The sequence below is a fragment of the Mycolicibacterium sp. lyk4-40-TYG-92 genome, from assembly GCF_030209435.1.
Lineage (GTDB): Bacteria > Actinomycetota > Actinomycetes > Mycobacteriales > Mycobacteriaceae > Mycobacterium.
Genome location: NZ_JARVRX010000027.1, coordinates 1 through 115,343 on the forward strand (window position 1 = coordinate 1; position 115,343 = coordinate 115,343).

Annotated in this window: 108 protein-coding genes and 1 pseudogene (1 of these 109 running past the window's edge); 51 read left to right on the forward strand and 58 right to left on the reverse strand. The window is 63.7% G+C overall.

Annotation, left to right across the window (positions count from 1 at the left end):
* Positions 1–112: 112 nt before the first annotated feature.
* From QRN63_RS27690 to QRN63_RS27710, 5 genes are all read right to left on the reverse strand, one after another.
* Positions 113–721, reverse strand: a complete 609-nt coding sequence (locus QRN63_RS27690) for a GNAT family N-acetyltransferase (RefSeq protein ID WP_285034173.1) — start codon at positions 719–721, stop codon at positions 113–115.
* A 136-nt stretch (positions 722–857) separates the two neighbouring features.
* Entirely contained in the window at positions 858–1,289 is a 432-nt protein-coding gene (locus QRN63_RS27695; RefSeq protein WP_285034175.1) for a CBS domain-containing protein, read from the reverse strand.
* Between the two features lie 195 nt (positions 1,290–1,484).
* The gene (locus QRN63_RS27700) at positions 1,485–2,324 is read right to left on the reverse strand and encodes a transglutaminase family protein (RefSeq protein WP_267319250.1); all 840 of its coding nucleotides are present in this window, start codon (positions 2,322–2,324) and stop codon (positions 1,485–1,487) included.
* Position 2,325: 1 nt separating this feature from the next.
* Positions 2,326–3,297, reverse strand: a complete 972-nt coding sequence (locus QRN63_RS27705) for an alpha-E domain-containing protein (protein ID WP_267319251.1) — start codon at positions 3,295–3,297, stop codon at positions 2,326–2,328.
* The gene (locus QRN63_RS27710) at positions 3,297–4,952 is read right to left on the reverse strand and encodes a circularly permuted type 2 ATP-grasp protein (RefSeq protein ID WP_285034176.1); all 1,656 of its coding nucleotides are present in this window, start codon (positions 4,950–4,952) and stop codon (positions 3,297–3,299) included. Before QRN63_RS27710 ends, QRN63_RS27705 begins: the two co-directional genes overlap by 1 nt.
* A 228-nt stretch (positions 4,953–5,180) precedes the next feature.
* Here QRN63_RS27710 and rpsT point away from each other — a divergent pair, with 228 nt between their 5' ends.
* Positions 5,181–5,441 carry a 30S ribosomal protein S20 gene (rpsT, locus tag QRN63_RS27715; RefSeq protein ID WP_064860034.1) on the forward strand — a complete coding sequence of 87 codons (261 nt, stop codon included), beginning with the start codon at positions 5,181–5,183 and terminating at the stop codon, positions 5,439–5,441.
* A 79-nt stretch (positions 5,442–5,520) separates the two neighbouring features.
* Here the strand turns inward: rpsT and holA are convergent, their stop codons facing one another.
* A complete protein-coding gene (gene holA, locus QRN63_RS27720) occupies positions 5,521–6,483 on the reverse strand; it encodes a DNA polymerase III subunit delta (RefSeq protein WP_285034178.1) in 963 nt (320 codons plus the stop codon).
* Between the two features lie 101 nt (positions 6,484–6,584).
* On the opposite strand from holA, the gene QRN63_RS27725 reads away from it, so the two are divergent.
* The 3 genes from QRN63_RS27725 to QRN63_RS27735 are packed head-to-tail and all read left to right on the forward strand — an operon-like array spanning position 6,585 to position 8,803.
* Entirely contained in the window at positions 6,585–7,478 is an 894-nt protein-coding gene (locus QRN63_RS27725) for a hypothetical protein (protein WP_285034179.1), read from the forward strand.
* 23 nt (positions 7,479–7,501) lie between these two features.
* Positions 7,502–8,215, forward strand: a complete 714-nt coding sequence (locus tag QRN63_RS27730) for a hypothetical protein (RefSeq protein ID WP_267319255.1) — start codon at positions 7,502–7,504, stop codon at positions 8,213–8,215.
* A gap of 45 nt (positions 8,216–8,260) precedes the next feature.
* On the forward strand, positions 8,261–8,803 hold the full coding sequence (locus tag QRN63_RS27735; RefSeq protein WP_502888204.1) for an Rv0361 family membrane protein: 543 nt from the start codon (positions 8,261–8,263) through the stop codon (positions 8,801–8,803).
* 60 nt (positions 8,804–8,863) lie between these two features.
* On the opposite strand, the gene QRN63_RS27740 is transcribed toward QRN63_RS27735, so the two are convergent.
* The 3 genes from QRN63_RS27740 to QRN63_RS27750 are packed head-to-tail and all read right to left on the reverse strand — an operon-like array spanning position 8,864 to position 12,537.
* Positions 8,864–10,222 carry a type I glutamate--ammonia ligase gene (locus QRN63_RS27740; RefSeq protein ID WP_285034182.1) on the reverse strand — a complete coding sequence of 453 codons (1,359 nt, stop codon included), beginning with the start codon at positions 10,220–10,222 and terminating at the stop codon, positions 8,864–8,866.
* Between the two features lie 30 nt (positions 10,223–10,252).
* Positions 10,253–11,722, reverse strand: coding sequence for a ComEC/Rec2 family competence protein (locus QRN63_RS27745; RefSeq protein WP_285034184.1), 1,470 nt, complete (start codon positions 11,720–11,722; stop codon positions 10,253–10,255).
* On the reverse strand, positions 11,719–12,537 hold the full coding sequence (locus QRN63_RS27750) for a ComEA family DNA-binding protein (protein WP_285034185.1): 819 nt from the start codon (positions 12,535–12,537) through the stop codon (positions 11,719–11,721). The genes QRN63_RS27745 and QRN63_RS27750 overlap by 4 nt, the downstream gene beginning before the upstream one ends.
* 185 nt (positions 12,538–12,722) lie before the next feature.
* Here QRN63_RS27750 and QRN63_RS27755 point away from each other — a divergent pair, with 185 nt between their 5' ends.
* Positions 12,723–14,042, forward strand: a complete 1,320-nt coding sequence (locus tag QRN63_RS27755; RefSeq protein ID WP_285034186.1) for a hypothetical protein — start codon at positions 12,723–12,725, stop codon at positions 14,040–14,042.
* Between the two features lie 70 nt (positions 14,043–14,112).
* Here QRN63_RS27755 and QRN63_RS27760 read toward each other — a convergent pair whose 3' ends face one another.
* From QRN63_RS27760 to QRN63_RS27780, 5 genes are read right to left on the reverse strand one after another with little or no spacing between them, the layout of a single operon-like run.
* Positions 14,113–15,681, reverse strand: a complete 1,569-nt coding sequence (locus tag QRN63_RS27760; RefSeq protein WP_285034187.1) for a class I adenylate-forming enzyme family protein — start codon at positions 15,679–15,681, stop codon at positions 14,113–14,115.
* Positions 15,682–15,695: 14 nt separating this feature from the next.
* Positions 15,696–17,000 (reverse strand): acyl-CoA dehydrogenase family protein, encoded by a 1,305-nt coding sequence (locus tag QRN63_RS27765; RefSeq protein ID WP_285034188.1) that lies wholly within the window; start codon positions 16,998–17,000, stop codon positions 15,696–15,698.
* A 35-nt stretch (positions 17,001–17,035) separates the two neighbouring features.
* On the reverse strand, positions 17,036–17,869 hold the full coding sequence (locus QRN63_RS27770) for an enoyl-CoA hydratase/isomerase family protein (RefSeq protein ID WP_285034190.1): 834 nt from the start codon (positions 17,867–17,869) through the stop codon (positions 17,036–17,038).
* A gap of 30 nt (positions 17,870–17,899) precedes the next feature.
* Entirely contained in the window at positions 17,900–19,120 is a 1,221-nt protein-coding gene (locus tag QRN63_RS27775) for a thiolase family protein (RefSeq protein WP_285034362.1), read from the reverse strand.
* A 2-nt stretch (positions 19,121–19,122) separates the two neighbouring features.
* Positions 19,123–20,247, reverse strand: a complete 1,125-nt coding sequence (locus QRN63_RS27780; protein ID WP_285034192.1) for a saccharopine dehydrogenase family protein — start codon at positions 20,245–20,247, stop codon at positions 19,123–19,125.
* 196 nt (positions 20,248–20,443) lie between these two features.
* Here QRN63_RS27780 and QRN63_RS27785 point away from each other — a divergent pair, with 196 nt between their 5' ends.
* Positions 20,444–21,448, forward strand: a complete 1,005-nt coding sequence (locus QRN63_RS27785; protein WP_285034194.1) for a helix-turn-helix domain-containing protein — start codon at positions 20,444–20,446, stop codon at positions 21,446–21,448.
* A 36-nt stretch (positions 21,449–21,484) separates the two neighbouring features.
* Here the strand turns inward: QRN63_RS27785 and QRN63_RS27790 are convergent, their stop codons facing one another.
* Positions 21,485–22,111 (reverse strand): helix-turn-helix domain-containing protein, encoded by a 627-nt coding sequence (locus QRN63_RS27790; protein ID WP_285034196.1) that lies wholly within the window; start codon positions 22,109–22,111, stop codon positions 21,485–21,487.
* 100 nt (positions 22,112–22,211) lie between these two features.
* On the opposite strand from QRN63_RS27790, the gene QRN63_RS27795 reads away from it, so the two are divergent.
* Positions 22,212–22,994, forward strand: coding sequence for an IclR family transcriptional regulator (locus QRN63_RS27795; protein WP_285034198.1), 783 nt, complete (start codon positions 22,212–22,214; stop codon positions 22,992–22,994).
* Here the strand turns inward: QRN63_RS27795 and QRN63_RS27800 are convergent.
* The 7 genes from QRN63_RS27800 to QRN63_RS27830 form a co-directional block, all read right to left on the reverse strand.
* Positions 22,991–23,425: a hypothetical protein gene (locus tag QRN63_RS27800; protein ID WP_285034200.1), complete on the reverse strand. Its 435-nt coding sequence runs from the start codon at positions 23,423–23,425 to the stop codon at positions 22,991–22,993. The genes QRN63_RS27795 and QRN63_RS27800 overlap by 4 nt on opposite strands.
* Complete coding sequence (locus QRN63_RS27805; RefSeq protein WP_285034202.1) at positions 23,422–24,255, reverse strand: SDR family NAD(P)-dependent oxidoreductase; 834 nt, start codon at positions 24,253–24,255, stop codon at positions 23,422–23,424. The genes QRN63_RS27800 and QRN63_RS27805 overlap by 4 nt, the downstream gene beginning before the upstream one ends.
* Positions 24,252–25,094, reverse strand: a complete 843-nt coding sequence (locus QRN63_RS27810; RefSeq protein ID WP_502888205.1) for an alpha/beta fold hydrolase — start codon at positions 25,092–25,094, stop codon at positions 24,252–24,254. The genes QRN63_RS27805 and QRN63_RS27810 overlap by 4 nt, the downstream gene beginning before the upstream one ends.
* Before the next feature lie 85 nt (positions 25,095–25,179).
* Positions 25,180–25,755, reverse strand: coding sequence for a 3-phenylpropionate/cinnamic acid dioxygenase subunit beta (locus tag QRN63_RS27815; RefSeq protein ID WP_285034206.1), 576 nt, complete (start codon positions 25,753–25,755; stop codon positions 25,180–25,182).
* Between the two features lie 26 nt (positions 25,756–25,781).
* Complete coding sequence (locus QRN63_RS27820) at positions 25,782–26,999, reverse strand: NAD(P)/FAD-dependent oxidoreductase (protein WP_285034364.1); 1,218 nt, start codon at positions 26,997–26,999, stop codon at positions 25,782–25,784.
* Positions 26,999–27,334 (reverse strand): non-heme iron oxygenase ferredoxin subunit, encoded by a 336-nt coding sequence (locus tag QRN63_RS27825; protein WP_285034208.1) that lies wholly within the window; start codon positions 27,332–27,334, stop codon positions 26,999–27,001. The genes QRN63_RS27820 and QRN63_RS27825 overlap by 1 nt, the downstream gene beginning before the upstream one ends.
* Positions 27,327–28,505: an aromatic ring-hydroxylating dioxygenase subunit alpha gene (locus QRN63_RS27830; protein ID WP_350224481.1), complete on the reverse strand. Its 1,179-nt coding sequence runs from the start codon at positions 28,503–28,505 to the stop codon at positions 27,327–27,329. The genes QRN63_RS27825 and QRN63_RS27830 overlap by 8 nt, the downstream gene beginning before the upstream one ends.
* 286 nt (positions 28,506–28,791) lie before the next feature.
* Between QRN63_RS27830 and QRN63_RS27835 the strand changes: the two genes are divergently transcribed.
* From QRN63_RS27835 to QRN63_RS27870, 8 genes are all read left to right on the forward strand, one after another.
* Entirely contained in the window at positions 28,792–29,778 is a 987-nt protein-coding gene (locus QRN63_RS27835) for a zinc-binding dehydrogenase (RefSeq protein ID WP_285034366.1), read from the forward strand.
* A gap of 4 nt (positions 29,779–29,782) precedes the next feature.
* Entirely contained in the window at positions 29,783–30,733 is a 951-nt protein-coding gene (locus QRN63_RS27840; protein WP_285034211.1) for a 3-carboxyethylcatechol 2,3-dioxygenase, read from the forward strand.
* Entirely contained in the window at positions 30,730–31,542 is an 813-nt protein-coding gene (locus tag QRN63_RS27845) for a 2-keto-4-pentenoate hydratase (RefSeq protein WP_285034213.1), read from the forward strand. Before QRN63_RS27840 ends, QRN63_RS27845 begins: the two co-directional genes overlap by 4 nt.
* Positions 31,539–32,498 (forward strand): acetaldehyde dehydrogenase (acetylating), encoded by a 960-nt coding sequence (locus QRN63_RS27850; protein WP_285034215.1) that lies wholly within the window; start codon positions 31,539–31,541, stop codon positions 32,496–32,498. The genes QRN63_RS27845 and QRN63_RS27850 overlap by 4 nt, the downstream gene beginning before the upstream one ends.
* On the forward strand, positions 32,495–33,523 hold the full coding sequence (dmpG, locus tag QRN63_RS27855; RefSeq protein WP_285034217.1) for a 4-hydroxy-2-oxovalerate aldolase: 1,029 nt from the start codon (positions 32,495–32,497) through the stop codon (positions 33,521–33,523). The genes QRN63_RS27850 and dmpG overlap by 4 nt, the downstream gene beginning before the upstream one ends.
* Positions 33,524–33,680: 157 nt before the next feature.
* Positions 33,681–34,595, forward strand: coding sequence for an SDR family NAD(P)-dependent oxidoreductase (locus tag QRN63_RS27860; protein ID WP_285034219.1), 915 nt, complete (start codon positions 33,681–33,683; stop codon positions 34,593–34,595).
* Positions 34,596–35,029: 434 nt separating this feature from the next.
* Positions 35,030–35,371, forward strand: a complete 342-nt coding sequence (locus QRN63_RS27865; RefSeq protein WP_502888206.1) for a DUF732 domain-containing protein — start codon at positions 35,030–35,032, stop codon at positions 35,369–35,371.
* Positions 35,372–35,412: 41 nt separating this feature from the next.
* A complete protein-coding gene (locus tag QRN63_RS27870) occupies positions 35,413–35,883 on the forward strand; it encodes a CAP domain-containing protein (RefSeq protein ID WP_285034370.1) in 471 nt (156 codons plus the stop codon).
* 500 nt (positions 35,884–36,383) lie between these two features.
* Here the strand turns inward: QRN63_RS27870 and QRN63_RS27875 are convergent, their stop codons facing one another.
* The 18 genes from QRN63_RS27875 to QRN63_RS27960 form a co-directional block, all read right to left on the reverse strand.
* Positions 36,384–36,986: a hypothetical protein gene (locus QRN63_RS27875; RefSeq protein ID WP_285034220.1), complete on the reverse strand. Its 603-nt coding sequence runs from the start codon at positions 36,984–36,986 to the stop codon at positions 36,384–36,386.
* Positions 36,983–37,600 carry an Rv1363c family protein gene (locus QRN63_RS27880; protein ID WP_285034223.1) on the reverse strand — a complete coding sequence of 206 codons (618 nt, stop codon included), beginning with the start codon at positions 37,598–37,600 and terminating at the stop codon, positions 36,983–36,985. The genes QRN63_RS27875 and QRN63_RS27880 overlap by 4 nt, the downstream gene beginning before the upstream one ends.
* A 253-nt stretch (positions 37,601–37,853) precedes the next feature.
* Positions 37,854–39,299, reverse strand: coding sequence for an MCE family protein (locus QRN63_RS27885; protein ID WP_285034225.1), 1,446 nt, complete (start codon positions 39,297–39,299; stop codon positions 37,854–37,856).
* A 1-nt stretch (position 39,300) separates the two neighbouring features.
* Positions 39,301–40,440, reverse strand: coding sequence for an MCE family protein (locus QRN63_RS27890; RefSeq protein WP_285034227.1), 1,140 nt, complete (start codon positions 40,438–40,440; stop codon positions 39,301–39,303).
* A complete protein-coding gene (locus QRN63_RS27895) occupies positions 40,437–41,771 on the reverse strand; it encodes an MCE family protein (RefSeq protein ID WP_285034229.1) in 1,335 nt (444 codons plus the stop codon). The genes QRN63_RS27890 and QRN63_RS27895 overlap by 4 nt, the downstream gene beginning before the upstream one ends.
* The gene (locus tag QRN63_RS27900; protein WP_285034231.1) at positions 41,768–43,123 is read right to left on the reverse strand and encodes an MCE family protein; all 1,356 of its coding nucleotides are present in this window, start codon (positions 43,121–43,123) and stop codon (positions 41,768–41,770) included. The genes QRN63_RS27895 and QRN63_RS27900 overlap by 4 nt, the downstream gene beginning before the upstream one ends.
* Positions 43,120–44,148 (reverse strand): MCE family protein, encoded by a 1,029-nt coding sequence (locus QRN63_RS27905; RefSeq protein WP_285034233.1) that lies wholly within the window; start codon positions 44,146–44,148, stop codon positions 43,120–43,122. Before QRN63_RS27905 ends, QRN63_RS27900 begins: the two co-directional genes overlap by 4 nt.
* Positions 44,149–44,172: 24 nt before the next feature.
* Positions 44,173–45,522, reverse strand: coding sequence for an MCE family protein (locus QRN63_RS27910; RefSeq protein ID WP_285034235.1), 1,350 nt, complete (start codon positions 45,520–45,522; stop codon positions 44,173–44,175).
* Between the two features lie 4 nt (positions 45,523–45,526).
* Positions 45,527–46,378 carry an ABC transporter permease gene (locus tag QRN63_RS27915; RefSeq protein ID WP_285034237.1) on the reverse strand — a complete coding sequence of 284 codons (852 nt, stop codon included), beginning with the start codon at positions 46,376–46,378 and terminating at the stop codon, positions 45,527–45,529.
* Positions 46,375–47,112, reverse strand: a complete 738-nt coding sequence (locus QRN63_RS27920; protein WP_285034372.1) for an MlaE family ABC transporter permease — start codon at positions 47,110–47,112, stop codon at positions 46,375–46,377. The genes QRN63_RS27915 and QRN63_RS27920 overlap by 4 nt, the downstream gene beginning before the upstream one ends.
* Positions 47,113–49,057: 1,945 nt before the next feature.
* Complete coding sequence (locus tag QRN63_RS27925; RefSeq protein WP_285034239.1) at positions 49,058–50,044, reverse strand: fumarylacetoacetate hydrolase family protein; 987 nt, start codon at positions 50,042–50,044, stop codon at positions 49,058–49,060.
* 60 nt (positions 50,045–50,104) lie between these two features.
* Positions 50,105–51,121, reverse strand: coding sequence for a cyclase family protein (locus QRN63_RS27930; protein ID WP_285034241.1), 1,017 nt, complete (start codon positions 51,119–51,121; stop codon positions 50,105–50,107).
* Between the two features lie 53 nt (positions 51,122–51,174).
* Positions 51,175–52,347: an alpha/beta hydrolase family protein gene (locus QRN63_RS27935; RefSeq protein WP_285034243.1), complete on the reverse strand. Its 1,173-nt coding sequence runs from the start codon at positions 52,345–52,347 to the stop codon at positions 51,175–51,177.
* Between the two features lie 46 nt (positions 52,348–52,393).
* Positions 52,394–53,227: an SDR family oxidoreductase gene (locus tag QRN63_RS27940; protein WP_285034245.1), complete on the reverse strand. Its 834-nt coding sequence runs from the start codon at positions 53,225–53,227 to the stop codon at positions 52,394–52,396.
* 53 nt (positions 53,228–53,280) lie between these two features.
* The gene (locus QRN63_RS27945) at positions 53,281–54,525 is read right to left on the reverse strand and encodes an NAD(P)/FAD-dependent oxidoreductase (RefSeq protein WP_285034247.1); all 1,245 of its coding nucleotides are present in this window, start codon (positions 54,523–54,525) and stop codon (positions 53,281–53,283) included.
* Complete coding sequence (locus QRN63_RS27950; protein WP_285034249.1) at positions 54,522–54,737, reverse strand: ferredoxin; 216 nt, start codon at positions 54,735–54,737, stop codon at positions 54,522–54,524. The genes QRN63_RS27945 and QRN63_RS27950 overlap by 4 nt, the downstream gene beginning before the upstream one ends.
* Positions 54,738–54,753: 16 nt before the next feature.
* The gene (locus tag QRN63_RS27955) at positions 54,754–55,308 is read right to left on the reverse strand and encodes an aromatic-ring-hydroxylating dioxygenase subunit beta (protein WP_285034251.1); all 555 of its coding nucleotides are present in this window, start codon (positions 55,306–55,308) and stop codon (positions 54,754–54,756) included.
* Positions 55,305–56,684 (reverse strand): aromatic ring-hydroxylating oxygenase subunit alpha, encoded by a 1,380-nt coding sequence (locus QRN63_RS27960; protein WP_285034253.1) that lies wholly within the window; start codon positions 56,682–56,684, stop codon positions 55,305–55,307. The genes QRN63_RS27955 and QRN63_RS27960 overlap by 4 nt, the downstream gene beginning before the upstream one ends.
* Before the next feature lie 309 nt (positions 56,685–56,993).
* Between QRN63_RS27960 and QRN63_RS27965 the strand changes: the two genes are divergently transcribed.
* From QRN63_RS27965 to QRN63_RS27975, 3 genes are read left to right on the forward strand one after another with little or no spacing between them, the layout of a single operon-like run.
* The gene (locus QRN63_RS27965; protein WP_285034255.1) at positions 56,994–57,974 is read left to right on the forward strand and encodes an ornithine cyclodeaminase family protein; all 981 of its coding nucleotides are present in this window, start codon (positions 56,994–56,996) and stop codon (positions 57,972–57,974) included.
* 10 nt (positions 57,975–57,984) lie between these two features.
* Positions 57,985–59,478 (forward strand): NAD-dependent succinate-semialdehyde dehydrogenase, encoded by a 1,494-nt coding sequence (locus QRN63_RS27970; protein ID WP_285034257.1) that lies wholly within the window; start codon positions 57,985–57,987, stop codon positions 59,476–59,478.
* Positions 59,479–59,533: 55 nt separating this feature from the next.
* Positions 59,534–60,553, forward strand: a complete 1,020-nt coding sequence (locus tag QRN63_RS27975) for a dihydrodipicolinate synthase family protein (RefSeq protein ID WP_285034259.1) — start codon at positions 59,534–59,536, stop codon at positions 60,551–60,553.
* Between the two features lie 475 nt (positions 60,554–61,028).
* Here the strand turns inward: QRN63_RS27975 and QRN63_RS27980 are convergent, their stop codons facing one another.
* The 3 genes from QRN63_RS27980 to QRN63_RS27990 all read right to left on the reverse strand — a co-directional run bounded on the left by QRN63_RS27980 (position 61,029) and on the right by QRN63_RS27990 (position 63,670).
* Positions 61,029–61,469: an ester cyclase gene (locus QRN63_RS27980; protein ID WP_285034262.1), complete on the reverse strand. Its 441-nt coding sequence runs from the start codon at positions 61,467–61,469 to the stop codon at positions 61,029–61,031.
* A gap of 265 nt (positions 61,470–61,734) precedes the next feature.
* Positions 61,735–62,724 (reverse strand): LysR family transcriptional regulator, encoded by a 990-nt coding sequence (locus tag QRN63_RS27985; protein WP_285034264.1) that lies wholly within the window; start codon positions 62,722–62,724, stop codon positions 61,735–61,737.
* On the reverse strand, positions 62,717–63,670 hold the full coding sequence (locus tag QRN63_RS27990) for a LysR family transcriptional regulator (protein ID WP_285034266.1): 954 nt from the start codon (positions 63,668–63,670) through the stop codon (positions 62,717–62,719). Before QRN63_RS27990 ends, QRN63_RS27985 begins: the two co-directional genes overlap by 8 nt.
* A 122-nt stretch (positions 63,671–63,792) precedes the next feature.
* Between QRN63_RS27990 and QRN63_RS27995 the strand changes: the two genes are divergently transcribed.
* The 3 genes from QRN63_RS27995 to QRN63_RS28005 are packed head-to-tail and all read left to right on the forward strand — an operon-like array spanning position 63,793 to position 66,366.
* The gene (locus tag QRN63_RS27995; RefSeq protein WP_285034268.1) at positions 63,793–64,725 is read left to right on the forward strand and encodes a VOC family protein; all 933 of its coding nucleotides are present in this window, start codon (positions 63,793–63,795) and stop codon (positions 64,723–64,725) included.
* A 60-nt stretch (positions 64,726–64,785) separates the two neighbouring features.
* Positions 64,786–65,559, forward strand: a complete 774-nt coding sequence (locus QRN63_RS28000) for an SDR family NAD(P)-dependent oxidoreductase (protein ID WP_285034270.1) — start codon at positions 64,786–64,788, stop codon at positions 65,557–65,559.
* Positions 65,560–65,589: 30 nt separating this feature from the next.
* Entirely contained in the window at positions 65,590–66,366 is a 777-nt protein-coding gene (locus QRN63_RS28005; RefSeq protein ID WP_285034272.1) for an IclR family transcriptional regulator, read from the forward strand.
* 71 nt (positions 66,367–66,437) lie between these two features.
* On the opposite strand, the gene QRN63_RS28010 is transcribed toward QRN63_RS28005, so the two are convergent.
* The 3 genes from QRN63_RS28010 to QRN63_RS28020 form a co-directional block, all read right to left on the reverse strand.
* Positions 66,438–66,596, reverse strand: coding sequence for a hypothetical protein (locus QRN63_RS28010; protein ID WP_285034274.1), 159 nt, complete (start codon positions 66,594–66,596; stop codon positions 66,438–66,440).
* 130 nt (positions 66,597–66,726) lie between these two features.
* On the reverse strand, positions 66,727–67,296 hold the full coding sequence (locus QRN63_RS28015; RefSeq protein WP_285034277.1) for a 3-phenylpropionate/cinnamic acid dioxygenase subunit beta: 570 nt from the start codon (positions 67,294–67,296) through the stop codon (positions 66,727–66,729).
* A 129-nt stretch (positions 67,297–67,425) separates the two neighbouring features.
* Positions 67,426–68,601, reverse strand: a complete 1,176-nt coding sequence (locus tag QRN63_RS28020; protein ID WP_350224482.1) for an aromatic ring-hydroxylating dioxygenase subunit alpha — start codon at positions 68,599–68,601, stop codon at positions 67,426–67,428.
* A 340-nt stretch (positions 68,602–68,941) separates the two neighbouring features.
* Between QRN63_RS28020 and QRN63_RS28025 the strand changes: the two genes are divergently transcribed.
* The 5 genes from QRN63_RS28025 to QRN63_RS29705 all read left to right on the forward strand — a co-directional run bounded on the left by QRN63_RS28025 (position 68,942) and on the right by QRN63_RS29705 (position 73,118).
* A complete protein-coding gene (locus QRN63_RS28025; protein ID WP_285034279.1) occupies positions 68,942–69,880 on the forward strand; it encodes an alpha/beta hydrolase in 939 nt (312 codons plus the stop codon).
* Between the two features lie 12 nt (positions 69,881–69,892).
* Complete coding sequence (locus QRN63_RS28030; protein ID WP_285034280.1) at positions 69,893–71,716, forward strand: AMP-binding protein; 1,824 nt, start codon at positions 69,893–69,895, stop codon at positions 71,714–71,716.
* A 14-nt stretch (positions 71,717–71,730) separates the two neighbouring features.
* The gene (locus QRN63_RS28035; protein WP_285034282.1) at positions 71,731–71,982 is read left to right on the forward strand and encodes a DUF3500 domain-containing protein; all 252 of its coding nucleotides are present in this window, start codon (positions 71,731–71,733) and stop codon (positions 71,980–71,982) included.
* An 11-nt stretch (positions 71,983–71,993) separates the two neighbouring features.
* Positions 71,994–72,650, forward strand: a complete 657-nt coding sequence (locus QRN63_RS28040) for a TetR/AcrR family transcriptional regulator (RefSeq protein ID WP_285034284.1) — start codon at positions 71,994–71,996, stop codon at positions 72,648–72,650.
* Positions 72,651–72,749: 99 nt separating this feature from the next.
* Positions 72,750–73,118: an alpha/beta fold hydrolase gene (locus tag QRN63_RS29705; protein WP_350224479.1), complete on the forward strand. Its 369-nt coding sequence runs from the start codon at positions 72,750–72,752 to the stop codon at positions 73,116–73,118.
* Here the strand turns inward: QRN63_RS29705 and QRN63_RS28045 are convergent.
* Positions 73,044–73,814 (reverse strand): annotated as a pseudogene (locus QRN63_RS28045) (PaaX family transcriptional regulator); the annotation flags it as partial. The gene QRN63_RS29705 and the pseudogene QRN63_RS28045 sit on opposite strands and share 75 nt — an antisense overlap.
* A 289-nt stretch (positions 73,815–74,103) precedes the next feature.
* On the opposite strand from QRN63_RS28045, the gene QRN63_RS28050 reads away from it, so the two are divergent.
* From QRN63_RS28050 to QRN63_RS28075, 6 genes are all read left to right on the forward strand, one after another.
* The gene (locus QRN63_RS28050; protein WP_285034288.1) at positions 74,104–75,018 is read left to right on the forward strand and encodes an SDR family oxidoreductase; all 915 of its coding nucleotides are present in this window, start codon (positions 74,104–74,106) and stop codon (positions 75,016–75,018) included.
* Between the two features lie 5 nt (positions 75,019–75,023).
* Positions 75,024–75,917 (forward strand): amidohydrolase family protein, encoded by an 894-nt coding sequence (locus QRN63_RS28055; protein ID WP_285034290.1) that lies wholly within the window; start codon positions 75,024–75,026, stop codon positions 75,915–75,917.
* Positions 75,918–75,959: 42 nt separating this feature from the next.
* Complete coding sequence (locus tag QRN63_RS28060) at positions 75,960–76,436, forward strand: MaoC family dehydratase (protein ID WP_285034292.1); 477 nt, start codon at positions 75,960–75,962, stop codon at positions 76,434–76,436.
* Between the two features lie 41 nt (positions 76,437–76,477).
* A complete protein-coding gene (locus QRN63_RS28065) occupies positions 76,478–77,626 on the forward strand; it encodes an acyl-CoA dehydrogenase family protein (RefSeq protein ID WP_285034294.1) in 1,149 nt (382 codons plus the stop codon).
* Between the two features lie 440 nt (positions 77,627–78,066).
* Positions 78,067–80,652, forward strand: coding sequence for a flavin-containing monooxygenase (locus QRN63_RS28070; protein ID WP_285034296.1), 2,586 nt, complete (start codon positions 78,067–78,069; stop codon positions 80,650–80,652).
* A gap of 114 nt (positions 80,653–80,766) precedes the next feature.
* Complete coding sequence (locus QRN63_RS28075) at positions 80,767–81,522, forward strand: SDR family NAD(P)-dependent oxidoreductase (RefSeq protein ID WP_285034298.1); 756 nt, start codon at positions 80,767–80,769, stop codon at positions 81,520–81,522.
* 32 nt (positions 81,523–81,554) lie between these two features.
* Here the strand turns inward: QRN63_RS28075 and QRN63_RS28080 are convergent, their stop codons facing one another.
* Positions 81,555–83,810 (reverse strand): ATP-binding protein, encoded by a 2,256-nt coding sequence (locus QRN63_RS28080; RefSeq protein WP_285034300.1) that lies wholly within the window; start codon positions 83,808–83,810, stop codon positions 81,555–81,557.
* 486 nt (positions 83,811–84,296) lie between these two features.
* On the opposite strand from QRN63_RS28080, the gene QRN63_RS28085 reads away from it, so the two are divergent.
* From QRN63_RS28085 to QRN63_RS28095, 3 genes are all read left to right on the forward strand, one after another.
* Complete coding sequence (locus tag QRN63_RS28085) at positions 84,297–86,099, forward strand: acyl-CoA dehydrogenase (protein WP_285034302.1); 1,803 nt, start codon at positions 84,297–84,299, stop codon at positions 86,097–86,099.
* Between the two features lie 32 nt (positions 86,100–86,131).
* Entirely contained in the window at positions 86,132–87,757 is a 1,626-nt protein-coding gene (locus QRN63_RS28090; protein WP_285034376.1) for a fatty acid--CoA ligase, read from the forward strand.
* 179 nt (positions 87,758–87,936) lie between these two features.
* Positions 87,937–88,089 (forward strand): hypothetical protein, encoded by a 153-nt coding sequence (locus QRN63_RS28095; RefSeq protein ID WP_285034304.1) that lies wholly within the window; start codon positions 87,937–87,939, stop codon positions 88,087–88,089.
* Positions 88,090–88,098: 9 nt separating this feature from the next.
* Here QRN63_RS28095 and QRN63_RS28100 read toward each other — a convergent pair whose 3' ends face one another.
* The 3 genes from QRN63_RS28100 to QRN63_RS28110 all read right to left on the reverse strand — a co-directional run bounded on the left by QRN63_RS28100 (position 88,099) and on the right by QRN63_RS28110 (position 91,774).
* On the reverse strand, positions 88,099–89,565 hold the full coding sequence (locus QRN63_RS28100; RefSeq protein WP_285034307.1) for an ApeA N-terminal domain 1-containing protein: 1,467 nt from the start codon (positions 89,563–89,565) through the stop codon (positions 88,099–88,101).
* Complete coding sequence (locus QRN63_RS28105; RefSeq protein ID WP_285034309.1) at positions 89,562–90,596, reverse strand: hypothetical protein; 1,035 nt, start codon at positions 90,594–90,596, stop codon at positions 89,562–89,564. Before QRN63_RS28105 ends, QRN63_RS28100 begins: the two co-directional genes overlap by 4 nt.
* 533 nt (positions 90,597–91,129) lie before the next feature.
* On the reverse strand, positions 91,130–91,774 hold the full coding sequence (locus QRN63_RS28110) for a winged helix-turn-helix transcriptional regulator (RefSeq protein WP_285034311.1): 645 nt from the start codon (positions 91,772–91,774) through the stop codon (positions 91,130–91,132).
* A gap of 125 nt (positions 91,775–91,899) precedes the next feature.
* Between QRN63_RS28110 and QRN63_RS28115 the strand changes: the two genes are divergently transcribed.
* The 4 genes from QRN63_RS28115 to QRN63_RS28135 are packed head-to-tail and all read left to right on the forward strand — an operon-like array spanning position 91,900 to position 96,342.
* Positions 91,900–92,829, forward strand: a complete 930-nt coding sequence (locus QRN63_RS28115) for an alpha/beta fold hydrolase (RefSeq protein ID WP_285034312.1) — start codon at positions 91,900–91,902, stop codon at positions 92,827–92,829.
* Entirely contained in the window at positions 92,822–94,168 is a 1,347-nt protein-coding gene (locus QRN63_RS28120; RefSeq protein WP_350224480.1) for an SCP2 sterol-binding domain-containing protein, read from the forward strand. Before QRN63_RS28115 ends, QRN63_RS28120 begins: the two co-directional genes overlap by 8 nt.
* A gap of 21 nt (positions 94,169–94,189) precedes the next feature.
* Positions 94,190–95,767, forward strand: coding sequence for an FAD-dependent oxidoreductase (locus QRN63_RS28130; RefSeq protein WP_285034314.1), 1,578 nt, complete (start codon positions 94,190–94,192; stop codon positions 95,765–95,767).
* Between the two features lie 32 nt (positions 95,768–95,799).
* Positions 95,800–96,342, forward strand: a complete 543-nt coding sequence (locus QRN63_RS28135; RefSeq protein WP_285034316.1) for a DUF302 domain-containing protein — start codon at positions 95,800–95,802, stop codon at positions 96,340–96,342.
* 53 nt (positions 96,343–96,395) lie between these two features.
* Here QRN63_RS28135 and QRN63_RS28140 read toward each other — a convergent pair whose 3' ends face one another.
* Complete coding sequence (locus tag QRN63_RS28140; protein WP_285034318.1) at positions 96,396–96,968, reverse strand: TetR/AcrR family transcriptional regulator; 573 nt, start codon at positions 96,966–96,968, stop codon at positions 96,396–96,398.
* Positions 96,969–97,110: 142 nt separating this feature from the next.
* Between QRN63_RS28140 and QRN63_RS28145 the strand changes: the two genes are divergently transcribed.
* Positions 97,111–97,926 carry an oxidoreductase gene (locus tag QRN63_RS28145; RefSeq protein WP_285034320.1) on the forward strand — a complete coding sequence of 272 codons (816 nt, stop codon included), beginning with the start codon at positions 97,111–97,113 and terminating at the stop codon, positions 97,924–97,926.
* A 280-nt stretch (positions 97,927–98,206) separates the two neighbouring features.
* The gene (locus tag QRN63_RS28150) at positions 98,207–99,166 is read left to right on the forward strand and encodes an alpha/beta fold hydrolase (protein WP_285034322.1); all 960 of its coding nucleotides are present in this window, start codon (positions 98,207–98,209) and stop codon (positions 99,164–99,166) included.
* Between the two features lie 80 nt (positions 99,167–99,246).
* On the opposite strand, the gene QRN63_RS28155 is transcribed toward QRN63_RS28150, so the two are convergent.
* Positions 99,247–99,828, reverse strand: a complete 582-nt coding sequence (locus QRN63_RS28155) for a TetR/AcrR family transcriptional regulator (protein ID WP_285034324.1) — start codon at positions 99,826–99,828, stop codon at positions 99,247–99,249.
* Positions 99,829–99,962: 134 nt separating this feature from the next.
* Here QRN63_RS28155 and QRN63_RS28160 point away from each other — a divergent pair, with 134 nt between their 5' ends.
* The 6 genes from QRN63_RS28160 to QRN63_RS28185 all read left to right on the forward strand — a co-directional run bounded on the left by QRN63_RS28160 (position 99,963) and on the right by QRN63_RS28185 (position 106,193).
* A complete protein-coding gene (locus QRN63_RS28160) occupies positions 99,963–100,304 on the forward strand; it encodes a DUF732 domain-containing protein (protein WP_285034326.1) in 342 nt (113 codons plus the stop codon).
* Between the two features lie 5 nt (positions 100,305–100,309).
* Complete coding sequence (locus QRN63_RS28165; RefSeq protein WP_285034329.1) at positions 100,310–100,750, forward strand: DUF5078 domain-containing protein; 441 nt, start codon at positions 100,310–100,312, stop codon at positions 100,748–100,750.
* A 98-nt stretch (positions 100,751–100,848) separates the two neighbouring features.
* Positions 100,849–101,295, forward strand: coding sequence for an MmpS family transport accessory protein (locus QRN63_RS28170; RefSeq protein WP_285034379.1), 447 nt, complete (start codon positions 100,849–100,851; stop codon positions 101,293–101,295).
* Entirely contained in the window at positions 101,292–104,210 is a 2,919-nt protein-coding gene (locus QRN63_RS28175; RefSeq protein WP_285034331.1) for an MMPL/RND family transporter, read from the forward strand. The genes QRN63_RS28170 and QRN63_RS28175 overlap by 4 nt, the downstream gene beginning before the upstream one ends.
* Before the next feature lie 12 nt (positions 104,211–104,222).
* Positions 104,223–105,161, forward strand: coding sequence for an NAD(P)/FAD-dependent oxidoreductase (locus tag QRN63_RS28180; RefSeq protein ID WP_285034333.1), 939 nt, complete (start codon positions 104,223–104,225; stop codon positions 105,159–105,161).
* Positions 105,162–105,287: 126 nt separating this feature from the next.
* Entirely contained in the window at positions 105,288–106,193 is a 906-nt protein-coding gene (locus tag QRN63_RS28185) for a class I SAM-dependent methyltransferase (RefSeq protein WP_285034335.1), read from the forward strand.
* A gap of 219 nt (positions 106,194–106,412) precedes the next feature.
* Here QRN63_RS28185 and QRN63_RS28190 read toward each other — a convergent pair whose 3' ends face one another.
* Together QRN63_RS28190 and QRN63_RS28195 are read right to left on the reverse strand one after the other, a co-directional pair.
* Entirely contained in the window at positions 106,413–107,354 is a 942-nt protein-coding gene (locus tag QRN63_RS28190; RefSeq protein ID WP_285034337.1) for an alpha/beta hydrolase, read from the reverse strand.
* On the reverse strand, positions 107,347–108,738 hold the full coding sequence (locus QRN63_RS28195; protein ID WP_285034340.1) for a flavin-containing monooxygenase: 1,392 nt from the start codon (positions 108,736–108,738) through the stop codon (positions 107,347–107,349). The genes QRN63_RS28190 and QRN63_RS28195 overlap by 8 nt, the downstream gene beginning before the upstream one ends.
* 66 nt (positions 108,739–108,804) lie before the next feature.
* On the opposite strand from QRN63_RS28195, the gene QRN63_RS28200 reads away from it, so the two are divergent.
* From QRN63_RS28200 to QRN63_RS28210, 3 genes are all read left to right on the forward strand, one after another.
* Positions 108,805–109,485 carry a TetR/AcrR family transcriptional regulator gene (locus tag QRN63_RS28200; protein WP_285034342.1) on the forward strand — a complete coding sequence of 227 codons (681 nt, stop codon included), beginning with the start codon at positions 108,805–108,807 and terminating at the stop codon, positions 109,483–109,485.
* A gap of 867 nt (positions 109,486–110,352) precedes the next feature.
* The gene (locus QRN63_RS28205; protein ID WP_285034344.1) at positions 110,353–111,330 is read left to right on the forward strand and encodes a quinone oxidoreductase family protein; all 978 of its coding nucleotides are present in this window, start codon (positions 110,353–110,355) and stop codon (positions 111,328–111,330) included.
* Between the two features lie 465 nt (positions 111,331–111,795).
* Positions 111,796–112,506: an oxidoreductase family protein gene (locus tag QRN63_RS28210; protein WP_285034346.1), complete on the forward strand. Its 711-nt coding sequence runs from the start codon at positions 111,796–111,798 to the stop codon at positions 112,504–112,506.
* A 41-nt stretch (positions 112,507–112,547) separates the two neighbouring features.
* Here QRN63_RS28210 and QRN63_RS28215 read toward each other — a convergent pair whose 3' ends face one another.
* The 3 genes from QRN63_RS28215 to QRN63_RS28225 all read right to left on the reverse strand — a co-directional run bounded on the left by QRN63_RS28215 (position 112,548) and on the right by QRN63_RS28225 (position 114,715).
* Positions 112,548–113,045, reverse strand: coding sequence for a nuclear transport factor 2 family protein (locus QRN63_RS28215; RefSeq protein ID WP_285034348.1), 498 nt, complete (start codon positions 113,043–113,045; stop codon positions 112,548–112,550).
* Positions 113,046–113,060: 15 nt separating this feature from the next.
* Complete coding sequence (locus QRN63_RS28220) at positions 113,061–113,732, reverse strand: PaaI family thioesterase (protein ID WP_285034350.1); 672 nt, start codon at positions 113,730–113,732, stop codon at positions 113,061–113,063.
* A gap of 188 nt (positions 113,733–113,920) precedes the next feature.
* Complete coding sequence (locus QRN63_RS28225; RefSeq protein WP_285034353.1) at positions 113,921–114,715, reverse strand: enoyl-CoA hydratase/isomerase family protein; 795 nt, start codon at positions 114,713–114,715, stop codon at positions 113,921–113,923.
* On the opposite strand from QRN63_RS28225, the gene QRN63_RS28230 reads away from it, so the two are divergent.
* Positions 114,650–115,343, forward strand: the 5' end (the start) of a protein-coding gene (locus QRN63_RS28230; RefSeq protein WP_285034356.1) for a class I adenylate-forming enzyme family protein. 1,193 nt of this gene lie beyond the right edge of the window; only the first 694 of its 1,887 coding nucleotides appear in the window; its start codon is at positions 114,650–114,652; the stop codon falls past the right edge of the window. The two genes, QRN63_RS28225 and QRN63_RS28230, sit on opposite strands and share 66 nt — an antisense overlap.

Below are 115,343 nucleotides of genomic sequence, written 5' to 3' on the forward strand. Positions count from 1 at the left end.
TACTGTGCAATCCGTTCAGTTCACCCGCTGTTGCACTGGAACCTTGAATCCGCCCCGCTTCTTGCCTGCAATTCAGGGCCGCTCGCGCCCGACGAGCGGGCGTTGATCGCACTCAGCGCGCCGGACGCCACATCGGAATCAGGCTCGGCCCGCCGTTCGGCAGCTTCATCTCACCGGTGACCTCGAACCCGAACCGCTCGTAGTACGGCACGTTGACCGGATTGCTCGACTCCAAGTAGGCGGGCGCGTGTTCCGCATCAACGCGGTCCAGGCGCGACGTCATCAGAGCCTGCCCGAAACCACCGCCGCGCACCGTCGGATCGCTGCCGATCACCGCGAGGTACCAATGCGGCTCCTCCGGATGGTGCTTCTTCATCAACTCCGCGGCCGTCTGTCCGCGCAACACCGCGGTGCCCAATGTCAGCAGCATGATCGGCGCGGTACGAAGCTCGTCGCCGCGCGTCTGCTGCCACTTGCCCGGGGGATCCCACAACGCCGCGGCCCCGATGCCGTCCGCCGACAAGGCCACCTCGACGCCACCGTGGCCCAAATGCTGGTACTTGGTGAGCGCCGTGAACAGGCGCGGCAGCCGGCGCCGGCGCAGCCCATCGTCGGGCAGCATCCACTTCATCACCGGGTCGTCGGCGAAGGCGCGGGCAAGGGTGTGCGACAAGCCGCCGATGTCGGAACGAGTAGCCGCCCGGGTCTGAATTTCACGCATGCCGCCAGCTTGCCGTGAACTGCCACGCACCGCCCAGACTCTCCGGACAGTCTGCGCTCGCTCGCGGCTGACGAGCGGCCTCGAATTGCACGCAATACCGGCGTCTCGCCGTACAGACGCGGCCGCTCGCGGGAGGTTACCTGCCCTGGGTGATGTAGTCCTGCAGTTGCTGCTGTTCGGTCTCGAGTTCTTCCATCCGGGTCTTGACGACGTCACCGATGCTGACGATGCCGGCGAGCCGGCCGTCGTCGATGACGGGCACATGCCGCACCCGGTTCTGGGTCATCAGCACTACGAGATGGTCGACGGTGTCGCGCGGCGTGCAGGTCGCCAGCACGGTCGTCATGATCTCCGAAACCGGCTGGCCCAGGAGGCCACCGCCGCGCTTGTGGAGTTCGCGCACGACGTCGCGCTCGGACACGATGCCGGCCAATCCGTCGGCCCCGACCACCACCATGGCGCCGATGTTCAGCGCCGCGAGGCTGGCCAGCAGTTGGGACACCGTGGTCTCGGGGGTGATGGTCGCTACCGCGGCACCCTTGTTACTCAGCACGTCCGCGATTCGCATCGTCCGCCTCCGATCGTGATCTACCTCACATCCATGGTAGTCGGGAGGACACGTCGCGAAGGGATTTGGCGCGGCTGCCAAATATCAGTGTCAGTACGTCGCAGCTGTCTCGGCGAGGCTCTTGCCCGCGGTCTCGGGCGCGAGCCTGCGTCACACAGCGTGTCAAGGTGAGAGGTTCGACACTCCGCCGCGGGTTCAGGCCAGCCGCGTGATTTCCACGATGACAGCAAGGTCGGTGGATCCCTCGCCGGAGTAGATGCCCTTCAGTGGGGTGACGTCCGCATAGTCCCGGCCCACAGCGACGGTCACGTACTGCTCGTTGATCTCGACGTCGTTCGTCGGGTCGTAGTCCCACCAGCCGCCGGTCCAGGCCTGCACCCAGGCGTGGCTCTGGCCTTCGATGGTGTCGCCGACCTCCGCCCGGCGCTGCGGGTGCAGATAGCCGGACACGTACCGGGCCGGAATTCCCATGCCGCGCAACAGGATCAGCGTCAGGTGCGCGAAGTCCTGACACACGCCCTTGCCTTCGCGCAACGCATCCAGTCCTGACGAGTGCACACCGGTGGTGCCGGGGACGTAGTCGAGTTCGGTGTTCACCCAGTTCGCCGCGGCGACCACGGCCTCCTGCGGGTCGTAGTACTTCATGATCCGCTGGCCGACGCGCTGCAGGCGCTTGCTGACCGGCGTGTACCGGGTCGGGACGAGCAGTTCGTCGAACCGGTCCCGCACGCCGGCACCCGCCAGGTCGTCCCACGTGACCAGCTCCGCGGGCATCTCACCCTTGTCGGTCTCGACGACCGAGGACGACGTCACCTCCAACTCGGTGTGCGGCGCATGCAGATCGAAGGCCGTCACCGCGGTGCCCCAGTAGTCGATATACCGGTACGACCGGGTGGCCGGCGTGGTCTCGACACGGTTGAGGACGACGTTCTGCCGCGAGTCCGAGCGCGGCGTCAACCTGGCCTCGTTGAACGACGCCGTCACCGCCGACTTGTACGCATACCCGGTGGCATGGACAACTCTGAGCCGCCACATATCAGATCTCACCTTCTTCGATAACCGACACCGGGCGGCCCGCGTCCGTCCAGGCGACCCACGGTGCCGCGTGAAAGTACTCCAGCGCCAATGCTTCTCCGACGTCCCGGCAGCTACGTTGCAGGCCGGCCAAGCGGTCCTCCAGCGAATCCAGCAGCAGGCCCGGCTGCAGGAACTCCAGTTCGCTACGCGCCCGGCCGAGGAGGCGCTGCGCCTCACCGGTGGCGCCGATGCGGTCATGCGGCCGGTTGTGCAACTCGTCGAGATGCCGCTCGGCCAGCCGCAGCGAATAGAACACCGACCGCGGAAACAGCCTGTCCAGCAACATGAATTCGACGACCCGGCCAGCGTCGAGCACGCCTCGGTAGGTCCGCAGGTAGGTGTCATGGGCACCGGCCGAGCGCAGCACCGTCACCCACGCCGGCGACGACGCACTGTCACCGACACGCGCCAGCAGCAGACGCACCGTCATGTCGACGCGCTCGATGGCCCGGCCCAGCATCATGAAGCGGTAGCCGTCGTCGCGCGACAGCGTCGAGTCGGCCAGGCCCGCGAACATCGCGGCGCGGCCTTCCACGAAGCTCAGGAACTCGTGTGGCCCAAGCCTTCTGGCGGCCCGCTCACGCTCGGCCAGCGCGTTGTAGGTGGTGTTGAGGCATTCCCACATCTCGGTCGACGTGACTTCGCGCGCACCGCGGGCATTCTCGCGGGCCGCCGAGATCGACTCGACGATCGAATTCTGCCCATCACCGCGGCCGAACGCGACCAGGTCGGTCAACGACCACATGTCCAGTGGAGCCGCCGGGGGCTCGATCCCCAAGACCCGCAACAGCGTTCGCGAGGCGAGGTCGGGAACGACGCTCGAGTCCTCCAACAGCTGGTGCACGGTGACGTCCAGGATGCGGGCGGTGTCGTCGGCCCGCTCGACGTAGCGGCCGATCCAGTACAGCGATTCCGCGTTGCGCGCCAACATCAGTACATCACCGCCTGTTGCTGTTGCTGCTGTTGTTGCTGGGCAGTTTGGACCGCCTGCTGCGGGGGTCCCTCGTCGGCGGCCTGGCCGGCCGACGGCAGCGAGCGGACGACTTCGGCGGCGGCGAGCTCGTGGGTGGCGGTCGATGCCCGCGACGCCAGCACCCAGGTGTCCTTGGAACCACCGCCCTGGCTGGAGTTAACCACCAGCGAGCCCTCCGGCAGGGCGACGCGCGTCAGGCCACCAGGCAGCACCCACACGTCGTCACCGTCGTTGACCGCGAACGGCCGCAGATCGACGTGCCGCGGGGCCAGCTTGTCGCCGATCCGCGTCGGCACCGTCGACAGCTGCACCACCGGCTGGGCGATCCACCCGCGCGGGTCGGAGCGGACCTTCTTCGAGATTGCCGCGATCTCCTTCTCGGAGGCGTCCGGTCCGAAGACGATGCCGTAGCCGCCCGAGCCCTCGACCGGCTTGATGACAAGCTCCCGAATGCGGTCGAGCACTTCCTCGCATTCCTCCTCGAGCCAGCAGCGGTAGGTGTCGACGTTCGCCAGCAGGGGCTTCTCGCCCAGGTAGTACTCGATGATGGTCGGCACGTAGGTATAGACGAGCTTGTCGTCACCGACCCCGTTGCCCACCGCGCTGGAGATGACGACGTTGCCCGCCCGCGCCGCGTTGAGCAGCCCGGCGACGCCCAGCACGGTGTCGGGCCGGAACTGCATGGGGTCGAGGAACATGTCGTCGATCCGTCGGTAGATGACGTCCACCTGACGCTCACCTTCGGTGGTCCGCATGTAGACGACGTTGTCGCGACAGAACAGGTCGCGGCCCTCGACCAGTTCGACGCCCATCTGCCGGGCCAGCAGTGAGTGCTCGAAGTAGGCCGAGTTGTAGACGCCGGGGGTGAGGACCACCACAGTCGGGTCGGCTTCGTTCGACGCCGCGGCGTTGCGCAGCGCCCGCAGCAGGTGCGACGAGTAGTCGCCCACCGCCCGGACCCGGTGCGTGGCGAAGAGGTTCGGGAAAACGCGGGCCATGGTGCGCCGGTTCTCCATCACGTAGGACACCCCGGACGGTGAGCGCAGGTTGTCCTCGAGCACCCGGAAGTCGCCCTTGTCGTCGCGAATCAGGTCGATACCTGCGACGTGGATGCGGACGCCGTTGGGCGGGACGATGCCGGCGGCCTCGCGGTGGAAGTGCTCGCACGAGGTCACCAGGCGGCGCGGGATCACCCCGTCGCGCAGGATCTCCTGATCGCCGTAGACGTCGTCGAGGTACATCTCGAGCGCCTTGACCCGCTGCTTGATGCCCTTTTCCAGCTTCGACCACTCGGCGGCCGAGATGACCCTGGGCACCAGGTCAAGCGGAAACGGCCGCTCCTGGCCGGACAGCGAGAACGTGATGCCCTGGTCGGTGAACGCGCGGCCGAGCGCTTCGGACCGGGCCGCCAGCTCGGAGGTGTCCGACGGTGCCAACTCGGCGAAGACGCCCTTGTAGAGACCGCGCACGGCGCCCTGGGCGTCGAACATCTCGTCGTACGCGGCGGCATAGCTGTCGACGTCGTCATAGCCGTCGAACACACCGTCGTAGCGATTCCCTGGGGAGGTGGGCCGCGTCCGTACCTGGCCGCTCTGCGATGTCCGTGGGCTCATGGCAGACATGCTGCATCAACCTGGCAGTTTCGGCAGGGCAACTTGGCATTCACAGATATGCTCGGGGTCGTCGCCGGCCAGTGCGCGTATCCCGCGCTTTGGGGATTTCGCATGGACGCTGGTAACCTGAACAGTCGCTGCCCGTTGACGGGCGAAGAGCACAGACTTAAGACCGAGCAGGCTCGTCTCAGAGCATGCCCAAATTGAGATTTAGAAGGAACGACACGCGTGGCCAACATCAAGTCGCAGGAAAAGCGCATCCGCACCAACGAGCGTGCACGTCTGCGCAACCAGTCGGTGAAGTCGGCGCTGCGTACGGCCATCCGCGGATTCCGTGAGGCCGTCGAGGCGGGCGAGAAGGACAAGGCCGGCGAGCTGCTCGTCGCCACCAACCGCAAGCTGGACAAGGCCGCCACCAAGGGTGTCATCCACAAGAACCAGGCCGCCAACAAGAAGTCGGCGCTGACCCTGGCCTTCAACAAGCTCTGATCTGAGCCTCTAGTTTCGCGAAACCGCGGCCCGATGATCGGGCCGCGGTTTTGTTGTGTGCGTGGGGTGGGCCGGCCGCTCAGCTGTCCGCCAGCTCCGCCACGCGCCGCACCGCCGACTCCAGCGCGTAGTCGGCGTTGGCCGCGGCACCCTTGACGTCGGCGTTCAGCGCCGCGACCACCCGCAGCGCCTCTGCCACGGTGTCCCGGGACCAGCGCCGGGCCTGCTTCTGCGCCTTCTGGACGCGCCACGGCGGCATCCCCAGCTCCCCCGCCAGCCGGTACGGGTCGCCCGACTGACCACCGACGCGCGCGATCGAATGCACGGCCTCGGCCAGTGCATCGGCCAGCACCACGTGCGGCACGCCGCCGGCCATCGCCCAGCGCAACGCCTCGGCGACGCCGCTAACGTCACCCGAGACTGCCTTGTCGGCGATGTCGAACCCGTTCACCTCCGCCTTTCCGGAGTAGTAGCGCCGCACGGCCGCCGCATCGATCTGGCCGCCAGTGTCGGCCACCAGCTGCGAGCACGCCGCCGCCAGTTCGCGGATATCTGAGCCGACGGAATCGAGGACCGCGTTGACGGCGTCGTCGCCGACCTTCACCTTCAGCGACCGGAATTCCTTGCGGACGAAGTCGGCGCGCTCGGCGGCCTTGGTGATCTTCGCGCACGGATGCACCTCGGCGCCAAGCTTTTTCAGCTGGTCGGCCAGTGCCTTCGCGCGGCCACCGCCCGAGTGCACGACGACGAGCATGGTGCCGCCCGGCAGGTCGGCTGCCGCGTCGGCGATGAGGGCGACGGCGTCCTTGCCGGCTTCGGCGGCAGACTCGAGGACCACCACGCGCTCTTCGGCGAACAGCGACGGGCTCAGCAGTTCGGCGAGCTCGCTGGTGGACACATCACCGGCCCGCAGGCGGTCGACGGGCACGTTGTCGTTGCCGGCCCGCTTGCGCGCGTTCCGCAATACGTCCGCCACCGCCCGCTCGACCAGCAGTTCCTCGTCGCCCAGCACCAGATGCAACGCCTCGGTCGATCCACTCACCTGTTGATCGTTTCATGGCGGCCAGACAATCAGCGCAGGGCGGGCTGCGAATACGGGCTTAGGGTTGCGATGCGTGATTGGTGATGCCGGGGAGGGGGACCATGACCGTGGGGCGGGACATGCGCATACGGGGGCTATTCGCAGTACTGGTACTGCTTCTCTCCACGTTGTTGCTGGCATTGCCGTCGTCGGCGATCGCCTATGCCGATGCCGCTGCGTGCCCGGCACAGGTAGCAGCGCTGGATGCCAACCAGGCCAAGATCGCCGCCCACAACCAGCTCCTACCGCCGAGCGGCGTCGCGCCGCCCGAGGTAGCGGGCCCCGTCAACAGGGAAGCTGACCAACTCAACGCAGAGAAGGACGGGCTCCTCGCAAGCCTCGCGCGATGCGAAGCGGTTGTCGACAGGCTGCGCGACAACGGTCCCGCACCGAAACCTCTGAGCGAGAAAAACTCTCAGGCCATGGCGCGGGCCACCGCCGCTGCACGGCCAAGATGGCAGAACCCGACTCCACCGGCAAAGATGTCCGACGGACGAGTGACGATTCCCCGGAATCATCCGCTGCGGCCACTATGGGACATCGTCAAGAAGCTACAGAATCCGATGGCCGACTACCCTCTAGTTCCACTACAAGGCGAGCAGCCGCCGAAGCCCGACGCAAAACACGCTTCCGGCTACGGAGTGGGGACCAGAGTGGTCAAGGGCGAAAATGTGCCCGCGATCTCACCTGACCATATCGTCCCGAAAGTCGAAATCCTGTATCTGCCTAGATTTCTGGAGTTGACACCCGAAAATCAGTGGGAAGTGCTCAATGCGCCAATAAATTTGCAGTGGCTGCCGTCAGAGGTCAACGCACAGAACAAAAACTCCAAATCAGCCGAAGACATGAAGGGCGTCGACTCGGACTGGCAGCAGGAACAGATCGCATTGCAAGACCGGAAGCGCAAAGAACTCACGGACTTGATCGCCCAACTGGCTGACAGCCAGGTTCGCTAACTCACGCAAGGACGACAACATCGATGGCCGAAATCGATCAACAGGCTCTGACCGCGGCAGTCGGCGACTGGCTGGTCAAAGATGTGACCATCCTCGAACCAAGTTCACAAACGCGAGCCATCATCCCCGAAAATTGGTGGCCCGTAGCTGAATCCACTGACTCCGAAGAACGTAAACACGCCGCATTGGCACTGTGGAACGCCGACTTCCTCGCCTTGATCCCCCGTTACGCCCACGCGCTGCAAACAGGCTTGGTTGACGTTCGGGTCGCAAGGCATGGACACCTGACCACGGCCTCACTCGATTACGTGCTACGCACCGATGAGGGCGGACTCTGCGTCTGGGCGGGTGAGGACCCGCGCACCTTCGACAATGCCGAACCCCCCTTCTTCGCTGCCCTACCCACACCGGTGCAGACCTTTCTGAGGCAGGTGCACGCCGGCTACACCACCTTCGATGATGAAACGTACGGGTTGGCCACGCCTGCCAACATGACTACTCTCGCCGCTCGGTGGGGCGATCCAGACACAAACGAGATCATCGAATGGTTCGAAGACCTGCCGTTCCCCGGCACCCAACGTTTGATGTTCGTCACCGGCGTCAATGACGAAACTGCCTTGTATTTCTCTCCGGATCTCCCGGCAGGACAAGCAATTACCTACTACGAACCCGACTTCGAAATCGCACCATTTGGTGAAGCGTTGGACGACTTCATCACCCGGCCATTGGATAACTGAGCCATGAGTACTCCTGGACCGTGGCCGCCGCAGCCCAACCGTCCAATGCCGCCAGCGCAGTGGGTGCCTGGCCCGCAGCCGCAGTGGGGCGCGCCACCGCAACCCAATTGGGGTGGCGCCCCACCCAACTGGGGCGGACCTCCACAACCGCCCAGCTTGCCACCGTACGGGTGGCAGCCCACCGCGCCGAGGCGTGCACCGCGAACCTGGCTGCTGCCTGTGCTGCTGGCCGTTGTCGTAGGCATCGGCGGATTAGGGTACTGGGGGTACAGCCGGTATCAGAGCAAACAACAACTGGCCAGCATCCGAGACACCGTGAAGGCGTTCGCTGAAGCATCCGACACGGCTGACACCAAAAAGCTGGCTTCGATGATGTGCGAAGAAGAAAGAGCTCAGTTCGTCGACGGCTTCGAAGGTCAACCGGATGACGGCCCCATCGTGCCCGCCCAACGCCAGCCAGTGAATATCGGTGCCATCAAAGTCAGCAACAACACGGCGACAGTTGAGGTCACACGGCCTCCTTCCGCCACGGTGACCCTCAAACTCAAGCGCGAAAACAGGACGTGGAAGCTCTGTAACCCCAGTTAGCCCAGACTCACCGGAAGCCTCGAATACCCACTGGCCGAAGAGCTTCCGCGACCCGACCGATCACACGCTCCACGCCAGCCGGAACTTCTCGGCCAGTTCGGTGTCGGACAGGCCGCCGTAGTTCTGCTGTTCGTAGCCGCGCACACCCAGCACGGCGTCGACCGGCGCGTCCCCGAGGATGTCGCGGACCACAGCGCTGTGGCGTAGCGCGTCGAGCACCTCTGTCTGCTTCGTCGGCAGCGTCACGACGCCGGCGCGCTCGCGCTGGGCTTCCGTCAGGGACCCGGGGTCGACGGTGACTTCGGGCGGCAGCGGCAGCTCGCGGGTGATGCCGTCGAGCGCCAGGCCGAGGATGGTCGCCGAGGCCAGGTATGGGTTGGCCGACGGGTCGACGATCTTGACCTCGACGTTGGCGCCGTACGGATTGCCGGACTCCGCGCTGACGAAGCGGACGGCGGCCTCCCGGTTCTCGGTACCCCAGCAGACGTTGGCGCCGGACCAGCTGCCCGGCTGGATGCGCAGCCCGGAGACGATCGAGCCGCACAGGACTCCCTGCGCGCCGGGCAGGCCCGCCAGCAGCCCCGCGACGGCCGACTCGCCGGCCACGGTCATTCCCCGCACGCGCGAACCACCGGAGAACACCGGCACCCCGTCACGGCTGAGCGAGAAGTGTTGGTGTGCACCAGAACCCACGCTGCCCGCGAAGGGCACCGGAGACAGGCTGATGCGCAGACCGTGGCGGCGGGCGACGCGGCTGATGATGATTCGCGCGAGTACCAGCTGGTCAGCGGCGGCCACCGGATCACGGGGTTTCAGCGAGAACTCGAACTGGTTGGCCCCGTATTCGGGATGGAACTGTTCGACGGACACGCCAGCGGCGGCGGCCGCGTCCATCACGTCCCGGACGAACCCCTCGAATTCGAGCACGCCGGCTAGTCCGTACTGCGCCCACAAATCGGACGGCAGCTGCGCGCCGTCCGGACCGACGAGCACGAACTCCACCTCATGCCCGACCGCAGCCGTCAGCCCGGCGGCGGCCAGCCGCCGCGTAACCCGCTGCAGCACACCGCGACCACAATACGGGTCCTGGTTGCCGTCCTGGGTGAAGAACGCACCGGGCGCCCACGCGAGGCCGTCGTCGAGGATGCGCAGACCCGACAGGTCGATGCGGACGCGCCGATCCCCGATGACCCCCGTCTGTTCGCTGAACACGATGCCGGTCTGGTCGATGGCGAAGACGTGCCACGTCGGACTGGTACCGAGCCCGTGATCGGCGAACGCCGCCACCCGATTCAGCGGAACGACCTTGACCTGTGTCAGCCCTGCGGCATTGACCACGGTGCCGATCAGAGTCCCGACGCCGGCCGCTTCGAGCGCCGCTACGGCTGCCGCCGCGGACTCCACCGAATGGTCGTTCACGTCAATAAGTCTGCACCGCGGCGCGCGAGTTCATGGCCGGATCGCATTTCCTCGTCGCCGGCGCCACGCAGCCAGCAGGAGCGCTCCTACCACCGTCGTCGTGCCGAGCAGCAGCGCGCCGCCCCAGCCCGACGGGACGCTGACCGCCGCTCCGGGAACGGCGGCGCTCCACCGTGCGACGTGCAGCAACCACCAGAGTTCGGGTCCGGTGAACCGGATCAGCAGTTGCGCCGCCGCGGGCCAGCACCACGCCACCGCGGCAGCCGCGGTGCCGAGAATCGTGATGGGCGGAATCACCGGAGCCACAAGCAGATTGGCCACGACGGCAATCAGACTCAGGCTTCCCGAGATGGCCGCCACCAACGGTGCGGTCACGAGCTGCGCGGCGGCAGCCACACACACGGCGTCGGCGATCACCTTCGGCCAGCCACGGCCGACCAGTCGGCGCGACCACCCTGGCGCGATCACCACCAGCCCCGCCGTCGCCACCACCGACAGTGCGAAGCCGGCATCCACCGCGAGCCCCGGGGACACCACCATGAGCACCAGCACACTGGCCGACAACGCGGGGATGGCCTGCCGCCGCCGGTGCACCAGCATGCCCAGCAACATCACCGAACCCATTGCCGCAGCGCGCAACACGCTCGGCGAGGGCTGCACGATGACGACGAACGCGAACAGCGTCACCGCGGCCAACGCCACCGCGATGCGCGGTCCCACCAAGGCCGCGCTCAGCAGCACCGCGCCGCACACGATGGTCACGTTCGCACCCGACACCGCCGTCAGATGCGTCAACCCCGCCCGGCGAAACGCCGCCGTGGTGTCCGACTCGACCGCCGACACATCGCCGAGCACCAGCCCCGGGAGCATCGCGGCCTGATCGGGCGGCAACGCCAGGCGCGCGGCCTCGCCGAATTCAGCCCGCACGTGTGCCGCCGCGCGCTGCCCGGTCGACGCGGTACCGAACCGGGGCGTGCCCACTGCGGCCAGCACAGCCACCGACAGGTCGCGCCGCTTGGGTCGGGTGACCCGGGCCCGGAACGCCATGGGGCGGCCCACGCTGACCTCCGAGTACCCGACAGCCGGAGCGAAAACCATGACCCGCCCTGATGATTCGGCATCCTGCAGCCTCTGCAACGACGCCGTGAACATCAGCCGGCCACCCTGGATCGTCTTGGGCGACTCGGCAGGCGTGACCGTCACGGCCACCGTCGTGCCGAACCGTGACGCCAGCGGATGAGTGTCGACCGCGTGCACACGCACAGTCGCGACGATCGCGAATGCGGCTCCCACCGCCGCCACGGCGAGCACCGCGGGCCAGCGCACCGCGCCCACCCGAAGCCCGATTCCGACGACAACCGCCACCGCGAGCACCAGCGCCGTCAGCGCCGCCCACGGGCCCCACCACACACCGACCGCCGTCACCGTCCAGCACGTCAAGGCGGCCGGCACCAACCGCAGGTCGACGCCTGGGACGTCCGGCGCGGGGCTGCCCGTCACACCTTGACCAAGGCACGCAGCTTCTCCAGCCGGCCCGGCCCGATGCCGTCGACCTCGCCCAACTGGTCGACGCTCGCGAACCGGCCGTTGGCCGCACGCCACGCCACGATCGCTTTCGCCATGACCGGACCGATACCGGGCAGTCCATCGAGCTGTTCTTCCGTCCCGGTGTTCAGGTCAGCGGGTCCTTGTGCGCCAGCACCCTTTCCGTCGCCGGGCGGTCCCTTCTCCGGCGGTCCCGACGTCGCGCCGGCTGAGCTGTGCATCACCGCAGGCGAGCCCAATGGCGCAGTGATGCCGACCAGGATCTGTTCGCCGTCGGCCACCTTGCGGGCCATGTTCAGGCCGACGAGGTCGGCGCCGGCCAGCGCTCCCCCCGCGGCGGTGACGGCGTCGGCGACGCGCGCGCCCGCGGGCAGCGTCACGACACCGGGCTTATGAACCAGCCCGGCCACGCTGACCACGACGTCCTCGACCTTGGCCGGAGGCGCCGGCGCCCCGGCAACGGCGGACGAAACCATCTGCACGGGAGGCAGTTTCGCCGCGGTCACGGGCGGTTTGTCATCACCGAGCACGGCGATCACGGTCACCAGGACCGCGACGACGCCCACCACCGCAAGCGCGATCACCCCCGCGCGCCCGGGGTCGGCCCGCACCGACGCGAGCCACCCGGGGCTCCCTGGCACCGCGTCGGGCAGCCAGCGGGACAGCGAGGTGTCGTCGTGCGGGTCGGATTCAGCGGCGGAGCCCGCCGTCTCGCCGGGCTGTGCGGTGAGCCGCCGCTGCGTCCGGTCGACCGGTGTCTGAGTGACCATGTCCGCGACGTTAGGCACCGTCCCCGACCAAAACGGCGACAAAGGGCGGCTGAATGGGCCGCCTGTGGATGAATCACGTTCTGTGGATGGATGTCGAGACGAGGCCGAACCGGCGCCAAAGTTTGGCATCGGGGTGCGCCGAACTGTCGACCAACCGCGGCCGTGGCGCTAGCGTCAAGATAACCATGACGACCCAAACACCTTCGCCACGTTTGAGTTTGACCGCACAGCAGCGCGAAGCGCTGGCCGCGGCGGCGCGCTTTCCGCTGTTGAGCGCGATTCAGGGCAGGCGGTCGCGGCGTTTCCCCGTGGGTGGCTCCATCCCGTCGGGGCCCTTGGCCTACACCAGTACCCGGGATGTCGAACCACTCGACGAGGTCGAACGCGCACTGATCCTGGCGACGGTAACGGGTGTCACCGGCTGGCATTTCGGGATCAGTCACCATCCCGGATACGCACCGGCGTTCCCGAACTACAGCGGGTCGGCATCAGGTCGCACGTTCCCGTCGGCCGCAGGATTCGAGATCGTCGAGTTCTTCTTCACCGACGACTCGGGCACCTACTTCCTGTCATCCCGGGACACGGCACCGACGGTGCCGGTCAACGACGGCGTGGTGGACATCGACGACTGGCTGGCGGCGACAGTGTCCTCCTACCGCCAGCTCTCGACCGAGCGCATCCACATTCCACGGTCCGAGCCCTACCTCGAAGGCCACAACACATGGATCGCCAATCACCCCGGCTCGCTGCTGGTCATCCCGGTCGCCGATATCGCTCAGCATCTATTGGCCAATCTGGCGTTCTTCCTGCAGAACGGCTACCTGATCTATGACGACGTCCACAACCGGCCGATCCCTGGGCTCAAGGAGGCAGCCGCGGGTCTGGCGCACCGGGACGACGAACCGTTCCCGCTGACCTTCGTCGAGCAGTACTCGCTCACCGAAGCCACCGCCGAGTTGATGACCAGCGTCTACAACGGGCACCTGCTGCTCGGGGCGCTGGGTCTGGGCGGCTGGACATTCGACGGTATCGACCGGCTCACCATCCTCGGCGCGTCAGGCGACCCAGAGGTCCCCGGGTTGGGATTCCACGTGCAAACCGACGAACGGTGGGCACTGCCGAATCCCACAGGGCTGCCCGGCGTTTTCGAAACCTACAGCCGGCCCCACTACCCAGACATCGCGGCCGCGGTGCGTGCCTTCGCCGACCGAAAATTCGGCCCCGGCGGTCCCTTTCACCCCGACACCCCGGGCCCGTGGCGGGATTCGCGAGCCGTGCGCTCGGCTGCGGCCGGACACGATGAGCAGTTCATCACCTTGCTGACCATCGCCGCGCAGTACATCGACGACACGTTCGGCAAGTTCCCCGGCACCGTACCGACCGTCCACATCATGAACTACCTGCAGGCGCAACACATCGACCTCGGGTTCTACGACAGGCATTTCCAGCCGGGGGCGTATCTGTCGACCCACGCGGAGCACGACCGGATTTGGCATGGGCGATAGCAGTGTCAATCACTCAGCGCGGCTCGCAGACCCGAATACCTGCCCCGTGCGGATCATTCCCGAAGCCCACCTAGATCTGCCGGTCACGGTCCCGCCAGTAGGGTTCGCGGAGGTCCTTTTTGAGAACCTTGCCGTTGGGGCTGCGGGGCAGGCTCGCAACGAACACAGCCGATTTGGGTGTTTTGATGCCGCCCAATATCGGTCGGCAGTAGGCCAGCAGTTCGTCTTCGGTCAGCTCGGCGCCGGCGTTGAGCTCTGCGACAACGGTGACCGCCTCGCCCCAGTCGGCACTGGGCACGCCGATGACCGCGCAGTCTTGCACCGCCGGATGGCGCCAGATGACCTGCTCGACTTCACTGGGGTACACATTGAATCCGCCGCTGATGATGAGGTCCTTCTTGCGGTCGGTGATGTGCAGGAATCCCTCGTCGTCGAGATGACCGATGTCGCCGGTATGCAACCAGCCGTCGACGATGGTCTCGGCCGTTTTTTCGGGTGCGTTGTAGTAGCCGTCCATCAACAGGTCCCCGCGCACACAGATTTCGCCTGCTTCGCCGACCGGCAGGATGTTTCCCTCGTCGTCGAGGATCTCCACCCGCACCATCGGTGCCGGGCGTCCTGCCGCTGACAGTCGAGCGTCCTCGGCCAGGACGCCATCGCGAAAGTGTTCTTCGGGCCGCATGTAGGCGATCGCCGTGGGTGCCTCTGCTTGCCCGTAGCCCTGCAGCATGACCGGCCCGAACACCTCGACGGCCTTGCGCAGCTTCTCGGTCGACATCGGTGCCGCGCCGTAGATGAGGTATTTGAGTGACGAGAAGTCCCGCTGTTCGATACCCGGCATCTCCAGCAGCCGATAAATAACCGTCGGGGGCAGGTACATCTCGGTAACCCCATGTCGCTCAACAAGATCGACCAGCTCGGAGAGGTCCATGCGGTTCATCACCACGACGGTGCCGCCGCGGGCCGCGCACGGCAGGGTGAGGGTTCCTGCAGCATGCGTCATCGGTGCCGCAACGAGATTGACGATCGGCTCATCGCTCGCGTACGGAGCGGCGAACATGTGGTGCAGGGCGCTCACCGAGAGGCTCCGGTGGGTGTTCATCGCACCTTTTGGGGCCCCGGTGGTCCCCCCGGTGGGCATGACACCGGCGATCACATCCTGCGCCGGAATGTATTGGGGAACAGAGGTATCCACCGATTCAATGAACGACCGCAGCGCGGTGACGTCGTCAGTGGACTCAGTGACGGCGTCACCGAGTCCGATCACCATACGCAGCCGCGGGAGCGCTTCGCGGATCTTGTCGGCGACGGGCAACAGTTGTTCCTGGCAGAACAACACCTGGCAGTCGAAGCTGAGCAGCATCCGTTGGATCTCCTCGGGCGGGCTGACCGGGTTGACCGGCACCCAGGCCATCCCGGCCCGCCACAATCCAAGTACGCATGCCCACGCCGTGGGGTCATTGCCGGCCAGCACCGCGCCGTTGACCTGTCCGGTGAACCCGGCGGCCAGCAGCGCGTTGCCCACCTGGCACGACAGCTCACCGATTTCGGTATAGGTGAATTGCCGGTCGCCGGCGATGAATGCCACGCCGTCGGGGTTGGCCCGCCAGCCTCGGTCAAAAAAATCAGTCACAGCCATTGTCGCGCTCCGCCTTAGGCTCCGTGCCGCGCACTGCGGTACATCATGGACGTCAGATATCCGAATTTCATGTTCAGCAAATGGTTTTCGCCATCCTCGATGCGGGCGGCACGGGCATCCCTGAAGAGTTTCTCCATCGGGTATTCCCTGGTAAGGCCATAGCCGCCGAATAGTTGCAGCGCTTCGTCGGCGACCTCGAACCCCAGGTCCGTACAGGTCACCTTGGTGCTGCCGGTGTAGTAGGGGTGTTTGGCGGGCGAGAGCAGTGTGTATTCGGCCGCGCGCCGGGCCAGCGCACGCATGGTCTCGACTTTGCGTGCCATCGCCCCGAGGCGGGATTGCACCATCTGGTGCTCGGCCAGCAATGCGCCGCCCTGCGAACGTTCATGGGTGTAGGCGACCGCGTGTTCCAGCGCTGCTCGTGCCAGCCCCGTGATCATCTGGCCCATCGCCACCCCGGCGGTCGACCAGGTTGAAGCGTGGCCGTGCCAGTATTCGTCTCCGAGGGAAATTGCATAACGCACAGGCACTTTGACGTTGTCGAAGAACAACTCGCCTTGCGGCAGGGAGCGTTGGCCCAACTTCTCCAACGGCTTGCCGTGAGTGACTCCAGGCAGGTCGAGCGGAACGATGACCTCGACCCCGTGCGGATGGCCGTCGACGTCGAAAAAACCGTCACCGTAGTCGGCGACGATGGTCAAGATCGCTACCTGGGCAACGGCGCCGTTGGATACCCAGGCTGAGCTCTGGCCGTTGATGACGATGTCGCCGCCGGCAATGCGTGCGGTGAGGTTGCCTTTGTTGCCGGTGGCCGCCTTGGCGTGGCGTTCACCCGGGTAGAGCATGGTGCCGTCAGAGCCGCGGTCGGGCTGGGTAGCGACCCAGGCACCGATCTTGCCGGCGGTCAGCTCGACGAGTTCTTGATTGCCGATGCGTTTGGCCATCATGTTGGGGAACGATGCGGCGGCCAGCGACACCGTCAAACCGATATCGCCCCAACCGAATTCCTCGATCACGATGGACTGCAGCCGGGCCATGGCCTGCGGCGCAACGTCGTCGTCCGCCGTATCGAATTCGATGCCGGATGCTGCCGCGGTGGCCATGAATTCCCAATACGGCGAGCTCGGAGCGATGGCTTGTTCCGCGGTGAGTTTGTCGATGGCAATTCCGGTCGGCCGCATCACATCCCGCGCAAATGCGTGCATGGCCTGCTGGATGGCGCGTTCGTCGTCGGTGAGCACCTCGAACCCGCTCAGTTCGGTGTATGGCAGGTGCGGACGTACCGAGTTGAGCGTGTCGCGCTCGATCTGTTGTGTCATGGTTCTTTCCTTCTGTTCGCAGCTGTCCAGTGGTGCTAGGTGGCGGCGGCGATGATCGCCGGCAGGTCGCGCTCATGTTCGGCGTCCTGCATCCCGGCCAACTGCTCCAGCGATTCTTTGACGCCGGGTACCGTTGACAGCGCCCGCAATCCGGCGTTCTCGCTGGCGAATCCGGCGAATTGCGCATCGATCATGGAGTCGTATACCGCCTTGACCACCTGATCTACTGCCGCGATGGCCGCCGCCGGGCGAGCAGCGATTCCGCGCGCAAGGGCCTCGACATAGGCGGGCAGGTCTTCGGCGGCCAGGGTCCGGTTGACAATGCCGTAGTCGGCGGCTTCTTCGCCGGTGAAATCGCGCCCGGACAGGATCACTTCCATCGCCCGGGCTGGGCCGATCTGCATTGCCAGACGGGTGGTGCCGCCGCCGCCGGGAAGAATGCCGCCGCTGACCTCCGGGAAGCAGAACCGGCTGGCGGCGGTGGCGAATCGCATGTTGGTGGCCAGCAGAAATTCCAGTCCGGCACCGCGGCAGATGCCGTCGACGACACCGATCGTCACCTGCGGCAGGGTCTGCCAGGTCGTGGTCAGCGCCTGTACCGCATTGATGTCGTCGTAATTGCTCTGCGGGACCGACGGGTCGCCACTGACCACCTTGACCAGGTCGTTGAGGTCGAAATGGGCGACGAAGAATTCCGGGTTGGCGCTACCGACGACGACCACTGCGGTGTCGGGATCGAAGGCGAGTGAACCCGCCAGGTCGAACAGCTCGCCGACCATCTGCACGGTCATCAGGTTGACCGGCGGATTGTTGAAATCGACGTACAGGATTCGTCCGTCACGCCGAATGTTGAGAGTCTGGTAGGTCATTGGTCTTCCTCGGGTTTGTGGATCGGACGTTCAGTTGGTGCTCAGGATGGTGACGGCGGCGACGGCCTCCTCGGGGCCGTACAGTCCACCGCCGTTCTCTGCCAGTGCGATTCGCGCACCTGGCACCTGGCGAGTGCCGCAGTCGCCGCGCAGCTGGTGGGCGAGTTCGTAGATCTGGGCCAACCCGGAGGCGCCCATGGGATGGCCCTTGGATTCCAAACCGCCGGAGGGGTTTACCGGAATGCGGCCGCCCAGGGCGGTCTCGCCGGATTCGGCGAGTTTGCCACCGGCACCGATCTCGCAGAATCCGAGCATCTCGGTTTGCAGGAGCTCGCCGAATGCGGACGCATCGTGGACTTCGGCCACAGACACCTCGTCGGGTCCCACACCGGCCTGCTCGTACGCTGCGCGGGCGGCGGCCCGACTGACCGACTGTTCCCAATCATCCACTGCGCGAACCATTCCCGTCTGCAGGACGCTGGCCAGGATCCGCACCGGGTGCGCACCGGCCAAGCGTTTGAGCCCGTCGGTGTTGCACACCACTGCGGCGGCGGCCCCGTCGGTCAACGGTGCGCACATCGGCACCGTCAATGGCCCCGCCACCGGCCGCGCGGCCAGGATGTCGGCCACCGACATCGGGGCACGGAAGTGGGCCAGCGGGTTGTCCACGGCGTGGGCGTGGTTCTTCTCAGCGATAACTGCCAGTTGATGCTGGGTGCTGCCGAAGGCAGCCATGTGCGCGTGGGCCAATGCCGCGTAGACGTCCATGAACAGGCTGTGCGACGGCGCGCTGGCAGGCGCAGATCCGGCCAGTTCGGTGAGAACGGCTCGCACACCGTCGGGGTCGTTGACGTCGACCCCGCCGTCGAACACGCCCAGCGCCTTGGCTTTGTCGCCGATGCTGAGTCGTTCCACCCCGACCGCCAGCGCGATGTCAGCGGCGCCGGACTGCACGTGCAGCATCGCTTGGTGCAGGGCGGTAGCGCCGGTGGCGCAGGCATTTTCGACATTGACAATCGGGACACATTCAAATCCCATGGAGCGCAAGGCGATCTGTCCGCCGACGACCACCTGACCTTCTAGGACGCCCTGGCAGGTGTTGCCGAAGTAGACAGCCTGCACATCGCCGAGCTGCGCGCCCGCGTCAGCCAGGGCCTCGGTCACGGCCTCACGGGTGAGTTCTTTGACGGAAGTATCGGGCCGAACGCCAAACGCGGTCATGCCTACCCCTGCCACCCAGACGGGGTCCATTCTCACGCCACCGAGTCTTCGGTGAGTCGTGCCAGGCCATAGGATTCCAAGGCGCCCAATAATTCTCGGTGGCCGACCAATTCGGCCGGAGAACGGAATCCGACACCGTTGAAGTTGTTGCCGAGCAGGCGCATCGCAATGTAGGCCTGGATGAGTCCGGTCATCTGGTAGCCGCTGGTGCCGTGGATGACAGCGCGTGCGGTCACGTTGTTGCCGCGTCCGGTGCACCAGTCGATGGAGCGGTGAACTTGGCGGTTCTCGCGCGGCGGGGTAACGGGTGTCATTCCCGCGGCGACCCGGTCGAGCACAGGGAACAGCTTGTCCTCGGGCAGCCACTGGAACACCACTTTGAACATCCGCTCCGCGGCCCGCACCCGAGTGGGGATGTCGCGGGCCTGGTTCTGCATGGCGACCAACATGCGGCAGTTACGCACTCGGTGGTCGTCGCGGAAGAACACGGGCATCGCGGTGCCACCCCAGTTCAGACCGGGAACGACGTAGCCGGTGCCGGGCACCACGATGTCCTGCTCGTAGATGCCGTCGTATTTCTTCAGCACGTTGTCTTCGAGGTAGAAGGCATCGGTGCGGATGACGTCGAAGATCGACTGCGTGGAGCCGACGGTGGGCACCGCGTTGACGTATTCGCCGAGTTCAAGGGTGTCGATCCCCGGGTTCTCCAGCACGATGCGTGCGGCGATGTCGGGCACTGCGTACTGGATGGACACCGCTGTGGAGACCGCTGCGCCGGCGGCAGCGAACTTGGGTCCCCAGTCATTGAGCAGCGACAGGTGGTGCTTTTGTTCGCCGGCGGTGTCCAGGTAGTGACATCCGGTCCGGACCGAGGCCTCCAGCACCGCCGGTGCGTAGCGAAGGAAGGGCCCGACCATGTTGCAGACGACGCGGCGGCCCTCGAATAGCGCGGTCAGCGAATCGACGGAGCCGTCGACTTCGGCGATCTCGTAGTCGGCGGTCTCGATGCCGGGGACCGATTTCAGAATCTCCTGCAGCTTGGCCTTGTTCCGGCCGGCCGCGACAAACGGGATGCTGTATTCGCGCAGGTATTCGGCGACCAGGCGGCCGGTGTATCCACTCGCGCCATAGATGACGACCGGGCGTGGCTCACTCACGAGTACTCCTTCATTGCAGCTAATCGATGTGGCTGACATCACTATGTCGGCGCTGATCTGAAGCTGCTTGCACGAGAGTGCGGTGATGTTTGCCTGTTTGTGCATGCGGCGGCTGGTCCGCCTGTCGGCACGGATGCTTGTCCGCGACCTGGGCATGGTGAGTTAATTGAGGGGTTGGTAAGCGGAGGTGTCATCGATGACAGCGACTGTGACAGCCACGTGGTCGACACACGGGTTGTCAGCGAGTGATGCGCCGGCAGCCTCGCCCACGGGGTTGTCGGACCTGCATGTGGCGTGGGCATTGGCGCCGTCCGCCCGTGAGGATCTCGACGTCTCGGCCCGCTACCGCAAGGTCGATACGCTGACCGTCGGCGAGTTTCATGCCGGCCGGTTGATAGGCCGTCGACCCGCAGTGTCCCAGCACGAGGACGCGTCGGTCGGGGTGCTGATGAACCTTTCCGGTCGGCTCAATTGCCGCTATCTCGACGGCCGCGAGTTCGTTGCCCAGCCTGGCCAGCTCATTCTCTGGGACAGCGAGACCGCACGTGACTTCGAGGTCATCGACCCCCACCACGAGCTGTATCTCCTATTGCCCCGCAGCCGCGTCTCGACCGGTCTGGCCGAGGCGGCCGCCCGAGCCTGCGGCGCGATCGCGGCGGGTCCCGGCTCGGGGCTGCTCGCGGTCGCGGCCCAACAACTCGGCACCATCTACCGCGAACTCGACCAGTTGTCGGACGCGGCTCTGACTATCGCGTGCCAGTCGCTGTTCGACGTGTTGGACTGCGCTCTCAGCACGGCTGAGCAACGGCCCACGGCCAGCGCCGCGCTGCTGCGTGGTGTGCGTCAGTACATCGAGGACAACCTTGATGACATCAGCTTGGGCCCATCGACAATCGCTGCAGCCCATGGTATTTCGGTGCGCACACTCCATCAGCTGTTCTCCTCCACCGGCACGACCGTGGGACGCTGGATTCGGGACCGGCGGCTCAAAGCGTGCTACCGGGCCTTGTCCCACGGTGGGTCGTCCGAGACGGTGACCGATGTCGCATTCCGGTGGGGTTTCAACGACGCCGCGCATTTCAGTCGGTGCTTCAAGCAGGCCTTCGGCGTCACACCGAGCAGCGTGCTGATCAACGCTCGGATCGGTGGGCCGCCACTGGCGGTGATGAACTCCAAACGACCTGAGCCCACGCTGAATTAGCCTGCCACCGGGTTTCGGCGCGTCAGCTATGCGGACTCAGTCGAGCGCGTCCGAAGCCATATCGGCCCGTATCACCGGCCTGATCTGCCGGACCTGCGGCAGCGTGGTGACCATATGGGCGATCACCCGATCAGTGATGCAGACATGCTGGTGCGGGACGTCACCGGGAAACCGCACGAAGTCGCCGGCAGACAGGTCGACAGGCTCGACCAGCGGCCCGGTACGCAGTTTTCCGGTGATGACGTACAAGTGATGCAAGGTACCGGGCGAATGCGGGTTGATGATCACGGGCTCAGCGCCGGTTTTCTCCAAGCGCAGCAACAATGTTCGGACATAACCGGAACCGTAGACCTCATCGAGTAAGCGTTCGGACCGGTCAGCCCCGTCGACCCATTGACCTTCGTCGTGGCGCTGCACGTACACCGGAGTACCCCATTCGGTGAGCAGGCGGCGGGCCGGCAGATCCAGGGCCGCCCCGAGTAGGGCGAGGGTCTCGACCGTCGGATTACCCGTGCCCTGCTCGATCTTGGACAAGGTCTGCTTTGACAGCCCGGAGCGCCGCGCCAACTCCCCCAGCGACATCGCCCGTTCCCGACGGAATCGGCGGACATTGCGTGCCACCAGCTGATTCTCGTCTCCGTGACTGTCACTTTTAATAGTCATCTCGTCATTATTGACGAACGGCCGGTTGTTTTGCATCATGGTCATCTAGAAGTGACAAATGGGGTACTCAAAGTGACCCCGACGCGATGGAGGTGTCGTGATGTCGACAGCAATGGAGTCGGTCCGCGATGATCGTGCGGCGATCGACAAGGCCTTCAGCCTACTGGTTGCATTTGGCGATCAGGCGAGTTCGGGCCTCGGCGTCAGCGAGCTGGCCCGCCGGACCAACCTGAGCAAGTCGACCGCTTACCGGGTTCTGGGCATGCTGGAGCGCAATGACATGGTCGAGCGGATCGGGACCGCCTATCGCTTGGGGTCGCGACTGCACGAACTGGGACTCGCGGTCTACGCTCCGGGCCAGGACCGGCTTCGGGACCAACTGTTGCCGTACCTGACGGATCTCTTCGAATCCACCAGGCAGACAGTACATCTGGGTGTGCTGTACGGGGACGAGGTGGTGTATCTGGCCAAGCTGTACGGCCACCGAAACATGGCTGCGCCGTCCCGCATCGGCGGGCGGCTGCCCGCGCACTGTACAGCGGTGGGCAAGGCGCTGCTGGCATATCGGCCGAGCAGCTGCCGCGTTGTCGATGGCCGTCCGCTGCCCGGGCTGACACCGCGGTCGATCACTGATCCGGCGGTGCTGGCCGCCGAGCTGCTTCGGATTCGCCATGAAGGGATCGCCGTGGAGCGCGAGGAAAGTCGCCTGGGAATGACGTGCGTGGCAGCACCGGTGTTCGGCCGTAACGGTCAGCCGGTGGCGGCGCTGTCTGTCGCCGCGCCACTGACCACCGATCTGCGCAGGCTCACGGTGAATCTGCGTCAGGTATGTTCCGCAGCCAGCCGGATGATGAGCCGACCGAGTGACTTTCAGGCCAGCTAGGTTCCCGGTACCCGGTCCAGGTCGATACTGATCAGCCAATCCGCCTCCCGCACAAAGAGACTCAGTTCTGCACCGGGTACCTCAACATCGACGACGTGCCGGTAGCCGGCCGACGGCATCACCGCGATCCGGGCGTCGTCAAAGGCCGCGAGAGCCACGACGACCCGTCGGCACGTGGGGTCGTCGGCCAGCAGCGCCGTCGTCAGTGCTGCGAGATGCGCACCGAACTGCGTGGACATTGCATCACCGGTCAGGCAGATCTCAACATCATGGGCACTGACCGGGTAGGCGGTACGCAGCGGGCCGTCGGCAGGCCGGCGCACGACCGCCGCAAAGATGCCGTCCCCGTTGTCGAAATGCAACGCCGTCTGCCGGTCATCCTGTGAGGTCACCGTCCAGCCCGAGCCGAGCCGCGCCAAAGTGTTGATCACAGAGCATCGCCGCCGGCTGCGCTGGCGAACCCGCGAACGCCGATCCCGCCGTCCACCGAAATCGCCTGTCCGGTAATGGGTCCGCTCTGTTCGCGGCTGGCCAGCAGCACGTAGGAGCCGGTGAAATCTTTCGGATCGGTGCTGGAGTCGTGTAATGGGATCGGAGGCGGCGGTGTGTCGGCAGTCTTCTTGGCGAACGACATCGCCAGCGTACGGTCTTGCAAGTTCAGCGACTCAGGCCCGCGCAGTTTGGTGTTCATCGCTCCGCACGCCACCCCGTTGACACGGACTTTCGGCGCCAATTCGTAGGCCAGTTCCCGCATGAGGCCCAGGCAGGCATGCTTGCTCGCGGTGTAGATGGGTCCGCCGCCGTTGACGTAAAAGGACGCATTGGACAGCGTCATGACGATGCTGCCCCTGGTTTTGACCAGCTCGCGCCACGCCGCCTCGGCGGCCAGTACGTACCCCTTGACGTTGATGGCGAACAGTTCGTCGAAGGTGTCGCCGAGTTGTTGTCCGGTCATGCGGGTCAGCTGGCGCTGGTAATCCCAGATGCCGGCGTTGGCGACAAGCGTGTCGAGTTTGCCGAAACGTCGCACGGTCTGCTCGACTGCCTCGTGCAGTTGGTCCGAGCTACGCACATCTGCTTGGACGGCGTGCATCCTCGACGGGTCCGCACTCGCGGACGCGACAGCGCCGAGTTGGTCGACATCACGTCCAACGATGGTGACCGATGCACCTTCGGACACAAACCGTTCCGCCACCGCCCGACCGATGCCGGAACCGCCGCCGGTGATGAGGGCTGCGTAGCCGTTGAGCCAGCCGCTCATGGCAGTTCGGCAAGAAAGTCGGCGACCAATCGTTCGAAGTCTCGGCGGCGTTCCAACTGCACCCAGTGCCCGCAACTGCCGAAAACGTGCAGTTGCACATCGCGGATCTGCTTGAGCATCATCTGCGATCCCTCGAGAGTGATGGTGCGATCATCGCGGCCCCACAGCAACAGGGTCGGCGCGGTGATCTTGTGCAGATCACGCCACAGCGGGTCCATGCCGTGGCGTTTGCCGAAGGCTGCGTTGTAGCGGTGGTAGAACTCGATGTGGCTGGGGTCCAGGGATGCCTCGTAACGGGCCTTGACCACCTCGGCGCCGAACTGCTTGTGGTCGAACACCATGGTTCGGATGAAGTTCGCCATCTTCTTTTCGCTCGGACCGTCACCGTTGTAGTAGCGGAACATCTCCTTCTGGCCCTCGGTCGGTGTCGGGCCGAACGGCAGCCATCCACCGCCGGGCGCCATCAACACCAGGCCGGAGACCCGCCTCGGCTGCGCCTGTGCCATCGCGATGGCCGCCGCGCCGCCAAGGCTGTTGCCCAACAAGTGAAATCGGTCAATACCGAGGGCATCGAGGGTCTCGAAGAGCGCGCCGACGGCGATCTGGGTGATCGACTCGGCCTCCAGATCAGCCTCGGTCGGCCGGTAGCTCCCCCCGAAACCCGGTTGATCAGGTAGCACCACCCGATACCGGCGCGTCAGCGCGGCCAGATTCTGGTGGTAGTTGCTCAGTCCGGATGCGCCGGGACCGCCGCCGTGCAGCATCACCAGCACGGGGCCGTCCCCAGCCTCGGCAACGGAAATGTCACCTCGGGACGTGGTGACGACGCGGCGGCGCACGGCGACGGATTCTGTGACGGCGGAATCGAGTTCGGCGGTGGACACGATGGCTTCCCTTGTTTGTCGGATCAGACTTCGGTTTGAGTCAGAAGAAGGTGGAGATGTTCTTCGCCTGCAGCACGCTCTGGTCAAGCAGGATCACCCGTCGCGCGACCTGCAACGAGCCGTCGGCTGTGCGGCGCAAGATATCGCTGCGCTGCCCGGCGAAAACGTTCTCTTCGCGCTCAAGGCGGTTGCGGTACACCAGAAACGCGGACCGGACATCGAGGTCGGCAGTACTGACGTCATCGTGGCGGCCGGGGTCGGCGTATCTGACGACGACGTTGGTCACCAGATGGCGGGTTCGTGACGGCGGGTCCTCGGCCCAGGCCATGCCGGAATCGAAACGCCGGATCCGCCACGCCAGGCTCTCTTTGGTCTCGTCGTAGAACGCAGCCTCCCCGCGCGCGGCGATGGACAAGGCTTGCTGTCGGCGCAACCGGTTGGTGCGGGTGGGCATCCAGTAGTCGAGATCGTCGGCCAACAGGTCCAGCCAGTCGGCGAAACGGCCGTCATCGAGCAGTTCAGCTTCCTCGAAGTAGAACTGCTCAACCTCGAAATGCACGTCGCGGTCGGCGCGCATCCCCGCGACGCCGGCGATTGTTGTTGGTGCGCTTGTCATATCACGCTCTTTCCATCGTTTGGTCCTCAGCGCTTGAGCATCTTGCGCAGGTCGGCGGCCAGGTCACCCAGCGCAGCCGGGTCCATCGACAGACCGCGATCGATCATGCGCCGGGCGGCACGTACGGACGTGGAGTCATCGACCCCGACGGCCCCCACCACGCGACCGGCGATCAAGCCGAAAGTGGCCCACGGTGTCGTGGTGCACTCGCCGCGCCGCACGAAAAGTTCGGCGTGGCCCAGGTTTCCGACAGCTTCGACGTGACGGCCGTAGCGATCAGTCCAGAACCATGAGGCTGACGGCACAGGGGCGGGTTGATCGAGGAGTGCGGCTGCGGCGCGCTGACCGTCGGCCTGGGCTGCCTCCCAATGTTCACTGCGGTGCCCTGGCACGCCGTTGACGCAGGCGCGGGCCACATCGCCCACTGCCAAGACGTGAGGATTGGAGGTGACGTTGCGGTCATCGACCAGGACCCCGCGCTCGACGACCAGACCTGCGCTGCCGGCCAGGACCGTGTCCGCGGTCATCCCGACCGCAAGCAGAACGGCATCGAAGGTTTGCGGCGGCTGGCCGGTGAGTGTCGCGTCGATACCACCATCGGTTGCAGCACTGAATGATTCGACCGCGCCGGTCACGGTCTTCACGCCATGGTCGGCGTGCATGCCATGGAGCCACGCAGCGACGTGCGAACCCACAACGCCCGCCAACGGTGCTGCGATCGGATCGACCAAGGTGACCTGGCAGCCGAGTCCCGCTGCGGTGGAGGCGACTTCGGCGCCGATCAACCCGGCCCCCACGATCAACAGACGCGATCCGGGTGTCAGTGCCGAGCGGAGTCGGTCGGCGTCCTCCGCGGTGCGGAGCGTGTGAACGTGCGGGTCGTCGGCGCCCGGAATCGGTGGTCGGGCAGCCTGTCCTCCCGTGGCCAGCACCACGGCGTCTGCTGCGATCACCGTTCCACCGTCGAGTTCGACCGCGCCTTCGCCAGTGCGGATCGCGGCAGCAGTGCTCTGGGTGATCAGCCGCACGCATTGCTCGTCGAACCACGTAGGTGACTGCAATGCAACGTCTTTGAGTTCAACTTGGCCGGCAAGGTATTGCTTCGACAGGGGTGGGCGGTCGTAGGGAAACACCCCGGCATCGATCAATGTGAGGTCACCGTCATAACCACCGGCCCGCAGCGCGGCGATGGTACTGACGCCGGCTACTCCGCCGCCGACAACCAGAACCCGGTTGGGAACCATCACGGTCGCTCATTCGGGAACAGGTACACCGCGCCGTCGCGGACTTCGACGCGGTGTGGGCGGGCATCTTTGGTTGCCGGGAGGCCGTCGACCGCACCGGTCTTGAGGCAGAACTTGCTGGCATGCAGGGGGCATTCGACATGCCCGTTCTCGACCCATCCCTCCGCCAAAGACGCATCGGCGTGGGTGCAGGTGTTGTCCAGGGCCCAGACACAGCCGTCGTCGTCGCGCAGCAGAGCGATGTCGTCATCAGTGCCGGCGACGGTGCGTTCGATGACGATGCCTTCACCTTCGGGTACGTCGTCGAGTGCGGCGACGCGAATTCCGTTAGTCATGTTGATCATTCCGTTCGTGCCAGGCCGGGGTGTTCATTGCCTCGCGCCAACGGGCGTAGAACGCCCGCGCCGCGGCGTCGCTGTAGAGTTCGCTGGTGGTGCCGGGAAAGCGCCCGTCGTGGCGTTCGGACCCCAAACCCATCTGATAGTTCAGCGGCACGGTGTTGGTGATGAAACCGTGCGAAATCGCCTGCACTTCGCTCCAGTTCTCACCGTCGTCCTGCTCGAAGATGCCACTGGGACCGAACGTCCGTAGGTTGTAGAGCCGCTGCGCTTCGCGCACGTGTTCGGGCATCGCTTTGTCCACGATGGTCCAGGCCCAAACCTCCATCCGGTCCGGTCCTTTCGGATGCCAGATCCGGATCGACCCGTTCACGGGAAGGTAGGAGAAGTTGGGAAACACGGTCGCGTGCCCGGTCGTGACGGGGCCCTCTACACGCGCGTCGCCGAGCCTTTCGCGCAGCGCTGCGTAATCCATCCATTCGTGCACGGTCTGTGAGTCGAACCGGTTCTTCGGGTGATCAGGGAATCCATGGCCGTGCCCTTTCGGGTCGACGTACTGGCGTCCGGTGCGGTGTACGACCTCGTCTTTGGGCTTGCCGCTGGGTGAAAGAACCGTCAGCGCCGAGGCGTGACTCATATTCACGTGATACCAGTCGCTGGCGAATTGCTCAGCGGCCAGCTTCCAGTTGCCTTCCAGAACCCATTTGTGCACTCCCCCAACAACAATGGTTCCTTCATCGTCGTGGTCGAGCATGGCGTCCATGTACCACGCCATGTCGCCCAGCGCTTCGCGCAAGGTGACCGCGTTGGCGTCCCAGTTGCCGAAGATCAGCCCGTGGTACGAGTCGACGTTGGGCACTTCGACCAGGCCCCAGTCCGCGGCGTGGAAACCGTCGGGATATCCCTCTTTGTTGGGGATGCTGATCAGCTTGCCCTCGAGGTCGTAGGCCCAGCCGTGGTAGGTGCAGGTGAAACTGCGGGTAGCACCGTAGTCGGCGCGGCACACGCGGGCTCCGCGGTGCCGGCAGGAATTCAGATAGGCGCGTATCTTCCGGTTCTTGTCCATCGTGACGATCACGGGGTCTTCGCCCATGTAGGTGGTGAAGAAGTCGCCCGGCTTGTGGAATTGGTCGGTGTGCGCCAGAAAGAGCCAGTTGGTGGCGAAGATACGGCGCAGCTCTTGGCGGTAGATCTGCTCGTCGGTCCACACCGCACGGTCCAGTAGCCCGCCGTCCGAGTCCACGAGCGCGGACACGTCAATGTTGCGCGCCATTTGTGCGGGTCGGCGCAACGCAGTGCACGGCGGCGCCATGTGCCCTTCGGGTCCGGCACCCGGCTGCATTGTCGAGGTCATGGGATCAGATAACCGCGTCGGGGACCGATCCTCCAGCTACCGTTTCGCACAGCGGCACAGCTGCTGGGTTCGCCCCCGTTGAAGCGCAAGCATGGACGATGTGCTTGCCGCCATTGCTATTTCGCAAAATGCCGCCGATCCGCTTGCCGGGTTGGAACTCCGTGACATTCCCGTCCCCGAGCCTCGGCCGGGGTGGGCGGTCGTGAAGGTCGCCGCATCGTCGCTCAACATGCATGATCTGTGGACCTTGCGCGGTGTAGGTCACCCGGAGGAGCGTCTTCCGATGGTGCTGGGGTGTGACGTGGCCGGCTACGACGAAGACGGTCGGGCGGTGATCGTGCATCCCGTGCTCGCCGACCCCGACGCCGGCGGCGGCGACGAGACGCTCGATCCCAACCGGACCCTGCTGACCGAACGTGATCACGGTGGGTTCGCTGAGTACATCACGGTACCGCGGCGAAACCTGGTCGCCATGCCATCCTGGCTGTCGTTCGATGAGGCGGCCTGTCTGCCGGTGGCCTGGACCACGGCGTACCGAATGCTGTTCACCCAGGCCAACATCAGAGCAGGTGACCGGGTGCTGGTCCAGGGCATCGGCGGCGGTGTTGCTTCGGCTGCGATCAAACTCGCAGTTGCCGCAGGTGCGGTGGTCTACGCCACCAGCCAGAGCGCGGCCAAGCGTACGGAGGCACTCAGTTGGGGTGTGCGGGCCGCGGTACCCAGCGGCCAACGGCTGCCCGAACGCGTGGACATCACAATCGACACGGTCGGTGAAGCGACGTGGTCGCATTCACTCAAGGCGTTGCGCCCCGGCGGCGCCCTCGTGATCGCCGGCGCGACCACCGGTACAAATCCGCCCGCGGACCTGGCACGCATCTTCTACTCGCAGTTACGGGTGATCGGTTCAACCGGCGCCACGCGTAGCGAGTTCGAAGCGCTCCTACGCATGCTCGAGGCGACAGGCGTCCGTCCTGTCATCGACCGAACACTTCCACTTCGGGAGATACACAAGGGTTTTCAGCTGATGCTCGACGGAACAGTCACAGGCAAGGTTGTCATCCACCCGTCATCAGAAGAGGTGAACTAACCCCATGACCGCAGCTGTTGTCGGCCTCTCACATTCGCCGTTGATCGGCAAGAACGACCCCGCCCCAGACGTTCTGGCACGCGTTGGGCAGGCCGTCGCCGAGGCCAAGAAGTTCATTGCGCACTACGCGCCCGACCTGGTGGTGCTCTATGCGCCGGATCACTACAACGGCTTCTTTTACAAGGAGATGCCACCATTTTGTCTTGGCACCGAATGCCATGCGGTGGGCGACTTCGGGTCAGCGGCCGGGCCGCTGTCGGTTGACACCGAAGCTGCCAAGCATCTGGCTCGTGGCGTCCTCGACCGGGGTGTTGACCTGACCGTATCGGCCCGGATGACCGTGGATCACGGATTCGCGCAGCCGTTGGAGGTGCTGTTCGGCGGCATCGACCGAGTGCCGGTGGTGCCGATCTTCATCAATGGTGTGGCCACCCCGTTATGCCCGGTAAGCCGAATCCGCGCGCTGGGCAACGCAATTGGCGAATCCGCCGCTGAGCTAGGCCGCCGGGTGCTGTATATCGCATCCGGCGGTCTATCCCACGACCCGCCGGTGCCGGTGCTCGACGGAGCGCCGCCCCGGGTCGCTGATGCCCTTATCGAGGGCCACCCGCCCACACCCGAGCAGCGCACCAAGGGAGAGTCGCGCGTGGTCGAGGCGGGCCGGCAATACGCCGCTGGTTCCACCACCATGATTCCGATCAACCCGAGTTGGGACAACCGGCTGCTGGACCTACTTGAGCATGGGCCGCTCGAGGAATTCGACAACTGGACGGTGGAGGCCATGGCCGCCGAGGCCGGTGGGTCGGCCCACGAAGTCCGGTCTTGGATCGCCGCATTCGCATCCTTGGCGGCCACCGGCGGCTACAGCATGGATTACCGCTTCTACGAGCCGATTCCGGCATGGATCGCCGGCTTTGCAGTTGCGACCGCCCAGCACGTCAGAGGGTCCCGATGAGCAACAGCCCCACCGGCGTGGCCGGGGTGATCGAGGCCGCTGACCTCTTGGCCGCGGCCGCAGACACCGGCGTCCCGACCGCGCCGGTTCGGGCACTGCTCGGCGACTGCGATATCGCCACTGCATACGCGGTGCAGCAGGAACTGACCAGGCGGCGGGTTACTGCCGGTGCGGTGATCGTCGGCCGCAAGATCGGCCTGACCTCTCCTGCCGTACAGCAGCAGCTCGGTGTCGATCAGCCTGATTTCGGCGTGTTGTTCGCCGATATGGATATGTCCGGTACCGTCCTGGTGCCCTCAGAGCGGCTGCTGCAACCCAAAGCTGAGGCAGAGATCGCCTTCATCCTCAAGGCCGACCTTGATGGCAACGACTTTGCGCCCGAACGAATTCGGGACGCTGTCAGCTACGCTGCGCCGGCAATCGAAATCGTCGACAGTCGCATCGCCGATTGGGATCTGACCATCGCTGACACGGTCGCCGACAACGCATCCAGTGGCCTGTTCGTCCTCGGGCCCGGGCGGGTCACTCTCGATGACTTCGAACCCAAGGACGTCACCATGCGGATGTACGCCGACGACGCGCTGGTCTCCGAAGGTACCGGCAGCGCCTGTCTCGGCGACCCGCTCAACGCCCTGACCTGGCTGGCCCTAACCGCGGCCGCATACGGAAATCCGTTGCGCGCCGGACAGATCGTCCTTTCCGGCGCATTGGGCCCGATGGTCGCAACACCGCCCGGAACCCGCATCCGCGCCGATATCAGCGCCCTCGGCGAGGTGTCGACAGCGTTCTCAATCAAGGAGACACCGTGAACAAAACCAAAGTGGCCATCATCGGCTCGGGCAACATCGGCACCGACCTGATGATCAAGATCCTGCGAACGTCCGACACGCTCGAAGTTGCCGCCCTGGTCGGGATCGATCCCGAATCCGACGGGCTGGCGCGCGCAGAACGCCTCAACATTCCGGTCACCCACAAAGGCATTCAAGGGCTGCTTGCGATGGAGCATTTCGACGACATCGACATCGTCATGGATGCCACCTCGGCGCGTGCCCATATCGCCAATGCCGAAGCCCTGACACCGCACGGTAAGAAGCTCATCGATCTCACGCCGGCCGCGATCGGCCCGTTCGTCATCCCGACCGTCAACCTTGACCAATGCCTGCGGGACGGAGCCGACAACGTCAATATGGTGACCTGCGGCGGCCAGGCCACCGTGCCGATGGTGGCAGCCGTCTCTGCGGTCACCCCGGTGCCCTATGCCGAGATCGTCGCCTCGATCGCGTCCAAATCCGCCGGACCTGGCACCCGCGCCAACATCGACGAATTCACCGAAACCACAGCACACGCCATCGAGACAGTCGGTGGAGCTACCAAGGGCAAGGCGATCATCGTCCTCAATCCCGCCGAACCGCCTCTGATCATGCGCGACACCGTGTTCTGTCTGATCGGCGACGCCGACCACGACGCCATCCGAGCCTCCATTCACGAGATGGCCGAACGCGTCGCTCGCTATGTTCCCGGTTACCGGCTCAAGCAGGACGTCCAGTTCACGCCGATCGAACCCGACGAACCTGTGCACACCTTGGTGCCCAGCGATGCGCCACCAGTGACGACGCGGGTGTCGGTGTTTCTTGAGGTGGAGGGCGCGGCGCACTATCTGCCCGCGTACGCCGGCAACCTCGACATCATGACATCGGCCGCGATCCAGGTCGCGGAATCGATTGCCCGGCAAACGAACACCGCCCTGACGGAGGCCCACCGATGACTCGCCAGCTCTACATCCAGGACGTCACGCTGCGCGACGGCATGCACGCCATCCGTCACCGGATCAGCCCCAACGACGTGGGGCGGATCGCCGCCGCACTCGACGCGGCCGGCGTCGACGCGATCGAAGTTGCCCACGGTGACGGACTCGCCGGCGGCTCGGTCAACTACGGCCCCGGCAGCCACACCGACTGGGAGTGGATCGAAGCCGCAGCCGCCAACATCAGCCGCGCCGTACTCACGACCCTGCTCCTTCCGGGCATCGGTACCATCGCCGAACTACGCCGCGCCTTCGACCTGGGTGTGCGGTCCGTGCGCGTGGCCACCCACTGCACCGAAGCCGACATCTCCGCCCAGCACATCGCGACCGCACGCGAACTTGGGATGGACGTGTCGGGCTTTCTGATGATGAGCCACATGGCCTCACCCGCGCAGTTGGCGAAGCAGGCCAAGCTCATGGAAAGCTACGGCGCACAATGCGTTTACGTCACCGATTCGGGTGGCCGCCTGACTATGAACGGCATGCGCGAGCGTGTTCGCGCCTACCGCAAGGTCCTCGATCCACAGACCCAGATCGGTGTCCACGCGCACGAGAACCTGTCACTGTCCGTGGCCAACAGCGTCATCGCGGTCGAGGAAGGCGTCACCCGCGTCGACGCATCACTAGCAGGTCAAGGCGCCGGCGCTGGTAACACCCCGATCGAAGCCTTCATCGCGGTTGCCGATCTGCAGCAATGGAATCACCGTTGCGATTTGATGGCCCTCGAAGATGCCGCCGACGATCTGGTGCGCCCACTGCGTGATCGCCCGGTCCAGGTTGACCGGGAGACCCTGACGCTCGGTTACGCAGGCGTCTACTCATCGTTTCTCCGGCACGCCGAGAACGCCTCTCGCCAATACGGACTCGATGCCCGCACGCTGCTGCTCGAAGTTGGCCGCCGCGGTTTGGTCGGCGGACAAGAAGACATGATCGTCGACATCGCCCTGGATATTCTCGCCGAGCAACACACCCCAGCGACCGTCTGAGATACCCATCAACGACTGACCAATGAACCGCGTCATCGCCAATGAACTCGAATTCCTGTGCCGCCACCTGCCCATCGGTCCCGTATTGACGCAAGTCGTCAAACCGCCATAGAAGCGTGCCGGTGAGCCCCATCCCAACCTCGCTGCAGGAGTCACGATGAAATACGACCTCACAAACCGCACCGTCGCGCTCACCGGCGCCGCCGGCGGCCTAGGCCAAGATCTGGCCAAAGCGCTACGCGCCCGCGGGGCGCGCGTCGCATTGCTCGACCTCAATGCCGACGTCGTGGGCGACCTCGCCGACAGTCTCGGCGATGAAAGTGTGGCCCGTGGCTGGAAAGCCGATGTACGCGATCTCGACAACCTCACCGAGGTAATGGACGAGGTCGCAGCACATTTCGAAGGGCTGGACGTCGTCGTTGCCGGCGCAGGTACGGGCGGCCCGATTGGACCGATGGCAGGCACGGCGCTCGGCGATTGGGAACGCACGATCGATATCAACCTCAACGGCGTATGGCGCACATTCAAAGCCGCGCTTCCCCACGTCGCATTCCAGCGGGGCCATCTCCTAGCCGTGGCGTCGATGGCCAGTTTCGTACACTCACCCCTGCACTCTCCCTACAGCGCCAGCAAGGCCGGCGTGCTCGGGATGTGCAACTCGTTGCGTCCCGAACTACGCCAATTCGGCGTGACTGTAGGAAGCGCGCATCCCAGCTTCTTCCGATCGCTCATGGTCGACGAGGTTCTCGACAACCCCGTAGCGCGTAACGTTTGGAACGACTTCGATGGACTGTTCAAGCTGGTGCCGCGCGAGGCGGTGGTCGAAGCCATCGTCGCAGGCATCGAGCGAAGAGCAGACCAGATCGTCGTCCCGAGACTGTCCACTCCCACCGCCAAGCTATCCGGACTGTTCCGCCCACTGGTGGAGCGTTTCGTATTCCAGGATTCACGGATCATGCAGGCGATTTCGCATTTCGTAACGAGCATCGGTTTGGACGATTCAGATCTTTCTCCCGAAGAATCTCTGGCGGCGTTGCACACGCGCGACCGCGATGCTACCCACGGAGCGTGACACGGTAACGGACGACGGCTCCTTGTCGTGTCCGTAAACCCACGGTCCCAGTGTTCAACGACCGTAACTGTGACGAGCGCCAGCTCCGGGGCGGCGATAAGTCGGCTCGCCGAGCGGGGCGACAGGGTGGCTGACGGAGTCGACAGAGCAGTTCAAAAACATTACATACGTGACTCGTTCGCGATTCCCGCTGAGGAGATCAACCGGGTACGGTGCGCCGTCAGATTCAGGATGGCGATATCAGTGTCGGCGACGAACACACCGTAGACCCCATACTGCGAAGCCGGAGGTCAACAAGCGCTTCAGTGGCCGCGCCGACTTCCCTCGCGTATTCCGGCTAGATTATTTGAATCGACTTCAGCAGCAGCACAATTCCCCTATCGCACGGTCTGCACATTTGGCATAATTTGGCAGTGCGACCTTTTGTGTTTTTGATGCTGATAACCGCGGGGATGTCAGTTTTTGGCGCGATGGTCGGTGTCGTTACGGCTCAGCCAGCGCACGCCGATATCGTCGGCTACCTGATCAACGTCACTGTCCGGCCAGGCTACAACTTCTCCAACGCTGACGCGGCACTGGCCTACGGCGATGGTATCTGCGACCGGGTGAATTCCGGTGTCAGCTATGACCAGCTGGTGGACGGTATCAAGGCCGACTTCAACTCCGTCGACGATTTTCAAGCGTCTTATCTGATTAGCCAGTCAGTCCAAGAGCTCTGTCCCGCCGCAATCTGGCAGCTCCGCATGTCGGCAGCCGGCTACAAGCCGTCCACCTAAGCAAAGGAACAGCATTGGTAGATCGAACTATTGGCGCCGTTATGGTATCGGGTGCGGTCTGGCTGGGGTCTATCGTCGATGCGCCATCCACCCACGCCGACAACACCCGCCTCAATGACAGCGTGGTGGCTAATGTCTACACCGTTCAGCATCAAGCAGGGTGCACGACCGATATCAGGAGGGATCCGGCGCTGACTCAGGCCGCGGAATGGCGCGCCAACGACATCCTCAACGATCGCTCGCCAGACGCCTATTTGGGTTCCGGTGGCTCCACAACCCAGAGTCGTGCCGCCGCAGCCGGATTCCAGGGAGCCGTCGCTCAAACCGTGGCCATCAACCCAGCGCTCGCGATCAACAACCTTGACGTCATCAACCAGTGGTACTACGACCCTGCAGATTTCGCGATCATGTCCAATTGCGCCAACACAGCGATTGGCGTCTGGTCGGTAAACAGCCTGGACCGTTCGGTTCTAGTGGCTGTCTACGGCCAACCAGCCAAACGGCCAGCGTAAATTTCGAGAGAGCGGCTGCGGCACCGCCACAACTTCGTCGGCGACCACGCATCTTTCACGTCCTCTACAACTTCCCATGTTCTCTGAAACGAGCTGATCAGAGCTTTAACTCCGCGGCGTCATAGCGGCCAGTTGCCGCGTCACAACTGGTTGAGCGCTTCCATTTTCGGCGCCAACCTAATATCAACCCTCACCACTATCGACCAGCCTGCCACCCGCAATCAATAAATCTACTGGGGCACCTACCATTTCATGCCTATCAGTGTTGCGCCCGGTACGACCAGTACGAGTCGATCATCGAAGTGTCGACAATTGGAAGTTCGGCGAAGATTGGTCGCGAGGCCAGGAACTCCAGTGCGCGGGACCTAGATCGGGCTCGCGCGACGATTTGGAGCCTGGTGCCCTTGTAAAGGGCACCAGGCGCCGCCGCATGACGCTCGACCGATGATACGAAGTCCCCGGTGTCGAACTGAGCTGCGGCCATTTATGCAGCGCGGCAGTCAGATCGGATCGAATCCCGAGATAAGCCACCGGTCTTTGACCCTCTCCAGGGTCACCCGGACACTGGAAGCGGTATTTGTCGGTGCGTCGGTGCCGACGACGACGGTCTGATCGACGAATAGCAGCACTACCGCATGATCGATCTTGGCCACGACCGACGACGCGGCGGGCACCGCCGCCAGGGCCGAGATCTTCTTCTCCTTGGCGCCGGGGATGACGACTTTGTTGATCAGTTGCGTGTAGGCGTCCAGGAAGCTTCCGGTCAGCCGGTCACGAGCTGCATTCAAGTCCTTATCGACGGTTTCGGGCTTATAGCTCAGAAGGGCGATAGTGGAATCCTTTGCGGCTTGGACCGATTCGGTACGAGCAGTGTTGGCGCCGCGGCCTGACGAATCCTCCCACCGCAGATAGCCGGCCGCCGTCGCAAGTAGCAGCGCCACGATCGGCAGTACACCGAAGGCCATTGCCGCGGCGACGCTGAACCGCTTCTTCGATGCGGCCTCGGGCTTGGCAGGAGATTCAGGGTCGGAGTCGGTCAGTTCGACCGCGGTAGTCTCCTCCGCGATGACCTTGAGGTCTGGCTTGGCGTCATCAGTCGTCACGGTACGAACTCCACTTTCGAAACCTTCGCTTCGTCCTCGCCGGACTTCTTGACCGTCAGACGCATCCGCCAGGAGCGCTTCGGCTGGTTGGGTGCACCGCGATTGGAGGTGGTGACGGTGACGGCCACCAGGACCTGGCCTTCATTCCCCGATATCGATTCGAGCCCGGCTTCGGTCACCTCGCCCACCGACTTGGACTGGGCCTGCTTGACCACCTCGATGAACGGCTGGGATCGCTTGGCGAAGTCGTCGTAGAACGTATCGATGGCCGAATCGAGGATGCGCTGCACATCCTTGTCGGCCTCGGCGGCGTCGATGGTGGTCAGGTTGATCGCGCCCTGTCGGCCGACCCCGACGAGGAGGTCCTGCAGCTGGGCGGTCTCCTTGGACTGGTACGCCCGGTAGCCGAGCCACGCGGTCAACGCCGCAAGGGCGACGATCATCAGGGTCCCGACGAGCAACGCCGGACGCAATGGATTCGCCGGCTTGGCCCCACCATCGGTGCTCGCTTCGATTGTGCAATCCTCGAGCTCGAAATCTTCAGTCGCGGCAGTCCCTGGTGGATCGGCTTCGATTGAGACATCGTCCTCGGATATTGCAAGTGCGTCAGGCATCATTCTCCTTCTACGGTGGCCGAGGGACGTCCATCCCTGGGCGAACGGATACTGGTCACACGCGTCAGATTGGCTGCCGCAGTGATTGTTTCGAGGTCGCCCGATGTTCGCATCCCCGCGTACTTGATGGGCTCCTCATTTGGGGCGGTAGTTCCAGCTTCCACCGCATCGGCTTCACGACTCTCTCTAGAGTTCACACAGAATCGAGGAATCACTGGAATGGCCTTGGTTTCAATATCATCGGAACCGCGCCTCAACCGTTGGGCGGCACGAGCATCGATTGCCACGTGGGTCGCTGTGCGGTGTTGGAGAGGTTGGCCTGGGTGTACACCTTGCCATCAGGTCCGACGTAGGCGCCCGTGGTGGGGTCGTATTTCGCTACCGAGACGGGTGAACGTGCAGGAGTCGGTGCACTGTTGGGGGGAGGCGGCAGTTGCGGTACCGACTGCCCAGATAGGGTGGCGTTGGGATCGCCCTTCCAGTTGGTCCCATCGTTGAGCGGCACGTATTCCTCGCCGCTTTCGCACATTTGGAACGTCGGCGCACGCTTTCCGGCCACCGTTGCGCATGGAATGTTGCGGGCGCCGCGTACCGCAACGAGCTGCGAGTCCTGCGGCACACGGCAATAGAGCGCCCCGGGCGGAACGTCGGGGTAATCCTCGAAAACCGGTGAACGCTGCTGCTGTGGGGGCAAGAACCCGGTTTTGCAAGGGGGTGGCACGTTGAGGTTGAGATTGAAATCCAGTTGTGCGCCCTTGTAACTCTGCTTGGTGTTGTGACTGGGGACGAGAGTTCCTTGCTCCTCCTGAACTATTTGCGGGACCAGGACGAGGATTTGCTCGATGTTGGGTTGGTAGGCGACTGCTACCTGACCCACAGTGACCAGGTTCGCCAACAGAATCGGCAGCGTCAGCTGCAGCCGTTCGAAAAGCTGCCTGACCTCGCCGGCGGCCTGAGAACCGTGCTCTAACAGTCCAGCCACCGACGTGTCATGCGTCTTCACTTCGCCGGCGATGGTGGCCAAATGTGCCGCCCATGCGCGGACGGCGTCGCTGGTATCGGCCTGGGAATCAAGAACCGGCTGGGCCTGATCGATCAACGTGGTAAGCGGGTCGAGATTCTGCCGCGCATCGACGGCCAGTGTCGTCGACCCTTTGATGAGACGCGCGATTTCAGGCCCCAAACCGGAGACTGCGGTATAGCTCTCGTCGACGACGGTCTTGAGGTTGTCACGCGGAATGGCCTGCAGTCCACGGTTGGTGGCCGCAATGAGTGAGTTGATGTCGGGCGGCACCGAGACTCGGCTGAGGGGAATGACATCCCCGTTGCGCAACGGCGCGGACGTGGCGTTACGCGGTGTCAACGCGATGTACTGCTCACCGAGCGCGCTAACGCTGTGTACCTGCGCGTCTAGATCGGAGGGGATGGCCACCCCTGACCGTAGCGCCAGGGTGGCTGCCACACCGGCGTCGGTCAGGTGGACATCTTTGACCAAGCCGACTTCGGCGCCCCGATAGGTGACGTTGCCGCCTGCATAGAGTCCACCGGTGCTCGGCAACTCGACGGTGACGGTGTAGCGCCCGATCCCGAATAGTGTTGCGGGCAAACGGATGTAGCCGAATATCATGATGGCCCCGGCGGCGAGGGCAATCACTGCGCAGATCACCAATTGGATCTTGATTCGTCTGTCTAGGTGCACGTTAGGGTCCCTGGTCGTGGCGATAAGGGATGATCAGCGGATTGCCCGCCGTGTAGGGGCTGGGAATTTGACCGATCGTTCGGCCCCACTGCATCTCCAGTTCGGTGAGATTGCCTTCCCACCTTGTTCCGGTGAATAGTGCGTTGTCGATCCGGCTGAGGGTCAGATCCACGATCATGGTCAAGTTCACGTAATCACCACGGAAGGCATTGGTGATTGTTTCTTTTGGCCAGGGGAACGTGGATAACAGACTCAGAGACCGTGTCAGGGCCGGCCCGGCATTCGCCAGCGATTCGAGGACGGGGCCAAGGTCTTTCAGCTCTTGAGCCAGGTTGTCTTTGGTCTGATTGACGGCATCGGCGGTGAGCGCGCTGAGCTTGCCGAACCTGTCGAGCGCATCGGCAAGCTGGGAGCGTTGATCTTTGAGCACCTGCAGGGCATCCGGCAGCGTTTTCAGCGCGGCGTCCAATGTCGGCTTCTGCTCGGCGAATTGGCCAGCCAGATGGTTCAAGCTGCCGATAGCATCGATGATGTCCCCGGTCTGGGCTTGGACCGTTCCGATGAACTGGTCGATCTGCTGGATGACACTCTTGAGGTCCGCTTCGCGCCCCGCGAACGCGGTGCTGAATTCCTTTGTGATCTCCTGAAATTGGCCGATGCCGCCACCGTTGAGCAGCAACGACAGCGCGGACAAGGTCTGCTCGGTTGATGGGTAGCTCGAAGCTGACGACAACGGAATCAAAGATCCGCTGTGCAGCCTGCCCTGTGGCGGTTCGCCCGCTGGCGCGGCCAATTCGACGTGAGGTGAGCCGAATACACTTGTCTGGCCGAGGGTTACGGTTGCATTCGCCGGTAGGTCGACGTCGCCGTTGAGCGTCATTGTGATCAGGCTGTGCCAACCTTGGCGCTCGATGCGGGTGACTGTGCCGACATTGACGTCGCCAACGCGCACGCGCGAATTTCGCTCCAGCGTCATAACGTCGGGCAGCTGTGCCTGCACCTCGAACGCGCCAGGGCCGCGGCCCTCCGTACCGGGCATCGGCAGGGAGTTCAGTCCTTGCCAACCGCAGCCAGACATGCTGATCGCAGTTAGTACACCGATAATGGCGCGGAGATGCCGTTGTCGTGGTGGATGTTTCATGGCCCAACCCCCGGAGGCACCATCAAGCCGGTGAGTCCCGATGTCGGATCGATCGCTGTGGCCGACTCTGCTGGAAGAGGCGGCCCGATCGGTAGCGCCTGACCCGGTGCGACATCCGGCGCCGCGGTTGCCGCCAGTGGCGCCACGGACTGGGGCGGTACATAGTCCGGACGCATCCAGTCCTCGCTATAGGTGATCTCATTCGGCCGGGCCGACGCACCGACTATCGGGTTGAGGCCGAACGGCAAAAAGTTATATTGGCGATTCTTGACGATGGGCGCGAGATACTGAACGCACAGTTTTGCCGACTGCTCGGCGCCGAGGCGCGACGCAGCCTGAATCGCCCCACACACAAACTGAATTGGATTGTCGAAGTTGGTTATTTCCAGCGCCCCCGACAGCGCAGCCTGCGCAGGCTGATAGACGTTGGAGAAATTCTGTGCGACTGTCGGCAAGATATGAAGCAGCTGTTTGATGTCATCGATGCTGCCGACGATTGCCTGAGACACCTCGCTGGCCTTGTCCGACGTTGTGCCGATCGATTCACGATTGTCAGCGACGAAGTCGCGCACGTCACCGAGCGTGGTATTGAGGTCGTCGATTGCGCGGCCGACTGCGTGGGGATCGTCGGCCAGTAAAGCGGTCACCGCAGCCAAATTGCGGTTGAGCTGTCGCAATAGATCGTCGCTGGTGTGCAGCGCCGTGGTGAGCACGGAGAGATTCCTGACTGTGCCGAAGATGTCACCGCTGTGGTCGCCGAGTACAGAGAAGGCTTGGGAAAGTTTGATCAGACTGTCCCGGATGTTGGCACCCTCGCCGCGGAGGTTTCCAGCAGCGGTGTTGATGAAAGCACCCAGTGTGCTGACCCCGCCGGGCTCGGTGGGCTGCAGTGTCTCAGTGAGTTTTTCCAGTTGCTTGCGCAAATCGTCCCACTCAACTGGGACCACGGTGCGATTTTCGGGGATCACAGCACCGTCGGCCATGACCGGCCCTGCGGTGTACACCGGCGTGAGTTGTATGGCACGTGCTGTCACCAGCATCGGGGCCAAAATGGCGGCCTTGGCGTCCGCGGGCACCTTGTATCTCCCGTCGATCCAGAACGAGATCTTGGACCGCATTGGCTGCGGTTCGATGTGGTCGACCGCCCCTACGGGCACGCCGAGAATGCGCACCTCGTCGCCGACGAAAAGCCCATTGCTGTTGTCGAAATAGGCCACAACGTGGATTCGGTTGGCCTGTTTCAGCATTGACTGACCTACGATCACCAGCGCGACGGTCAGCATGATGGTGAGGCCGGCTGCCAGCGCGATTCGTGCGTTGCGTGTCGTCATCGGGTACCACCACCGGCAACAGGCGGGACCTCGTTCGGCGCGGGAACGTACACCGGAGACGGGGTGGGTTCTGTCGTCGACGCCATGGACGGCGGCGGCGCAGCTGGTGGCCCTGGCGGGGGGCCACCCGGCGGCGGCGCTGGCAGCGGCTCACGATAGGGATAGCAGCCCGTTGGGCCGGGCAGCGGCAAGCCCGGCGGACCGCATCCCTGATCCCCCGCGTTCCCCGTGATGGCGTCCGGCAGGTTCAAACGGGGCTGGCCGCCCTGACCTGTCCGCGGGTAGGGCACCGGCAGCGCCGGAGTTCCCGGCTGTCCCGTCGGCGGGTCGTTCAACTGTGACGGCGGGCGCACAGTCGAGTCGAGGCCGAGGTCGCTGAACGCCGCGTCGATGAACGGCTGGAGGAACTGGCCGGGGATCAGATTGGCGACATAGGCTTTGAAGAACGGTCCCGAGGCCAGCGACTCTCCGAGAGCTATTGTTCCCACCGGTGCCAGCTTGAGTGCCTTCTGCAGGCGTTCTTTGCGGTTGTCGATGATCGCCAGCACACCGTTGAGCTTGTCCAGCGAGGGACGCAATGATTCTCGATTGTCGGCAATGAAGCCTGACAGCTGCTTTGACAGCGCCGACAGGTGGGCTGAGATCTCGCCCAGTGCATTGCTCTGCGTCAGCAGTTCAGCCATGAGTGCGTTGGTATCGGTGACTAGGCTGACCACCTGGTCACTGCGCTGGGCGAGCACGGTGGTCGTCTTGTTGGCGTTGGCCAACAGCCGGCGCAGCTGGGCGTCGCGCTCATCGATGGTCTGGGCAAATCGCGCCACGCCTTCGACCGCAACCTTCAAATCCGTTGGTGTGTCTTGAAATGTCTGCGCCAGCGTGGCCAGGGACTGGGATACCGCGTCGGTGTTCAACCCGTTGATCGTCGTCGATAAGTCACCGAGTGCATCGGGCAGCTGGTAAGGCGACTGCGTGCGGTCCTGTGGAATCGGCCCGGCTAGTTGGCCGCCTCCCTGAGGGCTGACATCAAGGACCTTGGCGCCCAGAACGCTTTTCGTCTTGATCGCTGCCTCGGTGCGCTCGCCGAGGTGGATGCGGTTGTCCACGTCAAACTTTACGAGTACGTGGGTGCCGTCGAGTTGGATTTCGGAGACTTTGCCAACCCGGAAACCGGAGACCTGCACGGCTGCGCCTGTTCGCAAGCCCCCTGCGTCGGCGAAATAGGCTGAGTAATCGGTGCTTTGGTCGATGAATGGAAGTTTGTCGTATTGAAGCGCAAGCACGCTGACGATCACGGCGGCGGTCACACCGACCAGGCCGACGACGACCGGGTTACGTTCAGTGAAGGGTTTCATTTCGGGGCACACCTTCCGGTGGTCTGGCCGGCGACCTTCACATACACCGGCTGACCGCCCTTCCCATTGAGCTTGAGCACGGCATCACATAGATAGAAGCTGAAATAGTCGCCATAGAGGCCTTGCCGCGACAGAGCTTGATACGCCTCGGGCAAGGTGTTTAAAAGATTGTCGAAGTACTCGTGGTCGGCAACGACGATTCCAGCGGAGCGATCAGTTTCATGAACGACCTTCTGCACTGGCGGGCGCACGCGAGTGAGAAGGTCGGTCACCGACGTTGCTGCTTCGTCGGTGGATGCCACCGCATTCGCAATGTCGGTCTTTCGAGCAGCCAGGCCCTTCACCAGTTCGGATACCGCGACGACGGCTTTGTCAACCTGTTGACTTTGATCACCCAGCGACTGCAGCACCGTGCCGAGGTTCGTGATCACCTCACCGATGAGTTCGTCGCGGTTTGCCAATGTGTTTGTCACAACCGACGTTTGCGCCAGAAACGAACCTATCGTGGTGCCTTGCCCCTGCAGGGCGGCGACGAGTTGACCGGACAGTGCGTTGACCTGATCGGGGTCGAGTGCACGAAACAATGGTCGGAAACCGCCGACCAGCGCGTCCAATTCCAGCGCAGGCTGCGTACGGCTTGGCGGAATGGTCGCCCCAGGGCCGAGTCGCTTCGAATCCCCTGCGCCATCTTCGAGAGCGAGGTAGCGATTGCCGACGGTATCCGCCCAGCGGATGACAGCGCGTGTCCCCTCGGTGAGGACAACGGAGTCGTCAGCTGAAAATTCTACGAGAACAACAGAATTCGCTTGGATCGACATCTTCGTGACCTTGCCGACCTCTACGCCGGCAATACGGACGAAATTGCCTTCTTTCAATCCCGATCCGTTGCTGAATTCAGCGCGGTAGACCTTCTCGGGCTGAAATCGCAACTGTGCGAAGACAAGCAATAGTGCGAAGAGCGCAAACAGGCATACCACGGCAAAGATAGCCAGACGCCAGCTCGCACCGAGCACGTTGTCCTTCACAACAAGTTCCTCATTCGTCGTCTGTCAGGGGGTGGGCTGTACATCCGGTGCCGCGGGTGGCTGGACGCCGGGATATAGCGGTGTACCCTGCGGCCCGTACTGGGGTGCCCCGTATGGGGGTGCCCCCGGATATGGCACTGGGCCGATCGCGGGCGGTCCCTGGCCGCGGATGCTCGGTGGTTGTGGGACGGCGCGTGTAACCGGGAAGAAGTCCTCCCACCAAGGATGGCCGATTCCGGGATTCGTCCGCCAGTCCAGTCCAGTGCCCCAGCCTGTGTTGGTGACCAGTTGTCGAACAGGGAAGTCCTTGGTGGCATCCGGTAGCGACCCGCAGCTCGGTCTGCCGCCAGGACCACCCTTGGCGGCGGTGACAGGCAAGTTGTCCGGGTACCGGTATGGGTCGTCTCCGAAGAGGAAGGCGGCATCGATGACGAACGATCGCCCGTTGCCGCCGAGCACGTCATAGCCTCCGTTGTCGAGGAACCACTTCGAGCCCATCAGCAGGCATGTGTACTCCGGGTTGTACTTCAACAGCAGATCCGTCGTTGGTTGCGCGGTGTTGATGGAGCGGACGAGGTTGTCCATATTGGGAGCCAGTAGTTTGATGCCGACGTCCGACATTCCAATGGTGTTGAGCAACAGCGCATCTAGGTCGTGGGCATGGCCGGTGATCGTGGTACTTGTCGTGCTGGCCGCGTTGAGGACGGCCAGGATGTCTTGTGCCGCAGCGCCATAGGTGTCGTAGAGCCCCTTCGAAGAGCGCCAGTCCTGGGCAACGGTGCCCATCCGAGGATTGATGGCCAGCAGAACCTGGTTTGAATCGGTGATGGCCTGGCCCATGCGTTCGCCTTGTCCCTGAACCCCGTCGGCCACCGCGGTCAATGTTGCGTTGAGCTTGGCTACGTCGATCTGTTTCAGCACGCCGACAAGGTTCTCGAAGACCGTGTTGACTTCTACGGCTACGTTGCGCGTTCGCAACACGGCGCCAGCCTCCAAGCGTTTGGCGCTGGAGTCCGCGGGTGGTATCAGTTCGACGAACTTGGCTCCGAACGCTGTCGTGGCCCTGATCTCGGCTTCGACGTTGGCCGGGATGTACTTCATTTGGTCGGGGACGAGTTCGAGTTGAAGGTTTACTGGACCGTGGCCGCCGTTGACAGCCTCGACCTTTCCGACTTCGACGCCGCGCATCTTTACGGGAGAACCGCGATCCAGGACCAGCCCTGCCCGGTCGGATGTGAGCGTGACGACGTCATACGTCCGAAACGCCCCCTGGTAGAGCCCCGAGCACACCACCGTGAATGCCGCGATTGCGGCGATAAGAGCCACTGCCCACCAGCCGGGGCCGATCGGATGTCTGCGTGTGATGGCTTTCATTGGGCTATCCGGCGAAATGGAAATTGCCAGTCTGGCCGTAGATGGCCAGCGACATGAACACGATCACGTACGACGCGCTGATCAACGAGGTGCGCACCGCGCGACCGACCGCCTCGCCGACCCCGGCAGGGCCGCCCGAAGCGGTGAAACCGTAGTAGGTATGCACAAGCATGATGACTACAGCCATTGCCACTGCCAAAGCGAAGGACCAGATCATGTCGGCCGGCTGTAGGAAGGTGTTGAAGTAGTGGTCATAAACACCGGTGGACTGGCCGTAGACCGCCGTGGTGCCCACCCGGGCGGCCCAGAACGAGGACAGCACCGCCACGCAGTACAGGGGTATGACGACGATCACGCCCGCGATCACACGGGTTGATGCCAAGTAGGCCACCGATCGGACGCCCATCACTTCCAGGGCGTCGATCTCCTCGTTGATCCGCATTGCGCCAAGCTGCGCGGTGGCGCCGGCCCCGATCGTCGCGGCCAACCCAATGCCCGCGACCAGTGGTGCGATCAGGCGCACGTTGAAGTAGGCGGATGCGAAGCCGGTCAGGGCTTCAACCCCGATATCGGCGAATTGGTTGTAACCGCGAACCGCGATCAGGGCTCCAACGGACATCGTCAGAAATCCCACGATGACAACCGTGCCTCCGATCACGGCCAGAGCGCCTGTGCCGAGACTCATTTGGGCGATCAGCCGCACCATCTCAGACTTGTAGCGGATCGCTACGTCGGCAGTAGAGCGCAGTGTCGTGAAGTAGAACTGGGTCTGGATGCCCAAGCGGCCCCAGCCAGCGGCGTGCTCGGTCACGATGCGGCGCAGTCTCGGGCGGAGGCTGCTGGGAACGTGGGTCATAGGGTGACCTTGATTTCAACTGCGCTGAGTATCAGGTTGATGAAGAACAGCGCGACAAACGCATAGACGACCGTTTCGTTGACGGCGTTGCCCACGCCGGCCGGCCCACCTCCCACCGATGTGCCCTTGTAGCAGGCGATTAACCCCGCCGACAGTCCAAAGAGCGCTGACTTCAGTAGTCCGAGAAGCACGTCGGCCAAGCCGGTCAGCAGCGTCAAGCTGGCCGCAAATGCGCCGGGCGTCACATGCTGTGTGAAGACCGAGAATCCAAACGCGCCAACCAGACCCACCATGACGACAACCGACGAGAGCAACGAGGCGACAAGTGTCGCGGCCAACACCCGTGGCACCACCAGCGCCTGAATGGGGTTGATCCCCATGACCCGCATCGCGTCGAGCTCTTCGCGGATCGTCCTAGCACCGAGGTCGGCACACATCGCGGTGGCACCGGCGCCAGCGACGACCAAGACGGTCACGATCGGCCCGATTTGGGTAACCGTGCCGAACGCCGCCCCCGCCCCTGATAGGTCGGCGGCACCGAATTCTAAAAACAACACGTTGAACGTGAAGACCAACAGCACGGTGAACGGGATAGCGAGCATCAGCGTCGGCAACAGCGATACTCGCGCCACAAACCACGACTGCACCAAGAACTCTCGTAATGCGAATGGTCGCCGCGGAATTGCTACAAGAGTGTCCAGCGACATCGCAAAGAAGGCGCCGATGGCCCCCATCGGTTTGAATGCTCGGTTCGACCACAAAGAGGTCTGATGACGTTCAGCCACCGGTCACTCCGCGGTCGCGCCCGCAGCGCCAGCACCTGGATCGGTGGCCTCGGGCCGGACGGTACGAGGCCGGGGTCCGCCGCCCTCGCACAGCCGATCCGCGTACCTGCCGCAGCTGAGCCGCCGAAAAGTCGAAGCGAAATTGCACGACATGAAGCTAGTCGTGCATCACATTCTTCGCTATAAGCGATACAAATCACAGAATCACCCAGCAAACGCAATTCCCCTCGCGAGAGATACCTGGCGCCGCGATGGCGAATCGTGCGTATACCGCTGATACAGCCAGGGGTAGACCAGGCTTAAGAGCAGGTCCACTGTTGAGTACGCGAATCGACTAGCCGACGAGCGTGGGATATATAGGCACTGACGGAGAGCGCAGAGCCAGCCTGGCGCGGTACCGCCAGGTGCAAGCGAGCTAATTAGTCGCCATACATGATTATGTTCGATACCGGATTATCGATATCGTAAATATCTGTCTTTTTCGGGCTGCGCGGGACCGGTGCTGTACCCAGGGACGTGTCGTCCGTACCGGCATGCAGGCACCGAGTATCGGGTCGGCGAACCGGACGCTGGCAGGTCGCAGCGCCCTCTCAGTCGCCGATTACGAGGCTTCCTCGGTGAGGAATGCAGCCGCGTCGCACGATCCACTTCGTCCTAGGCTAGCTCGGCGAAGGCGGCCAGGCCCTCGACGCTGCCGGCCGCGGTGGCCGATGCATCCTCACTGGCACAGGGGAGTTCAGCAATCCGGACCAAGATTTGCGGGAATCCGATTCATTAGCGAGTACCGCGCCTGGTCCGGCGGCGCGCTTTTGACATCGCGAGGATACTCGAGCTGCAGTTTCCCTGTTATCCGAGATACACGGCGGGCCCGCGGAAACCGCGCCGTTTCCGCTTTGATGTTGCGCGTCAATGCCCTTCGGGCAGTTCAGTTGTACGCCGGCGCGCCCGACCCTCAGTCCGGCAGCGCGCGCGGGAGTTCGGCAGCGGGGCATTCTTGCGATAGCGCTCTCGCGGCCGTGCTTATGTCATTCGACGCTTGAGCAAACGCTGGACCATAGTTTGGCGTGGCGTGATCGGGGGTCAGTCGTATAGCGTCGCGTCGGCTTTGAGCCCTCGTAGCAAGGCCGTCAGCCCAACTGTTCAAAGCACTTTGGATAGACCGGGAAGACAGGTCTTGGGTCGACGCGCGCAGCGCGTAACTGAATGATTCTTCGGCTCTAGCAACGATAAGTACGGCTTCGCGGTCTGACGGGTCAGTCGATAGCGCCGTCTTTGGCGGAGCCACATTTGAATTCCACCGACGTGTCATGTCGCCGACCACATCACAATCACTGCGTGGCCCCCGATGTCCCCACTGCAGGATGAGCGCACCCGACACGACAGCGCAGACTGCGATCAACGCCGCCACACCCAGCCATATTTGCCGTTCCTTAGAAGCGTTCACCATTGCCCGCGCCCATCGATGCCCGTCCATTATCTACGTGGCCACGCGCGGTCGAAGTGAACCATCCGAAGTGCCTCGGTTTCTTCAAAAGGACTCTTGATCAACCGCTTTCGGCCACGCCATGAAGTTCAATAGCGCGTCTCTCAGCCCAAATCGCGAGCGCGATACGTCGGCGCGTGACGGCCGCTGTGCGCACTCGCCGGCATCTCGTATGATGTGGTTATTCGCGGAGATGGAAAGTCGCTTCATGTCGTTCCTCTGGCGCCGTTCTATTTTTCGTGGTAGCAAGGGATTCCCCTGCGTTAGGACACAGAGTTTTTGACCGAGCGCGGACAGCCCAAAGGCGCCTTTGTCGGCGATCGTGCGGTTATTTTGTTGTTTAACAGTCGGATTCGGTTGTCTGTGATCGGCTACCGCTGCTCTCGACCCAGAATTGGCGCCGCAGCACTGCTAACTTCGAGCACTAACTCCGTTGCGGCGCTGAGCTTTCCAGTCGTGCCGACGGGCTTCGCGGATCGCCGGCGCATCTATGCCCTGCACGACGGCATTGCGGATCGTGCCGAGTGTCGCGACCGTCATCTCGACCACGTCCCCGGGTTGGAGCGGCTCCGGCGTGCGTTCACCGGAGCGACCCCACAACTCGCCGAGACATCCGCCGTTGCCCAGCGTTCCGGATCCGAGGGCGTCCCCGGCTCTGACCCACGTCCCGCGTGATGCTTGGGCCACAAGCTCGTCGAACGTCCAGCTCATGTTGCGCAGGTTGTCCCGGCCGATGACTGTGCCGTTCACCGAAACAGACCCGTCGATGTCCAAGAGGCCGTCGGCGGTCAGAAAGGGATCGAGTTCGTCGGCCGTGACGAGGAACGGGCCGAGCGTGGTAGCGAAATCCTTGCCCTTGGCTGGGCCGAGGCCGACCTTCATCTCCCCGGCTTGGACGTCTCGGGCCGACCAGTCGTTGAAGATCGTGTAGCCAAAGATGTAGTCCCGGGCCTGCGCCGGTGCCACGGACGTTCCATCCCGCGACACGATGGCTGCGACCTCCAGTTCGTAGTCCAGCACGTGGCATCCCGGTGGCACGGCCACGTCGTCGTGGGCGCCGATCATCGCGTAGGGATTGCTGAAGTAGAAGACCGGCCGCTTGTACCACTCTGGTTCTACCTCGGCCGCAGCTGCCACCGATCGACCGGCCCCGTCCACGTGCTCTTCGAAAGCTGCGAAATCACGGACGGTCGGGGGCTCTATCGGCGGGAGCAGCCGCACAGCATCAAGATCGACGGGACGTCGACTCAGTGCCGCTGCCCCAGCTTCGAGAGCAACCGGGAGTCCGGCGCGAACGAGTTCGAGGATCGTGGTCTGTCGGTCGAACGCGTGCAGGCCGTCGTCGCTGGCGACGCCGGTCGCCACCTGACCATCCTGAACCCACGTGGCGAAACGCATGAGTGAAGCTCCTATCGGGTTAATACGCGTGTTGGAAGGCAGACTTAGCCCGCGGTCGAGTCACTTGATCGCGACGGGATTGACTGGCGCGCCGACGGCGCCCGTCACCGGAATGGGAGCCGCAGTCAAGAAGAAGTCGAAGATGCCGTCTGAGGCGCAGTCCGCGGCAAGCTCATCGAGATCCCACATCTCCCCGATGAAAAGCCCCATGTGCGGGATCACGACCTGATGCAGCGGTTGGAAGGCGTTCTCGAATTCGTTGGGGCGGACTTCGAAGCCCCACGTGTCGGTGGCGATCGCTGCGATCTCCCGGTCGTGAAGCCAATCGGCGGTCGTGAAGGACAATCCGGGGGCGTCACCGCCGGCGTAGGTGCCCCATCCGTTGCGACGGACCCGGGACAGCTGCCCGGTGCGGACGAGCATGATGTCGCCACGCCCGACAACGGACGACTCCCCCTGCGCGGAGATGGTGTTCTCCAGGTCATCGACGGTGATCGCGTAGCCGTCGGGCAGCTCCCCGTCTTCCCTGAGCGCGCGACCCACATCGAGCAGCACGCCGCGCCCTGCGATGCGGTCGGCCACGGTCTCGATGCCCGTCAGGAGGTCGCCCTCGCTGGTGACGACCTTGGACGCGGGCCGTCCGTTGTAGGCGACACCGTGGTCGAAGATGTGGCCCAGCCCGTCCCACTGGGTGGAGGCTTGTAGTGGCATCACCACGTAGTCATCGGCACCGCCGAAGCCGTGTGGCATCTCGGGCGCACCGAACTCGGCATCGAGGCCGCTGACCAGCATGGTGTGCACCGGATTGTTACGCTGCCGCCAGCCATTCTGCGGGCCATTGCCGTCGAAGCTCTGGGCGAGCGAAAAGGCTGCTCCCCGCCGGATTCGAGAGGCAGCCTCGACCCGCTTCGCGTCATCGAGGAAGTTCATGGTGCCCAGCGCGTCGTCGTCGCCCCACCGTCCCCAGTTCGAACAGCGCGATGCCGCTTTGGCGATAGCGTCCTCGGCGGCCGGGCTATAGAACGGGCTGGTCGTGTCGACATTGCGGTTCGTGGCAACGCCGTTGGATTCGGGCATGTGGGGTCCTCACCGTGTTGATGGGCGAAATATGCGATCGGCTGGCTTGGGTACTAACCCGTCGGTTGCGGGACCATGGCCGCAAAGGTGTCGGCGACCCAGTCAGCGATGTAAGCGCCGACGTAGGGAAGGTGGTCGATCCCGATATGCTCGGCACCGCCCTCCTGCCGGGTAAAGATGCGCAGGTCGCGAGAGGTTGCGTTCACCGCCTGCTCGTAGGACCGGTGCGCGTACTCCAGTGGAATCTGCCGGTCGTTCTCGCCGTGCACGATCAGGAACGGCACCGTGATCTTGTCGACGACGCCATCGAGGTGGATCGAGTCGGCGAACTCGATGAACTCGTCGAGATCGTCATAGCCCCAGACCCATTTGACATGGTCCCAGTAGTGCGGCACCGGATTCTCGCCCTCGCGGTCGAGCCGACGCCGCTGCACGGCGCCCCAGTTGTGGTTGGCTCCCCACGCGACGCACAAGGCGAAGCGCTTCTCGAATGCCGCCACCCGCGGCGCGTAGTAGCCGCCCAACGACCATCCCACGACCCCCATCCGGGCGGGGTCGATGTCATCTCTGGCCGCCAGCCAGTCGACGACCCAGCTGGCCCAGGTCTCGGACTCGCGGCGTGCAGTCAGACCTTGTAGTCGAAGGGCCTCTCCGGAGCCAGGCTGGTCGAGCATGAGACACGAAATGCCCCGAGCCGCCAGCTCTTCCCAGAATCCCGAGATGTACATGTGCTCCTTGGTCGAGTCCAGGCCATTGATGAGCACGATGACCGGAGCGGGCCCCTCCGAATTCGTCGGCGCCGCCGAGAAGTAGCCGGGCAGCGTCGTGTCCTCGAATGGGATAGCGACCCGGGTAATGCTGTGGTCTCGGAGATCGAATGCCTTCTGCGCCAGCTCAAGCACCCGGCGGTAGGTTGGCACGCGGTCCGGGTGACCCGCCGAGAGCATCCGCTCAGCGGTGCACAGGTAGTTCGTGGCACGGGCGTACATCCCGCCCGCGGTCCGGTCGTGGCCCGCTTTCTCCTCGGCTTGGGCCGACTCCACCAGCGAATCCGTCAGGTCGGTCCAGACGCGCAGAAACTCGTCCGTGCCGGCGTCACTGCCACCTTTTGCCGCTTCGAGCAACGGCCGGCAGCCGCGGTCGATTTCGTCGATTTCACCGTTGGAATTCAAGGCGCCAACCACGGACAGGTTCCAGACGTAGTTGCCGGGGAAGTATTCGAACATGAGTCTCTCTCTGTTGCTTGTAATTTCGGTGTATTGGGTGAGGCGCTCAGGCGCCCGGCATCGCGGCCACGAGATCGCCGATGCTGATCAGTGCCCGGTTCAGAACACCCGAATCCGCCAGCACCGTCTGACCCGTCATGACCTTGTTGTGCCGTGACGCCAGGTATGCGTAGAGCGGGCCGTACTCCTCTGGAGAGGGCATGTGCTGAAGTGGAGCGAACCACTCGAACTGCTGCCGGAAGATGTCCGCCGGGACGTCAGACTGCTTGGAGTCCTGCAGATCGAGGGCGGCAGGGCCCCGCAACTGACTGTTGGCGATGCCAGTCGGCGCGACCGCGTTGACGCGAACCCGAGGTGCGAATTCGAATGACAGCTGATTGACCATGGCACGGATGGCCCCCTTGCTGGCGGTGTAGGCCACCCCTCCCCCGTCAGCGGCGAACGCCGCCTGCGAACAGGTCAGAACGACAGCACCCTCATCGGTCTCGAGCAGGTCGAGGAAAACCCGTGCGGTAAGGGCGTAGCCCTTGACGTTGACGGCGAACACTTCGTCGAGGAGGGAGTCGACACGTTCCAACGGAATGTCGGCCAAGCGCATATTGCCGTCCCAGATGCCTTGGGCTCCGACGACGGCCGTCAGGCGGCCGAAACGCCCGACGACCTCGTCGCGGCAGCGTGTTAGGTCGGCAACGCTGCGGACATCGCCGTGTACCACCAGTACGTCGTCGCCGAATTCCTCGCGGAGCGTCGAGACCTTTGCTTCGTCGTACTCGAACAGTGCCAGCATCGCGCCCTCGTCCCGGAAGTGCCGGGCGATGCCGAGCCCGAGGCCGGAACCGGCGCCGGTGATGAGAACGACGTGGTCATCGAGCAGTTGCATTTTATTTGCATTCCTTCACGGGATGTGGGGTGCGTTGAGCCTGCAGACACCGATCAGCCGGCGGCTGAGCGTGCCAGCTCGGGATTTGACGCGTGCGCGAGATCGAGGGCGTCCCCCCAGGTGCCGCCGCGAGCGAGAAGTTTGCGATAGCCGCGCAACGACCGTGACAGCCCGCTGGCGAAGACGGCGTGGAATTCACTGTCCCGGCCGAACAGGACCAGGAATTCGTCTGTCATCAGCGATCCTTCAGCGACGAAGATCTCGTCACCGGGAGCCCGCCGCCCGTAGCAATGGAACCGGCGTCCGAACTGGTCGCTCCAGAAGTAGGGCACGCCGCCGAAGGACTCTTCGGTACCGCGGGCGATGTTCAGCCCGACGTGCCTGCCCTTCTCGACCGCGTGTGTCCAGTGCTCGATGCGCAACGGCTCGCCGAACATGGGGTGCGCGGAGCGGGCGACGTCGCCGGCCGCCCACACTCCGGGCACGTTGGTTTGTCCTGCTGCGTCGGTGAGGACACCTCTGTCCAGCGCAACGCCCGAGCCGAGCAGCCAATCCACGTCGGGGTCGACCCCGATGCCAACGACTACGTAGGGCGTCTGATGGGTCGAGCCGTCCGCCAGATGAAGTGTGTAGGCGCCCAGTTCACCGGTCACGCACGTGACAGCACTCGACATCTTCAGCTGCACACCGTGTTTGGAGTGCAGGTTCGAGATCACCTGACCGAGCTCGGGCCCCACGATGCCGTCCATGGGGCGCTCGGTGTCGTGCACAACCGTGATGGACACGCCGTGGGCACTGAGTCCGGCTGCGATCTCGAGGCCGATGAGTCCCGCGCCGACGACGGTCACGTCTCCGTGGCGGGCAGCGGCCCGTCGCAGGGCCCGGAGGTCCTCCGGTGTGCGGAGTACCGGAAGCGCTTCGCCTTCGACCGTCTTAAGTACCCGCGCGCGACCACCACACGCCAAAACCACTGCGTCCCATGGCAACGTCTCACCGTGATTGGTGATCACGAACTTGCGATCAATGTCGAGACCGACTGCTTGGTGCCCGAGTAGAAGCGATATCCGGTTCTCCCTGATTCGCTCTGCCGAGCGAATCTCGAGGAGCTCCGGCTCGCCACGTCCGAGCAGCAGACCCTTCGATAGCGTCGGACGGTCGTAGGGTTGGTGCAACTCTGAGCCCAGGACCGTGATCGAACCTTCAAACCCGCCTTCGCGCAGCCCGTCTGCGGCTGCCAGGCCTGCCGCTGATGCCCCGACGACGACAACGTTGTCGGTCTCCTTCAATGTGGCTGTCACGTCGGACCGGAACCTTGGAGGATTGCTTGGGCCGGGCACGCGCGTACTGCTTCGCGGAGGTCTTCGACGTCATCGGGATCAACCTCGTGACGCAGCAGAATTGCCGACTTGGCGTCTGTCGGAAGATCGAAAACGTCCGGCAGGATGCTCACGCAGATGCCGTAGGAGCGACACCGGACCTGGTCGAGCCGAACAACGGTTTCGTCACTCATCGATGCCCTCCTTTACTCACAGAAACAGTCCGAGGTTGGGAGTGGCGATAGCCACTTCGGTCAAGAGGATCTCCCTGGACAGGAGTCGTGGCCCGTCGGCCGTTATGCGGAGTTCGTCGTTGCGCCGGTAGGGGATTAAGTCGAAGTGCGGATCGATACCACGCTGTCGATAGAGCAGCACGGCGCTCGAGACTGCGATGACGTTGTCTCGCTCCGTCTTTCGGGCCAAGACCGACCCCACCAGACGCATGGTGCGAGAGGGCGGAATCTCCGAGTAAGCGTGGGCGGTGTTCAGACGGTCAATGCGTAGACGTACGTGGGCCAGAGTGTCACGGACCCGGAACGCGGCGCGATTGACCTCATCCGAACGCTGCTCGGTCGCTTGCCTGATCGGGATCACGTACAGCAGTTCGGGATCCAGCAGCTGATACCAGTCTTCCTCGCGAGCTTCATCCAGCAACTTCGATTCGAGAGCCAGGAACTGAGTTGCGATGTTTTGCAATTCGGTGTCGGACAGAGGGCCCTGGAGCTGAGATGGTGGCACGTGTTCGGTCGTGTCGATGGTGGTCATCGTGAGTGGCGCCCTTCGCTCGTCGTGGCGGATGCGTCGCCACGCATGACGGCAAGCCAGTGCCGGTAGAAATTCAGCTGAACGAATTCCCCAAAGCCGGTGGCACGCTTGATGCCTGGGCCGTGATAGTCGGGGTCCGGCGTGACGTCAACCGTGGTTCGACCGGCCTGATCGAAGTTGAAGCTCAAATTCTCGCGTTGCATCCAGGCGCTCTTCGCCGCACGAGGGGCGCCCTCCCAGGCGACGGTGTCGTCCGTTTCGAAATTACCGGCGGATCCGAAGATCAACTGGCCCGTCACATACGAATCCAGCTTTTCCTGATCACTTTGGCACTCGAAGACGAACTGCCAATTCCACAACTCCATCTTTCCGGGCGCGATCGGCTGCCACACCCGGAAAGTGGTGACGACCGTCGGAGGGCCGCCCGGCAGCGTAGGGGAGGCGACACGGAGGTAACTGAAGTTGGGGAAGATGGTGCCAATTGTCGGCGGGTTGGTCTCGAGGACGTACCGCTGAGCGTCGTCGAGGACCGAGAGGTCGAACTGAGCGACGGTCTCTGGTGAATAGCCCCACAGGGGCAGGCCGATCTTCGCCCATGGAAAACCGAGCGTCGCGTGGCCGTCGCCGAGTTCGTAGGCATGCATCATTTCGGCGTTTGCCCCGAGGCCCTGGATCATCTGTATCTCTTCGTTACTCCAGTGCAAGGTGTCGGCATGGTATGCGTCACCGGAGAAGTTTTCGGCACCGGCCTTCCAGTCCCCATTCACCTGATATCGCTCGGGCGGGCCTGCCACCTTCATACCGCCGGGTGCCAGGTTCGCCAGGATGTCGAGCATCCAGCCTCCCCCGCCCAGATACTCGTCGAGCGACGGACCTTCCTGCGCTAGCGACGCGAAGATGAAGCCAGAGCGGACGTCGACCCGTGGTGCCCTCTTCAGGCCCCATTCCTTCGGGTCCAGCCGGGTTCCATACGCCTCGCGCATGTGTGGCGTCCCGACGAGGTCGCCGTTGTTGGAGTAGGTCCAGCCGTGGTAAGGGCATTTGAAGAAACGCGAATTTCCGGTGTCGGTCTGGCATACCTGGGTGCCGCGGTGGCGGCAGTAGTTCGACAACACGTTGATGCCACCCTTGCCATCGCGCGTCACGATCACCGGATCGAGGCCGATGCGGCGCTGGACGAAGTCGCCAGGCTTCGGGATTTCGCTCTCGTGCGCGACAAAGACCCAGCAAGTGCCGAAGACCTGGTCCAGTTCCGCGCGGAAGATCGCGTCGTTGTTCCAGATCTCGGCCGGCACCCGATTCTTCTCGATCTCCGTCTCGACACGGTCGAGGATCCGCGTTACTTCCGAGGCAACGGTGGGCGTGATGACAGTCATGTAGCTCCTTGCAAGCACCGGGTGGGCCGATGTGGCGCCAGTGTTGGTTGACCCATCGTATGACCGCGATCACAGTGCCGGAAGGCGTGACTTTCGATGCCCGGCGATTGATGAAATCAATGGCAGACCACGCTCGCTCCAAGAGCCTTGAGAACACCCGATCCGGAACCCTGTATCGATTTCGTCGATGGATGAGCATTCACGGGAATTGTTTGTCGCGAATCGCAGATCGTTTTAGCCTGGCTCTGGGCAGCGGATCTCCCGCATTTCCGGGTTCACGGACGCCCCGACCCCGATGAGGTGGCTTCAATGACGCTATTGCTCGACGACCAGGCCGTCCGAGATTCATTCGGCTGGGCACGGGCAATCGATGCGCTCCGCGCTGCGTACACCGGCGATGTCGCAGGCTCCCGCTACCCCGAACGGTCGATGGCCCGCGGTGACGGCAGCTGGCTCCGGACTCTCACCGGGGTATCGGACGACAACGGTCTCATGGGCGCCAAACTCATTGCGGCGTCGATGAAGACCCGTCAGGTGTCCTACCTGATCCCCTTGTTCGATGAGCACACCGCTGAGCTCGTGGCTTTGATAGACGGTCAGTCGATCACCGGATTCCGCACCGCCGCGACCTCGGCGGTCGCCGCGGACCTCCTGGCGAGCCCCGGCGACCTCGACGTTGCCGTAATCGGCTCCGGCTTCGAGGCCAAGAAGCACCTTCGCGCCATGAACGCAGCACGCGTCCTGTCCTCGGTCAGCGTTTGGAGCCCCCGTGCGGAGAGCCGGTCTCGGTTCATCGCGGATCTGGATGATCTGGAACTCCCGCTGAGCGCTGCCCAAGATGCCGAGAGTGCCGTCGGCGCAGCCAACCTCGTGATCTGTGCGGCCCGTTCGCACGACGAATCCCCCACCGTACGTGGTGCGTGGCTCCGGCCCGGAACCACCGTTGTATCCGTCGGATCGACCCTCCCCGAACAACACGAGGTCGACGTCGAGCTGCTGGATCGCGCTGAGCTCATCGTCGCCGACATGGTCGAGGAGGTTCTGCACGACACCGGGGATGCCTTGGCAGCCAAAGCAGCCGGCGTCGATCTCGGGCAGAAGACCATCTCATTGGCAGACCTCGTGGCGGGTCGGCATCCGGGCCGTACGAGTAGCGACCAAATCCTCGTGTACAAGTCGGTGGGCTCAGCCGTACAGGACATTGCCGTCGCAGCCATGTGCCTGGCCGAGGCCCGGCGCCTTGAACTCGGCGTCCCGCTCCCCATCTCGATCACCCCCGTCCAAAAATAGAGGCGCAGCTATGACTTCCCAGATGACCACACAGCGGTCCAGCCTCGGTCTCACCGCCCCATCGCTGTTCCGGCCGTCCTCCTATATCGACGGGCAGTGGCTTACCCGCGACGACGGCGAACGGCTCGTCGTGCACAATCCATCCACCGGCGAACCGATCGCCGATCTGCCGTCGGCCGGCGCGGACGAGACCCAGCTCGCCGTCGAGGCTGCCCAGCGCGCGTTGCCCGCCTGGCGCGGACTCTCCGGCAAAGAGCGTTCGAAAATCCTGCGTCGATGGTTCGAGCTGGTCCGGGACAACACCGAGGACCTGGCGCGGCTAATCGTTCTCGAAGAGGGCAAGCCCGTGGCCGAGGCCATCGGCGAGATGAACTACGCGGCGTCCTTCATCGAGTGGTTCGGCGAGGAGGCCAAGCGCGTGCGCGGCGACGTCTTTCTCGCGCCCGAGTCGTCGCGACGAGTTGTGGTGCTCAGGGAAGCGATTGGCGTGTGCGCTGCCATCACACCGTGGAACTTCCCCGCCGCCATGATCACTCGTAAGGCGGCCCCCGCACTGGCCGCCGGCTGCACGATGGTGGTCAAGCCCGCCGAGCAGACGCCGCTGACGGCACTGGCCCTCGCCGAACTCGCTGAGCGAGCCGGCGTGCCGGCTGGAGTGCTCAGCATCGTGGTCGGCGACGCCCGCGAAATCGGCTCGGTGCTGACTGGCAACCCCATCGTCCGCAAGGTCAGTTTCACCGGCTCGACCGAGGTGGGTCGACTCTTACTCGCTCAATCAGCGGAAACCGTCAAGAAGACCTCGATGGAGCTCGGCGGCAATGCGCCAGTCCTCGTCTTCGACGACGCCGATCTCGATGAGGCGGTCGCCGGCGTGATCGCCACCAAGTACCGCAATACGGGCCAAGCATGCATCAGCGCTAACCGGGTTTATGTCCAGTCTGGAATCTACGATCAGTTCGCCGAAGCGTTGACCCGCAAGGTTGAGGGCCTCGTGGTCGGTGACGGATTCGACGCAGGTGTCCAGCAGGGTCCGCTCATCGACGTCGACGCGGTCACGAAGGTCGAGGAGCACGTGGCCGATGCGGCCGGCCTCGGTGCGCGCGTCCTCTGCGGCGGTCGGCGTCACGATCGGGGCGGCTTGTTCTTTGAACCGACGGTTCTGGCCGACGTCTACTCGACGATGCGCATCACCCGCGAGGAAACATTCGGACCTGTGACCCCGCTGATCCGGTTCGAGGACGAATCCGATGCGATCCGCATGGCCAACGACACCGAGTTCGGGCTGGCCGCATACCTCTTCACCCGCGACGCTGAGCGGACGTGGCGGGTCAGCGCGGCTCTCGAGGCGGGAATGATCGGCATCAATACCGGCCTCATCTCCAACGAGATCGCGCCCTTCGGAGGCGTGAAGCAGTCGGGTGTGGGCCGAGAGGGATCGGTCTACGGGATCGACGAGTACATGGAAATGAAATACCTCGCCTGGGAGGGCGCTGGAGCGTCGTAAATCGCCTCCCGCACAGAACAATTCGTCCTTGACCAGCACCACGAAAGGAAACATCATGGCTGCTTACACCCGCACCGAGGCCCGCGAATGGGCCCGCGGGAAGCTTATCGGTGCCGTGAACTGCACCATCCCGTCGTTCACCAGCGACCTGAAATCGATCAACGAGGCAGGCATCCGCCACGACATCCGTCTCGCGAAGGAACACGGCTTTCTCGGGACGCTGGGCATCTCTGAGGTCAACATCACCCTGCCGGAGTACCTGGAATTCCTTCGCATCATCCGCGATGAGGCCGGTGAGGACCTGGTCGTCGTACACCATGGAAGCTGGAGCACCCTCGCCGACAACATCGAGGCCGTGCGCGGCGCCGAGCAAGCCGGCGCAGATCTCGTGCTGCTGTCCTACCCGCCGAACTTCTACCCGGAGACCGAGCAGGAGATTTACGACTACACCAAGGCGGTGTGCGACGCTACGAATCTTGCCGTCATCATCTTTCCGATGTTCCTGTGGGGATTCAGCCCGCGAATCCACCCGTCGGACATCCCCAGCCGCCTCATCCGTCGCCTACTCGACGACTGCCCCAACATCGCCGTCATCAAAGCTGAAGGCGGGTTCCCCTACATCCAGGGAATCATTGAATGCCATCGTCTGTTCGGTGACGAGGTCGTCATCTCCGTGCCCATCGAGGCCGATCTGATCCCACTTTCGCAGATCATCCCCATCCAGCTCTCTGCAACCAGTGACCACGAGTACTACGGGCCCATCATTCCGCGGGTCATGAACCTGCTCGCTGACGGCAAGAACGACGATGCCACCGAGTTGTTCTGGCAGACGCACCCCGCGCGCAAGGCCAAGGCAGCCCTGGCTCCGGTGCTTAACGGTGGCGCGTTCATCAACCGGCAGGCGTGGAAGTTCCAGGGCTGGCTACAGGGATACAACGGTGGTCCGCTGCGTCAACCCACTCAACGGATCCACGACGGCCAAATGCTCGCTCTCCGTAAGGGGCTCATCGATTCCGGCCTCAACCCGTCCATGGATCCGCTTCGCGAGTTCTTCATCGGCCGCAACCCGGCCTGACGCATGCGAATCGACGTCCGGGCATAGCCACCAGTTTGGCTGCCTGCGTCCGCAATTGGTCACGGAACCACGTCTGGGCGGGTTCCCCATCGAGGCGGCGCAGCCAGATGGGGTAGTTGATCGCGGTCCATGCGTCGTCGGCGATACCGGTGGATCGTGTGTATGACGTTGGGATATCCATCCGCACGGTGACCGAGAAGTGCCCCGTTGCGGCCAGACACGGCCACGAACGCCCCGGCGACGTAGGCGGAGTCGGTGCGCACCACGATCGTGCCCGTCGTGCCGGCCCGGCACGCGGTGCTGACGGCATGGGCAACCTGGCCGGGCCCGGGGCGGCGCCGGCGGCGTGGACGCGGTGCCCGCCAGCACCTTCAGCCCGCACGCCAGCAGCGACCTAGACGCGATCTTGGCGTGCCCGAAGGCCACGCCGTGCTTCTTGCCGCCCGACCATCCGCCGTTGCACCGAGGTGCTCGCTTACACCTCCGACGGCTGCGGAGCGATCCCCAACTGATGCATCAAGCTGAAGCCGCCCAGAACCTCGCACACCGTCGAAATGCTCACAATGGACGCACCGGAGAATCGAATGCGGTCGACGGTACGAGCTGTGAACTGCCTACCGGTCGGCGGAATCCCGAAGAATTCACCCCGCCAGGTTCCCGACCCGAGAAAGAAGACCACTACCTCGTCCTCATGGGCGATCTGGTCGGTAACGGAGAACGTGAGATCTGGGAAGGCGGTGCAGAACGCTTGCAACGTCGCAATGAGTTTGTCGCGCCCCTCGATCGGGCTTTCATGTTCGAAGACGACATCCGGGGCGAGGAGATTCGTCAGTGTTTCGAAATCCCGCCGATTGACCGCGGCAAAGTATTCCTTTACGACAGCATCCGCCTTGGCGACTGCATCGGTTGAAGTCACAAGCTTCTCCTCACGATTGTTGTGGCTATGCCGCGCGCGGCGCCGTTGCTCGCGGTTGATATTGAGCGTAGGAGCGCTCGGGCATAGCGGGAAACGGCTCGTGTCAATAGGCCCGCATTGATTTCGTCGATGAGATCGGCTCGCGCATGGACGCTGGGTTCACGTCTACGCCTACGGCGGTCGCGCGAGCGCGACAACGTTCACGGGTCGGTACAGGGTGCGTTCACCCACTTCATCGGCCGCAGCCCGGCCTGACGCATGCGAATCAACGTCCGGGCGTAGCCACCAGTTTGGCTGCCTGCGTCCGCAATTGGTCACGGAACCACGTCTGGGCGGGATCCCCATCGAGGCGGCGCAGCCATATGAGCGTTTCGGTGATTGGCTCCAGCTGCATGGGTGGATCGATGAATTGCAGATTGGCGGCCTTGGCCACACGTGTCGCGAGTGTTCGCGGGATCAGTGTCACCAATGTGGTGTCGCGCAACATGAAGGGGGCGACAGCAATGCTGGTACTGGCCTCGACTTTGCGTGGTATGCCGAGGACATCGAGGTTCGTATCACCCAAAGAGGGCCGCCCGTCCTCGAAGGTTGCGGCAAGGTAGGGCATGGCGCTGAACTCCTCGACCGTCATCGCCGAACGGACCGCGCGGTTGGCGGCATCGGCAGCCAACACATAGCGATCGCGATAGAGCACCTCGCGACGGACGCCGTCCCTCCAGAGAGCGGGGAACGACGAGATCACCTCTCGAGGCAGCACGATCACGTCGACACGTCCGCGCAGCATCTCAGCGGGAATGTCAATCGAGACCGTTCGAATCTGCACCCGGATGTTCGGGTACGTCGACGAGATCTCGACCAGCAGCGGGTGAAGAAGCGCGGCCGCCGCGAAATCACTGGCGACCACAGAAAAAGCATGCTCGTCGACCGTCGGGTCGAACGAATCCAAGGTGGACAACGTCAGCTGGAGTTCGGCCAATGTGCTGCTCACTGAGCTGGTCAGCGCGTTCGCGAGCGGGGTTGCGATCATGGTTCGGCCCTGCCGCACAAGAATCGGATCCTTGAGAAGCCGGCGCAGCCGCGCCAAAGTCGAGCTCATCGCAGATTGTCTGATCCCTAGCCGCGCAGCCGCGCCGGTGACGCTCCGCTCGGACATCAACGCCTCGAATGCGACCAGCAAGTTGAGGTCGACACGGCCCAGCTGCTCGAGAGAAGGATGTGGCGAAGAGCCGGTTTCGGACGCAATCGGCTTATTCACCGCGGGACCCCGGCATAGCACACCACGTTTTCCGGGAGGTGATATCGACGAGCCGCTGCCGGAGCCAGCGATGGCTGGGGTCGTCGTCGTTCCGGGCTGCCCAGACCATGGCCTCGACCATCGGCTCCAGCGCCATGGGTGGCGTGAGCAACCTCAACCGCGCGCCCTCCGCCACCGTCGACGCCAGGCTGGCGGGAAGGATGGTGACGAGCGATGTGTCGCGCAGCAGGAAGGGAGCAAGGCCGAAACCCGTCGTCACCTCCAAGCGCCGCGGAATCCCGAGTCGGTCCAGTTGCGTCTCGACGAGCGTAGGGGAATGTCCGTTGCTGCTCGCGAGATAGGGCAGCGACGAAAACTGTTCGATCGTGATCTCGCTCGAGACCAGCGGGTTGGCCGCATCGACGGCCACGACGTAGGGGTCGCTGTACAGCGTCTGGTAACCGAAGAGATCGGTGATCGAGTCCAGGGATAGCGGAACGATCGTCAGATCCACGGTGTCGGCTGTCATGTCGTCTAGAAAGGTGGCAGAAACCGGCTGGATGTGCAGCTCGACGTGCGGCGCTGCATTCCGCAGCTCGACCAGTAACGGCTGGAGCACGGCCAAGGCAGCGTACTCGCTCGCCATCACGGTGAAGCTGCGATGGTCCCGTCCAGGGTCGAAGTCGGGCGGTTCGGTCAGAATCGAATTGAACCGACTCAGTACCTCTCGAATCGGAACTACGAGTGCCTCCGCCAGCGGAGTCGGGAACATCATCCGGCCCCGGCGCTCGAGCACCGGATCGTTGAGCAACGCCCGCAATCTCGACAAAGTCGAACTCATCGCCGACTGTCCAATAGAAAGTTTGCGCGCAGCTGCCGTCACATTCTGCTCGGCCATGAGCACGTCGAACGCCACGAGCAGGTTCAGATCGACCTGCCGAAGATCCATGGGCTGATGGTAGGCCATCGAATTGATTTCGTCGATGGCGAAGCATCGTCAAACATTGTTGGTGCCGCGTGATTGGCGCCACTACCGTTGGTTCAGCAGCGTCCGTCCCGGGATGCAGTAAAGAGGTGGGGAGTTCACCGATGACTTCTGGATTCAGTCCGATCACGCATTTGCGGCATGTCGGTCTTGCTGTGCCTAACTATGACCAGGCTGTGGAGTTCTATACGAAGGTGTGGGGCCTACTGCCGATAGCGAGCGATTCTGGGGTGACTTTCTTCGGCACGCCCGCTGATCCAGAGCACTACATCCTGCGCATACGAGAGGACCGCCTGAAGCGTCTCGACCTGATTGCGTTCGCTGCGGAGTCAATCGGTGAGGTTGATCTCCTGGCTGACCGCTTGGGACGGGCAGGAGTGAAGATCGATCGCGACCCGACCGTGTTGACGACACCGGGAGGTGGATACGGTCTGCGGTTTTTCGACCTGGACGGCCGGCTCATCGAGGTTTCCGCGGACGTGGAGCAGCGTCCGTTCCGATTGCTCGAGGAGCGGGAGTCGATACCGCGGAAGCTCAGCCACGTAGTAATCAATTCGACGGACGTCCACAAGACCAAGGCGTTCTATGAAAAGCATCTGGGATTCCGCTTGTCGGACTGGTTGGGCGATGTGATGTGCTTCATGCGCAGCAGTTCGCAGCATCACATTCTGGCGATCTCTCGGGCGCCGTCCACTTCGCTGAATCACATCTCGTTCGAAATGCGCGGGCTGGACGAGTACATGCGGGGCACGGGCCGGATGATTCGCAGTGGTTACCGGCCGCTGTGGGGCCCGGGTCGCCATAGCGCCGGCGACAACACGTTCTCCTACTTCTTCGATCCCCTGGACAACGTGATCGAATACACGACCGAACTCGAGCTCGTTGATGAAGCCACCTGGGAGCCAACGACATACGACCCGATGCGTCCAGACACCCAGGACCAGTGGGGCACCGGTGGGGCCATGACCGAGGTGATGCTCCCGATCATGCTGAAACAGCGCGATGACGGCGGACTCTGGAGCCCCTCCCCCGTCTAGCGGGCCACCGCCCGAGTGCTGCCCATGACGTCCCTTCCCCGTCGATGAAAGGAAATACTCGTGTCTGATCTTGACGGCAAAGTTGCTGTCGTCACCGGCGGCGCCAACGGCATAGGCCTGGCCTGTGCGCAGAAGCTGAGCGGCGAGGGGGCGAAGATCGTGATCGCCGACATCGATCTCCTAGCGGCAGAAAAGCGAGCCGACGAACTGCCTACCGACTCGCTCGGCGTCCACCTCGACGTCCGGGACTCGGCGTCGGCGAATGAATTGGCCTCGACGGTGCTGCGCGAATATGGCCGGGTCGACATCCTCGTCAACAACGCGGGGATGAACATCGGAGCCCGGAACACCACTGACGTGACCGACGAGGAATTCGACCTCCTGATGTCGATCAACGTGCGGGGCACCTTCATGACGACCCGGGCACTTCTGCCGGCCCTGATCGAGCAGCGCGGCGGCAGCATCATCAACATGTCGTCGATCTGCGGCCAACGAGGCATCGCCCTGATCGCGCCCTACTCGGCATCGAAGTTCGCCATCGTCGGGATGACCCAGAGCCTCGCAGCCGAACTCGCCCAGTACGACATCACCGTCAACTCCGTCCACCCCGGCATCGTGGCCACCGATTTGCACGTCAAGGTGGTCGAAGAGTTCAGCGGACTCAAGGGCCTCAGCTTCGAAGACGGCTGGGAAGGCTTCCTTTCAAGCATCCCGCTCGGCCGGCTCCAGACCACCGATGACATCGGCGACATGGTCGCCTTCCTGGCTTCCCATAAGGCTCGGAACATCACCGGATCAGCGTTCAACGTCGACGGTGGTCTCATGTTGGCCTGACGAGGTCCGTCATACACCCTGGAGGAAGTCATGACAGCCGTACTCGACTCCGAGCGCGACGACAGAGCCGCCGTCGACAAGGCGTTCAGCCTGCTGGGTGCATTCGGGGACGAGGCCAGCACCGGTGTCGGTGTCAGGGAACTCGCCCGGCGCGCAAGCCTTAGCAAGTCGACCGCCCACCGCCTGTTGGGGATGCTGGAGCGCAACGCCATGGTGGAACGCGTCGGCACCAGCTACCGGCTGGGCCCCCAGTTACACGAACTGGGTCTCGCGGTGTACCCGCAAGGTCACGAGCGGGTCCGCGACCAGCTGATGCCCTTCCTCACCGAACTGTTCGAAGCGACGCACCAGACCGTGCACCTCGCGATGCTGCACGGTACCGATGTCGTCTACCTGGCCAAACTCTACGGACATCGCAACGCGGTTACGCCGTCACGCATCGGCGGGCGCTTACCCGCGAATTGCACTGCCGTCGGCAAGGTCTTGTTGGCCTACGACCCCGCTGCGGTGGAAAGGATCACCGGCGGCGGGCTCACCGCACTCACCACTGCATCGATCACTGATGGCAACGCGTTGACGCGTGCGCTCGATCGGGTGCGGCGCGAGGGAGTGGCGACCGAGCGCGAAGAGAGCCGCCCCGGGTTGGGCTGCGTTGCGGCACCGGTGTTCGGCCGCAACCGGCTACCGATCGCCGCGTTGTCAGTGTCGGTCCCCGTGTCCGCCGACCTTCGTCCGTTCACGCACAGCTTGCGGCGTGTCTGTGCTTCCGCTTCCCGGACAATGAGCCAATCCCACCGCAATGGGTGATCAGCTGCCGGGCACTCGATCGAGGTCGGCGTCCACCTGAGTTACCCAGTCTGCTTCTCGGACAAGCAGTCTCACTTTCTCACGGGGACCTCGACGTCGACGACGTGGCAGAAGCCCACCGACTGCGCTGCCGAGATCGCGACCAGGCCATCAGGTGCAACAGCGACGACAACGCGCCGGCCGGCGCCGTGCAACATGACCAGGACGGCTCCCGCGCCGGTCCCTGACACTGGATGTCGCCGTTGGAGGTGGTTACCGTCCGCGTAAGCAGCGTGGGCATTTCGTCGACCTCAGTGTCGAATTGCGTACCGGCCACCGGCACGGCCTTTCACTCGTCGGTCCGGAAGGAAGTTCGTCGATTCAGAAGAAGGTGGAGATGTTCTTCGCCAGCAGGACGCTCTGGTCGAGCAGGATGACCCTCCGGGCGACCTTCAACCCGCCGTCGGGGCTGCGACGGAGGATGTCGGTGCGGCTTCCCGCGAACACGTTCTCTTCGCGTTCGAGGCGGTTGCGGTAGACGAGGAACGCCGAGCGGGCGGCCAGATCAGAGCCGCCTCCCTCATCCGAATCAATATGGTGCACAACGACGTTAGTAACCAGGTGCCGGGTCCGCGAGGGCGGGTCCTCGGCCCAAGCCATGCCCGAATCGAATCGCCGGATCCGCCAGGCCAGGCTCTCCTTGGTCTCGTCGTAGAACGCGGCCTCGCCCCGTGCCGAGATCGACAGCGCTTGTTGGCGACGCAACCGGTTCGTTCTGGTCGGCATCCAGTAGTCGAGGCCGTCGGCCAACAGATCGAGCCAATCGGTGAAGCGTCCGTCGTCGAGCAATTCAGCCTCGGTGTAATAGAACTGCTCGACCTCGAAGTGAATGTCGTGGCTGGCCCGCCGCGCGCCGTCGATGCTGGCTAATATTGTTGCCGCGCTGGTCATTTGCGTACTCTCGGTGTCGTCGTCATCGTTTGATCAGCCTGTGTAGATCTACCGTTGGATCGCCTAGTTCGGCCGCGGATACGGAGACCGTCGACGGCAATATCCGCTAAGGCGGCGACGCGGATGCCCTCACTCATCGGCGCCCTTGCGTTCATGCCACGCCCGGGTATTCATCAGGTCACGCCAGTGGGCGTAGAAGGAGCGCGCGGCGGCATCGCTGTAGAGCTCACTGGTTATTCCGGGGTGGCGCCCGTCTTCGCGTTCGGATCCCAGCCCCATCTGATAGTTCAGTCGGACGGAATTCGTGATGAATCCGTGCGCGATGGTCTGCGCCTCACTCCAGTTCTCTCCGTCGTCCTGTTCGAAGATCCCGCTGGGACCGAAAGTGCGCAGGTTGTAGAGGCGCTGCGCCTCCCGCACATGCTCGGGCATCGACTTGTCCAAGACGCACCACGCCCAGACCTCCATCTGGTCAGGCCCTTTCGGGTGCGCCACCCGAATCGACCCGTTGACCGGCAGGTAGGAAAAGTTCGGGAACACCGTACCGTGCCCGGTCGTCAACGGGCCTTCGACGCGTGCCTCGCCCAGCCGCAGCCGTAACGCGGCGTAGTCCATCCATTCATGCACGGTCTGGGCGTCGAACCGATTGCGCGGATGCACCGGGAAGCCGTGCCCGTGCCCCCTCGGGTCGACGTACTGCCGCCCAGTGCGGTGCACCACTTCGGCTTTCGGCTTCCCGCCCGCCAGCACCGCCAGTGCCGAGCCGTGACTCATGTTCACGTGGTACCAGTCGCTGGCGGCCTGTTCGGCGGCGAGTTTCCAGTTGCCCTCCACCACCCATTTCTCCACGCCGCCGACGACGACGGTGCCTTCTGGATCGTGGTCGAGCATCGCGTCCAAGTACCAGGTCATCCCGCCCAGCGAGTCGCGCAGGCTGCTCGCGCCGGGATCCCAGTTCCCAAAGATCAACCCGTTGTAGGAGTCGACGTTCGGCACCTCGACCAAACCCCAGTCACCGGACTGAAAACTGTCCGGATATCCCTCCTTGTTCGGGATGCTGATCAACTTGCCCTCGAGGTCATACGCCCACCCGTGATACGTGCAGGTGAAACTGCGGGTGGCGCCGAGTTCCGCACGGCACACCCGCACCCCCCGGTGCCGGCACGAGTTCAGAAACGCCCGGATCGTCCGGCTCTTGTCCATCGTGACGATCACCGGGTCCTCACCCATATACGTGGTGAAGAAGTCGCCGGGCTTGTGGAACTGGTCGGTGTGGGCGAGGAACAGCCAGTGGGTGGCGAAGATCCGCCGCTGCTCCTGCCGGTAGATCAGCTCATCGGTGAACAACGCTCGGTCCAACAGCCCACCCTCGGCATCGACGAGACCCGACACATCGATAGTGCGCTCGAGTTCAGCGGGACGTCGCGGCGTCGTGCTCAGCGCTGACGTGAGTGCCTGCCCTTCGGCGCCCGGTTGCATGGTGGAAGTCATAATGACCACGAAACTCCGCTCAACCAAGGAATTTCAGCGAGCGTTTCGCACAACGGGACACCGACTGTGAATCGGGGTTCAATACCGCCAGCGTTGGCGATGTGCTTGCCGCAGTCGCCAATTCACAGAATCCAGATGACCCCACCACCGCATCATGACCGGGCCGAACAGCACCGCGCGCCTCGACGTCGAGTTCGCCTCAGCCGGTGTCACATGCCGAGCCTGGCTGTACCTACCGAACACCACGACCCCGGCGCCGGTCATCGTCATGGCACACGGTTTCGGCGGAATCCGTGAGATGCGACTGGGTGCCTACGCCGAGCGATTCCGCGCGGCCGGATACGCGTGCGTGGTCTTCGACTACCGACACTTCGGCGCCAGCGACGGTGAACCGCGCCAATTACTGGACGTCCAAAGGCAACTGGTGGACTGGGCCGCCGCCATCGAGTTCGTTCGCAGTCGCCACGACATCGATGCCGACCGTATCGTTTTGTGGGGCAGCTCATTCAGTGGCGGACATGTATTGTCCACCGCAGCCAGGGATTCGGCTATCGCCGCAGTGATCTCCCAATGCCCATTCACCGATGGCGTGGTGTCGGTGCTGGCCATGGACCGGTTAAATGCTCTACGGGTGGGGATGCGTGCCGTCGCCGATGTCGCTGCGCACCTCGTCGGCCGACCACCGGTGATGCTGCCCATCGTCGGCGCGCCAGGATCGGTGGCCATGATGACCGCTCCGGACGCAGCACCGGCGATGGAGGCGATGGTGCCGCCAGATGTCACTTGGCGCAACGAAATCGCGGCACGCGTGGCACTGCAGGTAATCCGATACCGGCCGGGACGTGACGCGGTGAAACTCCGCTGCCCGCTCCTCGCGTGTGTCTGCAGTGAGGACTCCGTCGCACCTGCGGACGCCACATTGCGGTACCTGGAGAAGGCACCGCAGGGCGATATCCGGCTGTACTCAGAAGGACATTTTGACATCTACGACGGCCCCGCCTTCGAGCAACTGGTCTCCGATCAGATCCAGTTCCTCAGCCACCATGTTCCGGTGGCGGGCATCTCGACTCTCCAATCACACCCGACGCTCTAGGCAGTGATCTAGATGACTACCGCACCCTTCGCCGCCCCCGATGTCTCAGCCGAATACCTGCCCGACGGGTCTCTGTTACTCACCTGCCGTCAACCACTCGACGAGGGAGCCAAGCCAAATGTGCTGAGAACGTTCTTCGCCCGTTGCCCGCAACACCCCGACCGCCTGCTGGTCGCCGAGCGCAGCCAACACGGCTGGTCGAAGATGACATGGGGCGAGGCCGGCGAACGCGTAGCGCGCATCAGCCAGGGTCTGCTCGACCGCGGCGTCGCCGGTAAGCCGATAGTCATCGTGTCCCACAACAGCATTGCCCACCTGTTGGTCACTCTGGCCGGATACGCGGTAGGCAGCCCGATCGTGCCGGTCAGTGCAGCCTATTCACTGCAGAGCACGGATTTCGCCAAGTTGCGCCACATCATCGCAGCAACCGATCCAGCGGCTGTCTTCGCCGAGAACGACGACTATGCCCGCATTCTGCCCGTCGTCGACGAGGTCGGACTGGCGCTAACCGCCGCGGGCACCGCGGCGGGTCTGACATCGCTCGCCGAGATCGAGTCGGCGCCCACGATGCCGCTAGCCGCGGAGACAACGAGCATCCACGACGACACGATCGCCAAGATCATGTTCACGTCCGGATCCACCGGTATGCCGAAGGGAGTGATCAACACCCACGGCATGCTCGCAGCCAACCAGCAGCAGATGCGTCACGTCTGGCCGTTCGTACAGGAGGATCCGCCCGTGATCCTCGACTGGCTGCCGTGGAGTCACACCTTCGGCGGCAATCACAACGTCAACATGGTGATCGTCAACGGCGGGAGCCTTTGGATCGATGACGGCCGTCCAGCACCACAGCTGATCGGCCGGACCATCGCCAACCTCGCCGAGGTGTCCCCGACGCTGTACTTCAATGTGCCTGCCGGGTATTCGGCACTGTTGCCCCACCTGGAAGCCGATTCCGCGCTGGCTGAACGGTTCTTCTCGCGGCTGCGGTTGGCGGTGTTCGCCGGCGCGGCGCTGCCCCAAGAGCTTCTTGATCGGCTCCGTGTGCTCGCCGACCGGTACGGCTCAGCGATGCACCCCACCACCTCGTGGGGAATGACCGAGACAGCGCCGGCCGCCACATCGGCGCACTTCGCGATGACCCGCAGTGACACGATCGGTGTTCCGCTGCCCGGGGTGACGCTGAAACTGGTTCCGGCCGAGGACAAGTACGAGGTGCGGCTGCGCGGGCCCAACGTCACACCGGGCTATTACGGGCGGCCCGATCTCGATGAGTCACTATTCGATCGAGACGGCTACTTGTGCACTGATGATGCGGTGACGCTGGCAGACCCGACTGACCTGAACAAGGGACTGATCTTCTCAGGGCGTATTTCGGAGAACTTCAAACTCTCCACTGGAACGTTCGTCACCGTCGGACTGGTTCGGACTGACCTCATCTCGGCGATGAAGGGCTTGATCCAAGACGCCGTAATTTGCGGCGAGGGCGGCGAATTCGTCGCCGCGATGGTTTGGATTCACCCCAGCCACGCCCACCGGATGTCGGTGGACGGCACGCCCGACACCGGTCTGCGCGCCGAACTCTCGGCGGCCCTCGACGGACTGGCCGACGCCGGAGGCGGTTCCTCACAAGTCGTGCGGCGCCTGCTCGTCATGTCTGAGCCACCCGACATCGACCTTGGCGAAACAACCGACAAGGGTTACATCAACCAACGACTGGTCCGCAAGCACCGGGCACACCTCGTGACCGAACTCGTCGCCTCCGAACCCTCGGCGCGCATCATCTGCGGCAGTCGGTCGCGGGACCGATTCGCGACCACGAAGCCCACGCGCTGACGGTGAAATCGGCTTTGGACGCAACACACGCCGACGACGCCATGTGGATTGGCGGTTCCGAGGACGGCGCGACCGGCGACTTCCTCATCCAGAGTTCGGTCTTGCTTGTCGAATTCGATCATCACTCCGGCATCCTCCAGACCAACGTGGAACCTGGACGCCTCTACATCCACACCGCATTCAGGCCTCCCGACGGCAACTACTGCGGAGCCGACAGCATTCGCCGCTCGACCGGGGCCGGGCATCTCCTGGAGCAAGTTCGGTGATAGTCAGATCGATGACCGCCCACACAGCGCGCAGCTCGGAACGCGGCCGGCGGTCGCAGGCGGAGGTCTCCGTGTGCGGTACGAGCAACTGCGCGGATTCTCCGTGGTCGCCGCGCGAATCCGAACTCCTCTCGATCACACTGGAATTGCTCGAAGAACACGGCTACGACCGGCTGTCGGTGGACTCGGTGGCGACCACCGCACGGGCTAGCAAGTCCACGTTGTACCGACGCTGGCCGACCAAGGCCGAACTGGTAGCGGCCGCATTCGTCGAGGGCACGCGGCAGCCTGTCGTCGACACCGACACCGGAACGCTGCGCGGCGACCTACTGCAGATCGGCGAAGCCATCCGCATACACGTCGACGCCCACGCCGGCGCCCTGCGCGCCATTCTCGTCAAGCTCCCGCGCAACGCCAACCTCGCTGACCTCGTGCGGCAGCAATTCCTCGACCAGCCAAGGGAATCGATCGAACGGGTGCACGCCCGCGCAGTCGACCGCGGCGAGGTAAGAGGGACCGTCAACGAAGAACTCTGGGACCTGCTCCCTGGTTACCTCATCTACAAGACGATCCTCACGGGCCGAGCGCCGTCGCGGCGCATGGTGCAACATCTCGTGGATACCGTGCTGCTGCCCAGTCTCAACAGACGGCCCGGTGTAAACGACTAGGGCGTTCGCCGAGACGACATTCCAACCGAGTTCACATGATCGGCACCGCCCTCGCACGGGCCGAGGGCCACCTCGAGGCGGCGCGATGACATCCCGACCTTGGGCAGCATCGACTTCGGCGGGCCCCACGGCGCCCCGCTCATCGTCTGCGGCCCGTCGCTGGGAACGTCGGTTACTGCGCTGTGGTCAACCACCGCATCACGATTAACCCACCACTACCGGGTCATCGGATACGACCTGTCCGGCCACGGACGCAGTCCGGCACCGACGTCGCCGTTCACCATCGCCGACCTCGCCGCCGCTGTCCAGACATTCGCCGCCTGCCACACCTCGTCTCACTCCGACTCACTTGTGCCTCAACGCCTTTTCGATCATGGCGTCGAGTTGGCGATCGGCATGGCGAAATTGATGTTCGGCCGCTGCGCGGTACACGGCGGAGCTTCTCGGGGCCGGCCAGTTCGACGGTAGGAGATCGGCGGGCAGTCCCGGATCGTTCCGCAGCAGTTCAAGCCAGTCAGCGACCATGGCGGTGTGCGCAGCCAAGGGATCTTTCGGGCCTGCTGTTGAGTCAGACCATCTCGCGATGAATGTATCGTGGTGTTCGCGCAACGCCGCGAGATTCCAGGCCTCCGCGACCACGGCTTTGGACATCCCCTCATCGACGGGGCGCCCGGCGAATGCGAACGCGACCGTACCGTCGACTGCCAGCATCTCAAGCACGGGGTCTACGTCGACTGCGCCGGGGGCGATCCAGAGGCCGTCGCGGATTCGGCCGAATCCGGACCACTGCAGCTGCGACCTCAGGCGATGTCGCAGATCGCGCCGCGACTCGGGCACCGAATAGCTGAGTAGCGTCCACTCCCCTTTCGCCGCCTTGTTGAAAGGGTCTGGCGCAGTGACCCTTTGGCGACCTCTGCGCAGTTCGTCGATGGCGTGCTCGGTCAATCCGTATGACATCGTCCGGCCGGCCTTGCTGCGGTCAAGTAGCCCGTTGTTGACCATTCGATTCAGCGTTACTCGGGCAGCGCCCTCGTTGATGGCCAATGACCCGAGGACGTCGATGATCACGCGGGCGTGAATGTATTCCCGTCCAGGCCTATCGAGAACGAACGCACCGAGAAAGGCGAGCAACAGCCGCGTCGGCGTCGTACGCGCTGACGACATCGGCGCCCCTTCCTCTTCAACCGGTCTGGCACTCTGTGCGCTTCTTGCGACTTCGTAGCGAGCGCGGAAAGCCTAACCCGCATTTATTAAACGTTATCTTGACGGGCGACACTAAACCGTTCTAGATTTAGGAAGTCCGCTTCCCCGTGATCGGTTCATGGTCGAGCGGTCCCGCCTCAGCCTCGGGAGCGCGTGTGATCCGTGCGGCGGAGTTCGGCTCCATCGATGTTCCGCTCGCCGATGTCGCACTCCACATCTTGTTGCAACTCATCAAACCCTCTGGAGCACAATGATTCTCGACAATAAAGTAGCAATCGTCACGGGAGGCGGTCGCGGACTCGGTCTGGCCTACGCCAAGGAACTCGCTCAGCACGGCGCAGCGGTGGTCGTCAACGACATCGATCAGGACACTGCGAACGCCGCCGCCGCCGAGATCACGGCCGGTGGTGGTCGCGCGACCGCGATTGCAGGACCCGTCGGCCCTACCACGACCGCCGATCTGCTGGTGTCCGCGGCCGTGGAAGCGTACGGCCGGCTGGACGTATTCGTCACCAACGCCGGCATCCTGCGCGACAAGGTGCTGTGGAAGATGACGGACGACGACTTCGACGCGGTGATCGACGTCCACCTGCGCGGGACATTCACCAGCGCGCGTGCGGCGGTGCAGCGCTTCCGCGAGCAGGGCCAAGGCGGACGCATCATCGCGATCGGTTCGCCCGCAGGCCAACGGGGCAACTTCGGCCAGACCAACTATGCGGCCGCCAAGGCGGGCATCGTCGGCATGGTCCGCACCTGGGCGCTCGAGCTCACGCGCGCCGGCATCACCGCCAACGCGGTATGTCCGGTCGCCGTAACCGCGATGACCGAGACGGTGCCCCTGTTCACTCCGTTCATCGAGGAGTCGAAACGTACAGGCACGCTGCCGGATGTCATCCGACGGGACGTCGGCATGGGAACTCCGGAGGATGTGGCCGGCCTCATCGCCTTCCTCGCATCCGACGCGGCCGCCGACATCACCGGACAGGCATTCTCGATCGGAGGCGACCGTCTCGCGTTGTGGTCGCACCCGCAGCTCACCGCGACCGAATTCAATCGCGGCGGATTCAGCGCCGACGACGTGGTCACGCGCTGGCGCGAGAAACTCGCGGCTTCCGCCGAATCGGTCGGCGAGGAATTCCCTGCAGGAGTGACGGCGAGGCCATGACGCGCATGCCCGTTCGATACGAATTCGGCGTCGACCTCGACGCAGTCCGTGCCATCGACATCCACGCCCACGTACAGCTGGATGGCTGTGGCCACCACAGCATGGACGACGAGACGCGCGCCGCAGCGAAGAAGTACTTCAAACCCGGTGACAATCAGAGCCCGACAGTCGACGACGTGGCCGACTACTACCGCTCACGCAACATCGCTGCCGTCGTATTCACCGTCGACGCCACGTCCGGAAGCGGCCATCGCCCGAACTCCGTCGAAGAGATCGCAGAAGGCGCCGCGCGCCACAACGACATCCTGATCCCCTTCGGTTCGGTTGACCCCCTGCAAGGCAAAGCTGCCGTGAAACGGGCTCGGATGCTCATCGGCGACTACGGAGTGCGCGGATTCAAGTTCCATCCGAGCATGCAGAACTTCGCACCGAACGACACTCGTTTCTATCCGCTCTACGAGGTCCTCGCCGACGCGGGGGTGCCGGCCCTGTTCCACACCGGCCAGACCGGCATCGGCGCCGGCATGCCGGGCGGCCACGGAATCAAACTGCGCCTATCCGATCCCATGCTGATCGACGATGTCGCGGCCGACTTCCCGACACTGACGATCGTCATGGCGCATCCGGCGGTGCCTTGGGTCGACTCGCAGATCTCCATCGCCACCCATAAGGCGAACGTGTACATCGATCTGTCCGGCTGGTCACCCAAATACTTTCCGCCGCAACTGGTGCGCGCCGTCAACGGACCGTTGAGGCACAAGGCGCTCTTCGGCTCCGACACACCGGTGATCGCAGTCGACCGCTGGCTCAACGATTTCGCCGAAATCGACATCAAACCCGAGGTCGCGCCGCTGCTGTTCAAGACCAATGCCCTCGACGTGCTGGGCCTGGCTCACTGAGCCACCCCGAACCGACCAACACAACACACAAGGGAAATCACAATGCCGGAAACGCCCACCACCACTCGAGTCGCCACGCTCGCCGATCTAGAACCGTTGGCCGGACAACCCCTCGGCACCAGCGCCTGGTTCACCGTCGATCAGAACAGAATCAACACCTTCGCCGACGCCACCGACGACCACCAGTGGATCCACGTCGATGTCGACCGTGCCACAAGGGAAAGTCCCTTCGGAGGACCCGTGGCGCACGGATATCTCACGCTGGCCCTCATCATTCCGCTCTGGGCCCAGGTGCTCGTCGTCGACAGCGTCACCACGGCCATCAACTACGGGCTCAATAAGGTCAGATTCACCAGCCCGGTCCCCGCGGGAAGCCGAATTCGACTGGTGTGCGAGCTCAAAGCGCTCGAGCAGCTCCCGAAGGGCGGCGTGCAAGTGACCGTTGCCGGGCGCATCGAGATCGAGGGCACCGATAGACCCGCCGTGGTCGCCGAAGCGGTGTACCGCTTCTTCGAATGAGAGGACGCAGTGAGCCGAATCGAGTTTAAGGACAGCCACACGTGAAGCGGCACATCTTCGACACCGAGCACGACGAATTCCGTTCGACGGTGCGGAAGTTCGTGTCGGCCGAGGTGGAACCTCGGCTGCACCAATGGGAACACGCCGGCCTCGTGGATCGACAGTTCTACGCTCGCGCCGGCGAGCTCGGCCTGCTCGGTATCGAGGTCAACGAGCGATTCGGCGGAGGTGGTGTTCGGGACTTCCGATACAACTTGATCATTAATGAGGAGCTGTGCCGGATCGGTGCGGCAGCGCTCGTGATGAACATCAACGGTTTCAACGATCTCGTTGCCCCGTATCTGAACTCGCTGTGCACGGCCGAGCAGAAGGCCCGGTGGCTGCCGCCGCTGTGCGCCGGCGAGACGATCTCGGCGATCGCGATGACAGAACCAGCCGCGGGAAGTGATCTCAAGATGATCCGCACCACCGCTCGTCGCAATGGCGATCACTACGTCGTCAACGGCGCAAAGACGTTCATCAGCAACGGGATCAACGCCGATGTGATCATAACAGCCGTATCCACCGACCCCGAGAAAGGAAGCCGGGGCGTCAGCCTTTTGGTGCTCGAGCGGGGTATGCCGGGCTTCACGCGCGGCAGCAAGCTGGAGAAGATCGGGCTGAAGGCGCAAGACACCGCAGAACTGTTCTTCGACGGCGTGCGCGTGCCCGTGGCGAACTTACTTGGGGAGGAGGGCGCCGGATTCTCGTATCTCATGCGCAACCTTCCGCTCGAGCGGATGAGCGTTGCGGCGACCGCTGTCGCATCAATGGAACGCACGCTGCAGGCGGCCCTCGATTACACCTCCGAGCGGACCGCGTTCGGTCGAGCGATCTCAGACTTTCAGGCGAACCGGTTCACTCTCGCGGAGTTGTCGACCGAAGTCACGATCGCCAGGGTTTTCGTTGACCGTTGCGTGTCCGCCCTCGTCGAGGATGACCTGGGTCCGGTAGACGCCGCGATGGCGAAGTGGTGGACAACCGAACTCCAACAGCGCGTGGTCACTCGGTGTCTCCAACTCTACGGCGGCTACGGTTACATGTCGGAGTACAGCGTCGCTCGGGACTTCCTCGATGCTCGCGCATCGACCATCTACGCCGGCACCACCGAGATCATGAAGGAAATCATCGCGCGTGCTCTTACGACGTAAGGTCGCCGCAACTCGTCTCGGTTACTGACCGCAGCCTCCGGCGGCGGTGACGGGCGCGGAACACCACGAGCACCCGCAGAGCGTGCGGCCACGAAAGCTCCACCTTCGGAGCATTGCTCACGCGCACACTACTAGTCCGGCCTGGTCAGCTGGACGGGATCTGGCCCGCCATCACAGCGCGGGACGCCTCGCGGGTGCGCCGTCGCTGCGGAGATGAAAAATGCTGCAACACAACGCTTATCGACCACGACACTTGCGACCAGCTGCATCCCCTGTCCTGAAGCACTCGGTGTCGGGAGTCGAGGGACACGTGTCCACTACCGGCTGGGCACCTCCGCTCTGATATGGCACGTCCGGGAGAAAGAACAGGTATAGGCACAGGTATGGGTACGGGTAGTACGCCGGATGTGTGACGGATCACTCTTCTTCACGATGAAGACATGGACACCAATGACGTTGACGTCGTAATCGTTGGAGCTGGTTTCTCGGGTCTCTATGCGACCCACCGACTCCGTAACGGGTTGAAGCTCTCCGTGCAGGCCTTCGAAGCTGCACCCAGTGCCGGCGGGGTGTGGCACTGGAACACCTACCCCGGAGCGCGCTGCGATTTCGAGAGCATCTTCTACTCGTACTCATTCGACGAGGATCTGCAGCGCGAGTGGCGCTGGACGGAGCGTTTCGCCTCTCAGCCCGAGATCAAGCGATACCTCGAACACGTCGCCGACCGATTTGACCTCCGACGCAGCTACCGCTTCAACACCCGGGTTACCTCGGTGGTATGGGACGAGGACACCGAGCGGTGGCGCGTCGGCACCGACGACGGGGCCACCACGACCGCACGGTTCTTCCTCAACGGAGCGGGTGCATTCGGAGTGACGAAGCCCAACGACTTCCCCGGACAGAGCGACTTCGACGGCACGGTGGTGCACACCAGCAGCTGGCCCCAACAGGGCATCGAGCTGGCTGGCAAACGCGTCGCCGTGATCGGCACGGGGTCTACGGGCATCCAGGTCATCCAGACCATCGCCAGTGAGGTCGGCCAACTGACGGTCTTCCAGCGGACCCCCAACTTCGCCTGCCCCCTGGGGAACGCGCCGTTGTCCGATGACGAATTCGACGCCACGGTGGCGGACTACCCACGGATTCGTCAGGAGGCGCTCAACAGCATCGCGGGCGCGGCATATCCGCGCGCGGTGCTTCCAGCGGCGGCCCACACGCCAGAACAACAACGCGCGGTCTACGACCAGTTCTACAACGGCGGCGGTTTCCGCATGCTTGCCTCCACCTACTACGACCTGATCACCAATCCCGAAGCGAATCGAACGGTGGCCGACTACATCCGAAGCCGCATCCGTGAGCGTGTGACCGACCCCGAGGTCGCCGAACTGCTGTGCCCGACCGATCACCCCTACGGAGTCAAGCGGGCGACGTTCGAAACCAAGTACTTCGAGGCATTCAACGAACCCCACGTACACCTCGTCGATGCGCGCACGACACCAATCGTTCGCATCACGGAAAAAGGTATCGCCACCACCGAGCAGGAATACGAATTCGACGTCATCATCTTGGCCACCGGATTCGATGTGGGCGCGGGAGCCTTGAAGCGGATGGGTGTCATCGGCCGCGAAGGCAAGCAACTGACCGATCACTGGGCGCACGGCCAACGGGCCTATATCGGCACGGCCACCCACGGGTTTCCGAACCTCTTTCACATCAACGGTCCGCAAGGTCCCGCTGCCTTGTTCAACAATCCCATTGCCATCGAAGAGAGCGTCGACTTCATTGCAGACCTCATCACGACGATGCGGGAGCGCGGGTACCGAACGGCAGAAGTGACCGACGAGGCCGAGACCCGCTACAACGAGCTGGTCTGTGAAGTCGCCGACGTGACACTATTTCCCACCGCGACCACGTGGTACATGGGCGACAACATCCCGGGCAAAGCGCGAACCCCGTTGTCGCTGTTCACCGGCGCCCCGATGTTCCGCGCGATCGTCGCCGAGGTGGCGGCACACGACTTCAGCGGATTCGCCTTCGATGGGCACGAAAGGCCGGTTTCGACACTGGTCAGTCTCGACGGCAGCGAAGTCTTCCTGCTCGCGGGAATGATGAATATGGGCATGAAACCCCTCGAGCAGTGTTCCCTGGAGGAAGCACGTTTCAGCCTGGAGTCCTTCAAGGCCTTGCAGCTTCCGCTACCGGCCGGCATCTCCATTACCGAGGTGTCCTATCCCACAGAGGAGGGACAGCGCCCAGTGCGGCTGTACCGGCCCGAAGGTCTAACCGGCCCGCTGCCCGTCATCGTGTTCGCACACGGCGGTGGTTGGATCGGCGGAAGCCTCAACGCGTTCGACGAGCCGTGCGCGGTCCTGGCTAAACGGGTCGGCGCGGTCGTGGTGTCACCGGACTACCGGCTGGCACCCGAACATCCTTTCCCCGCAGCTCCAAATGACGTCCTCGCCGCGCTGCGGTGGGCGGGTGAGCATGCAAGCGAGTTCGGCGGAGACCCCGACCGTATTGCAATCGGCGGCGAGAGCGCAGGGGCGAACCTTGCGGCGGTGACCGCACTACGCGCCCGAGACGAGGGCGGTCCCACGCTGCGGGCCCAGATTCTGGTGACGCCACCCGTAGACCCGTTGGCCGACAACGACTCTCGCAAGCAGTTCGCTGCGGGACCGATGATCTCGGCCGAAGTCGGGGAATGCATGTGGACCATGTATCTGGGTGACCCCGCGAACGCCACCTCGCCGTGGGCGGCGCCGATCCGGGCCGAGGACCTGTCGGGGTTGCCGCCGACTCTGATCGTGACCATGGAGATCGACCCGACTCGGGACGAAGCCGAGGACTACGCGGCCGCGTTGCTGGCCGCTGGGGTGCCGACGCAATGCCGACGCCTCCCACGCCTGTTCCACACCACGTTGTCCGTGTCAGGGGCGGTGCCGCGGGCTGGGGAGATCCACGACGCGATGGCGGAATTCCTTGTCCCGCTGCTGGCTCGGCAAGCCGAGGCCAGCGTCGTCGGCTGAGTAGTGGTGGTGGCCGGGACGGCGCAGCGACCGGCCATCACCACGAAATACCGACGATCACAACCTGATTCATGCTGTCCACACTTGACACGAACAGAAAGAAGATGCACTGACATGAGCAGTTCCCTCCACGGCAAGCGAGCGCTGATAACTGGCGGACACCGCGGGATCGGTCGCGCGATCGCCGAGGCCTTCACTGAGGCCGGTGCGGTCGTCGCCATCGCTGATATCGAGGGCGCCGAGGCTGCAGCGAAAGAGATCGGCCGTGGCGCGATCGGTGTCGCATGCGACGTGAGCTCAGCCGACAGTGTCGCCGCGGCAGTGCAGGCGACGACGGAGTCCCTCGGCGGACTCGACGTGCTCGTGAACAACGCCGGTGTGGAGACGCTCGCCCCGCTGCACGAGACCAGCGAGGCGGACTTCGACCGCTTGGTGTCGATCAACGTGCGCGGACCTTGGCTTGTTTACAAGCATGCCGTGCCGGCGCTCATCGATGGCGGCGGTGCCATCATCAACATCGCCTCGATCAGCGGCGTGGTGGCCTTTCCCTTACTGGGCATCTACTCGGCGACCAAGGCCGCATTGATCAGGCTCACCGAGGCCATGGCGCTGGAGCTGCGTGACCACGGGGTGCGTGCCAACGCCATCTGTCCAGGCTTCGTCAACACCGAGATGGTGGCGCGCACCAATGACGTCTTCGCGGACATCACCGGTCTGCCGTTCGAGCAGATGGTGACCCAAGGTCAGGGCGGCATGGCCGCACCGGCCGACATTGCCGGCCTGGCAACCTATCTGGCCTCAGACACCGCATCCTTCGTCAATGGCACGGCCACCGTGGTCGACGGAGGCATGAACCTGCGGCGTGTCTAGCGATCCGTCGCCGCGTTAGCGACCGAGGATCGCTAACGCGGTGACGGGTGCCGGGCCATCCAGGCCGCCACTTGGGCGCGGGACGCGAAGCCCAGCTTGGACAGGATGCGCTCGACGTGCCCGTCGGCTGTGCGCTTGGAGATGACAAGGCGCTCGGCGATCTCGCGGTTGGACAGGCCCACCTCGACCAACGCTGCGACTTCGAATTCCCGTTTCGTCAGAGGTTCGCTGGGCAGGCGCGCTGACCTGTGCACTCCATCGAGTACTCCGAGCACGAAATCGATCGCCTCGTCGACGTCCATCGGCCTGGCTGAACGTGACATGTCCACCGGTGCAGGCTCGGTCGGCGTGGGAGTGTGCGAGGCCGCGAAAGTGGACAACTGGGGCCCGAAGGCATCGATGGAGGTTCCCATTGCCTGCCACAGCCCCTTGGCCGTTCGCGAGAGCACCCGGGAACGACCAAATTGACTGCGGTCGTTGGCAATCCACCCGAGGAGATCGGTAGCCAGCGCGACCGCGATGCCATCGCCGAAAGTACGTCGTAGCTCCAACACTCGGCGCGCGGAGCGCTCCGCCTCGTCGTGGTGGCCCAACGACCAATGTGCCAGCGCCGCCGCCCATTCGGCATATGCGTGCGCCGAACGTTCGCCGTACTGCTCGCAGAGCGTCGCGGCGTCACGGGCTTCGGTGAGGGCTCGGTCGGCCGCGCCGTCCGTGACCAAAGCGCTGGCAAGCATGTATCGCGCCGTCAATTCCATTTCGCGATCACCACGGCCGGCGTGATCCTGCACCGCTTGGCCAAAGCCGCGTACTGCAGCGGCCGTGTCACCGGTGAATAAAGCCCGCAGCGCCGTCCACTGGCGCACGTGCGCGGCGAACAGTTCGTCGCCGGACTCCACGGCGTACAGCTTCAGCTCGTTCAACCACGGAACCGGGGATGCCTGGTCGCCCTGCAGCAAGGCGATCCAGGTGACGACCCACAGACAGTGCGCCCGCGCGGCTGATGGTGACGTTTCGGCCTCGAGCATGGATTCGATGCGCATCCTGCCTTCTGCGAGGCGTCCATTCGTCAACCAGTGATAACGCAGCCGGCCCAGCAGTTCGAGCGCGGCCTGTCCTTCTGACGGAGTCGTAGCGCTCCAATGCAGGGCGGCCACATAGCTGGGGTGATCAAGGCTCAGCTGCCGAATCAAGTTGTCTTGGTTGGGTCCACACCACTGCGTCAACATTTCGGCAGCGCGACGCAGCATCACGTCGCGGTGGCGGCGGTGCAACTGCTCCGTCTCTCCGGCTTGGTCGGCCAACTCGGCAGCGACCTCTCGGACAGCGGCCGACAGGTGGTAGCGCATGGTCCCCGCACCGCGGTCAGTGAGCACGATCGACTGGGCGACGAGCCGGTCGATCGCGTCGAACACGTCCTCCGCGCGCAGCTCGCCGAAAGCACAGATCTGTTCGGTGAGTTCGAGGTCGAAGGTCGCAGGAAACACCGCCAGGCGGCGCCACAGCACCTGCGCGTTGCCATGACACAGGTCGTAGCTCCACTCCACCATCGCCCGCAGTGATCGGTGGCGTGACACTGCATTGACGTCGGAGGCGGTCAGTGAGGTCAACCGTTTCCGGAACCGCTCGACAACCTGCTCCACCGTGAGGGACCTCAGTTTGGCCGCCGCCAACTCGATGGCCAGTGGCGATCCCTCCAGCAACCGGCACAGCTCGATCACGGCGTCGGCGTTGACGCCCGTCACGTCGAAGTCCGGATCCACGGCGGCGGTGCGTTCGATGAGCAAGCTCACCGATCCGTCGGCGACCAGCTGGTCGGCAGGCGTACCCGGTTCGGGCACGCTCAGCGGAAGGACCGGGCGCAGCACTTCACCCACCACGCCCAGGTGTTCCCGGCTGGTGGTGATGATGCACAAGTTCGGGGCTACACGCAGCAGCACGGGCACGGTGAGGCGCACGGCGTCGATGACGTGCTCACAGTTGTCGATTACCAACAGGACTCGGCGCTCGGGAAGGAACGACAACAGCTTGTCCCGTGGCCGTGTCGCCGACTGATCGCTGATCCCCAAGGCACTGACGATCGCAGCCTCGACGTCGTTGGCGCCGGCCCCGACGCTTAGATCAGTCAGCCGGACCAGCCAGGCGCCGTCGGAGAACTTCCCCGCCACACGATGCGCCACTTCCAGAGCGAGGCGGGTCTTGCCGACACCGCCGGGTCCGGTGAAGGTGATCAACCGCGACTGGGTCAGCATCCGTTGGGCTGCTTCCAGATCATGGCGGCGAGCCACGAGTCGATTCAACGGCGGACCGACCCGCTCGCCTCCTCGTCGCTGGCTCCACGATGAGCTCATACCGAGATATTAGGTTGCGTCCCACGCGACGCCGAAAAATCGACGTTTGCCCGGCCATACTGATGAGAACAATCGCGGCCGTCAGTTCCAGTAGTCGACTCGGTCATCTACGTGTGCGCGGTTCCCGTGCGGCGGCTGGGATAGCCGCTGCACGGCTGGAGGTACGCGCGGAGATACCCGTATCCATACCTAAACCCATACCTGTCTCCGGCCAGACGCTGGCGCGGCCGCCGAATCGCCCAATAATTGCGCTATGAACAATGGAAATGACGCGATACGGCTAGAACGCGACTTGCGAGCCCGCATCGAGAGGCAAAGCCGTCGCAAAGTTGCCATGCACGGCCGCCAAGCGGTTTACGAGGTCTGTTCCATTGCGCGGCAGGAGGATTCGATTGTACTGTCTTCTCTGGGTGCGATGGACCGATGAAGTCGACGCTGATGTCTCGCCTTGATCTGGACTTTCTGCTCTTCGAGTGGCTGCGGGTCGATGAATTGCTGAAGAGACCACGGTTCGCACACCACACCAGTGACACGTTCGCCGACATATTGACCCTCTGCGAGGAACTAGCCGAGCGCCATTTCGCGCCTCACTACAAGCGCAGCGACGCCGCGGAACCCACACTGAACGATGGAAATGTCAGCGTGCTGCCAGAAATCAAGGACGCGTTGCGTGCTTTCGCCGACACCGAACTGCTCGCCATGAGCTTGGACGAAAGCTACGGCGGAGCCCAAGTGCCGGTGGTCGTGTCCACGGCGGCATTCACCTGGTTGAACGCCGCCAACTTCGGTACCGCCGGCTATCCCCTTCTGACATTGGCCAATTGCAACCTGCTCGTTGAGTTCGGAACCGAAGACCAGATCGCGGCTTTCGTGCCGCCCATGCTCGCCGGTCGATTTACCGGCACCATGTGTCTCTCCGAACCACACGCAGGATCGTCGTTGAGCGACATCACCACCCGAGCCGTCCCGCAGGACGACGGCACATACCGTCTCTTCGGATCCAAGATGTGGATATCCGGCGGGGACCACGACGCCAGCGAGAACATCGTGCACCTCGTGCTGGCCAAACTGCCGGGATCCCCACATGGCACCAAGGGCATTTCGCTGTTCATCGTGCCGAAGTTCCTCGTCGCCGAAGACAGTTCACTCGGCGAGCGCAATGATGTGGTGGCGGCGGGCCTCAACCACAAAATGGGACAACGCGGACTCGCCAACCTGGCATTGAACTTCGGGGAAGGGGCCTTCGAGCCCGGCGGCGCCACAGGGGCTGTCGGCTACCTCGTCGGACAGCCGCACCACGGGTTGGCCTACATGTTCCACATGATGAACGAAGCCCGGCTGATGACCGGTGCCTCCGCCACCGCGCTTGGCTACACCGGGTACCTCAAGTCGCTCGACTACGCCCGGATGCGGCCGCAGGGCCGCCCGCTCTCGGCGAAAGATCCTGATACGGCACCGGTTGCGATCATCGAGCATCCCGACGTCAAGCGGATGCTCCTGGCCCAGAAATCCTATGTCGAGGGTGCGCTCGCGCTGGTGTTGTACTGCGCGTGGCTGACCGACATCGCTGCCGGGGCCGAGACTCCCGAGGAGCGCCAGGACGCCACCGAGCTACTCGACCTGCTCACCCCGATCACCAAGAGTTGGCCGGCACAGTGGTGTGTTCAGGCCAGCGATCTGGCCATCCAAATCCACGGCGGCTACGGCTACACGCGCGAGTACGACGTCGAGCAGCTCTACCGCGACAACAGGATCAACCCGATCCATGAAGGCACCCACGGCATCCAGAGCCTGGATCTGCTCGGCCGCAAAGTGCGCCAACATGGAGGCGCCGGCTTAGGGCTGCTGGAGCAAGAAGTCACCACAACAATCACCCGGGCCACCGCGTTCGGTGGTGAGCCGGCGCAGTTGGCCGCGCAGCTCCACGCGTCGTGGCAGACGTTGCGCGATGTCACCACGGTGCTGCTCAGCTGCGGTGACCCGACCGTGGCGTTGGCCAACAGCGCGCTCTATCTCGAGGCGTTCGGCCACATCGTGGTGGCGTGGCTGTGGCTTGACCAGATGCTTGCCGCCCACGGCCGAGAAGGCGCCTTCTACGTGGGCAAACAGTATGCGGCCCGCTACTTCTACCGGTACGAGTTGCCGAAGACCAAGGCACAGCTGGAATTACTGCGCACACTCGATCCGACGACCGTGGAAGCAACCTTCGACGGCTGGGAGGCCTAGGTGACGAGAAGGATTCACCCGTGAAGAGCACGATGCAGGACTACTCCCTGACCATCGGGGCCATCGCCCGGCACGGAACCACCGTTCACACCCGGCGCCAAGTGCGAACCCGTGAGCCCGACGGGACCATGCGTGTCGCGACGTTCGCCCAAATCGGTCAGCGCACAGCGCAATTGGCCAACGCACTGCGCGCAGTGGGGGCTGGTACCGACACCGTGGTGGCCACTTTCATGTGGAACAACCAGGAGCACGTCGAGGCATACTGCGCCGTGCCCGCGATGGGCGCGGTGCTGCACACACTCAATATCCGGCTCGCCGCTGAGCAGCTCGTCTACATCGCCAACCACGCCGGCGACGAGATCGCCATCGTCGATGCCAGCCTCGCCGAACAGTTTTCCGAGATCGCGCCGCACGTGCCCTCCTTGCACACCATCATCGTGACCGGCGATGCCGACCTGAGCTCTCTGGTACGGGCGGGTAAACGCGTCGTTCGCTACGACGACATTCTCGACGGGCAGCCCGCCACGTACGACTGGCCGGACATCGACGAACACAATGCCGCAACCATGTGCTACACGTCCGGGACGACCGGCAACCCCAAAGGTGTTGTCTACAGCCATCGGTCAACCTATCTGCACACCATGGCGATCTGCGCCAAGGGCGCACTCGAAGTAGGTCCCGAAGACGCCGTGTTGCCCATCGTGCCGATGTTTCACGCCAACGCGTGGGGCCTCATCTACGCCGCACTGATGGCCGGCGCCGACCTGGTCCTACCCGACCGCTTCCTGCAAGCCGAACCACTCGTCGAACTCATCGAACGCGAACGTCCGACGATCGCCGGCGCAGTGCCCACGGTCTGGAACGACATCGTGCAGTACCTCGAGGAGCGACCCGACGCCGACATCTCGTCGTTGCGGCTGGTCGGATGCGGCGGGTCAGCGGTCCCCGTGCACCTCATGCGCACCCTGCACGACAAGTACGGGATCTACCTTGTGCAGGCGTGGGGAATGACCGAAACATCGCCGTTGGCAACAATATCCAAGCCGTCGCCGATCTTGGCGGACAAAGAATACTGGCGGCGCCGCGCATCTCAAGGCCGGCCGGCGTGCGGCGTGGAGTTACGGATCGTCGACTCCGACGGGACTGTCATTGACCACAACGGAGAAGCCGTCGGGGAGTTGCAGATGCGGGGCCCGTGGATCACGGGCAGCTACTACAACTTGGAGGCTGACGACTCCTTCGACGCCGGCTGGCTCAGCACCGGAGACGTCGGCTCCATCGATGCCGATGGGTACGTCACCCTCACCGACCGTGCCAAGGACGTCATCAAGTCGGGCGGTGAATGGATCTCCTCGGTGCAGCTGGAGCTGGCTATCGCTTCGCACCCAGGCGTTTTCGAGGCGGCGGTCATCGCGGTGCCCGACGACAGGTGGCAAGAACGCCCCCTCGCAGCGGTCGTGCTCGGCCGCACTGCGGAGGTGCCTATCGCCGAGCTGCGAGATTTCCTGCGCGACAAGGTCGCGCGTTGGTGGATCCCGGAGCGGTGGGCGTTCGTCGACCAGCTTCCTCGCACATCCACGGGCAAGTACGACAAGAAGCGACTACGCGAGTGGCACCGGCAAGGGCAGTTGACGCCAGTCGATCTCACCGATTGCTGAGCAGCCTGAATGTATCAATGGATGCGGCTGTCGAGATGCAAGACAGATTGACAGGACACGCCTACCTACTTTGACAAAATTCGGGCGTGTCGCAGAGGCTTGTCAAAGTAGCTTGCAAAAGCCCAGGTCAGGGTGTTTGGCTGGCCCGCACGACTTGCTCTAACACTGGGGAGAGACGCGTGAGAGTCGGTCAGCGTCGGGCGGGCCACTTCCGGGCCGATCCGAGCGCAGGCACCAAGGCCGAGACCTACGTGCGCCGCTGGAGCAACGGCCGCGGTAGGAGGCGATTGAGAACGTCGGGCTTCGTCGGGATCTGCATCGACACCGTCTGAACTTCCCCGTCAGAGCGCGGCGTCAGGAGGTGGTTCCGAGGCTAGGTCGTTCACCTCTGAACATCGTTGCGCCGTCACCTGCAATCGAGGGTGATTGCGTAGCGCGTCGCACGTCTTCTCTACGGGCACTCCCAACTCCTGCAATAGAGCCAAATAGGAAACGAGGTGGACCGACTCCGCGACGGCATGGAGTTGGAAGTTATCTTGAAGTGGACGCCACTTGTTCGTACCTCCGTGGGCAACGTGGTTTCGTGCCCAAACCGCCCAACTGAGCCAATGGTTGATGTTAAGCCCAAGCAATGCTTGCACTTTGGGATCGAGCTTGTTGTGTAGTGCCTTGAGACGATCTTTCAGGTGCATGTTGTTTCCGCCGCTCAGACACCAGTGGTGGAAGCCTTCGGCACCGGCGAAAGCTTGGCTTACGTACTCCTCGACGATGCGCGACGAGTAGCCGCACAAGCCCACGACCACGCTCCATGCGTAGCTTGCCTGGTACCCGTCCGCGAGGCGTTCTCGCACGTGCAGATACGCATCCAGAGGAACATCTGCGAGTGTGAACACCACGGAAGCTGGCTTGTGGGCGTCGTCGGGGCGAGCAACCTCGCCAGCATGTACGAGGAGCGAGACCTGGGTGTCATCAGTCGTTGTCATGGTGACCTGGGCGATGCCGCAGGGCTCGAAGGTCGCTAGTTGCACGAGATCATCGACGGCGGTCATCCGGTCAAAGAAGGCTACTGCGGACCCAGAGGCGTTGTCCGGCAATCGGATCACGGCCTGAGCGCCAACGTGCAGTTTGATCACCGAGCCGCCCCGGAGATCCGCCGTCATCATGTGGAGCTTCAAGTCGGGATAGGCTTCGGTTGCCGGGCTGGCCCAGGGCCGTGTCGCTGTGGTGGCGATGGAATAGCTTGCGTCCGTGGTGTCGCCCTGTGCGTATTCGGCGCGGTAACCACCGATTACCGGAAAGACATACGGCGTCAACAGCGTGCCGTCGGGCTGAAGCTCGCCGGGGTGCTCGACATCGTCACTCCGCGCCCATTGCGGCGGGCAGAAGCGTGGATCTTCGGTGAGGTAATAGAGTTCGTCGGCCATGACCACGGCCTTAGCTAGGACCGGTTCATGCGGGCTTGCGATGTGCGCGCCGACGCAAATCCATGATGAATGCCAAAACTCGTCACGTACAACGCCGGCGAGCCCGGCGGTGTACCGCCCTCGCTGCGCGTCCCAGACGCTGATGGCTTCACCGGTGTCGGACTCGCCATAGATAGTCCCCTGGCGCACGTCGCCTATGAGTTGGGAGGCGCGCAGGCCCCCAGTTGACGTGCGGTGATACTCAGGCCCTGGGGAGAAGCCGCCGATCAGCTCAAGGGTCGCACCTCCATCGGGCTGCCACGACAGGATTCCCGGGACGCGGTCGGCTGGCGACTCTGGCAGGTAGAACCAGCCTTTAATCCGCTGGGGCTCAGACTGTCTCATGATGCAACGCTTCCTGTCTGACTCGGCATGGCTAGTGGTGCAGGGAAGGCTGCACCGGGTTGTTCGTAGAGCGGCCTCCACGCCGCCACGGTGGGTTCCAAATAGCCGGGGTAGTTCTTCTGGCGTACAACGGGTCTTGCTGGATGGGTGGCCTGGGCTTCATACAGCGCGACCGCGCATTCGGTCATGATGAGTGCCGCGGAGAGGCTGTCGGCAACCTGGGCGAGAACATCCTCCTCCGTCCCGAGGTAGGCGCTCATCCATTTGTATCCGTGTACGAAGCCAGATCCGACTGCGTAGAAGCGTTCTGCGCTAGTCGCCATTCCGCGCACTAGTCCGTCGGCTTCGGTCACGTGCGGCGGCGGGTTCTTGTCGATCCAATCACCGGCCCAGTTGACGAAGAACTCGTAGCTTGTTGAGGGGCGCTGCCGTGCCGATTTAGGCAGGGCGGTCAAATAGTTCAGTCGTTCGCGATACTGGCGTTCGGCACGATCGAAGCGTTCGCGGTCCGTCGGGAGGCGTTCGTCGTTACGTGATGCGAGGAAGCGAGTTTCGACGGCGATGTAGCCTTTCTGGTAGCCGATCTCGCGTTCGACGAAGCCTAGGCATCGTGCGCGACGGACCGTGCGGCGCGGATCGGCCAGGAGCCAGATCGTCTTGGCGGCGTTCTCAATTGCGCTGCGGCACAGGATTCCTGTCGACAGCGTGCTGGTCCGCTTCTGCTGAAACGCGGCGCCGTAGACCTGGGCAGCACCAACGAGGCATTCCGCTGCATTCATCACGGGGAATCGAGCCGTTGAACTGACAAGGATGTCGCCCCGCTCGGGTGCGGTGTAGGCGTTGTCTAGATCGAGGCTGCTCCCCCGGTCGGGCGCGAACCGCACCGGTTCTGGCAGCCCGTTGCTGCCGTCGGCTCGCACCCGGTGCAGCAGCGCCCACTCTTCCATCTGCCGTGCACGCGCAGCGCGGTCGACGTTGCTCCACATCAGGCGCGTCATTCGCAGCAGCCGGTCGATCGGATCGGTTGTCACGATCGGCACGGTAGCCCGCGCGCCCTACAGACGCACCCGCGACGCACCCTGGGGCGTGCATTAGCCGGGAGCGGTGGACGCTATAGCCCGTTGGCCATCGCCTGACACAAGCGAACCACGGTGGCATCCAACCATCGATAATTCCCACTTACGTCACCTGCGTTAACCCGAACCACCAGAGCTATCGCCAATAGCTCCTCCCGGGGCGGCGCCACGGTACGTCGTGGACCCAGTCCCACGGGTACTTTCGTCAGCGAATGACCCTACTTCAAAAGCCCAGCTGAGAGATTGGTACCACGCTCGGCCCAGACTGTGTCTTCTAGGTCCGAGAGCACGTGCATAGCCCTCAAGAAGCGGGATCGACCGACCCGAGTTCGATGCCGGCTTCATGTTTGAGACTTCGCCATCGACCACACATGGACCGCTCGCGGCGGGAGCGAAGTCAAGCAGAGTAATTCCGTACGGCCCGTCGACACGCTGCTGACTGGTCAGGCCACGATCACGTCGATGGACTGCTGATCGCTCCCGGCCGATCATGCGGCCAGGCGGAAGATCCGCTGCATCTCTGCGACCGCGGCGGGGTCGCCGTCGAATTTGAGGCGCCGAAGCGCCGCCTTCCGTCGCGTTGCTGTCGCTGCCGCCCGGATCGCGATCAAGTCGAGCGCCGTCGCCTGCATGGTGACCGCCGGGTTGTCTCGTGGCGGTGCGAGTTCACCGTGATCCACCGAGAACTCGAACGTGCGCCCGTCGATATCGACACGGTAGGACGCCACTGAATCGGCAGCACCGGGTGATTCGAAGCCGGCAATCAGGCCCGCGAGGAACCCCGTCAGGGGCTTTCCGGCGAGGTCGCTGTCATCGATCCGATCTATCCCGAAGATGGCAACAGCTCGAAGGACTGGGGTTAGCTTCCGCCAGCCCATCTCACTGAGTTCGTAGACCGTACGGGCGATCGGCGGGGGCAGGTCCGTCCGTTTGATCAGCCCGTCCAGCTCCAGCGACCGCAATCGGTCGGCGAGCAGGTTGGTGGCGATCCCGGGCAACTCGGCACGTAGGTCGCTGTAGCGGCGCGGTCCGCCGAACAGCTCACGCAGGATCAACATGGTCCAGCGTTCGCCCAGAACGTCCATGCCCAGCGCCACCGGGCAGTTCTGGCCATAGGTCTTGTGCACAGCCATCACCTGAATCTAGATGAGCATCGGTTCTGTTCCCAATTTCGCAGAGACAATAGTATCAATCTATTGCTTGATTTTTTTGTCTACCACAGAGATGATCGGAGAAACCAAGGCGGGAGACGCTTCTCATGACATCTACCGAGTTACCCGATTCGAGCTACACACAGACGTGGACCGGCGGCCGCGGCGAAGTTCGGCACCTCGTTCGCGGCGACGGATCTCGGCTGCGGTACTACACCACCGGCATCGGCCCTCCCCTGGTGCTGATACACACGGTGCGCACCCAATTGGACTACTTCCAACGAGTTATTCCACTGGTGCGGGATTACTTCACCGTCTACGCCGTCGACCTGCCCGGCATGGGCTGGTCGGACATCGTCCCGCGCCGCGAATACGAAGAACCCGAGATGCGCTCAGCCGTCGTCGAATTCGTCGACACGCTAAATCTGCGGTCGGTGACCCTGGCAGGCGAATCGCTGGGCGGCGCCTTGGCGCTGTCGGCGGCGGTCGATCTCGCGGAGCGGGTACGCCATGTGGTGGCCCTGAACCCGTACGACTACCCGTCCGGCCTGGAACGCGGAAACTTGCTGGCCCGGGTGATCATCGCCGGGGTGCGGCAACCGGTGATCGGCCCCTTACTCGCCGGCCTCGAGCCGCGCCCCGTCATGCGTGCGGTGCTGCATGGCGGTTTCTTCGACAACGCCGCGCTCCCAGCCGACCTGTTGGATGAGCTGCTGAGAAGCGGACGGCGGCAAGGGTATTCGCGGGTGGCGCGCGGGGTTTATCGCAGCCTGCCCGGATTCATCGCGGCGCGAGCCCGCTACCGCAATGTCGATGCACCGGTGACGCTCGTCTACAGCGACCACGACTGGTCCCGCCCAAGCGAGCGCAACCAGGTGGAAAGCGCGCTGCGCCGTGTCCACCGAGTGAACCTGCCACGAACTGGCCACTTCTCCGCCCTGGAACAGCCCCATCTCGTGGCACGCCTCATCCTCGACACCCTGCCGGCGGATCACAAATCGGTTGGGGTGCATCGACGAAACGGTTCCGATGTCTAAGCCCAGCAAGATCGACAGCCACCCGACAGTAGCCCTGGTACGCGAAAGTCCCGCCACCGAAAATCGCCCGATGCAGGCGCTGGACGCAACGTGGTTGCGTCAACTCTGCCTCGACGCAGGCGCCGATGACGTGGGTTTCGTCGCCATCGATCGGCCGGAGATCGCCGACCAGCGGGCCGATTTGACGGCTGTGATGCCGCGCGTGCGGACATTGATCAGCTTCGTGTGCAAGATGAACCGGGAGAACATCCGCACCCCGGCACGTTCGGTGGCGAATCTCGAGTTCCATCACACCGGCGACCACTCCGACGAGGTTGGTCGAACCGTGGTGACCAAGCTGGAAGCGTTGGGCATCCGCGCGATCAACCCGGCGATGGGCTTCCCGATGGAGATGGACAAGTTTCCGCGCAAGACGTGGGTCGTCAGTCACAAGCCGGTTGCCGTCGCGGCTGGGCTCGGGCATATGGGTCTGCACCGCAACGTTATTCATCCCAAGTTCGGCAATTTCATCCTACTGGGCACTGTGCTGATCGAGGCCGAGGTGAACGACGACTCGCAACCGATCGCCTTCAACCCGTGTCTGGACTGCAAACTGTGCGTCGCGGCCTGCCCGACCGGCGCCATCTCCTCGGACGGCCATTTTGACTTCTCGGCCTGCTATACCCACAACTACCGCGAATTCATGGGTGGCTTCGGTGACTGGGTCGGCCAGGTCGCCGACAGCAAGAACGCCACCGACTACCGGTCGAAGGTCCCCGACAACGAGACCGCGTCGGTGTGGCAGAGCCTGTCGTTCGGCGCCAATTACAAAGCGGCGTACTGCATGGCGGTCTGCCCGGCCGGCGAAGATGTGCTGCGGCCCTGGCTCGATGATCGCAAGGCCCACCTCGCCGAGGTGCTCCGCCCCCTTCAGCTGAAGGAGGAAACCATCTACGTCGTACCGGGTTCGGACGCCGAAAGCTATGTCGCCAAGCGGTTCCCGCACAAGCAGATCAAACAGGTGGGGCAGAGTCTGCGCGCGGGCAGCATTGCCGGCTTCGTGGAGGGACTGCCCGTCATCTTCCAGCGGGAGCAGGCAAAAGGCATGTCGGCGACCTATCACTTCACGTTCACCGGCGCGGAGCCACGCAAGGTGACCATCGCCATTCATGATCGCCGGCTCGAGGTCACCGACGGTCACCAGGGGGCGCCCGACCTCCGGGTGACCGCGGACTCCACGACCTGGGTCCGATTCCTCAACGGGCAGGCGTCACTGGTGTGGGCATTGCTCACGCTGCGCATCAAGCTGCGCGGCTCGCCACAACTCCTGCTCGCCTTCAGCCGTTGCTTCCCCTCGTGATTGGACGGAGCTAGCCCCGACATGGCCCACGTCATCACCCAGAACTGTTGCAAGGACGCCAGTTGCGCCGCCGTGTGCCCGGTCGACTGCATCCGCCCCGACCCGACGGATGCCGACCACGCGCCCATGCTCTACATCGACCCCGACGCCTGCATCGACTGCGGAGCCTGCATGGACGAATGCCCGGTCGACGCCATCTACCCCGAGCATGAATTACCCGCCGACCAGCAGGCCTTTCGCGATCTCAACGCCGACTACTTCGCGCAACACCCCCTGGTTGTCGCGTATCCCACGCCCGAGCCCGCACACCCACCCATCGAGGCCGGGTCGCTGCGGGTCGCCATCGTGGGCACCGGGCCGGCAGCCCTCTACGCCGCCACCGAACTGCTGCGGGTCGAGGGGGTCGAGGTAAATCTGTTCGACCGGCTACCCACGCCGTACGGCCTGATCCGCGCCGGCGTCGCACCCGACCATCAACGCACCAAAGCCGTCGTCGGCACCTTCGACGCACTCTTCACTGATCACCGGGTCGGCTGCTACCTCAACGTCGAGATCGGTCGCGATCTCACCCACGAGGAGCTCGCGGCGCGCCACCACGCCGTCATCTACGCCGTCGGCGCGTCCCGCAGCCGCGATCTCGGCGTCCCCGGCGAACACCTGGCGGGCAGCCACCCAGCTTCTCAGTTCGTCGCCTGGTACAACGGGCATCCCGACCGCGCCGGCGATCGCTACGACCTCAGTACTGAACGCGCCGTGATCGTCGGTAATGGCAACGTCGCGCTCGATGTCGCGCGGGTGCTGCTCATGACCCGAGAACAACTGCACGACACAGATATTCCCGACCACGCCGTTGAGGCGTTGTCGCACAGCGGCATTCGCGAAGTGGTACTGCTCGGACGCCGGGGCGCACGGCACGCCGCCTTCTCAGCTGCCGAGCTGATCGCACTGGGCCACTTCCCGGGAGTGGACGTCGTCGTCGAAGCACGGGACCTGAGCCCGGCCAAGGGCGACGACGTCGACACCGTCGCCAAACTGCGCGTCCTCGCCGAACTCCAGAGCCGCACCACGAGCCCGTCGAACAAGCGGATCGTGTTCCGATTCGACACCGCGCCAACGGAAATCGTCGGCGCCCGGGCTGTCGAGGCCGTGCGCGTCTCAAGCGGCGATCGCATCGAAACCGGACTGGTCCTGCGGTCTATCGGCTACCTCGGCCAATCCGTTCCGGGGCTGCCCTTCGACGGCACCGCAGGCATCATCCCCAACGACGGCGGTCGCGTCACCGACGGCGACGGTGCGGTGATCGGCACTTACGTGACCGGCTGGATCAAGCGGGGCGCCAACGGGGTGATCGGCACCAACCGGGAATGCGCCCGGCAGACTGTGACCAAGATATGGGAAGACTTCGATGCCGATGTCCTGACACGCGATGTGAGCGAACCGGACCTGGCAGAGCTACTGGCCGCCCGCGGTGCCCGCCCGGTCTGCGGCCAGGGCTGGCGATCCATCGACGCTGCGGAGCGCGCCCGCGGCGTCGAACAACGCAGGCCCCGCGTGAAGTTCGTCCAGATTGCCGACATGTTGACCGCGGCGCGCGGATGATGGCGCCGATATCCCACCACAAGGAGCTGCAGATGCCCGACGTCACCGTCAGCCGCGTCGAGCACACGATGACCCGACTCAACATCAACACCGGCATCCCGTTCGACGAATTCCGCACCGCATTCGAAAACGCCGCCCCCGCCTTCGTTCCCGCTCCATATCTGGAGATCATCCACGCGGGCGGATCCTGGACCGACGTGGAAGCCACGGTCGCCGCACACGCGCCGCATGGCCTCATGATCTACGCGATCATCGATGCCACACCCCTGATGACGTTCGCCGGCCACGAGGGTCAGGCAGTCGAATACCTACTGGGCAATCACGTCATCGCCGAGACGATGTTCCGGCATGACCGAAATGCGTTGCTCTATGCCCCGCTGCGCGTTCTGTTATTCAGCGACAGCGCAGGCCACGCAGTATTCAGCGTCGACCAGCCCTCGACGGTCTTCGCCGGACCGGACCATCCGGACGTGGCTGCCACCGGTCGCCTGCTGGACCACAAGCTCTCGGGGCTGCTCCGCGGTATCGGCGTCACCGTCGACGAACGGCTCCTACCGGTCACGCCGCAACCATGAGGTGGCCCGGTATGTCGCACGGTCACCCCCAAAATCCGCCGGGCTGGACTTAGCTAGGGAGTGGGGCGGACGCCCCGCTCGAAGGTCCGGATGATCAGTGGCGCGACGGTGTGCCGCGGCAGTGCACCGGCCATGGCTTGCTCGCAGCCTCGCAGGATCAATCCGTAGAGCGCGTGCCAGATCCAGGTCGGGTCGAGATCAGGGTCGAACGCGCCTTCGTCCTGCCCCCGTCTGATCAGGTTGATCACCACCTCATCGTTCGGGGACTGGGCGGGTGGGATATCGCGCAGCACCGCCGGGTCACCGAAGAGGAAGACCAGCCGTTCACCGATCGAGACGCCGGCGGTGATGAATCGCCGCATCGCGTCGAGGGCGGGTCCGTCCTCGGTGGCGGCCTCATCCACCGCTTCAGTGAGCACGCGGATCGAATCCAGGGTCGCCTCGTAGATCAGCGTCTCGCGGTCGGCGAAGTAGCGGTGCACTGTAGTGCGGCCGACCCCGGCCACGGTGGCAATCTCCGGCATGGTGGCCGTCCGGTTCGCCGCCAGCGCAGAGGCCGTAGCGGCGAGGATCGCGGCTCGGGTACGTGCTTGCACACCCGAGAGTTGCTTTGTAGAGGCGGACACGATGTGATCCTAGTCGCGTCCGGAATAGAACGCTATCGTTCCGCTATTAAACATGTACGTTCCTGAAATGGAGCTCATCCCGCTCGACGGAACGTACCGGACGCCTACAACGTCATACCCCCAACCGAACGAAGGAACCAACGTGCAGACAGCTTCTCCAGTGGCCCTCGTGACGGGCGCCTCCTCCGGGATCGGGCGGGCGGCCGCGCTCGCCCTCGTGAAGGCCGGCTTCGCGGTGGTCGGCACGAGCCGCAACGCGGCGAACGCCGGGCCCCTCGCCGGGGTGACGTTCCTCGATCTCGACGTCGCCAGCGACGAGTCGGTTCGCTCCCTGGTACAGGAGGTGATCGAGCGGTTCGGGCGGATCGACGTCCTGGTCAACAATGCGGGCGTGGGCGCGGTCGGCGCCGGCGAGGAGAACTCGATCAACCAGACCAAGGACGTCTTCGACATCAACGTCTTCGGCCTGATGCGGATGACAAACGCAGTACTGCCCCACATGCGCGAACAGGGCCGTGGCCGCGTGGTCAACGTCTCCTCGGTACTCGGTCTGATCCCAGCCCCCTTCATGGCCATCTACGCCGCCACCAAGCACGCGGTAGAGGGCTACTCCGAGTCCGTGGACCACGAGCTTCGCGAGCACGGCGTCCGGATGCTGCTGGTCGAGCCGGCCTACACAAGCACGAGTTTCGAGGCGAGCAGCCTGGCCCCCGACTTGCCACTGCCGATCTACGCCGCCCAGCGGGAGATCGCCCGAGACGTGCTGGCCACAGCCTTGCGCACCGCCGACGACCCGGGCGTAGTCGCGAAGGTGATCGTCGCCGCCTCCACCGATCCGAATCCCAAGCCCCGGTACACCGCCGGCTCAATGGCCGCACGCGTCAGCCTCCTGCGCCGGATCGTGCCCTCGCGCATCTTCGACAAACAAATCCGCAAGCTCAACCGACTGGCCAGCTGACCCCCAGTACACCCGGCGTCTGACCAAACGCACATGCCCAACCCAGAGACACCGAAGCCAGCATCTGCATCTCTCGTCCGACCACTCTTGGAAACGGCTTACACACACGAGCGGATCGAACGCGCGGTCACGCTCGCGGTGGGTCGAGCTGACCCGGCATTCGGGAGCTGCTCAACCGTGGCTCACCGTAAGGCTCGCGCCAGTTCAGGACCAATACTTACGGAGGACCTCATGACCCCGGTCAGTACAGACAACACCGCCGCGGAAGGCACGATATCCCGTGATTGCTGCTGACGAGACGTTCGACGGCACGTGGCCGTATCCCGCCCGTTTCAATGAGGCTGCCGGCTTCCGTCAGCATTATGTCGACGAGGGCCCCGAGCGGCCCGATCAGACGATCGTCATGCTGCACGGTGAGCCCACGTGGGGCTACGAGTGGCGCCACCTGATCGGGCCGCTGTCACGTCACCATCGGGTGGTCGTTCCCGACCACATGGGCTTCGGCAAGAGCGAGACGCCCCAGGATCGCACGTACGACGCGAGCGAACACATCCAGAATCTCGAATCGTTGCTCGTTGACACGCTCAATCTCACGGACATCACCCTGGTGGTCCGTGACTGGGGCGGCCCCATCGGCATCGGGTTCGCATTGCGTAATCCCGGCCGGATCTCCCGGATCTTCGCGGTGGACACTGTGCTGCCTCTCGCCGGGAGCAACGACGAACTCATGGGCATCGCCGAGCTGATGATGGCCAACAGCGCCGAGAGCCGCTGGTTCCAGTGGGCCCAGTCGGCGCTCGCGGACGGTTCGTTCGAGCAGATCCTCGGACACGCCCGTCACACCATTGCCCAGCTGATGATCGACCTGCAACATGTCGCCCGACCCGAGATCGCCACGCCGACCTGGATCCGCGCGTACTCCAGCCCCTTCCCGACCCCGGCGGAGTGCCGCGGTGTCATCGCGTTCCCCCGGCAGGTCCTGCAGGGCCCGGAGGGCCCGCAGACCGACGCGCCGCCTATGGAAGCTGTCGCCGTGGTTCGAAGCCTCCCGGCGATGCTGGCGGTCGGGATGCGCGACACCGCGCTACTGGCCAAGTACGTGATCCCGGCGTTCAAGCTCAGCTACCCCGACGCACCCGTGGTCGAAATCCCCGGCGCTGGCCACTTCCCGACCGAGGACGCTCCCGAGACGCTGCTGGCACTGCTCGAACTGTTCCTGCAGACGTCCGCACGCATCTGAAGGCTGAACGGCCGGGTCTGCGCGCGCGGAGCCGGCCGTTCGATGTGAGCGAGGCTGGTCTCGTCGTATTCCCGTTGCCCCTAGGGAGCCGGACGCACGCCGCGCTCGAAGGTCCGGATGATCAGCGGCGCGACGGTGTGCTGCGGCAGCGCACCGGCCATGGCCTGCTCGCAGCCTCGCAGGATCAATCCGTAGAGCGCGTGCTGGATCCAGGTCGGGTTGACGTCTGGGTCGAACACCCCTTCATGCTGTCCGCGCGTGATCAGGTTGATCAGGTTGATGACTAACGCCTCATTCGGGGACTGGGCCGGTGGGATATCGCGGAGTCCCGCCGGGTCGCCGAAGAGAAAGACCAGCCGTTCACCGATCGAGACGCCGGCGGTGATGAATCGCCGCATCGCGTCGAGTGCGGGTCCGTCCTCGGTGGCGGCCTCATCCACCGCTTCAGTGAGCACGCGGATCGAATCCAGGGTCGCCTCGTAGATCAGCGTCTCGCGGTCGGCGAAGTAGCGGTGCACCGTGGTGCGACCGACCCCGGCCACGGTGGCAATCTCCGGCAGGGTAGCCGTCCGGTTGACCGCCAATGCAGAGGCCGTAGCAGCGAGGATCGCGGCTCGGGTACGCGCTTGCACACCCGAGAGTTGCTTCGTCGAGACAGACACGATGTGATACTAGTCGCGCCCGGAATAGAACGTTGACGTTCCTATATTGAACAGTTATGTTCTTCTAGCCGACCAACGCGGACGGCACAGATACCGACAGCCCCAAGGACAGGACCCACCGTATGAGAGCAATCATGAAAGAGAGTGGCTCGGCGCTGCTGGGGATCATGGCGGCTGTCGCCGGCGTTGCCGTTGCCTGGCCTGTGCACGCTGATCCCGACACCGATTTCGCGAACGAGCTCCACACGTACGGCGTCTACGGGCAGAAGGACTACAACGCGTGGATCGGCAAGATCACGTGCAAGCGGCTCTACACCGGGCTCGACGCGGATGCCGACAAGTCGGCGAAGTTCGTCTTCAGGCAATTGCCGAAGGGCAGCACGACCGAACAGGCGTGGCAATTCCTTGGCGCCGCGATCAACACCTATTGCCCCGAACAGGCACCGGTCCTGCAACGGGTAGCCGGGCAGGGGTGAACACCATGTATCTGCGCGCAGGGTTCGCGGCACTCGCGATGTGCGGAACCGTCCTCGCCACAGCCGGTTTCGCGGGGGCTGATGCCACTGACGACTATCCGATTCCGAATCGGATCCTGAAGACGAACTGCACCGTCGACCAGTACATGGCCGCCGTGCGCGACGTGGAGCCGGTCTACTACGAGCGCTATATGACCGATTACAAGAACCGGCCGGTCGACGTCCAAGACGCCGCCCGTGACCGCATTCGCTGGTTCTTCTCCTTGGATTACGCGGCGCGGCGCCAGTATTCGGAGGACACCGCAACCAACGTCTACTACGAGCAGATGGCCACTCACTGGGGCAACTGGGCCAAGCTGTTCTTCAACAACAAAGGCGTTGCCGCGCACGGCACCGACATTTGCATGAATTACCCGCCGAACGACCCATCCGTCTGGATCTGGTAGCGGCACGCAACCTGACGCCCGCTTCTCTACGCTCCCCCCTCCCCGTCCACAGGACGCCGCTAGGTCGGCAAATGGACACGCACATCGAAAGGCTTCTCATGCTGACATCACCGATACGAAGGGCCGCCGCCCGCCATTGGGCGGCGCTCGTGGCGATCATCGTGGTGGTCTTGGTCGTCACCGGCGTCTACCGATTGCACGGCATCTTCGGATCGCAGGACCAAACCTCAAGGCCCTCAGCTGATTCGCCCGAGAACACCGGATTCAACCCCAAACGGGTCCAGCTGCAGGTGGTCGGAAATCCCGGCGCGCGGGCAACCATCAACTTCCTCGACGAGAACGCTCAACCCCAGCGCATCGACGACGCACCCCTGCCGTGGTCGCACGACTTGGCCACCGAGGACACGACGCTGTTCGCCGACCTACGCGCCCAAGGCAATTCGAGCAGCATCACCTGCCGCATCACCGTCAACGGCATTGTCAAAGACGAAAGGTCTTCAAACGACGTGAACGGATACATCGCCTGCCTGGACAAAACAGCATGAGCCAGCACGGGACAGCGGCACCACACCGTTCTCGGTCAGCGCGCGTGATCCGCACTCTGGCCCTACCGATCATTGTCATCTGGATCGCGGTCGCCGGCGTGACGAACATCCTGGTGCCCCAACTCGAGATCGTCGGCACCGAGCGTTCGGTGGCCCTGAACGCACCTGATTCCCCGTCGGTCATGGACATGAAGCACATCGGGGAGAAGTTCGGCGAGTTCAACTCCGACAGTGCCGCCGTCATCGTGCTCGAAGGCGATCAGCCGCTGGGACAGGACGCGCACACCTACTACGACGGCCTGGTCGCGAAGTTGCGCGCAGACACCCAACACGTCCAGCACGTACAGGACTTCTGGGGCGATTCGGTGACCGCCGGCGGCGCCCAGAGCAAGGACGGCAAGTCAGCGCTCGTGCAGGTTTACCTTCAAGGCAACCAGGGTCAGGCGCGATCCAATCATTCCGTCGACAGCATCCGCAAGATCGTGGCCGACACGCCGCCACCGCCGGGGGTCAAGGCGTACGTCACCGGCGCCGCCCCGCTGATCACCGACAACTTCGAGATCGGCAACGAAGGCACCCACATCATCACTGCCGTCACGTTTCTCGTCATCGCGGTGATGCTGCTCATCGTCTACCGCTCCGTGGCCACCATGTTGATCGTTCTCCTCGTGGTCGCCGTCGAACTCGGCGCAACGCGAGGCGTGGTCGCGCTGCTGGGCAACGCGGGACTGTTCGACCTGTCCACCTACGCGGTGAATCTTCTGACAGGCATGGCCATCGCGGCGGGCACCGACTACGCGATCTTCCTCGTCGGCCGGTACCAGGAAGCCCGCGGCAAGGACCTGGATCGCGAGGCGGCCTACCACGACATGTTCGGTGGCACCGTCCACGTCATCGTCGGCTCCGGACTCACCATCATCGGTGCAGTGGCGTGCCTGCACTTCACCCGGCTCCCGTATTTCAGCAGCATCGGCCTCCCTACCGCGGTGGGCCTGGTCGTGACGTTGGCCGCGGCGCTGACCCTCGGGCCGGCGGTGGTGACCGTCGCCATGCGGTTCGGGTTCCTCGATCCCAAACGTGCGCTTCGCACCACGGGGTGGCGCCGCGTCGGCACGACCATCGTGCGGTGGCCGGGAGCCGTGCTCGTCGCTTCGTTGGCAGTGGCCGCGGTGGGCCTGCTCGCGTTGCCGGGAGCACAGATCAGCTTCGACGGACGGCCCTACATGCCCGATGACGCCCCCGCCAACATCGGATATACCGCCGCGGAGCGCCACTTCTCGGAGGCGCGGCTCAATCCCGAGTTGCTGATGATCGAATCCGATCACGACATGCGCAATCCCGCGGACATGCTGGTTCTGGAACGCGTCGCCAAAGCGGTGTTGCATACCCCCGGCATCGCACTGGTGCAATCGATCACGCGACCCCTCGGCACGCCGCTCAAACACAGTTCCATTCCGTTTCAGATCAGCGCCCAGAACGCAGGCCAGGTCATGAATCTGAGCTACCAGGAGAGCAGGGCGCGCGACCTGCTGACCCAGATCGATCAGACCGGTAAGGCGATCGACATCTTGCAACGTCAGCTCGCCTTGCAGCAGCAAGCCACCAACGCCACTGAGGAACAGGTGCGGGCATTCCACGACACCGTCGACACCATCAACGCGGTCCGAGACAACCTCGCCAACTTCGACGACTTCTTCCGGCCGCTGCGCAACTACTTCTACTGGGAACCACACTGCGAGAACATCCCGACGTGTGCGGCCATGCGATCGGTGTTCGACTCACTCGACGGTGTCGCCGAACTCAGTGACCAATTCGGCAAGATCACCGCGAGCCTCGACAAACTCAACGCGCTGCAACCGCAGGTGCAGTCGCTGATCCCGCCTCAGCTCGACATCCAGAAGACCAATCGCGCACTGCTGCAGTCGAATTACGCCACCATCAGCGGCACGCTGGCACAGGGCCGAGAGGCACTGGAGAACGCCACCGCGCTCGGCAAGGCCTTCGACGACGCCAAGAACGACGATTCGTTCTACCTCCCGCCGGACGCGTTCGACAACGCCGAGTTCAAGCGCGCCCTCGAGCAGTTCTTGTCGCCCGACGGCAAAGCCGCCCGGATGACGATCACGCACGTGGGCAAACCCGCCAGCCCCGACGGCATCTCGCACATCGACGCCATCCGAGACTCTGCGTTCGATGCCATCAAGGCGACCCCGCTGTCGGACGCGAGAATCTACATCGCCGGCACGGCATCGTCCTACAAGGACATCCAGGAGGCATCGCTGTACGACCTGATGATCGTCACCTTGGCGGCCATCGCGTTGATCCTGCTGGTGATGATCTTCATCACCCGCAGCTTCGTGGCGGCCATCGTGATCGTCGGCACTGTCGTGCTTTCGCTCGGAGCCGCACTCGGGCTGTCAGTCCTGGTGTGGCAGTACATCTTCGGTGTCGAGCTGTTCTGGCTCGTGCCCGCCCTGGCCATCATCATCCTGCTCGCGGTCGGCGCGGACTACAACCTCCTGCTGATCTCCCGGTTCAAAGAGGAGCTGGGCGCCGGATTGAATACCGGCATCATCCGCGCGATGGGCGGCACCGGCGGCGTCGTCACAGCCGCAGGACTGGTGTTCGCTTTCACCCTCGGCTCGTTCATCGTCAGCGACCTGGTCATGATCCAGCAGATCGGCACCACCATCTGCCTCGGCCTCGTCTTCGACACATTGATCGTGCGATCGCTCCTGACACCGTCGATCGCGGCACTGCTGGGCCGCTGGTTCTGGTGGCCGCTGAACGTGCGCACCAGGCCGGCCAGCCAGATGCTGCAACCGTTCGGTTCGCGGATCTCTGTCCGCAAACTGTTGGGGACAGATTCCACGGACACGCACAAAGCCGATCCCGTCAACGCGCCGAACAACTAGGAGGATTAGGTCATGAGCACAACATGGGACTGCATCGTCGTCGGTGGCGGAGCCGCGGGCTTGAGCGCGGGTCTGGTACTGGGCCGGGCGCGGCGACGAACGCTGCTCGTCGACGCGGGCCGGCAGAGCAACCAGCCCGCCCACGGCATCGGCGGGCTGCTGGGGCACGACGGCCGACCGCCGGGCGAGCTGTACGAGGCCGGGCGGCAAGAGATAGCCGCCTACCCGTCCGTCGAACTGCGCACCGGTGAGGTGGTGGCCGGCGAGCGTGCCGGCGACGTGTTCGAACTGGAACTGTCCGACGGTCGGCGGGAGCGCACGCGTCGGGTGCTGCTGGCCGCCGGCATGGAGTACCGGCCGCCTGCGCTGCCCGGGCTCGCGCAGTTGTGGGGGCGGTCGGTGTTCCACTGCCCGTTCTGCCACGGCTGGGAGGTACGCGATCAGCCTCTGGCGGTACTGGCCAACGGCAAACGCGCAGTGCAGTCGTCGGTATTGCTCAGAGCATGGAGCGACGACGTTGTGCTCCTGACCGCAGGACCGGCCGAGCTCGACGGGCAGGCCCGATCTCAGTTGGCCGCGGTAGGCGTCACGGTCGATGAGCGGCCCATTGCCGAACTCGCCTCAAGCAATGGCGAATTGGAAGCCATCGTGTTCGCCGACGGAACCCGGCTGACACGCAGCGGTCTGCTCGTCGCGACGACACTGCATCAGCGATCGCAGTTGGCGCAACAGCTCGGGGTCGGATTCGGTGAGCCGACGCCGACGACACCGAGCCCCATCGCAATCGATGCGCTCTGCCGGACAACAGTTCCCGGAGTCTTCGCCGCCGGCGACAACGCCACTGCGCAAATGCCGCAGGTCGCCTCGGCGATCGCGACAGGCTCGCTCGCGGCCACCTCGATCGTGCAGAGTTTATTGGCCGAGGACGCCGGCCTACCGATACCCACATGAACGAGACCACCACCAACGGTGAGCTGACAATCGGTTCTACCGACGCACCTACAAGTTGCGCCAATTGCCCTGGAATCAAAGGACTCTGGTTAATGCGCCTTTCAAATAATTCCGCAAGGATGGCCCATGTCAAAGCGACCCATATCCGAGTTGGGTTCAGACTTGAACTCGCATGATCGGCCCATAGATTTCACCCAACCGACCAACGACGAGCAGGCCAATCACTGGAAAGCGACAACTGGATACGCCTGGGTCGACGCGCAGGACCTACTGGACCAGATGATGAAGGGATTGGAAGACCTGCTCGCCGACGGCGTGGCAGTCGGATCGGGGCGGCGGGTGCTCGACGTCGGCTGCGGTACCGGCGGCACCACACTCGCCGTCGCGCGCAGACTCGGCACCGAAGGCCACTGCGTCGGTGCCGACGTGTCCGAACCGATGATCGCCGCCGCCCGCGCCAGGGCCGAACGTGACGGTATACCAGCGAGTTTCATCCTCGCCGACGTACAGACCCATCCGTTTGAGCGTGCGAGCGTCGACACGATCATCTCGCGGTTCGGCGTCATGTTCTTCAACGACCCGGTCCAGGCCTTCGCGAACCTACGGCGCGCTGCAACCGACGACGCCACGCTGCGCGTCATCGCCTGGCGCAGCGCCGCGGAGAATCCGTTCATGACGACTGGCCTGCGTGAGGCCGCCTCGCTGCTGCCGAACCTTCCCGCCCCCGCGGCAGATGGCCCGGGCCAATTCTCCTTCGCCGACCCGCAACGAGTCGCCGCCATCCTCGACGCGGGCGGCTGGGCCGACGTCGACCTCCAGCCGATCGACATCCAGTGCACTCTGCCCGAACCGGAATTGATCGGCTTCTTCACCCAGTTGGGTCCTGTCGGGCTGGCCCTTCAAGGCAAGGACGAACGGACCCGCGCGCTAGTCGCCGAGGCCGTCCGACCCGCCTTTGATCCCTTTGTGAACGGAACCGAGGTCCGGTACACCGCCGCGTGCTGGATGATCAGCGCCCACGCATCGGACTAACCGTCGACACCAGGCTGAATCACCTTCCCGCACAGCTATTTCCGCGCCGGACGGGGCGCATCATCGGGTCAGCGCCACCGAGGACGGCGCCCCGGACGAGCCCAGCGCACCAAACTCATCGGTCAGCGGCCCGTTGGACCCCGACACTCTCATCCCCTTCCTCAGGACTGCCATTGCCAACACCAATAGCATTGCTGTGCTGAGGTATTCATGGCATCATCACGTTACAACTATCGGGACTACCGGCGCGAACTCCGACTCAGCAGCGAAATGCCGACGCAAGAAATGCAACTGGTGCTCAACGATGGCATCGAACCAGTCACCACCGGGATAAACGTCGAAGTGGTCGCATGGATAGTGGCGTACGTCGGCCCGGCAGCGAAACGCAGCCTTACGGGCCGGCTCCGGCGGCGCAGACAGATCATTGTCCGCGATCTGCATCAGGACAGGGCAGCTCACCCGAGCGGCTTTACGAGCCGGTCGATAGAGCGCCGCCCCCAACACCGACCTCGCGGGTACTGCATTGACTGCTGTACTGCCGGCCATCTTGGCGTAGCCAGCGGCGGCGCCCGGGGCCGACATCACCGCGGTCGTACCGGGCTCCCCGACTACGGACACCGACACCCGGGGCGCACCCCGCACTGCGGCGAGCGAATCACGCATCGCAGCTAGTGCCATCCGCAAGGCAGCCAAAGGCGATCGCTGTAGGACCAGCTGGATCGCGGCGGGTCCACTGACGGCCGGGGTAACAGCAATGACCCCTGCCACCGAAGGGTCGCCCGCTGCCACGGCGATTACGTGGCCCGACGACAGCGAAACACCCCACAACACAATCCGGGCCGGATCGACACCGGCCAGCGTGCGCGCGTGGCTGATCGCTGCCCGGTAATCGGATTCGTGAGATCGGGGGTTGACATCGACCGGCGTCCCGAGAGCGGCGTTGCGCCCAAAGCCGCGATAATCGAAGGCGAGCACGTCGAGGCCTGCCGCCGAGAGTCGTTCTGCGTACTCGGCCAGCCCGCTGTCCACCGTAGCGCTGAATCCGTGTGCCATCACCACACACGGGCGGTGGCTGTCGAGAACGAAATCATCCCCAACACCGACGTAATGCGTTGCATAACAATTCTTTCCATGGGACTGAAAGGATACGGTGCTAGGCATGAGTCTGCTCCAGGTGTTGAGCGGCGCGGCCAGCCAGCACGACAGGACCGAGGCGTCGCGCCCTCTCTGTGCCAGCAGGGATCTCGCGATGGTTGATGTCGTGGTTGTAGACCGGGGTGTCCATCTGCTGGGTATGGCGAGGCCGGTCGCTTACGTGCCCGCGGTCGCGCTTGTCGTCCCGAGCGATGGCCAAATGCATCGCGGCCTCATCGGGCGTGCGGTAGGTGCCCGCCAGATAGCGTGCGGCCAATTGCGCCTGGCATTCGACAAAGGGGAACAGAGTCGGAAGGGCTTGTCCGAATCCTACGAGGACCAGGTCATCGACGCCGGGCTTGAACATCCGCTTGAATAGGTCGATCTTGTTGCCGGGCGCGCTCAGGAACTCGGCGTCGAAGAACGGGAAAGAGATGTTGTACCCGGTGGCCCAGATGATGACGTCGACTTCTTCCACGGAACCGTCAACGAAGCGAACTTTGTTGCCTTCCAGCGCCTGCACGTTGGGTTTGGCGACGACGTCGCCAGATCCGAGCCGAACCAGCAGTTCGGCAGACTGGGTGGGATGGGCCTCCATGAAGTTGTGATCGGGCCGCGGGAGACCGTAGTTCTCCATATTGCCCGATAACAGCTTCGGCAGGATACGAGCGGCGATCTTCTGTGGGCGCAACGGAAGCCGCGGCTGCAAGGCCAGCAGTTGGTCTACCGGGACGCCCATCAGGTACTTCGGCACTACCCACGCTCCCGATCTAGTCGACAGAAACACCTGATTGCGGTTGCTCTTCTGCGACAGCTCGGACGTGATGTCTGAGGCGCTGTTGCCGATTCCGACGACCAGGATTCGCTTGCCGCGCAGGTCTTTCGGGTCGGACGGGTCAATGTAGTAGTGGGAGTGCATCTGCTCGCCGGTGAACTCGCCAGGGAATTCGGCGTAGCGCGGGTCCCAGTGATGCCCATTGGCGACCACCAAGGCGTCATACAGATCGCTCTCCCCCGCCGCAGTTGTCAGCTCCCAGCCACCACCGGGCAGCCGGCGTGCATGTTTGACAGGTGTCTCAAACCGGATGTGCCGCTTGATGTTGAAGGCCAGGCAGTAATCCTCGAGGTACTGCTGCACCTGGGTGTGATGCGGAAAGTCGGGGTAGGCCTTCGAGATGGCGAAGTCGCGGAAACGCAGTCCTTCCTTGGACGTGTCGATGTGCAGGGACCGGTAAGCACTTGAATGGCCGTTCGAATTCTTGAAGGCCCAGTTGCCACCGACGCGGTCACCCGACTCGTAGACGGTGTAGTCGATGCCGTAGTCGCCCAGATTTTTCCCGGTGGTTAACCCGCTGATTCCTGCGCCAATGACGGCGACCTTGGGTTTTTGAGTTGCCAATGTGTCCTCCATGACCATGACGGCACGCACTTTCGGGCGTAGTTGTGGCGCAACTCATACTAGGCCTAGAATCGACGCATGTCCAAAAAAATCGACAACTGTCGAAAAATGGAATCGGAAGCACTCCTTGTGACCGATACCGCGCGTTGGTCCGCAGCCCGGGTGCGCAAGAGCGACCTAACCCGCCAGCGGATCCTCGAGTCACTCGAAGAGCTACTGCGAACCAGCAGCATCGATGAACTAAGCGTCAACGAAATCGCCGCGGCCGCCGGCGTGCGGCGAACCGGCTTCTACTTTTACTTCCCGAGCAAAGCAGTGGCCGTCGCAACATTGCTCGACGAGCTTTACGACGAAACATTTACTGGCGCCAGTCAATTCATGACCAGATCGAACGATCCCACAGTTGCACTGCGTGCGGCCTTCGAGAACCTCTGGGCCCTATGGCAGCGCCACCGTCCACTGATGCTGGCCGTCTTGGATGCACGCGCGACAGATCGCGAGGCCGCCGAAATCTGGGAGCGTTGGCTCGAGCGGTTCGTAGCCCCCGTCGCCGAGGTAGTGAGCATCGACCGCAGCGCAGGCGTCGCAGCTCCTGGTCCAGAACCTGCGTTATTGCTGCGCCCGCTGCTGTCGATGAACGAACGCAGCCTGGAACGCCTACTTCGTACCGGTGGCACCGCCGAGCAGGTCGCCGCCGAACTTGATGCGCTCGCGGTCATCTGGTCGCGGACGCTATACGGAGGCGGCCAGAACTCTTGAAAGGGATGGGCTCAAGCCGAACAGCAAAGCCGTTTGTGTCAGCACACCGGCCGATGCACGCGCTTCTGCGACCAGCGCACGACCGTCCGCTGCGACGGACGGTGCTATGCAATGACGGTTAGAACTGTGCGCCATGGCGCCAATCGAGGACTTGTCCGCCCTGCTGACCATCAACGCCCACCGCGTACACGACGGACCGCATATGCCGCATTCCGCCTCCGTCGGCAGGCGATCTCATCGATTCGACGTGGAGGTCGCGATACCGTATGCCGCCCTTGCGTACCGCACAACGCCTCGCCGAAGGCGTGGCCGCCCCAGTGCAGATGCCGCCGACCGCCGCTACGCCAATCGTGTTGCTTTACAGCGATGTTCGAGTTCAAGCGGGCCGATACCGACCACAGCGTGCGAGAGTCGATGAGGCTTCAGAAACGCCTCCCCTACAGATCCACAGTGAAATGGGTCCGCATATCACTCCCGAGATCGGAATCTCGTGGGGCCCGTATCCACGTTTCGGGTCGACTGCGGCGCCAGCGGCCCCGTTCAAACGCCCTCGCCGCCAAAGGGTGTGGTGCCCTGGCGACCACGTTTTCTCTTTCGGCATTGCACGACGGCACCTTCATTCGCGAGTACCGCGCGAAGGAGGAATGCATATTTGTCGCATGCTGACTTCAGGAATCACATACCCCGGGGCACGCCGCCAGCCGACGAGCGGAGGTGGCCAAAGTCATCGTTTCGAATATAAAATCAATTATGCTGGTCTGCGGGAGTTGGCGAGCGTAAGTCGGCTCCAGCTCGTTCCCCTAATCTGCGCGGGCGTGCACACACATACCTGTCGCAGTAAGGGCATCTGTGTGGAAGAGGTGCACGATGCGTACGGTCCGCGTCTCCAAGCATGGCCCCCCAGAGGTTCTTGAGGTCATCGAGGTACTCACCGAACCGCTTCCACCACCGGGTCATGTCACGATCGACGTCGCTTACGCTGGAGTTAACTTCGCTGATGCGATGTTTCGTCGCGGCGCGCTAAAAAAGGTGTTGCCGTTGGTGCCCGGTATTGAGGTCTCGGGATGGATTCGCGACGTCGGCACCGATGTCACGCAAATGTCCGCGGGGCAGCCTGTCGCAGCACTGACGATCGTCAACCTAGGTGGTTACGCGGACATCGTCACCGTTGACGCTCGGATGGTCGTTCCGCTGCCGCATGACAGTGATTCTCTTCTCCAACGTGCCGCCGGAACCCCGTCCAACACGACGACGGCGATCATGTCGCTGGATCGCGCTCAGCTGCGACAGCGAGAAACAATCCTTATCCATTCGGCGGCCAGCGGGCTGGGCAGCCAGCTCAGCCAAATCGCCGCCCAACGGGGAGCCGGCGAGATCATCGGGACCGTGGGCGCCGCCGACAAGCTTCCCGCGGCTCGATCCTTCGGTTGCACGTCGGTCATGCTGCGTGATGAATGGCTCTCAAAACCAACATGTTTCGCTCAACCTGATGTGATCGTGGACCCTGTCGGCGGCCCCACGCGAATCGCAAGCATCCAGACGCTGCAACCAGACGGTCGGATCGTCGTTCTCGGCAATGCTTCGAAGTCCGCAGACGTACCAGTCGGAGCCAACGAGCTGTTCCTGACAAGTCGCACCGTCGTCGGGTTCAGCCTGGGGCGCATCGCAGCCGATCGGCCCGATGCAGTGACACCGGCGCTCGCTGAAGCCATACGACTGGTTAGTAGCGGGGCAGTCGACGTTCCTATCAACGCGATCGTCGAACTGGCTGACGCGGCTGAAGCCCATCGCCGTATTGAATCCGGTGCGACAACCGGCAAGACCGTGCTGCGCGTGCGCAAGTGAACAATCACTTCGCACACGAGAGCACACTGTGCGCTACGCGACCACGCGGCGCACCGCCGAAGGAACCAGAATCCGGCAACTGGACTTGCTGTTCGCGAACCTCATCGCAACAGGAAGACCGGGACAATCCGAGAGGGCTGCGTGGCCACGGACTCGACAGCCCCGAGGCAATACACGCAGCCCTGGAACACATTTGGATCGCAACGATGTTCGGGGCAACCGCGCGAGCGAGGAGCTGACAGTGATTGTGGTCGCCATCGACGCGGGATATCAGGCCGCCACGCAGACGACCAACATCCTCGAGGTACGAGATATGTTGCGGCCGAGAATCATTAGGCACCATGGGCCACTCGATGCACATTCCGAGGCATCACACTGCGGCCAAAATTTGGACTCCCAGGCGCGTTTCCTACGCGACCTGGTGTCCCCCATCCAAAGGCGGTCCCCGCGTGAAAGCTGTACAACTTGTGTCCCGCGCAGACTGTCGAACACATCGACGGCTGCACCGCCGATCAAGCCGATCTCGCACTCGGCCAAGCCGCGGCACTACACGCCGAGTCCTGGGGCCACGAGGCGCTCACGAAACAATCGTGGCTTCCCATCGAACATATCTGGAACGCATTGGCCGGGGGGCTGCCGCAGATTATCAACCCCTGGTTGCAGCGATTTGACGGCTATCTCAAACCCGACTTAATAGACGTGGTACACCGTCTGGGCCGCGAAGTGCCCGAATGGCTGGCGACACTTAGTGAGCACCGCACGCTGTGGCACGGCGACTTTCGGCTCGACAATCTCTTGTTCAATGCCCAAGCCGGGCGGACACCGATCGCGGTCGTCGACTGGCAGAGTGTCTCCACGGCACCGGGCGTCATCGATGTGTCCTACCTGCTTGGTACGTCGCTGACCGAGGCTGATCGGGCGACACACGAGCGAGCCCTCGTCGAGGAATACCACCGCCGCTTGATCTCTCGCGGTGTGACGGGGTATGACGCCGATCGATGCTGGCTGGAATATCGAGCACACGCGCTCTACGGGTTGATACTCACAATTCCCGTCTCCCTGGGTGTAGAGAGCACCAAACGCGGCGACACGATGTTTGGGGCCATGGCGAGCCGCGCAGCAGCCCAGATCGTGGACAACGACAGTTTCGCGGCGCTGGCGACGATGACCCGATGACCCGCACCCGAGCGCGATGCCATTAGCCGACGTGGCGAATATCAGGTCCCAGCGGTACCGGAGGCACCAGTCATCAGTGACAACAGATAGCTCCCCCCGATCAGCTCTCCCCGCGCCGGTAACGCGCCGTACTGCCGCATCATCTCGGTGATTTCGTACTGTGCGAGATACCGAGACAACAAGCCCTCTCGAAATTCGAGGAATATGTCGCAACCGTAGGTGTCGAACCGCCCAGAGCCATATCGGGCCGGGCCCGTACCGCTCTGCTTGAACAAGAACAATGCCCGACCATCGTCAACTGCCGTGAAGAACTGCACTTCCTCGAAGTGCACATCTGGCATGACTTTCCAGATCATGTCGACATACTTCGGCATATCATCAATGCCACTGATCACGTGCGGCCAGAAAACCGTGTCGTCCCAAACGATTTCGGGATGCAGTAGCGCCAAGACCTGTTCTGTACTGTGCGAATTCCACGCGGCCCCCCAACGGGTGCCAAAGTCTCGCAGGAATTCTTCGCTCAGTGGCGTGGTGCTCATGTGTGCTTCTCCGTTCTAGCTGATTGATGGTTCGATACGACGAAAGGTAATACTGGCCACGGTGCACAGGGTCCCGTCATCGGCGTAACCGCGGACCGACACCAGCGCGAAACGGCCGCCGACATGAACCACATCGGCGGTGGCATTGATGCCGGCGGCCGGGACACCGGGGCGTAAGTAACTGACGTGCATGTGGGCGGTCGACAGCCCGTCGTTGGTCGTTGCGACGGCCGTTGATGCCACCGCCTCGGCGACACATGCCCAAACACCGCCATGCAGGATGCGGAAGCCGTTGGTCCACGCCGCGGGTTCCGACAAGCGTGCCGTCAGACCATCAGCACCAGCAACGTACGAGATACTGAGATTCTCCTCGAGCGAGGCATCAATTTTCGCCGAACCGGCAATCAACGCTTGTGGCTGTGCCGGCGGGGTCATCTCTGGTTCTCCAAGTACGTTGACGATACGGGTAGTCGCCAGCACCACGGGTGTTCCAGCACCGTCAGTTATTGCTCCCGAGACGAAACCTGATTTCGACTCCAGCCGCACTGCCGATCCCTTGACTTGCAGCACGGAGCCGGGGGCGACGAGCCCGCCGACGAAGTCCAGCGTCAGCTCCGTGGTCAGGGACCACTCACCGGGCTGGCGCCGAATGAAACTGACCTCACCGAGAATGTGATCGGCTGCCACTGCGAATGCGCCGGCGCGTGGACGGCCGTCTTGACCGAACGCCCACGGGGGCAGCGCGTATTCGCAGCAGCTATCGTCGGATTCGGGATAGCAGTTGCGCAGCCCGAATCGGGCCTCGACCGACTCGGAGTCTGCGACGCAGCACGAGAATGCCTCGCGCACAGCAGCGGTGGACGTGATCGACATCTTTACGGTCGAGCCAGCCGCTCGGTGGCCCGGCTCTGGCCCGATTTCAGGCGCTTCAATCCGTCGTCGATGCGGCGGGCAAACAGTCCGCGTTGCACTAGGTCCTGCGTGACACGCAGCTCATATGCCGTCGCACCGATGTGGTCCATGTTCTGGGCGCGCAGAGCAACCTCTTTGAGTACGGTGGTTAACTCAGCGCCAGATTCCGCGATCTGCTTGGCGAGATTAAGCGCCGTCTCACGCAGCTTGCCGACCTCGACAACCTCGTCGACCAACCCCACCCGCAGCGCCTCATGGGCGTCGATCGGATCACCGGTAAAGAACATCCGGCGAGTGCGCTGGGTATTCATCTTGCGCAGCATGCCGTGGTAGAACCCATTCATTGCATATTTGACCTGGGTCGAGCCGAAGGCGGCATTCTCTGATGCGATCGTGATATCGCACATGTTCGCCACATCCATGCCGTATCCGGGCGCTACGCCGGCCACCGCCGCGACAGTGGGTTTGCGGTAGTCGTACAGGTCTGTCATGAACCGCAATGCGACGTCGGTGAAGCGATTGCGCTCATCTCCCTGAGTGCCCTGGAGGACATCGAGTGCCCACCCGGCGCAGAAGTAATCCTCGTTGCCAATGATGAGGACAGCGGCGACCTCATCGTCATAGGCCCATCCAGCAAGGGCGTCGATGAGCTCTTCATGCAGCTCCCACCCCAGCGCATTGCGCTTCTCCGGATGGTCGAGCTGAAGGATGCCCACACCGTCTTCGATGCCTGTGATCAGGTACTTGTACTCGGCCATCGCGATCCTCACCGACGCTGTATGAGCACGACTCTGTGCTCGTCGACGGACCGGAGTGACCACGCCGACGACAAAACTGTACATCGTGTTCGAGTTTTTTGCAAAAAGTCGAACACGCTGTATGGTCATTGTTCGGGGTCAGTGCTAGCCCGTCCGCCCAACCGAGGAATCGACATGACAGTGCCGTCTCATCACGTGCAGCAGTACGTCGAAATGGGTTTGTGGACCGACGAGCGCGTCGGCTACTTGATCCCCCGACAAGCGGCCGATTTCCCCGAACGCGAACTGTTTCTGTTCGAAGGCCGGCGGGTCACCTACGGTGAATTCGACTCATGGGTGACGGCGGTCGCATCCGACATGGTCAGCCGCGGCGTCAATCCCGGTGACCGGGTGATAGTACAATTGCCGAATTGCCTTGAAGCACTGGTACTTCAGGTCGCCGCGTTCCGGATCGGAGCCCTCAACGTCCCGGTAATCCCAATCTACCGCGAACATGAAACCGGACAGATACTCGCCGACACCCGCCCCGCCGTCGTCGCTGTTGCTGCTGTGATCGGCGAACGCCGCCCCGACGTCGAAATCGACGGGCTGCTCGCGAGCCTGGGCCATCACCCCGCCGTCCGCTACC

Bases quoted from the DNA above. Each gene is read 5' to 3' on its own strand.
- QRN63_RS28115 (WP_285034312.1), top strand. From the start codon at position 91,900: ATGACATCTACCGAGTTACCCGATTCGAGCTACACACAGACGTGGACC.
- QRN63_RS28170 (WP_285034379.1), top strand. From the start codon at position 100,849: ATGCTGACATCACCGATACGAAGGGCCGCCGCCCGCCATTGGGCGGCG.
- QRN63_RS27920 (WP_285034372.1), bottom strand. From the start codon at position 47,112: ATGGGGGCCATCGGCGCCTTCTTTGCGATGTCGCTGGACACTCTTGTA.
- QRN63_RS28180 (WP_285034333.1), top strand. From the start codon at position 104,223: ATGAGCACAACATGGGACTGCATCGTCGTCGGTGGCGGAGCCGCGGGC.
- QRN63_RS27700 (WP_267319250.1), bottom strand. From the start codon at position 2,324: ATGTGGCGGCTCAGAGTTGTCCATGCCACCGGGTATGCGTACAAGTCG.
- QRN63_RS27840 (WP_285034211.1), top strand. From the start codon at position 29,783: ATGACCGCAGCTGTTGTCGGCCTCTCACATTCGCCGTTGATCGGCAAG.
- QRN63_RS28040 (WP_285034284.1), top strand. From the start codon at position 71,994: ATGACCGCCCACACAGCGCGCAGCTCGGAACGCGGCCGGCGGTCGCAG.
- QRN63_RS27735 (WP_502888204.1), top strand. From the start codon at position 8,261: ATGCCGCCAGCGCAGTGGGTGCCTGGCCCGCAGCCGCAGTGGGGCGCG.
- QRN63_RS27765 (WP_285034188.1), bottom strand. From the start codon at position 17,000: ATGACACAACAGATCGAGCGCGACACGCTCAACTCGGTACGTCCGCAC.
- QRN63_RS28175 (WP_285034331.1), top strand. From the start codon at position 101,292: ATGAGCCAGCACGGGACAGCGGCACCACACCGTTCTCGGTCAGCGCGC.
- QRN63_RS28025 (WP_285034279.1), top strand. From the start codon at position 68,942: ATGACCGGGCCGAACAGCACCGCGCGCCTCGACGTCGAGTTCGCCTCA.
- QRN63_RS27955 (WP_285034251.1), bottom strand. From the start codon at position 55,308: ATGACCACCATCGACACGACCGAACACGTGCCACCATCTCAGCTCCAG.
- QRN63_RS27820 (WP_285034364.1), bottom strand. From the start codon at position 26,999: ATGGTTCCCAACCGGGTTCTGGTTGTCGGCGGCGGAGTAGCCGGCGTC.
- QRN63_RS28100 (WP_285034307.1), bottom strand. From the start codon at position 89,565: ATGAGACAGTCTGAGCCCCAGCGGATTAAAGGCTGGTTCTACCTGCCA.
- QRN63_RS28215 (WP_285034348.1), bottom strand. From the start codon at position 113,045: ATGAGCACCACGCCACTGAGCGAAGAATTCCTGCGAGACTTTGGCACC.
- QRN63_RS27965 (WP_285034255.1), top strand. From the start codon at position 56,994: ATGACGCTATTGCTCGACGACCAGGCCGTCCGAGATTCATTCGGCTGG.
- QRN63_RS27690 (WP_285034173.1), bottom strand. From the start codon at position 721: ATGCGTGAAATTCAGACCCGGGCGGCTACTCGTTCCGACATCGGCGGC.
- QRN63_RS28225 (WP_285034353.1), bottom strand. From the start codon at position 114,715: ATGGCCGAGTACAAGTACCTGATCACAGGCATCGAAGACGGTGTGGGC.
- QRN63_RS27705 (WP_267319251.1), bottom strand. From the start codon at position 3,297: ATGTTGGCGCGCAACGCGGAATCGCTGTACTGGATCGGCCGCTACGTC.
- QRN63_RS28075 (WP_285034298.1), top strand. From the start codon at position 80,767: ATGAGCAGTTCCCTCCACGGCAAGCGAGCGCTGATAACTGGCGGACAC.
- QRN63_RS28120 (WP_350224480.1), top strand. From the start codon at position 92,822: ATGTCTAAGCCCAGCAAGATCGACAGCCACCCGACAGTAGCCCTGGTA.
- QRN63_RS28190 (WP_285034337.1), bottom strand. From the start codon at position 107,354: ATGCCTAGCACCGTATCCTTTCAGTCCCATGGAAAGAATTGTTATGCA.
- QRN63_RS27960 (WP_285034253.1), bottom strand. From the start codon at position 56,684: ATGACTGTCATCACGCCCACCGTTGCCTCGGAAGTAACGCGGATCCTC.
- QRN63_RS28110 (WP_285034311.1), bottom strand. From the start codon at position 91,774: ATGGCTGTGCACAAGACCTATGGCCAGAACTGCCCGGTGGCGCTGGGC.
- QRN63_RS27995 (WP_285034268.1), top strand. From the start codon at position 63,793: ATGACTTCTGGATTCAGTCCGATCACGCATTTGCGGCATGTCGGTCTT.
- QRN63_RS27950 (WP_285034249.1), bottom strand. From the start codon at position 54,737: ATGAGTGACGAAACCGTTGTTCGGCTCGACCAGGTCCGGTGTCGCTCC.
- QRN63_RS27760 (WP_285034187.1), bottom strand. From the start codon at position 15,681: ATGGCTGTGACTGATTTTTTTGACCGAGGCTGGCGGGCCAACCCCGAC.
- QRN63_RS27785 (WP_285034194.1), top strand. From the start codon at position 20,444: ATGACAGCGACTGTGACAGCCACGTGGTCGACACACGGGTTGTCAGCG.
- QRN63_RS28050 (WP_285034288.1), top strand. From the start codon at position 74,104: ATGATTCTCGACAATAAAGTAGCAATCGTCACGGGAGGCGGTCGCGGA.
- QRN63_RS27710 (WP_285034176.1), bottom strand. From the start codon at position 4,952: ATGAGCCCACGGACATCGCAGAGCGGCCAGGTACGGACGCGGCCCACC.
- QRN63_RS27815 (WP_285034206.1), bottom strand. From the start codon at position 25,755: ATGACAAGCGCACCAACAACAATCGCCGGCGTCGCGGGGATGCGCGCC.
- QRN63_RS27755 (WP_285034186.1), top strand. From the start codon at position 12,723: ATGACGACCCAAACACCTTCGCCACGTTTGAGTTTGACCGCACAGCAG.
- QRN63_RS28015 (WP_285034277.1), bottom strand. From the start codon at position 67,296: ATGACCAGCGCGGCAACAATATTAGCCAGCATCGACGGCGCGCGGCGG.
- QRN63_RS27795 (WP_285034198.1), top strand. From the start codon at position 22,212: ATGTCGACAGCAATGGAGTCGGTCCGCGATGATCGTGCGGCGATCGAC.
- QRN63_RS27970 (WP_285034257.1), top strand. From the start codon at position 57,985: ATGACTTCCCAGATGACCACACAGCGGTCCAGCCTCGGTCTCACCGCC.
- QRN63_RS28205 (WP_285034344.1), top strand. From the start codon at position 110,353: ATGCGTACGGTCCGCGTCTCCAAGCATGGCCCCCCAGAGGTTCTTGAG.
- QRN63_RS28085 (WP_285034302.1), top strand. From the start codon at position 84,297: ATGAAGTCGACGCTGATGTCTCGCCTTGATCTGGACTTTCTGCTCTTC.
- QRN63_RS27775 (WP_285034362.1), bottom strand. From the start codon at position 19,120: ATGGACCCCGTCTGGGTGGCAGGGGTAGGCATGACCGCGTTTGGCGTT.
- QRN63_RS27805 (WP_285034202.1), bottom strand. From the start codon at position 24,255: ATGAGCGGCTGGCTCAACGGCTACGCAGCCCTCATCACCGGCGGCGGT.
- QRN63_RS27935 (WP_285034243.1), bottom strand. From the start codon at position 52,347: ATGTTCGAATACTTCCCCGGCAACTACGTCTGGAACCTGTCCGTGGTT.
- QRN63_RS27925 (WP_285034239.1), bottom strand. From the start codon at position 50,044: ATGCGTTTCGCCACGTGGGTTCAGGATGGTCAGGTGGCGACCGGCGTC.
- QRN63_RS27825 (WP_285034208.1), bottom strand. From the start codon at position 27,334: ATGACTAACGGAATTCGCGTCGCCGCACTCGACGACGTACCCGAAGGT.
- QRN63_RS27770 (WP_285034190.1), bottom strand. From the start codon at position 17,869: ATGACCTACCAGACTCTCAACATTCGGCGTGACGGACGAATCCTGTAC.
- QRN63_RS27790 (WP_285034196.1), bottom strand. From the start codon at position 22,111: ATGACTATTAAAAGTGACAGTCACGGAGACGAGAATCAGCTGGTGGCA.
- QRN63_RS27900 (WP_285034231.1), bottom strand. From the start codon at position 43,123: ATGAAACCCTTCACTGAACGTAACCCGGTCGTCGTCGGCCTGGTCGGT.
- QRN63_RS28135 (WP_285034316.1), top strand. From the start codon at position 95,800: ATGCCCGACGTCACCGTCAGCCGCGTCGAGCACACGATGACCCGACTC.
- QRN63_RS27725 (WP_285034179.1), top strand. From the start codon at position 6,585: ATGACCGTGGGGCGGGACATGCGCATACGGGGGCTATTCGCAGTACTG.
- QRN63_RS27890 (WP_285034227.1), bottom strand. From the start codon at position 40,440: ATGAAACATCCACCACGACAACGGCATCTCCGCGCCATTATCGGTGTA.
- QRN63_RS27915 (WP_285034237.1), bottom strand. From the start codon at position 46,378: ATGACCCACGTTCCCAGCAGCCTCCGCCCGAGACTGCGCCGCATCGTG.
- QRN63_RS28030 (WP_285034280.1), top strand. From the start codon at position 69,893: ATGACTACCGCACCCTTCGCCGCCCCCGATGTCTCAGCCGAATACCTG.
- QRN63_RS28165 (WP_285034329.1), top strand. From the start codon at position 100,310: ATGTATCTGCGCGCAGGGTTCGCGGCACTCGCGATGTGCGGAACCGTC.
- QRN63_RS27895 (WP_285034229.1), bottom strand. From the start codon at position 41,771: ATGACGACACGCAACGCACGAATCGCGCTGGCAGCCGGCCTCACCATC.
- QRN63_RS27845 (WP_285034213.1), top strand. From the start codon at position 30,730: ATGAGCAACAGCCCCACCGGCGTGGCCGGGGTGATCGAGGCCGCTGAC.
- QRN63_RS27695 (WP_285034175.1), bottom strand. From the start codon at position 1,289: ATGCGAATCGCGGACGTGCTGAGTAACAAGGGTGCCGCGGTAGCGACC.
- QRN63_RS27880 (WP_285034223.1), bottom strand. From the start codon at position 37,600: ATGCCTGACGCACTTGCAATATCCGAGGACGATGTCTCAATCGAAGCC.
- QRN63_RS27910 (WP_285034235.1), bottom strand. From the start codon at position 45,522: ATGAAAGCCATCACACGCAGACATCCGATCGGCCCCGGCTGGTGGGCA.
- QRN63_RS28200 (WP_285034342.1), top strand. From the start codon at position 108,805: ATGTCCAAAAAAATCGACAACTGTCGAAAAATGGAATCGGAAGCACTC.
- QRN63_RS27990 (WP_285034266.1), bottom strand. From the start codon at position 63,670: ATGGCCTACCATCAGCCCATGGATCTTCGGCAGGTCGATCTGAACCTG.
- QRN63_RS27730 (WP_267319255.1), top strand. From the start codon at position 7,502: ATGGCCGAAATCGATCAACAGGCTCTGACCGCGGCAGTCGGCGACTGG.
- QRN63_RS27930 (WP_285034241.1), bottom strand. From the start codon at position 51,121: ATGCCCGAATCCAACGGCGTTGCCACGAACCGCAATGTCGACACGACC.
- QRN63_RS28060 (WP_285034292.1), top strand. From the start codon at position 75,960: ATGCCGGAAACGCCCACCACCACTCGAGTCGCCACGCTCGCCGATCTA.
- QRN63_RS28160 (WP_285034326.1), top strand. From the start codon at position 99,963: ATGAAAGAGAGTGGCTCGGCGCTGCTGGGGATCATGGCGGCTGTCGCC.
- dmpG (WP_285034217.1), top strand. From the start codon at position 32,495: ATGACTCGCCAGCTCTACATCCAGGACGTCACGCTGCGCGACGGCATG.
- QRN63_RS28005 (WP_285034272.1), top strand. From the start codon at position 65,590: ATGACAGCCGTACTCGACTCCGAGCGCGACGACAGAGCCGCCGTCGAC.
- QRN63_RS28090 (WP_285034376.1), top strand. From the start codon at position 86,132: ATGCAGGACTACTCCCTGACCATCGGGGCCATCGCCCGGCACGGAACC.
- QRN63_RS27750 (WP_285034185.1), bottom strand. From the start codon at position 12,537: ATGGTCACTCAGACACCGGTCGACCGGACGCAGCGGCGGCTCACCGCA.
- QRN63_RS27940 (WP_285034245.1), bottom strand. From the start codon at position 53,227: ATGCAACTGCTCGATGACCACGTCGTTCTCATCACCGGCGCCGGTTCC.
- QRN63_RS27860 (WP_285034219.1), top strand. From the start codon at position 33,681: ATGAAATACGACCTCACAAACCGCACCGTCGCGCTCACCGGCGCCGCC.
- QRN63_RS27870 (WP_285034370.1), top strand. From the start codon at position 35,413: ATGGTATCGGGTGCGGTCTGGCTGGGGTCTATCGTCGATGCGCCATCC.
- QRN63_RS28055 (WP_285034290.1), top strand. From the start codon at position 75,024: ATGCCCGTTCGATACGAATTCGGCGTCGACCTCGACGCAGTCCGTGCC.
- QRN63_RS28185 (WP_285034335.1), top strand. From the start codon at position 105,288: ATGTCAAAGCGACCCATATCCGAGTTGGGTTCAGACTTGAACTCGCAT.
- QRN63_RS27975 (WP_285034259.1), top strand. From the start codon at position 59,534: ATGGCTGCTTACACCCGCACCGAGGCCCGCGAATGGGCCCGCGGGAAG.
- QRN63_RS27865 (WP_502888206.1), top strand. From the start codon at position 35,030: ATGCTGATAACCGCGGGGATGTCAGTTTTTGGCGCGATGGTCGGTGTC.
- QRN63_RS28070 (WP_285034296.1), top strand. From the start codon at position 78,067: ATGGACACCAATGACGTTGACGTCGTAATCGTTGGAGCTGGTTTCTCG.
- QRN63_RS28195 (WP_285034340.1), bottom strand. From the start codon at position 108,738: ATGGAGGACACATTGGCAACTCAAAAACCCAAGGTCGCCGTCATTGGC.
- QRN63_RS28130 (WP_285034314.1), top strand. From the start codon at position 94,190: ATGGCCCACGTCATCACCCAGAACTGTTGCAAGGACGCCAGTTGCGCC.